At 67.5% G+C, this 113,227-nt stretch carries 109 protein-coding genes and 2 pseudogenes (1 of these 111 only partly in view); 62 read left to right on the forward strand and 49 right to left on the reverse strand.

What is annotated here, in order from left to right:
• Positions 1–43: 43 nt before the first annotated feature.
• Positions 44–658, forward strand: a complete 615-nt coding sequence (locus tag ACLBYA_RS06500; RefSeq protein WP_447708529.1) for a TenA family protein — start codon at positions 44–46, stop codon at positions 656–658.
• Positions 659–890: 232 nt separating this feature from the next.
• On the opposite strand, the gene ACLBYA_RS06505 is transcribed toward ACLBYA_RS06500, so the two are convergent.
• Positions 891–1,457 carry a type 1 glutamine amidotransferase domain-containing protein gene (locus tag ACLBYA_RS06505; RefSeq protein WP_447708530.1) on the reverse strand — a complete coding sequence of 189 codons (567 nt, stop codon included), beginning with the start codon at positions 1,455–1,457 and terminating at the stop codon, positions 891–893.
• 84 nt (positions 1,458–1,541) lie between these two features.
• Here ACLBYA_RS06505 and ACLBYA_RS06510 point away from each other — a divergent pair, with 84 nt between their 5' ends.
• The 10 genes from ACLBYA_RS06510 to ACLBYA_RS06555 all read left to right on the forward strand — a co-directional run bounded on the left by ACLBYA_RS06510 (position 1,542) and on the right by ACLBYA_RS06555 (position 8,857).
• A complete protein-coding gene (locus ACLBYA_RS06510) occupies positions 1,542–2,150 on the forward strand; it encodes a TetR family transcriptional regulator (protein ID WP_447708531.1) in 609 nt (202 codons plus the stop codon).
• Between the two features lie 53 nt (positions 2,151–2,203).
• Complete coding sequence (locus ACLBYA_RS06515; protein WP_447708532.1) at positions 2,204–2,905, forward strand: hypothetical protein; 702 nt, start codon at positions 2,204–2,206, stop codon at positions 2,903–2,905.
• A gap of 246 nt (positions 2,906–3,151) precedes the next feature.
• Positions 3,152–4,684: a MorD protein gene (locus ACLBYA_RS06520; RefSeq protein ID WP_447708533.1), complete on the forward strand. Its 1,533-nt coding sequence runs from the start codon at positions 3,152–3,154 to the stop codon at positions 4,682–4,684.
• Positions 4,681–5,466, forward strand: coding sequence for an AAA family ATPase (locus ACLBYA_RS06525; protein ID WP_447708534.1), 786 nt, complete (start codon positions 4,681–4,683; stop codon positions 5,464–5,466). Before ACLBYA_RS06520 ends, ACLBYA_RS06525 begins: the two co-directional genes overlap by 4 nt.
• Positions 5,467–5,479: 13 nt before the next feature.
• Positions 5,480–5,611, forward strand: a complete 132-nt coding sequence (locus tag ACLBYA_RS06530) for a hypothetical protein (protein ID WP_447708535.1) — start codon at positions 5,480–5,482, stop codon at positions 5,609–5,611.
• Positions 5,608–6,297 (forward strand): hypothetical protein, encoded by a 690-nt coding sequence (locus ACLBYA_RS06535; protein ID WP_447708536.1) that lies wholly within the window; start codon positions 5,608–5,610, stop codon positions 6,295–6,297. Before ACLBYA_RS06530 ends, ACLBYA_RS06535 begins: the two co-directional genes overlap by 4 nt.
• A gap of 12 nt (positions 6,298–6,309) precedes the next feature.
• Positions 6,310–6,717 (forward strand): hypothetical protein, encoded by a 408-nt coding sequence (locus ACLBYA_RS06540; protein ID WP_447708537.1) that lies wholly within the window; start codon positions 6,310–6,312, stop codon positions 6,715–6,717.
• Between the two features lie 13 nt (positions 6,718–6,730).
• The gene (locus ACLBYA_RS06545; protein ID WP_447708538.1) at positions 6,731–6,919 is read left to right on the forward strand and encodes a hypothetical protein; all 189 of its coding nucleotides are present in this window, start codon (positions 6,731–6,733) and stop codon (positions 6,917–6,919) included.
• A 46-nt stretch (positions 6,920–6,965) separates the two neighbouring features.
• Positions 6,966–8,531, forward strand: coding sequence for an FAD-dependent oxidoreductase (locus tag ACLBYA_RS06550; protein ID WP_447708539.1), 1,566 nt, complete (start codon positions 6,966–6,968; stop codon positions 8,529–8,531).
• Complete coding sequence (locus ACLBYA_RS06555; protein WP_447708540.1) at positions 8,528–8,857, forward strand: 4Fe-4S binding protein; 330 nt, start codon at positions 8,528–8,530, stop codon at positions 8,855–8,857. The genes ACLBYA_RS06550 and ACLBYA_RS06555 overlap by 4 nt, the downstream gene beginning before the upstream one ends.
• 1 nt (position 8,858) lies before the next feature.
• On the opposite strand, the gene ACLBYA_RS06560 is transcribed toward ACLBYA_RS06555, so the two are convergent.
• Both ACLBYA_RS06560 and ACLBYA_RS06565 read right to left on the reverse strand, forming a co-directional pair.
• Positions 8,859–10,157: an MFS transporter gene (locus tag ACLBYA_RS06560; RefSeq protein WP_447708541.1), complete on the reverse strand. Its 1,299-nt coding sequence runs from the start codon at positions 10,155–10,157 to the stop codon at positions 8,859–8,861.
• Entirely contained in the window at positions 10,154–10,987 is an 834-nt protein-coding gene (locus tag ACLBYA_RS06565) for a sulfurtransferase (protein WP_447708542.1), read from the reverse strand. Before ACLBYA_RS06565 ends, ACLBYA_RS06560 begins: the two co-directional genes overlap by 4 nt.
• A 248-nt stretch (positions 10,988–11,235) precedes the next feature.
• Between ACLBYA_RS06565 and ACLBYA_RS06570 the strand changes: the two genes are divergently transcribed.
• From ACLBYA_RS06570 to ACLBYA_RS06610, 9 genes are all read left to right on the forward strand, one after another.
• Positions 11,236–12,087 (forward strand): sulfurtransferase, encoded by an 852-nt coding sequence (locus ACLBYA_RS06570; RefSeq protein ID WP_447708543.1) that lies wholly within the window; start codon positions 11,236–11,238, stop codon positions 12,085–12,087.
• 9 nt (positions 12,088–12,096) lie between these two features.
• Positions 12,097–13,476, forward strand: coding sequence for an NtaA/DmoA family FMN-dependent monooxygenase (locus tag ACLBYA_RS06575; protein WP_447708544.1), 1,380 nt, complete (start codon positions 12,097–12,099; stop codon positions 13,474–13,476).
• An 18-nt stretch (positions 13,477–13,494) separates the two neighbouring features.
• Positions 13,495–14,517 carry an ABC transporter permease gene (locus tag ACLBYA_RS06580; protein ID WP_447708545.1) on the forward strand — a complete coding sequence of 341 codons (1,023 nt, stop codon included), beginning with the start codon at positions 13,495–13,497 and terminating at the stop codon, positions 14,515–14,517.
• Between the two features lie 13 nt (positions 14,518–14,530).
• Entirely contained in the window at positions 14,531–15,391 is an 861-nt protein-coding gene (locus tag ACLBYA_RS06585; RefSeq protein WP_447708546.1) for an ABC transporter permease, read from the forward strand.
• Between the two features lie 61 nt (positions 15,392–15,452).
• A complete protein-coding gene (locus ACLBYA_RS06590; RefSeq protein ID WP_447708547.1) occupies positions 15,453–17,030 on the forward strand; it encodes an ATP-binding cassette domain-containing protein in 1,578 nt (525 codons plus the stop codon).
• 99 nt (positions 17,031–17,129) lie between these two features.
• A complete protein-coding gene (locus ACLBYA_RS06595; RefSeq protein ID WP_447708548.1) occupies positions 17,130–18,791 on the forward strand; it encodes an ABC transporter substrate-binding protein in 1,662 nt (553 codons plus the stop codon).
• A 2-nt stretch (positions 18,792–18,793) separates the two neighbouring features.
• Positions 18,794–19,756, forward strand: a complete 963-nt coding sequence (locus ACLBYA_RS06600) for an LLM class flavin-dependent oxidoreductase (protein WP_447708549.1) — start codon at positions 18,794–18,796, stop codon at positions 19,754–19,756.
• The gene (locus ACLBYA_RS06605; protein ID WP_447708550.1) at positions 19,753–21,057 is read left to right on the forward strand and encodes an NtaA/DmoA family FMN-dependent monooxygenase; all 1,305 of its coding nucleotides are present in this window, start codon (positions 19,753–19,755) and stop codon (positions 21,055–21,057) included. The genes ACLBYA_RS06600 and ACLBYA_RS06605 overlap by 4 nt, the downstream gene beginning before the upstream one ends.
• A complete protein-coding gene (locus ACLBYA_RS06610) occupies positions 21,057–22,427 on the forward strand; it encodes an aminotransferase class I/II-fold pyridoxal phosphate-dependent enzyme (RefSeq protein WP_447708551.1) in 1,371 nt (456 codons plus the stop codon). The genes ACLBYA_RS06605 and ACLBYA_RS06610 overlap by 1 nt, the downstream gene beginning before the upstream one ends.
• Here the strand turns inward: ACLBYA_RS06610 and ACLBYA_RS06615 are convergent.
• The 10 genes from ACLBYA_RS06615 to ACLBYA_RS06660 form a co-directional block, all read right to left on the reverse strand.
• Positions 22,424–23,176, reverse strand: a complete 753-nt coding sequence (locus ACLBYA_RS06615) for an SDR family NAD(P)-dependent oxidoreductase (protein ID WP_447708552.1) — start codon at positions 23,174–23,176, stop codon at positions 22,424–22,426. The two genes, ACLBYA_RS06610 and ACLBYA_RS06615, sit on opposite strands and share 4 nt — an antisense overlap.
• Before the next feature lie 34 nt (positions 23,177–23,210).
• Positions 23,211–23,972 carry an alpha/beta fold hydrolase gene (locus ACLBYA_RS06620; RefSeq protein WP_447708553.1) on the reverse strand — a complete coding sequence of 254 codons (762 nt, stop codon included), beginning with the start codon at positions 23,970–23,972 and terminating at the stop codon, positions 23,211–23,213.
• Positions 23,972–24,985: an acetamidase/formamidase family protein gene (locus tag ACLBYA_RS06625; RefSeq protein WP_447708554.1), complete on the reverse strand. Its 1,014-nt coding sequence runs from the start codon at positions 24,983–24,985 to the stop codon at positions 23,972–23,974. Before ACLBYA_RS06625 ends, ACLBYA_RS06620 begins: the two co-directional genes overlap by 1 nt.
• A 32-nt stretch (positions 24,986–25,017) precedes the next feature.
• Positions 25,018–26,250: an alpha-hydroxy acid oxidase gene (locus tag ACLBYA_RS06630; RefSeq protein WP_447708555.1), complete on the reverse strand. Its 1,233-nt coding sequence runs from the start codon at positions 26,248–26,250 to the stop codon at positions 25,018–25,020.
• Complete coding sequence (locus ACLBYA_RS06635) at positions 26,247–27,749, reverse strand: rhamnulokinase (RefSeq protein WP_447708556.1); 1,503 nt, start codon at positions 27,747–27,749, stop codon at positions 26,247–26,249. Before ACLBYA_RS06635 ends, ACLBYA_RS06630 begins: the two co-directional genes overlap by 4 nt.
• Complete coding sequence (locus tag ACLBYA_RS06640; protein ID WP_447708557.1) at positions 27,749–29,800, reverse strand: bifunctional aldolase/short-chain dehydrogenase; 2,052 nt, start codon at positions 29,798–29,800, stop codon at positions 27,749–27,751. The genes ACLBYA_RS06635 and ACLBYA_RS06640 overlap by 1 nt, the downstream gene beginning before the upstream one ends.
• Positions 29,797–30,975 (reverse strand): L-rhamnose isomerase, encoded by a 1,179-nt coding sequence (gene rhaI, locus ACLBYA_RS06645; RefSeq protein WP_447708558.1) that lies wholly within the window; start codon positions 30,973–30,975, stop codon positions 29,797–29,799. Before rhaI ends, ACLBYA_RS06640 begins: the two co-directional genes overlap by 4 nt.
• Positions 30,976–30,982: 7 nt before the next feature.
• Positions 30,983–32,299, reverse strand: a complete 1,317-nt coding sequence (locus tag ACLBYA_RS06650) for an MFS transporter (protein WP_447708559.1) — start codon at positions 32,297–32,299, stop codon at positions 30,983–30,985.
• A gap of 47 nt (positions 32,300–32,346) precedes the next feature.
• A complete protein-coding gene (locus ACLBYA_RS06655; RefSeq protein WP_447708560.1) occupies positions 32,347–32,673 on the reverse strand; it encodes an L-rhamnose mutarotase in 327 nt (108 codons plus the stop codon).
• A gap of 107 nt (positions 32,674–32,780) precedes the next feature.
• Positions 32,781–33,785 (reverse strand): LacI family DNA-binding transcriptional regulator, encoded by a 1,005-nt coding sequence (locus ACLBYA_RS06660; RefSeq protein ID WP_447708669.1) that lies wholly within the window; start codon positions 33,783–33,785, stop codon positions 32,781–32,783.
• 99 nt (positions 33,786–33,884) lie between these two features.
• On the opposite strand from ACLBYA_RS06660, the gene ACLBYA_RS06665 reads away from it, so the two are divergent.
• Positions 33,885–34,118, forward strand: a complete 234-nt coding sequence (locus ACLBYA_RS06665) for a CDGP domain-containing protein (RefSeq protein ID WP_447708561.1) — start codon at positions 33,885–33,887, stop codon at positions 34,116–34,118.
• A gap of 50 nt (positions 34,119–34,168) precedes the next feature.
• Positions 34,169–35,188: an alpha/beta fold hydrolase gene (locus tag ACLBYA_RS06670; protein ID WP_447708562.1), complete on the forward strand. Its 1,020-nt coding sequence runs from the start codon at positions 34,169–34,171 to the stop codon at positions 35,186–35,188.
• Positions 35,189–35,270: 82 nt separating this feature from the next.
• Here ACLBYA_RS06670 and ACLBYA_RS06675 read toward each other — a convergent pair whose 3' ends face one another.
• Positions 35,271–35,693 carry a nitroreductase family deazaflavin-dependent oxidoreductase gene (locus tag ACLBYA_RS06675; protein ID WP_447708563.1) on the reverse strand — a complete coding sequence of 141 codons (423 nt, stop codon included), beginning with the start codon at positions 35,691–35,693 and terminating at the stop codon, positions 35,271–35,273.
• Between the two features lie 75 nt (positions 35,694–35,768).
• Here ACLBYA_RS06675 and ACLBYA_RS06680 point away from each other — a divergent pair, with 75 nt between their 5' ends.
• Positions 35,769–36,608, forward strand: a complete 840-nt coding sequence (locus ACLBYA_RS06680; protein WP_447708564.1) for a sulfurtransferase — start codon at positions 35,769–35,771, stop codon at positions 36,606–36,608.
• On the opposite strand, the gene ACLBYA_RS06685 is transcribed toward ACLBYA_RS06680, so the two are convergent.
• On the reverse strand, positions 36,586–37,089 hold the full coding sequence (locus tag ACLBYA_RS06685; RefSeq protein WP_447708565.1) for a hypothetical protein: 504 nt from the start codon (positions 37,087–37,089) through the stop codon (positions 36,586–36,588). The genes ACLBYA_RS06680 and ACLBYA_RS06685 overlap by 23 nt on opposite strands.
• A gap of 61 nt (positions 37,090–37,150) precedes the next feature.
• Positions 37,151–38,214, reverse strand: a pseudogene (locus ACLBYA_RS06690) (alpha/beta hydrolase fold domain-containing protein).
• On the opposite strand from ACLBYA_RS06690, the gene ACLBYA_RS06695 reads away from it, so the two are divergent.
• The gene (locus ACLBYA_RS06695; RefSeq protein WP_447708566.1) at positions 38,162–39,532 is read left to right on the forward strand and encodes an LLM class flavin-dependent oxidoreductase; all 1,371 of its coding nucleotides are present in this window, start codon (positions 38,162–38,164) and stop codon (positions 39,530–39,532) included. The pseudogene ACLBYA_RS06690 and the gene ACLBYA_RS06695 overlap by 53 nt on opposite strands.
• Positions 39,529–40,743: an acyl-CoA dehydrogenase family protein gene (locus ACLBYA_RS06700; RefSeq protein ID WP_447708567.1), complete on the forward strand. Its 1,215-nt coding sequence runs from the start codon at positions 39,529–39,531 to the stop codon at positions 40,741–40,743. The genes ACLBYA_RS06695 and ACLBYA_RS06700 overlap by 4 nt, the downstream gene beginning before the upstream one ends.
• A 61-nt stretch (positions 40,744–40,804) precedes the next feature.
• Here ACLBYA_RS06700 and ACLBYA_RS06705 read toward each other — a convergent pair whose 3' ends face one another.
• Positions 40,805–42,172 (reverse strand): LLM class flavin-dependent oxidoreductase, encoded by a 1,368-nt coding sequence (locus ACLBYA_RS06705; protein ID WP_447708568.1) that lies wholly within the window; start codon positions 42,170–42,172, stop codon positions 40,805–40,807.
• Positions 42,173–42,299: 127 nt separating this feature from the next.
• Between ACLBYA_RS06705 and ACLBYA_RS06710 the strand changes: the two genes are divergently transcribed.
• From ACLBYA_RS06710 to ACLBYA_RS06725, 4 genes are all read left to right on the forward strand, one after another.
• Positions 42,300–43,640, forward strand: coding sequence for a sugar ABC transporter substrate-binding protein (locus ACLBYA_RS06710; RefSeq protein ID WP_447708569.1), 1,341 nt, complete (start codon positions 42,300–42,302; stop codon positions 43,638–43,640).
• A gap of 1 nt (position 43,641) precedes the next feature.
• Positions 43,642–45,219, forward strand: coding sequence for a sugar ABC transporter ATP-binding protein (locus tag ACLBYA_RS06715; protein WP_447708570.1), 1,578 nt, complete (start codon positions 43,642–43,644; stop codon positions 45,217–45,219).
• A 4-nt stretch (positions 45,220–45,223) separates the two neighbouring features.
• Positions 45,224–46,243, forward strand: coding sequence for an ABC transporter permease (locus tag ACLBYA_RS06720; RefSeq protein WP_447708571.1), 1,020 nt, complete (start codon positions 45,224–45,226; stop codon positions 46,241–46,243).
• A gap of 73 nt (positions 46,244–46,316) precedes the next feature.
• On the forward strand, positions 46,317–46,775 hold the full coding sequence (locus ACLBYA_RS06725; protein WP_447708572.1) for a PPOX class F420-dependent oxidoreductase: 459 nt from the start codon (positions 46,317–46,319) through the stop codon (positions 46,773–46,775).
• Here ACLBYA_RS06725 and ACLBYA_RS06730 read toward each other — a convergent pair.
• The 8 genes from ACLBYA_RS06730 to ACLBYA_RS06765 are packed head-to-tail and all read right to left on the reverse strand — an operon-like array spanning position 46,747 to position 54,127.
• Positions 46,747–47,817: an MSMEG_0565 family glycosyltransferase gene (locus tag ACLBYA_RS06730; RefSeq protein ID WP_447708573.1), complete on the reverse strand. Its 1,071-nt coding sequence runs from the start codon at positions 47,815–47,817 to the stop codon at positions 46,747–46,749. The genes ACLBYA_RS06725 and ACLBYA_RS06730 overlap by 29 nt on opposite strands.
• Position 47,818: 1 nt before the next feature.
• Positions 47,819–48,649, reverse strand: coding sequence for a carbon-nitrogen hydrolase family protein (locus ACLBYA_RS06735; protein ID WP_447708574.1), 831 nt, complete (start codon positions 48,647–48,649; stop codon positions 47,819–47,821).
• A 9-nt stretch (positions 48,650–48,658) separates the two neighbouring features.
• Entirely contained in the window at positions 48,659–50,074 is a 1,416-nt protein-coding gene (locus ACLBYA_RS06740) for an MSMEG_0567/sll0787 family protein (RefSeq protein WP_447708575.1), read from the reverse strand.
• The gene (locus ACLBYA_RS06745) at positions 50,074–51,129 is read right to left on the reverse strand and encodes an MSMEG_0568 family radical SAM protein (RefSeq protein ID WP_447708576.1); all 1,056 of its coding nucleotides are present in this window, start codon (positions 51,127–51,129) and stop codon (positions 50,074–50,076) included. Before ACLBYA_RS06745 ends, ACLBYA_RS06740 begins: the two co-directional genes overlap by 1 nt.
• A gap of 10 nt (positions 51,130–51,139) precedes the next feature.
• Positions 51,140–52,411: an MSMEG_0569 family flavin-dependent oxidoreductase gene (locus ACLBYA_RS06750; protein WP_447708577.1), complete on the reverse strand. Its 1,272-nt coding sequence runs from the start codon at positions 52,409–52,411 to the stop codon at positions 51,140–51,142.
• Positions 52,408–52,704: an MSMEG_0570 family nitrogen starvation response protein gene (locus ACLBYA_RS06755; RefSeq protein ID WP_447708578.1), complete on the reverse strand. Its 297-nt coding sequence runs from the start codon at positions 52,702–52,704 to the stop codon at positions 52,408–52,410. Before ACLBYA_RS06755 ends, ACLBYA_RS06750 begins: the two co-directional genes overlap by 4 nt.
• Positions 52,697–53,596: a carbon-nitrogen hydrolase family protein gene (locus ACLBYA_RS06760; RefSeq protein ID WP_447708579.1), complete on the reverse strand. Its 900-nt coding sequence runs from the start codon at positions 53,594–53,596 to the stop codon at positions 52,697–52,699. Before ACLBYA_RS06760 ends, ACLBYA_RS06755 begins: the two co-directional genes overlap by 8 nt.
• A 9-nt stretch (positions 53,597–53,605) precedes the next feature.
• A complete protein-coding gene (locus tag ACLBYA_RS06765; RefSeq protein WP_447708580.1) occupies positions 53,606–54,127 on the reverse strand; it encodes an MSMEG_0572/Sll0783 family nitrogen starvation response protein in 522 nt (173 codons plus the stop codon).
• Between the two features lie 319 nt (positions 54,128–54,446).
• On the opposite strand from ACLBYA_RS06765, the gene ACLBYA_RS06770 reads away from it, so the two are divergent.
• A complete protein-coding gene (locus ACLBYA_RS06770) occupies positions 54,447–55,307 on the forward strand; it encodes a LysR family transcriptional regulator ArgP (protein WP_447708581.1) in 861 nt (286 codons plus the stop codon).
• On the opposite strand, the gene ACLBYA_RS06775 is transcribed toward ACLBYA_RS06770, so the two are convergent.
• On the reverse strand, positions 55,293–56,222 hold the full coding sequence (locus tag ACLBYA_RS06775; RefSeq protein ID WP_447708582.1) for an acyl-ACP desaturase: 930 nt from the start codon (positions 56,220–56,222) through the stop codon (positions 55,293–55,295). The two genes, ACLBYA_RS06770 and ACLBYA_RS06775, sit on opposite strands and share 15 nt — an antisense overlap.
• An 80-nt stretch (positions 56,223–56,302) precedes the next feature.
• A complete protein-coding gene (locus tag ACLBYA_RS06780; protein WP_447708583.1) occupies positions 56,303–57,268 on the reverse strand; it encodes a ferritin-like domain-containing protein in 966 nt (321 codons plus the stop codon).
• A gap of 188 nt (positions 57,269–57,456) precedes the next feature.
• On the opposite strand from ACLBYA_RS06780, the gene ACLBYA_RS06785 reads away from it, so the two are divergent.
• Positions 57,457–58,017 carry a TetR/AcrR family transcriptional regulator gene (locus tag ACLBYA_RS06785; RefSeq protein WP_447708584.1) on the forward strand — a complete coding sequence of 187 codons (561 nt, stop codon included), beginning with the start codon at positions 57,457–57,459 and terminating at the stop codon, positions 58,015–58,017.
• Here ACLBYA_RS06785 and ACLBYA_RS06790 read toward each other — a convergent pair.
• Both ACLBYA_RS06790 and ACLBYA_RS06795 read right to left on the reverse strand, forming a co-directional pair.
• Entirely contained in the window at positions 58,007–59,002 is a 996-nt protein-coding gene (locus ACLBYA_RS06790; protein WP_447708585.1) for an Acg family FMN-binding oxidoreductase, read from the reverse strand. The two genes, ACLBYA_RS06785 and ACLBYA_RS06790, sit on opposite strands and share 11 nt — an antisense overlap.
• A 48-nt stretch (positions 59,003–59,050) precedes the next feature.
• Complete coding sequence (locus ACLBYA_RS06795) at positions 59,051–59,680, reverse strand: TetR/AcrR family transcriptional regulator (RefSeq protein WP_447708586.1); 630 nt, start codon at positions 59,678–59,680, stop codon at positions 59,051–59,053.
• A 56-nt stretch (positions 59,681–59,736) separates the two neighbouring features.
• Between ACLBYA_RS06795 and ACLBYA_RS06800 the strand changes: the two genes are divergently transcribed.
• Together ACLBYA_RS06800 and ACLBYA_RS06805 are read left to right on the forward strand one after the other, a co-directional pair.
• Complete coding sequence (locus ACLBYA_RS06800) at positions 59,737–60,765, forward strand: Rieske 2Fe-2S domain-containing protein (protein WP_447708587.1); 1,029 nt, start codon at positions 59,737–59,739, stop codon at positions 60,763–60,765.
• Positions 60,762–61,838: an NAD(P)H-dependent amine dehydrogenase family protein gene (locus ACLBYA_RS06805; protein ID WP_447708588.1), complete on the forward strand. Its 1,077-nt coding sequence runs from the start codon at positions 60,762–60,764 to the stop codon at positions 61,836–61,838. Before ACLBYA_RS06800 ends, ACLBYA_RS06805 begins: the two co-directional genes overlap by 4 nt.
• On the opposite strand, the gene ACLBYA_RS06810 is transcribed toward ACLBYA_RS06805, so the two are convergent.
• Positions 61,831–62,427 carry a TetR/AcrR family transcriptional regulator gene (locus ACLBYA_RS06810; RefSeq protein ID WP_447708589.1) on the reverse strand — a complete coding sequence of 199 codons (597 nt, stop codon included), beginning with the start codon at positions 62,425–62,427 and terminating at the stop codon, positions 61,831–61,833. The genes ACLBYA_RS06805 and ACLBYA_RS06810 overlap by 8 nt on opposite strands.
• 83 nt (positions 62,428–62,510) lie before the next feature.
• On the opposite strand from ACLBYA_RS06810, the gene ACLBYA_RS06815 reads away from it, so the two are divergent.
• The 4 genes from ACLBYA_RS06815 to ACLBYA_RS06830 are packed head-to-tail and all read left to right on the forward strand — an operon-like array spanning position 62,511 to position 65,973.
• Entirely contained in the window at positions 62,511–63,419 is a 909-nt protein-coding gene (locus ACLBYA_RS06815) for a metal-dependent hydrolase (RefSeq protein ID WP_447708590.1), read from the forward strand.
• Entirely contained in the window at positions 63,419–64,534 is a 1,116-nt protein-coding gene (locus ACLBYA_RS06820) for a hypothetical protein (RefSeq protein WP_447708591.1), read from the forward strand. Before ACLBYA_RS06815 ends, ACLBYA_RS06820 begins: the two co-directional genes overlap by 1 nt.
• 39 nt (positions 64,535–64,573) lie before the next feature.
• Entirely contained in the window at positions 64,574–65,182 is a 609-nt protein-coding gene (locus ACLBYA_RS06825) for a TetR/AcrR family transcriptional regulator (RefSeq protein ID WP_447708592.1), read from the forward strand.
• Entirely contained in the window at positions 65,179–65,973 is a 795-nt protein-coding gene (locus ACLBYA_RS06830; RefSeq protein WP_447708593.1) for a thioesterase family protein, read from the forward strand. Before ACLBYA_RS06825 ends, ACLBYA_RS06830 begins: the two co-directional genes overlap by 4 nt.
• Here the strand turns inward: ACLBYA_RS06830 and ACLBYA_RS06835 are convergent.
• A complete protein-coding gene (locus ACLBYA_RS06835) occupies positions 65,958–66,722 on the reverse strand; it encodes an SDR family oxidoreductase (RefSeq protein ID WP_447708594.1) in 765 nt (254 codons plus the stop codon). The two genes, ACLBYA_RS06830 and ACLBYA_RS06835, sit on opposite strands and share 16 nt — an antisense overlap.
• Positions 66,723–66,914: 192 nt before the next feature.
• On the opposite strand from ACLBYA_RS06835, the gene ACLBYA_RS06840 reads away from it, so the two are divergent.
• The 3 genes from ACLBYA_RS06840 to ACLBYA_RS06850 are packed head-to-tail and all read left to right on the forward strand — an operon-like array spanning position 66,915 to position 68,719.
• Positions 66,915–67,529: a sigma-70 family RNA polymerase sigma factor gene (locus ACLBYA_RS06840; protein ID WP_447708595.1), complete on the forward strand. Its 615-nt coding sequence runs from the start codon at positions 66,915–66,917 to the stop codon at positions 67,527–67,529.
• Positions 67,530–67,562: 33 nt separating this feature from the next.
• Positions 67,563–68,285 (forward strand): SDR family NAD(P)-dependent oxidoreductase, encoded by a 723-nt coding sequence (locus ACLBYA_RS06845; protein WP_447708596.1) that lies wholly within the window; start codon positions 67,563–67,565, stop codon positions 68,283–68,285.
• Positions 68,286–68,326: 41 nt separating this feature from the next.
• A complete protein-coding gene (locus ACLBYA_RS06850; RefSeq protein WP_447708597.1) occupies positions 68,327–68,719 on the forward strand; it encodes a cupin domain-containing protein in 393 nt (130 codons plus the stop codon).
• A gap of 138 nt (positions 68,720–68,857) precedes the next feature.
• Here ACLBYA_RS06850 and ACLBYA_RS06855 read toward each other — a convergent pair whose 3' ends face one another.
• Together ACLBYA_RS06855 and ACLBYA_RS06860 are read right to left on the reverse strand one after the other, a co-directional pair.
• Complete coding sequence (locus ACLBYA_RS06855) at positions 68,858–69,280, reverse strand: STAS domain-containing protein (protein ID WP_447708598.1); 423 nt, start codon at positions 69,278–69,280, stop codon at positions 68,858–68,860.
• A gap of 223 nt (positions 69,281–69,503) precedes the next feature.
• Entirely contained in the window at positions 69,504–70,724 is a 1,221-nt protein-coding gene (locus tag ACLBYA_RS06860; RefSeq protein ID WP_447708599.1) for a DNA polymerase domain-containing protein, read from the reverse strand.
• Positions 70,725–70,779: 55 nt separating this feature from the next.
• Between ACLBYA_RS06860 and fadD2 the strand changes: the two genes are divergently transcribed.
• A complete protein-coding gene (fadD2, locus tag ACLBYA_RS06865) occupies positions 70,780–72,492 on the forward strand; it encodes a long-chain-fatty-acid--CoA ligase FadD2 (protein ID WP_447708600.1) in 1,713 nt (570 codons plus the stop codon).
• A 46-nt stretch (positions 72,493–72,538) separates the two neighbouring features.
• A complete protein-coding gene (locus tag ACLBYA_RS06870; RefSeq protein WP_447708601.1) occupies positions 72,539–73,318 on the forward strand; it encodes an SDR family NAD(P)-dependent oxidoreductase in 780 nt (259 codons plus the stop codon).
• A gap of 89 nt (positions 73,319–73,407) precedes the next feature.
• Here the strand turns inward: ACLBYA_RS06870 and ACLBYA_RS06875 are convergent, their stop codons facing one another.
• The 4 genes from ACLBYA_RS06875 to ACLBYA_RS06890 all read right to left on the reverse strand — a co-directional run bounded on the left by ACLBYA_RS06875 (position 73,408) and on the right by ACLBYA_RS06890 (position 78,392).
• On the reverse strand, positions 73,408–75,597 hold the full coding sequence (locus ACLBYA_RS06875; RefSeq protein WP_447708602.1) for an acyl-CoA dehydrogenase: 2,190 nt from the start codon (positions 75,595–75,597) through the stop codon (positions 73,408–73,410).
• A gap of 88 nt (positions 75,598–75,685) precedes the next feature.
• Positions 75,686–76,651: a 2-hydroxyacid dehydrogenase gene (locus tag ACLBYA_RS06880; protein WP_447708603.1), complete on the reverse strand. Its 966-nt coding sequence runs from the start codon at positions 76,649–76,651 to the stop codon at positions 75,686–75,688.
• On the reverse strand, positions 76,627–77,760 hold the full coding sequence (locus ACLBYA_RS06885; protein ID WP_447708604.1) for an alpha/beta hydrolase: 1,134 nt from the start codon (positions 77,758–77,760) through the stop codon (positions 76,627–76,629). Before ACLBYA_RS06885 ends, ACLBYA_RS06880 begins: the two co-directional genes overlap by 25 nt.
• The gene (locus ACLBYA_RS06890; RefSeq protein WP_447708605.1) at positions 77,757–78,392 is read right to left on the reverse strand and encodes a TetR/AcrR family transcriptional regulator; all 636 of its coding nucleotides are present in this window, start codon (positions 78,390–78,392) and stop codon (positions 77,757–77,759) included. Before ACLBYA_RS06890 ends, ACLBYA_RS06885 begins: the two co-directional genes overlap by 4 nt.
• 63 nt (positions 78,393–78,455) lie before the next feature.
• Between ACLBYA_RS06890 and ACLBYA_RS06895 the strand changes: the two genes are divergently transcribed.
• Positions 78,456–79,031 (forward strand): VOC family protein, encoded by a 576-nt coding sequence (locus tag ACLBYA_RS06895; protein WP_447708670.1) that lies wholly within the window; start codon positions 78,456–78,458, stop codon positions 79,029–79,031.
• On the opposite strand, the gene ACLBYA_RS06900 is transcribed toward ACLBYA_RS06895, so the two are convergent.
• Entirely contained in the window at positions 79,028–79,636 is a 609-nt protein-coding gene (locus ACLBYA_RS06900) for a TetR/AcrR family transcriptional regulator (protein ID WP_447708606.1), read from the reverse strand. The genes ACLBYA_RS06895 and ACLBYA_RS06900 overlap by 4 nt on opposite strands.
• A gap of 80 nt (positions 79,637–79,716) precedes the next feature.
• Between ACLBYA_RS06900 and ACLBYA_RS06905 the strand changes: the two genes are divergently transcribed.
• The 12 genes and pseudogenes from ACLBYA_RS06905 to eccE all read left to right on the forward strand — a co-directional run bounded on the left by ACLBYA_RS06905 (position 79,717) and on the right by eccE (position 95,379).
• Positions 79,717–80,607, forward strand: a complete 891-nt coding sequence (locus ACLBYA_RS06905) for an oxygenase MpaB family protein (protein ID WP_447708607.1) — start codon at positions 79,717–79,719, stop codon at positions 80,605–80,607.
• A gap of 220 nt (positions 80,608–80,827) precedes the next feature.
• Positions 80,828–82,672, forward strand: coding sequence for a type VII secretion AAA-ATPase EccA (eccA, locus tag ACLBYA_RS06910; protein ID WP_447708608.1), 1,845 nt, complete (start codon positions 80,828–80,830; stop codon positions 82,670–82,672).
• 61 nt (positions 82,673–82,733) lie between these two features.
• The gene (eccB, locus tag ACLBYA_RS06915; RefSeq protein WP_447708609.1) at positions 82,734–84,278 is read left to right on the forward strand and encodes a type VII secretion protein EccB; all 1,545 of its coding nucleotides are present in this window, start codon (positions 82,734–82,736) and stop codon (positions 84,276–84,278) included.
• A pseudogene (gene eccCa / locus ACLBYA_RS06920) lies at positions 84,278–88,254 on the forward strand (type VII secretion protein EccCa); the annotation flags it as partial. The gene eccB and the pseudogene eccCa, both read left to right, overlap by 1 nt.
• Positions 88,255–88,257: 3 nt before the next feature.
• The gene (locus ACLBYA_RS06925) at positions 88,258–88,569 is read left to right on the forward strand and encodes a PE family protein (RefSeq protein ID WP_447708671.1); all 312 of its coding nucleotides are present in this window, start codon (positions 88,258–88,260) and stop codon (positions 88,567–88,569) included.
• A gap of 1 nt (position 88,570) precedes the next feature.
• Positions 88,571–90,121: a PPE domain-containing protein gene (locus ACLBYA_RS06930; protein ID WP_447708610.1), complete on the forward strand. Its 1,551-nt coding sequence runs from the start codon at positions 88,571–88,573 to the stop codon at positions 90,119–90,121.
• Between the two features lie 55 nt (positions 90,122–90,176).
• Positions 90,177–90,470 carry a type VII secretion protein EsxS gene (locus ACLBYA_RS06935; protein WP_447708611.1) on the forward strand — a complete coding sequence of 98 codons (294 nt, stop codon included), beginning with the start codon at positions 90,177–90,179 and terminating at the stop codon, positions 90,468–90,470.
• Between the two features lie 28 nt (positions 90,471–90,498).
• Positions 90,499–90,786, forward strand: coding sequence for a WXG100 family type VII secretion target (locus ACLBYA_RS06940; RefSeq protein WP_447708612.1), 288 nt, complete (start codon positions 90,499–90,501; stop codon positions 90,784–90,786).
• A complete protein-coding gene (locus tag ACLBYA_RS06945; protein WP_447708613.1) occupies positions 90,787–91,671 on the forward strand; it encodes an ESX secretion-associated protein EspG in 885 nt (294 codons plus the stop codon).
• A complete protein-coding gene (eccD, locus tag ACLBYA_RS06950; RefSeq protein ID WP_447708614.1) occupies positions 91,653–93,065 on the forward strand; it encodes a type VII secretion integral membrane protein EccD in 1,413 nt (470 codons plus the stop codon). Before ACLBYA_RS06945 ends, eccD begins: the two co-directional genes overlap by 19 nt.
• Before the next feature lie 89 nt (positions 93,066–93,154).
• On the forward strand, positions 93,155–94,492 hold the full coding sequence (gene mycP, locus ACLBYA_RS06955) for a type VII secretion-associated serine protease mycosin (RefSeq protein ID WP_447708615.1): 1,338 nt from the start codon (positions 93,155–93,157) through the stop codon (positions 94,490–94,492).
• On the forward strand, positions 94,489–95,379 hold the full coding sequence (gene eccE / locus ACLBYA_RS06960; RefSeq protein ID WP_447708616.1) for a type VII secretion protein EccE: 891 nt from the start codon (positions 94,489–94,491) through the stop codon (positions 95,377–95,379). Before mycP ends, eccE begins: the two co-directional genes overlap by 4 nt.
• On the opposite strand, the gene ACLBYA_RS06965 is transcribed toward eccE, so the two are convergent.
• Positions 95,369–96,559, reverse strand: coding sequence for an alpha/beta hydrolase family protein (locus ACLBYA_RS06965; protein WP_447708617.1), 1,191 nt, complete (start codon positions 96,557–96,559; stop codon positions 95,369–95,371). The two genes, eccE and ACLBYA_RS06965, sit on opposite strands and share 11 nt — an antisense overlap.
• A 69-nt stretch (positions 96,560–96,628) precedes the next feature.
• Positions 96,629–97,516: an amidohydrolase family protein gene (locus ACLBYA_RS06970; protein WP_447708618.1), complete on the reverse strand. Its 888-nt coding sequence runs from the start codon at positions 97,514–97,516 to the stop codon at positions 96,629–96,631.
• A gap of 44 nt (positions 97,517–97,560) precedes the next feature.
• Between ACLBYA_RS06970 and ACLBYA_RS06975 the strand changes: the two genes are divergently transcribed.
• Positions 97,561–98,325 carry a trans-aconitate 2-methyltransferase gene (locus ACLBYA_RS06975; RefSeq protein WP_447708619.1) on the forward strand — a complete coding sequence of 255 codons (765 nt, stop codon included), beginning with the start codon at positions 97,561–97,563 and terminating at the stop codon, positions 98,323–98,325.
• A gap of 51 nt (positions 98,326–98,376) precedes the next feature.
• On the opposite strand, the gene cysC is transcribed toward ACLBYA_RS06975, so the two are convergent.
• The 6 genes from cysC to ACLBYA_RS07005 form a co-directional block, all read right to left on the reverse strand.
• Entirely contained in the window at positions 98,377–100,227 is a 1,851-nt protein-coding gene (cysC, locus tag ACLBYA_RS06980; protein WP_447708620.1) for an adenylyl-sulfate kinase, read from the reverse strand.
• A gap of 34 nt (positions 100,228–100,261) precedes the next feature.
• Entirely contained in the window at positions 100,262–101,170 is a 909-nt protein-coding gene (gene cysD / locus ACLBYA_RS06985; RefSeq protein WP_447708621.1) for a sulfate adenylyltransferase subunit CysD, read from the reverse strand.
• Complete coding sequence (stf0, locus tag ACLBYA_RS06990; RefSeq protein WP_447708622.1) at positions 101,167–101,967, reverse strand: trehalose 2-sulfotransferase; 801 nt, start codon at positions 101,965–101,967, stop codon at positions 101,167–101,169. The genes cysD and stf0 overlap by 4 nt, the downstream gene beginning before the upstream one ends.
• Before the next feature lie 65 nt (positions 101,968–102,032).
• Entirely contained in the window at positions 102,033–103,409 is a 1,377-nt protein-coding gene (locus ACLBYA_RS06995; protein WP_447708623.1) for a sulfatase family protein, read from the reverse strand.
• A 43-nt stretch (positions 103,410–103,452) separates the two neighbouring features.
• Positions 103,453–104,169: an NUDIX hydrolase gene (locus ACLBYA_RS07000; RefSeq protein WP_447708624.1), complete on the reverse strand. Its 717-nt coding sequence runs from the start codon at positions 104,167–104,169 to the stop codon at positions 103,453–103,455.
• Entirely contained in the window at positions 104,166–104,648 is a 483-nt protein-coding gene (locus ACLBYA_RS07005; RefSeq protein ID WP_447708625.1) for a hypothetical protein, read from the reverse strand. Before ACLBYA_RS07005 ends, ACLBYA_RS07000 begins: the two co-directional genes overlap by 4 nt.
• Before the next feature lie 58 nt (positions 104,649–104,706).
• Between ACLBYA_RS07005 and ACLBYA_RS07010 the strand changes: the two genes are divergently transcribed.
• Complete coding sequence (locus ACLBYA_RS07010) at positions 104,707–105,360, forward strand: phosphatase PAP2 family protein (protein ID WP_447708626.1); 654 nt, start codon at positions 104,707–104,709, stop codon at positions 105,358–105,360.
• On the opposite strand, the gene ACLBYA_RS07015 is transcribed toward ACLBYA_RS07010, so the two are convergent.
• Positions 105,305–106,756, reverse strand: a complete 1,452-nt coding sequence (locus tag ACLBYA_RS07015) for a diacylglycerol kinase family protein (RefSeq protein WP_447708627.1) — start codon at positions 106,754–106,756, stop codon at positions 105,305–105,307. The genes ACLBYA_RS07010 and ACLBYA_RS07015 overlap by 56 nt on opposite strands.
• Before the next feature lie 77 nt (positions 106,757–106,833).
• Between ACLBYA_RS07015 and ACLBYA_RS07020 the strand changes: the two genes are divergently transcribed.
• Positions 106,834–107,487, forward strand: a complete 654-nt coding sequence (locus ACLBYA_RS07020; RefSeq protein ID WP_447708628.1) for a L,D-transpeptidase family protein — start codon at positions 106,834–106,836, stop codon at positions 107,485–107,487.
• Here ACLBYA_RS07020 and ACLBYA_RS07025 read toward each other — a convergent pair.
• Entirely contained in the window at positions 107,480–107,968 is a 489-nt protein-coding gene (locus tag ACLBYA_RS07025) for a nuclear transport factor 2 family protein (RefSeq protein ID WP_447708629.1), read from the reverse strand. The genes ACLBYA_RS07020 and ACLBYA_RS07025 overlap by 8 nt on opposite strands.
• A 39-nt stretch (positions 107,969–108,007) precedes the next feature.
• On the opposite strand from ACLBYA_RS07025, the gene ACLBYA_RS07030 reads away from it, so the two are divergent.
• The 3 genes from ACLBYA_RS07030 (at position 108,008) to ACLBYA_RS07040 (ending at position 111,558) form a co-directional block, all read left to right on the forward strand.
• Positions 108,008–108,775 carry a hypothetical protein gene (locus tag ACLBYA_RS07030; RefSeq protein WP_447708630.1) on the forward strand — a complete coding sequence of 256 codons (768 nt, stop codon included), beginning with the start codon at positions 108,008–108,010 and terminating at the stop codon, positions 108,773–108,775.
• Between the two features lie 100 nt (positions 108,776–108,875).
• Entirely contained in the window at positions 108,876–110,711 is a 1,836-nt protein-coding gene (locus ACLBYA_RS07035; RefSeq protein ID WP_447708631.1) for an Hsp70 family protein, read from the forward strand.
• Between the two features lie 148 nt (positions 110,712–110,859).
• Positions 110,860–111,558: a hypothetical protein gene (locus tag ACLBYA_RS07040; RefSeq protein WP_447708632.1), complete on the forward strand. Its 699-nt coding sequence runs from the start codon at positions 110,860–110,862 to the stop codon at positions 111,556–111,558.
• Here the strand turns inward: ACLBYA_RS07040 and ACLBYA_RS07045 are convergent.
• Positions 111,549–112,199 (reverse strand): GntR family transcriptional regulator, encoded by a 651-nt coding sequence (locus ACLBYA_RS07045; RefSeq protein WP_447708633.1) that lies wholly within the window; start codon positions 112,197–112,199, stop codon positions 111,549–111,551. The two genes, ACLBYA_RS07040 and ACLBYA_RS07045, sit on opposite strands and share 10 nt — an antisense overlap.
• Before the next feature lie 60 nt (positions 112,200–112,259).
• Between ACLBYA_RS07045 and ACLBYA_RS07050 the strand changes: the two genes are divergently transcribed.
• Positions 112,260–113,227 carry the 5' portion of an LLM class flavin-dependent oxidoreductase gene (locus tag ACLBYA_RS07050; protein ID WP_447708634.1) on the forward strand. It continues 391 nt past the right edge of the window, so only the first 968 of its 1,359 coding nucleotides appear in the window; its start codon is at positions 112,260–112,262; its stop codon lies beyond the right edge, outside the window.

The following is a 113,227-nucleotide window of genomic DNA, read 5'->3' on the forward strand; positions in this document are numbered from 1 at the left end:
TCGACAGCGCAGCATGCGGAAGCCGAGCCTGCGAGGTATCCGCATGACACTGTCAGCCCAGTTGTGGTCGGAGAACGCCGATATCGTCGCCGACGTAATGGACAACGCCTTCGTGCGTGGTATCGGTGACGGGTCGCTGGATACGGCATTGTTCGCCGGGTACGTCGCCCAGGATGCGTATTATCTCGAATCCTTCGCCCGCGCCTACGCTTTGGCGCTGGTGCGCAGCACCGACACCGCGACCTTGCTGACCTTTGCCGACCTGCTGGCCGGCGTGCGCGACGAGCTTGGCCTGCACGCGTCGTACGCCGCCGAGTGGGGGATCGACATGGCCGGTGTGCAACCGGCCGCGGCCACGCTGGCGTACACCGAGTTCCTGTTGGCCACCGCCGCCACCGGGGAGATCGGCGTGATCTGTGCCGCGATGACACCGTGCATGCGGCTGTACGCGCATATCGGATCGACCCTCAACGCGAGTTCTGCAGGTCCCTACGCGAAATGGGTCCTGACCTACGCTGATCCCGGCTTCGAAGAGGTCGCCGCCCTGCTGGAGCGTCTGCTGGACCAACACGCGGCCGACACCCCCGCGGTACGCAGCGCCTACCGTCGGGCGATGCGACTGGAGTTGGAATTCTTCGCCGCGGCGTGGAACGCCTGATCTACCTGGGCGTGGAACGCCTGATCTACCTGGGCGTGGAACGCTTGATCTACCTGGGCGTGGAACGCCTGATCCCGCACGACGTGCGGCCCTTGATCGGACGTGGCTTCAGTCGAAACCGGGTGAAGGCTGTTTCGGCTGAACCTGGGTACGAAATTCGGCGCGTGGGCGTACCTGGCTTCCGCCGAAGCCAGGGCAGGGCCGTTTCGGCTGAAGCCAGGTACGTGCGCTATCAACACTGCGTCACTGGAGCTTTCGCGATCGCGTCGATGACGGCTGCGTTGAACGCGGGCAGGTCGTCGGGGGAGCGACTGGTGATCAGGTTGCCGTCGACGACGACCTCTTCGTCGACCACGATGGCCCCGGCATTGCGCAGGTCGGTGCGCAGGCTTGGGTATGACGTCAGGGTGCGGCCCTTGGCGACGCCGGCCTCGACCAGCGTCCACGGCCCGTGGCAGATCACTCCGACCGGCTTGCCCGATTCGACGAACGCGCGTACGAAAGCCACAGCGTTCTCGTCCGAGCGCAGTTTGTCCGCATTGACGGTGCCCCCGGGTATGACAAGGCCATCGAACTCGTCGGCTTTCGCGTCCTTGACCAGACGGTCCACGGTATAGCTGCCCGATGGCTCCAGGTCGTGGTCACGGGCGTCGATATCGCCATCCTGCAGTGACAGCAGAGTGACCACGGCGCCGGCCTTGTCCAGCGCGTCGCGCGGTTCGATGAGTTCGAGACGCTCGACCCCGTCGGTGGCGAGGATGGCGACCTTCTTGTCGGAAAGGGGCGCGGTGTTGCTCATGAGATTCGGCATTCCCGCTCGGCCGGTAGCCAAACATGCCCAGGATATTGTCGATCTTGTGGTGGCAGAGCAGACGGAGTGGATATGGCAGCGGTGACCGGGACGGCGAACAAGCTCTCCGCACGCGAGGCCAAGCGCCTGCAGACCCGAGAGCGGTTGTTGGGAGCGGCGGTTGCCGAGTTCAAACGCTCGGGGATGGCCGAGGCCGATGTCGCGGCGATCGTCGCCGCCGCGGGTGTCGCGCACGGCACCTTCTTCTTCCATTTCCCCACCAAGGAACATGTGTTGCTGGAGTTGGAGAAGCGCGAAGAGGATCGGATGGCCAAGCAGTTCGGCCGGTTCCTGGACAAGGGCCACGATCTGGAGGCTGCGCTCACCGAGGCCGTCCGGTTGGTCCTGGGCCTGGAGCGCAGGCTCGGCGACCTGTTGTTCAAAGACTTTCTCGCACTGCATTTCTCGCAGACCCGCCCGCCGTCGGAGGACGGCGGGGATCACTCGCTGGTGCTGCTGTTGGCGCAACGGTTGGAGCAGGCGAGCGAACGTGGTGAGATCGCCGCCGATGTGGAACCGATGAACAGTGCGGTGTTCTTCCTGCTGGGTCTGTATGCCCTGGCGATCACCACGAATGACCCGATGCGCCGCGGTCTGCTCGAGGATCTGGTGAAGCGATCGTTGCGCAGCATTGCGTCCTGACCGGCATAACCGGTATTGATCGCCGCCGATTTCTATGACTAGAGTCAGTGAACATGCGACCGGCGGCCGGTTCGGCGACCCGTAGTGGACTGAATCTCGACGAGCACATGGAGGAGTCGCGGCTGGCCCAGCGCCAGGCCGACAAGTGGTTGATCAGTGGCAGTCTGTTGATCGGCACCGCGGCGCTCGGCATCTTCGGACTGCCGCTGTTCCTGCGCGGGGTGTGGCTGCTGCGCCGGGCCCAGCAGAACGGTCTGTCGGTCCGGCCGATGATGGTCACGCTGCTCGGTTACCTGGTCATCATCGATGCCGCGATCAACACCGTCGGGTGGGCGCTGGACCTGGTCGGCAGTCACACACTGCTGGCCCGGGTGCTGCTCAACGGCTGGGGGCACATGTTCGATGCCGGCTACTTCTGGCACTTCAACGAACTCTGGGTGGGCGGAGCCGCAGGTCCCGGCGAGAAAGCGATGGAGGTGGGGATGATCCTCACCGTCTTCACCATGCGCATCGCGGCGGGGATCGGCTTCCTGCAGATGAAGCGCTGGGGGCAGCAGTGGATGATCGTGACCTGCTGGATGGGCGTGGTCATCTGGGTGCTGTACGTGTTCAACATGACGATGTATGCCGACGTCCGGTTCGCCGGCACCATCTTCCCGGTCGTGGGGTGGTGGCTGTACGACATCTTCTACATCACCCCCTTCCTGGCGATCCCGTATCTGCACACGGTGAACCGCGAGATCTTCACCGACTGAACTGCTCCCCACCGCGCGCGAGCAGACGCAAAACTGCGGCCAAGGGGCCGAAATCTGTATTTCTGTGTCTGGTCGCGCCAAAGATTTCATTGACTCAAGTCATTAAATTGAAGTAGAAAGCTAACGTGGACTACGTCTGGGAAGTGCTGCGCTATGTCGCGGCGTGGGGTGGCACCGGTTTGGTGATCTGGTTCTGGTACTGGATGTTCTCCAACATCGGAACGTTCTGAACGCCGGCCCCGCACAATGGTGGACCTGCAGGACGCTTCGGCGATGGCGCTCGAACGCAGCTGCGCGCTGACCGCCGTCGCGCTCAGCGCGCAGCACCGTCAGGGCGCGCGGTTGGTCACCGGGCCTCATCGCCGGTTCGGTCTCAGCTATTCCCGGGGCTTCGTCCACGTCCCGTATCCGGGAACCGATGGATCGTGGACGCGCCGCTCGCTGACATGCGGTATCGCACTGCAATGTTCGATATCCAAGGACAGGATCGGCGAGTACCGCCTCAACGAGCTGTCCGAGCGGGAACTGTGTGCACTGGCGTTGATCGAGGCCGGTGTCGCACTCGGCTGGGTTGCCGCCCGTTGGCCGGGCCTGATGCCGGAATTCGCACGGCTATTACCTGATTTGCGCCCGGCCGATCCGAACACGAACGCGCACAGCATGATCGGCCACGCGATCGACCTTGCGGGTCGACCGGCGCCGATCCACATCGATCCGCTGTTGGGCGGCCTGCCCGCAGTGTTCACCGATGCCGCAGGCCTGACCGACAAACTGCGTCGGCAGTTCGGCCGGATGCCCTGGACGACCACGCAGAAGCGGATGCCGCGGCCCTACTCGGTCCCCGTCGGCGGGGACGGCGGTGTCCGCAACCCGAACCTGCCACCGCCGAGTCGGCCGCAGGACAACGATATGGATGTCACCCCGCAGCATCGTCCCGGTATCCCGTACCCGGAGTGGAACGAGTGGACCGAGCAGTTCCTCGCCGACCATGTCGCCGTCCTCGAACTGGCCCGCGACCGCCGCATCGGAGCTGCCACCACGAACTCGGCCGACCTGCGGAAGTGGTTCCAGGAGAGCACCCATCGTGCGATGGTCAACCGGTTGGAGGATGGCTCCGACCTGGACATCGAGTCCTACGTCCGCCACTTCGTGGACCTGCGTACCGGCGAAGCGCCGCAACCCAGGATGTTCCGCGAATTGCAGGCCACCGACCGCGATGTCAGCACGGCACTGCTGTTGGACGGCAGTTCCTCGCTCGGCGTCCACGGCGGCCGGGTGTTCCGGCTCGAACTCGCCTGCGCTGACGCGCTGTCGTGGGCGATGACCCATGCCCGCGAGCGGCACGGCATCTTCGTCTTCACCGGGAACACCCGACACCGGGTGGAAGTACGTTGCCTCAAGGACTTTCCGGAGCGCCGCTTCGTCCCGCCCAGCGGGCTGGGGTTGGCCACCGGGGGCTACACCCGACTCGGAGCGCCCATCCGCCACCTCACCAGCCGGTTGCTCGCCCAGCCTTCGGAGCGCCGCCTGCTGATCATCATCGGCGACGGGATGATCTCCGACGAAGGCTACGAGGGCCGCTACGCCTGGGCGGACACCGCGCATGCCGTCGACGAGGCCGCCGACGCCGGTGTGTCGGTGTACTACGTCGGTGTCGGCCCCGCCCGGGTTGATCCGCTTCCGGAAGTGTTCGGACCCAAACGATCCCAACGAATCCGACGAGTCGAGGAGTTGCCCAGAGTGCTGGCACATGTGCATCGGGAGTTGGTTGCGGCGTGACCACCTACTTCGCGAACGGCAACGAAGTCGAACTCTTCGAGCAGGCGTTCACCCGCCGTATCCCGGTGATGCTCACCGGGCCCACCGGGTGCGGCAAGACCCGATTCGTCGAGCATATGGGGGCGCTGCTCGGACGCCCCGTCGTCACGATCAGCTGCCACGACGATCTGACCAGTTCCGATCTGGTCGGCCGGTTCATGGTGACCGGCGGCGATGTCATCTGGACCGACGGCCCGCTGACGCGGGCGGTGAAGTCCGGGGCGATCTGCTATCTCGACGAGGTGGTCGAGGCACGGCACGATTCGCTGGCCATCCTGCACTCGCTGACCGACCACCGCCGCACCCTGTACCTGGACCGCGCCGACGAGACAGTCACAGCACCGGATGAATTCATGCTGGTGTGTTCCTACAACCCGGCGTACCGCAGCTCACTCAAGGAGCTCAAACCGTCGTTCCGGCAGCGGTTCGTCACCCTGTCGATGAACTATCTGCCGCCCGACCGGGAAGCCGCGGCGGTGGTCGCCGAAACCGGGATCGACCCGGCGGTGGCGCATCGGTTGGTCCAGAGTGCCATCGCGATCCGCAGCGCGGACGAGGCCTTTCACTTCGAGCCACCGTCGACCCGCGTGCTGGTGACTGCCGGTCAACTGATCGCCGCCGGTGCCGGCGAACTCGATGCCGCACAGGCCTGCATCCTCGCACCGCTGAGCACCGACGGAGCCATCAGCGACGGCCTCCGTGAGATCGCAGCAGCCGGGCTGCTCACCGAAGACAGACACTAGGAAGGGAATTCGCGTGGTCGATCAGAAAGAGAAGAAGCGTAAGTGGGCACTGATCGTGTTCCAGATCGCCATCTACGGCTATCTGCTCATCATGTTCCTCATCCAGCTCTACATGTCCTTCGAACGGGGCTGGTGGTACCTGTGAGCCTGGCGGTCGGCGGTGCGGTCGGCCTCGAGGACCACCACGAGCAGTCCCGGCTGGCCCAACGACGGGCCGACAAGTGGATGATCGTCGGCGCGGCCCTGATGGGAATGTGGGCGCCCGGACTCATCGGCTTCCCGATCTTCATGCGCGGGGTGTGGCTGCAGCGACAGGCACAGCGTGCCGGGCTTTCGGTGCGCCCCATGATCGTCACCCTCATCGGGTATCTCGTGCTGATCGACGGGATGCTCAACAGCCTCGGCTGGGCACTGGACCTGGTCGCCAACCACACGCTGATCAACCGCGTGCTGATGGTCGGCTGGGGACACATGTTCGACGCCGGCTACTTCTGGCACTACAACGAACTCTGGGTGGGTGGAGCCGCAGGCACCGGCGAGAAGGCCATGGTGTTCGGCATGATCATCACCGTCTTCGCCATGCGTTGCGCCGCCGCCATCGGCTTTCTCCAGATGAAGCGCTGGGGCCATCAGTGGATGATCGTGACCTGCTGGATGGGCGTCCTCATCTGGTGTGTCTACGTGTTCAACATGACGATGTACGCCGACGTCCGGTTCGCGGGCACCATCTTCCCCGTCATCGGGTGGTGGCTGTACGACATCTTCTACATCACCCCGTTCCTTGCCATCCCCTACCTACACACCGTGAACCGCGAAATCTTCACGGACTGAAGGAGTGCCGCCGTGACCCAGACAACCGAAGCCGAGATCGACGACCTGCCCCCGGGCACCACGCCGTACTACGCACGCATGCACAAGTACATCAAGCGGGCCGTGCTGGTCTGCCTGGTCGCGCTGGTTCTCGAGGGTGCCTTCACCCTGCCGTTCATGGCGGTCTACTACGGGTACCCGACCTTGAGCCTCACCCAGATCTGCAGTGAACTGCTCAAGGTCCGCTACTCCGATGACACGCTGGAGTGCAAGTACCCGTACCCGCCGCTCGGCCCGCCCGAGGGCGCCGAAGGCAAGGACACCGCCCGCGACATCTGGGGGATCCAGCCGATACCGCAGTACGACCGACTCGGCTTCCGGGAACTTGTCGACCGGTATGAGGCACGCCAGGCACGTGAAGCTGCGGGGCAGGGCAACTGAGGTGACACATCGGTTGCGCGTGATCCAATGGGCCAACGGCGAGATCGTCCAGATCGTGCACCGGCACGGCGGCACCGCCCCGCTGAACGCCGCGCTGGCCCGGCTGGCCCGCGAGGCCGCGGTATCCGGCCGGCCGCCGGGCGAGTACTCGGCAGCGCAGCTTGCCGAACTCCTGGGGCTCGGTCACCAAGAATCCCGGTGAGCGGATATCTGGTGATGCACAGCCTCGGTCGGCACAATCCACGCGGGTGAGCACCTCCAGCGACCCCGGCTGTCTGACGCCCGACGTCCTGGTGGTCGGTGGCGGCCCCGCCGGCACCTGGGCGGCGATCCGGGCCGCCGAAGCCGGAGCTGATGTGGTGTTGGCGGACAAGGGTTACACCGGAACCAGCGGTGCGACGGCCTCGGCAGGCACCGGGGTGTGGTTCGTGCCCGAGGACGGGCGTGCGGACGCCATCGCGGCCCGCGAGAAGGTCGGTGCGGGATTGACCGAACCTAGCTGGATGTCACGGGTGCTCGACGAGACCTATGACCTGATGCACGAGATCGCGCGAATCCAGCGCTATCCCTTCCCGACCGCTGCCGACGGCACACCCATCATGGACGACCTGCAGGGCCCGGAGTACATGCGCCGGCAGCGGCTGCGGGTGCAGCGGCTCGGGGTGCGCATCCTGGATCACACCCCCGCACTGCAGTTGCTCGCCGACGCCGACGGTGCGGTATCGGGTGCCGTCGTCGTGGACCGGCGCACCGGGGACGAACTGCAGATCGTGGCCGCCGCCGTCGTCCTGGCCACCGGCGGCTGCGCATTCCGGTCGAAAACCCTTGGCTGCGACGTCGATACCGGTGACGGCGCCTTGATGGCTGTGGAGGCCGGGGCGGTGCTCTCGGGCATGGAATTCTCCAACGCCTACGCCATCGCGCCCAAGGGCACCGGGGTCACCAAGAATGCCTTCTACAACTGGGCGACCTTCTATCACGCCGACGGTTCGGTCTTCGACGTTCCACGCTCCAAGGACCGCACCCTGATCGCCTCCACACTGCTCACCGAGCCGGTGCTCGCGAGCATCGACCGTGCCACACCGGCCGAACAGGCCATGATGCGCACCGCTCAGCCGAACTTCTTCCTCACCTTCGACCGCCTGGGCATCGACCCATTCACCGAGCGGTTCGAGATCACGCTGGTCACCGAGGGCACCATCCGCGGCACCGGTGGTGTTCGTATCGCCGGAACCGACTGTGCCACCGATGTTCCGGGTCTGTACGCCGCCGGGGACACGGCGACCCGTGAGCTGATCGCAGGAGCGTGGACCGGTGGGGGCAGCCACAACGCCGCCTGGGCCGCCTGCTCGGGCGGCTGGGCCGGCAGGGGAGCCGCGCTGTTCGCGCAGAACCGAGGGCGTCCGACAGGCGCGCTGACGGTGGTCGGCCGCCCGGGCGCGGAAGACCACCAGAGGATCGCGCACGAGGTCCGTGATCAGGTGCTGCCGTACGAGATCAACTACCTACGCCACGCCGACCGGCTCGGCCCGGCACTCGATGCGCTCGACGATCTGTGGGCGCAGATCAGCACCGACCGGCCCGAACCCGGTGCCGACCGGCTGCGGGCGCGGGAGGCGGCCGCGATGCTGGCACACAGCAGATGGATGTACCACGCTGCCCTGCAGCGCACCGAGAGCCGCGGCATGCACCGGCGCTTCGACCACACCGAAAACGATGCCGCACAACAGTATCGGCTACTGACCGCCGGCCTCGACCAACTGTGGAGCCTCCCCGAGCCGCAGTGGCTTTCGGCGAGGATGCGCGCCGCATGATCGAGATCGTCGCGACCGAACGCTGCATCGGCTGTGACAAATGCATCGACGTCTGCCCGACCCGCGTCTTCGACCGCGGTGCCGACGGTATCCCGGTGATCGCCCGGCAGGACAGCTGCCAGACCTGCTTCCAGTGCGAGGCCTACTGCCCGACGGATGCGCTGTTCGTGGCCCCACTGCTGGATCCTGTCCCCGACGGGTCACCGCTGAAAGATCTCACCCACGTCGTCGAGACCGACCTGCTGGGGTCCTATCGCCGTGCCCTGGGCTGGGGTAAGGGACGAACCCTGGGGGCACGCAACGCGATCCAGCCGGAGATGCCCTGATTCAGGGCTCCGGATGCCCGGCGTGGTAGCGCGCGAAGCTCGGCGAGCGCCGCGCCAGCAGCCAGATGAGCACCAGCATGATCGCGCCACCGGCGACCAGTGGACTCCAGATCGCCAACATGCTGGCGACCGCCCCGGTGACCACATCGCCGACCCGCGGCCCACCGGTCACGATGATGCTGAAGATGCTCTGCACCCGGCCGCGCAGTTGATCCGGGACGGCGGCCTGCAGGATCGCACCACGGAAGATGGCCGAAATCCCGTCCGCCGCGCCACCAACCGCCAACGTAGCCGTGAGTGCCGCGATCGCCACGACGTTGACCTCCACATCGGCATGCCAGACGGTGGCCGCGAGCAGGATCAGCCCGGCCACCACGACGGCCCCGGCGTAGACGTAGGACACCACCAGGATCGCCACGCCCTGGCGTCGCACCGACCCGGTCCATCCGGAGAACAGCGAGGCGATCATCGCGCCGGCCGCCGTCGCCGCCGACAGCACACCGACGGTGGTCACCCCGCCACCGAGCGTCACCGCTCCCAGCGCCGGGAACAGCACCCGTGGTTGGGCCAGCGCCATCGCCACCAGGTCGACGGTGAGCGCGAACCGGATATTGGCGGCCCGGCGCAGATAGCTCAGTCCTTCCCGGACGGCCCGCCAGGCGCCGGCCTCGGGCGTCACCGTCGGACGCAACGTGGGCAGCGACCAGACACCGAGGAACGCCGCGGTGTGCAGCAGGACGTCCACCCCGTAGGCGAGGTGAAACCCACCGGCCCCGACCGCGGCGGCCCCGAGCAGCGGGCCGACGGTGGCCATCAGACCCATGTTGATGCCGTTGAGGGCGCCGGCAGCGGGCAACAACTCCCTGGGCAGCAACCGGGGAATGATGGCGCGCCGGGTGATCCCACCGACGGTGGCCGCCACCGAGTTGACGGTGGCAGCCAGGTACAGCACCCACAGTGAGGTGCCCCCCAGTGCGGCGTGCACGGCCAGCGCGATGATCGCCAGCCAGGAGATCACCGAGGCCACCATCGCGACCCGGCGACGGTCGAATCGGTCGGCCAGGCTGCCGCCGTAGAGCCCCATCACCACCAGCGGTCCGAGCGCGATCCCGGCGATCAGTGCGACCGCGAACGTCGACGAGGTGATCGCGTACACCTGCAGGGCGACCGTCACGACGGTCATCTCCTGCCCGACGCTGCCGAGCGCATTGCCGATCCAGAGCCGGCCGAATGCGCGGCTCTCGCGGAATGGTGACAGGTCCAGCAGGATCGCGGTGCCGCCCCGGGTACGGCCCCTCACCGCTGCAGCACGCGCGCGGGGTCCGCCGTCCACTCCGACGCCGACCCGACGTACAGATGGGCCCGGACACCCAGCAGGGCGAGCACGAACACCTCGAGAGCCGCGGCAACCCCAGTCCCGCAGTAGGCGGCCGGCTCATCACCCGCACCGACGCCGGCACCGGCCAGCCTCTCCCGCAGCGTGGCGTCGGGGAGAAGGTATCCGGCCTCGTCGAAGAATCCGGCGACCGGCAGGCTGTGCGCACCGGGAATGTGCCCGGCGCCGGTATCTGTCGGGTGGGAGAACTTGGCGGCCGGTCGGGCGTCGAGCAACAGTCCACGCGCCGCGAAATCCGGTACCGCGGCGATCGTCACGACCGGCAGGTTACCCGGCTTGATCACGAACTCCGACTCCGACCGGGTGTCGGCGGGTTCACCGGTCTGTAGGTCCCCACCGTGGTCCAGCCAGCCGTCCCATCCACCGTCGAGCAGTCGCACGGACTGCACACCCGCCCATCGCAGCAACCACCAGGCGCGCGCGGATGCCGGTGACCGGGTGGCTCCATAGACGACCACCGGTGTGTCGGTGTCGATTCCCCAACGCCGCACCGACTTCTGAAACTCCTCCGGCCCCGGAAGCGGGCGCCTGCCGTTGGTCCCGGTGCTGACTCCGGCCAGGTCGGCATCGAGATCGACGAATGAGGCGTCCGGGATGTGACCGGCCCGGTAGGCCGCAAGGTCCGGGCTGTCGGTGGCGGTGGCCTGCCGCACATCGAGCACCACCACCTCCGAACGCACCGCCAACAACTCTGCGGGTGCGATCAGGTGCGCGGTCCGGGCCTGATTGCCCATGCGATCTCCTCCGTCAGCCGAATCCGACAATTATGTGTCAGTACATATTCACTGCCCAATCGGCGCTTCGTCGGCATTGTCTTGCAGCGGTTTTCGTGCAGCTCGGACAAGAAAGTTAGTCGACGTGCCCTGCGCAGAGCATCAATAAATTCACCGTATTCAAAATATGGACACTCCAGCCGATTGTGACATTCAATGTGGTCCTCCCGAATTTGTGTGCCACACAAGAACTGTCACAAAGGAACTTCATGCCCATCATCACCCGCGGAGTGGTATCCGCCGAGGAGATCGTCGACGATCTGGCCGATCCCGGCCTGGTGGTCATCGAGGTGCACGCGACACGCCCCGAGGGGCCGTTGATCCCCGGTGCCCGGGCCGTGTTCTGGAAGGACCTCGCTTGGCATCCGCTGGAACGCGAGCTCGCCGACGGCGCCGAACTGTCCCGACGCCTGTTCGACCTCGGTGCCGGCAGCGGATCGAGGATCGTCCTTGCCGGCGAACCCACACAGTTCGCCGCCTACGTGCTGTGGACACTGCGGGTTCGTGGTTATGACGATGTGGCCTATCTGGACGGCGGGCTGGAGGCGTGGAAGGCCATCGGTGCCCCGACTGCGGCAGATCTGGCCGTCACCCGGGTGCCGGCCGACCAACCGCTATCGGTGCCGCAGCCCACCGCGGCGCATGAGGCACTGCGGATCGGGCGCGATGGTGTCCGAGACCTGCTGGGTTCCGAAGATGTTGTGCTGCTGGACTATCGGACCCCGCAGGAGTACTCGGGGGAGCGGGTCAGCGGGCCGACCGCGCCGATCGACCACGGTGCCGAACGGCACGGCCGGATCCCCGGGGCCAGGCCGCTGTTCTTCCGTGAACTCCTCGACGAGCACGGCCGGCTCAAAGATCGGGACCAACTGCAGGAGCTGGTCGGCCGCGCGGTCGGCGGGCGCGAACCCCGGTTGATCGTCAACTACTGCCGGCTGTCGCACCGATCCACGCTGGGCTGGATCGCCCTGTCGGAGGTCCTCGGCTACGACAACGTCCGGGTCTACGACGGATCGTGGACAGAGTGGGGCAGCATCGTCGGATTCCCGATCGAGAAATAAGGACTCAACATGGCATTCACCCGTGACTCGATCACCCTGAATCTCAATCTCATTCCCGGTGGCGTGTTCCCAGGCGCCTGGCGGGCCGGCACCGGGGATGCCCACCAGTACTCCAGCCTGGAGCACTACATCGAAGTCGCCAAGATCGCCGAGCGTGGCAAGTTCGACGCGGTCTTCCTGGCCGACACCCCGGTGTGGCGGTATCGCGGTGAGTACCGCCCGTTCCGCGGACTGGATCCGACACTCGCCTTTGCCGCGATCGCCCAGCACACCGAACACATCGGCCTGGTCGCCACCGGTTCCAGCTCGTACAACTCGGCGTACAACCTGGCCCGACGTATCTCGACGCTGGACCACATCTCGAATGGCCGCGCGGCCTGGAACATCGTCGCCACCAACGGTGACGATGTCGCCCGCAACTTCGGGCGCGAGCGCGGGCTCGACCATGACGCGCGCTACCGGCGGGCCCACGAGTTCGTCGAGGCCGTCCGCGCCCTGTGGGACGGCTGGGCCGATGACGCCTGGATCGCCGACCGGGAGTCGGGCACCTATGTCGACGAGAAGCGGATCCGCGCTGTCGATTACACCGGCGAGTACGTCAGCACCGCGGGCCCGCTGCCGTTGCCGCGTTCACCCCAGGGCCACCCCGTCCTGGTGCAGGCCGGATCCTCCCCGGATGGCATCGGGCTGGCCTCCCGGTTCGCCGATGCCGTCTACACCGTGCAGCCGACCATCGAGTCGGCGATCGCCTTCCGCAACACCGTGCGTGAGCAGGCGGCGGCCTGGGGCCGTGATCCGGAGACCATCCGGGTGCTGCCCGGGCTGATCACCCTGGTGGCGCCCACCGAGGCGCAGGCGCGGCAACGCGAGATCGAACTCCGCGAACAACACACCGAAAAGTTCGCGATCAATGCGTTGGCATTGCAGATCGGTGTGCCGGTCGACGCGCTGGACCTGGACAAGGAGTTGCCGTGGGACCTGGTACCGGCCGACGGTGAACTCGGCGCGCAGGGCGGGCATTTCGCCGCGCTGATCGGCACCGCCCGGCGGGAGAAGTTCACCGTCCGTCAGATTCTGGCCCGACAGGGCGGCGGTCTGACCCATGTCACCGCGATCGGATCGCCCGAGCAGGTCGCCGATCAGATCGAAACCTGGGTCCAGGCCGGAGCGTCGGACGGCTTCAACATCATGTCCGCGCAACTTCCGGATGTGGCAACCGAATTCGTCGATCATGTGGTCCCGCTGTTGCAACGCAAGGGCATCTTCCGTACCGAGTATCCCGGCACCACCTTGCGCGACACCCTCGGACTGGCACGTCCCGGTGACGGTTTCGAGAACCATGTGCACACCGGCAGCCTGCATAGTGTGGGGGAGGCGGCGTTCGGCTGACGCCGACTGCCGGACACCATGACCGTCCTCGATACCTCGACCGCAGCGCCGCCCGGCGCCGCCGTCACCCCCACCGTCGGGGTGCCGCGGCGGGCCGGCCGGTGGTCCGGTGTCGCCTTCCAGGCCCGCTATATCGCCGAGAAACTGTTGGCGGCGTTCGTGGTGCTGTGGTTGGCGGCATCGGCGGCGTTCCTGGCGGTACACCTGGCACCCGGTGACCCGGTCACCTTGCTGATGGGTGAGTTCGACACCCCCGAACTGCGCGCCACCATCGAGGCGCAATGGGGTCTGGACCGGTCGCTGGGGTGGCAGTACGTCGACTTCATGACCCGCCTGGCCCACGGCGACCTGGGCCAGTCCTACGTCCAGCGAACCGCCGTCACCGACATCCTGTTCGGGCACCGACTTGTCGCCAGCGCCCAACTCACCGTGACGGCAACGGCACTCGCCGTCGTACTGGCGGTGACGGTGGCATTGATCACTGCCGGCCGTCGCGGACCCGGCAGTCGACTAACCCAGCTCGGTGAGTTGACGTTCGCATCCATCCCGACCTTCTGGCTGGGCATCGTCTTCATCACCGTGCTGTCGTTCCAACTCGGTCTGGTCCGGGTCGTCGGCGGCAGCAAACTGGAGAACCTCATCCTGCCCAGCCTGACCCTCGGGCTGCCACTGGCCGCGGTGCTGTCACAGGTGCTCCGCGAGGGTATCGAGAAATCGCTGGAGCAGCCCTACGCGGTCACCGCACTGGCCCGCGGTATCTCACCGTGGCAGTTGAAGATCCGGCACGGCCTGCGACATGCGCTCATCCCGGCGCTCACCCTGGCCGGTTGGTCGGTGGGCGGCATGCTCACCGGCACCGTCATCGTCGAGCAGGTGTTCGGTCGACCGGGTATCGGGCAGGCCACCGTCGTCGCCGTCACCCGTCAGGACGTTCCGGTGGTGCTCGGTATCACCCTGTTGGCCGTTGCGCTGTACGTCGCCGTCAACACCGTCGTCGACATTCTGTACCTGTGGATCGATCCGCGGATGCGGGTCAGGTAGACGCGGGGTGACCATGGCAACAACTCTTGTCTTTCCGGGCCGGTCGCTGTCCTCGGGACTCACCCGCTTTCGTGGCACCGGCCTGATCGTGGCGGTCGCCTTCCTGGCCCTGCTGGCGCTTGCCGTCATGGCGCCGGGGGTGTTCACCGACCGTGACCCGTTGGCCAGCGATATGGCGAACGCGTTGGCCGCACCCGGGTTCGAGCATGTCTTCGGGACCGATCACCTGGGCCGCGACGTCTGGACCCGGGTGGTGTTCGGGGCCCGCTACTCGATCCTGATCGGGGTCGCCTCGACGCTGCTGGCGGTGCTCATCGGCGTGGTGCTCGGGCTGATCGCCGGGGTCTCGCACCGGTGGGTGAACGAGGCGATCTCCCGGGTGTTCGATGCCGTGGGCGCCTTTCCCGACCTGTTGTTCGCGCTGATGCTCATCACCCTGATCGGGCCCGGCACCGGAAACGTCATCGCCGCCATCGCGATTGCCTCGGCTCCCCGTTTCGGACGGGTGGTGCGTGCCGAGACGTTGCGGGTCCGCGAATCCGACTATGTGGTGCAATCCCGGCTGGCAATCGCTTCAGCGGTGACCCGCACGGTCCGGCACGTGCTACCCAACGCACTGGGGACCGTACCGGTGCTCGCGACTCTCGGCGTGGGGACCGCCATCATCGGCGCGGCCGGCCTGAGCTTCCTGGGATTCGGACCCACACCGCCGCTGCCGGAATGGGGTTCGATGCTCTCCGATGCGCGCCAGGATCTCCGCATCGCCTGGTGGGTCGGATTCTTCCCCGGCCTGTTCATCACGCTGACCGTCATCAGCGTGTCGATCACCGGGCGGCACCTGCAGCGTCGCTTCGAACGCCGGGCACAGCTGTGAGCGACGCTTGCGGAGCGAATCGACGGGTGGCATGCGGGACCCGAGCCTGCGAGGGAACCACATGAGCTCCGATCTGCTGGTCGACGTCAAGGGTTTGACGGTGTCCTTCGACAGTGTCCGCGCCGCCGACGGCGCCGCGCTGCCCGTGGTCCGCGGCGTGGACCTGGCGATCCGCCGAGGCCGGGTGCTGGCCATCGTCGGTGAATCGGGATCGGGGAAATCGGTCACCGCACGGGCGCTGGTCGGGCTCGCCGGGGCCGGAAGTACCGTCACCGCAGACCATTTCCAGATCCACGGCGTGGACGCCGGCGGCCACCGGGAGCGGGACTGGCGCCGGGTGCGTGGCGCTCAGATCGGGTTCGTCCTGCAGGACGCGCTGACCTCACTCGATCCGCTACGCACCGTCCAGGCCGAGGTTGCCGAGGCGTTACGGGTTCCCCGTGCGCGCCGGATCGCCGAGGTGGAGGAACTGCTGGACTCGGTGGGAATCCCCGACCCGGCCTACCGGCGGCGGAACTATCCGCATCAGCTCTCCGGCGGACTGCGCCAGCGGGCCCTGATCGCCTCTGCGCTCGCCGGTCATCCCGATGTGCTGATCGCCGACGAGCCGACCACCGCCCTCGATGTCACCGTGCAGGCCCGCATCCTGGCCCTGCTGCGCACCCTGGCCGACGAAGGTCGCGGGGTGCTGTTGATCAGCCATGATCTGGCGGTGGTGTCCCGCGTGGCCGACGATGTACTGGTCATGCACCGTGGCGAGGTCGTCGAGCGGGGATCGGTGGCCGATGTCATCGGACACCCGACACACGAATACACCCGGCGGCTGGTCGCTGCCGTCCCCGGTCCGCACACCCGTGGACGTCGGCTGAGCGATCCCGACGGCATCGCCCCGCTGCCGGTGCCGATCGGGCCGGGCACCGTCGCCGATATCGTCGGTGTGAGCAAGTATTACCGACGCGGCCGCAGCGAGAGGTTCACCGCCGCCGAAGATGTCACCTTCGGGATCCGCAGCGCCGAAATCGTCGGTCTTGTCGGTGAATCCGGCTCCGGAAAGTCGACCGTGGCCCGCATCGTGACGGGTCTGTTGACGCCTGACGCCGGACATGTCGGCATCGACCGTCCGCGACTGGGGGCGGTACAACTCGTCGCGCAGGACTCCGTCGGATCGTTCGATCCGCGCTACACCGTCCGCGAGATCATCGCCGAAACCGTGGCACTGGGACATCGTGGCAAAGCCGACCGTGCCCGGCGTATCGGCGAACTGCTCGACCTGGTGCACTTGCCCGCCACCGTCATCGACCGCCACCCCAGATCGCTGTCCGGCGGGCAACGGCAGCGGGTGTCGATCGCCCGGGCACTCGGTTCGGACCCCGAACTGCTGGTGTGTGATGAGGCGGTATCCGCCCTCGATGTCTCCATTCAGGCGCAGATCCTGGACCTGCTGTTGGAGATCCGAGCCGAACGAGACACCGCGCTGTTGTTCATCTCTCACGATATCGGCGTGGTGCACCACATCGCCGACCGGGTGCTGGTCATGCACCGTGGCGGCGTTGTCGAAGAGGGCACCGCCGATGAGGTGTTCGAGTCACCGCGCGATCCGTACACACAGGCGCTGCTGCAGGCGGTGCCGACGTTATGAGCTGTCCGTGCCGCTGTCGCTGTCACTGATCGCACCCTCGCAAACACACCCTGAACTCCGGCCGCACAACGTGTGCGGTCCACTCACGAATGGAACGACATGACCCGTTGGAGAAGTCCCCTGAGCCCGGTCCTGCGCTGGGCAGCACTGTTGCTGGCGGCGCTGATGACATTGACCGCATGCGGCAGCGACAGCGGAACCGGCAGTGGCAGTGGTGAACCCGTGCGCGGTGGCACGCTGACCGTTGCCCAGGCCGACTACCCCGAAGAGGGAATGAACCCGCACGTCCGTGGCTGCTGCACCGAGGTCCAGGTGGTGCGCAACGCCTACGACAGCCTGGTGGCCATCGACTACGACGAATCCATCCACCCCTGGCTGGCCGAGAGCTACGAGCGTTCCGATGACGGTCTGGTCTACACCTTCAAGCTCCGGCAGGGGGTGAAATTCCATGACGGTGAACCCTTCAACGCCGCCGCGGTGAAGGCCAACTTCGACAAGATCACCGGCGACCCGGAATACGCACCGTCAGTGGCCAAGAGTACGTTCCAGACCCTGAAGTCCACCGAGGTCGTCGACGAGTACACCGTCCGCACCGTACTGTCCGAACCGACGGCGAACTGGCTGAACACCCTTGCCTCGCTGCAGGGTTCGCAGATATCGCCGAAGTCCCTGCAGAACCCGGATGTCGCCGCCGGCGGCGTCGGTATCGCCGGGACCGGCCCATTCATCCTGACCGACGTCATCGAGGGTTCCGAACTGCGGTTCAAACGCAACGAGGACTACGACTGGGCCTCCTCGCTGGCGTCGCACGAAGGGCCGGCGTACTTGGACGAACTCGTGGTGAAGATCGTGCCCGAGCCCAATGTCCGTGCCGGACTGTTGACCTCGGGTGAGGTGGATGCGATCGCCCAGGTCGCCCCCGCCGATATCGCACAGTTCGACGGTGTCGACGGGTTCCAGTTCGAATGGAAGCCGTCCAACGTGTCGCCGTGGTCGCTGTACTTCAACGTCACCGGCGACAACACCAAGGATGTCCGGGTGCGCCATGCGCTGCGTGAGGCCGTCGACCTGAACCCGATCATCGACACCGTGCTGCAGGGCAGTTCGGATCGGGCGTGGAGCATCGTCGGCCCGCAGAGCCCGTTCTATGACGCCAAGTACGAGAACAGCTACGGCGGCAATGTGGAGGAGGCGAACAAGCTGCTCGACGAGGCCGGTTGGACCGGACCCCGCGACAGCGAGGGCTACCGCACCAATGCGGCCGGCCAGCGCCTGACCGCCCGGCTGATCGCCACCGAACCCAAACCACCGCTGAGCACCGTGCTGGAGGCGTACCAGGCCGAGGCCCGCACCAACGCCGGGATCGATGTCGACCTGCAGTTCCGCGATGAGGGCACCGTCGACGTGGTGCGCGAGACCAACGCCTACGAGGCCTTCCCCCGGGCCGTCGGTGGCGTGGACATCGGTGTGGTGCTGGAGAAGATCTACGAGACCGGCGGTGCGATCAACGGACCCAAGCTGGAGGACCCGCAGGTCGACGGGTGGCTGGCCGATGGCCGCAGCGCCCTCGACGATCAGGACCGCAAGGCGGCCTACGACAAGGTTGCCCAGTATGCGCTGGTCGACCAGGTCACCACGCTGCCGCTGTACACCGAGCGTTACAACGCGGCCGCGACGAGCCGGGTACACGAGATCGAGCGGTGGCTGGACCCGCCGCGCGGCATGACCAACTTCTGGGCCTACGACACCTGGAAGGAATGACCGTGTCCGCAGCCGGTTTCCCCGAGTTCGGAATCTTCTTCCGGCTCAACGACACCCAGGCCGATCCCGTCCAGCAGTACCACGACGGGCTGGACCTGATCGCCTACGCCGAGCAACTCGGTCTGTCCACCGCATGGATCACCTCGCACCACTTCCGCTCCGACAAGGGCACCGTGGCGTCACCGCTGGTGTTCCTGTCTGCGGCGAGCCAACGCACCAGCCGGATTCGGCTGGGTGCCGGTGTTGTCGTGATCACCCTGGAGAACCCGATCCGGGTGGCCGAGGATGCGGTGATCACCGATGCGTTGTCCCGGGGCCGCCTGCAATTGGGGCTCGGTTCGGGACTGGAGGATTGGGCCTTCGGGCCGTTCGGCGTCGACTGGGATGACCGGCTGCGGGTCTACGCGGAGAAGACGGCGGCGCTGAGGTCGATCCTGGCCGGGGACGATCTCGGTGGCGGTCGGCAGCTTTATCCGCCGGCCGGTGAGCTGCGTAACCGGCTGTGGCGGGTCGCCAGCGATCCTGCGCATGCCGCGGAGATCGGCCGGGCCGGTGACAACCTGCTGTTGCGGTCCTCCAAGGCGCTGTCCTTCGAGGGTAATCTGGATCGGCACAGTGCGGCCATCGACGGGTTCCGGTCGCACGCCGGACCACACCAGCGGATCGCCGCGTCGCGGACGGTGATCGTCGCCGAGACCACCGCGGCGGCACGGGAACTGGCGGGTCAGAAGGCGATCGACCTACACCTGAAGAACGGCAACGGGGACCCGTGGTACGGCGATCCCGAGCTGGTGCGTGAGCGACTCGTCAACGATCCCGAACTGCATCTGGTCGACGAGGTGCTGCTGCAGGTGGCACCGGCCAAACTCACGCTCTCGCAATGGAAGGCGAGCCTGGCGCTGACGGTGTCCGAGGTGCTGGACCCGCTGCGGGCATCCGCACCGCTGGAGGCCGCCGCCCGATGACGCGCGGGCTGCGCTTCATCGCATCCGGCGAGCACGCGTTCGGGCCCATCGCCCGATGGCGGGAAACCGATGTGGCACCGGCAGATATCGCCGACCTGCAGCAGCACGCCGACTACGCCCGGTGGGTGGAAGCGACCGGTTTCGATGCGTTGTTCTACGCCGATTTCCTCGGGTTCGATCCGGTCCGGCATCAAAGCCCGCGCCTGCCGTTCGAGCCGCTGGTACTCACGGCCGCGCTCCTGGCGTGCACCGAGCATCTCGGATTCATCACCACCGCGTCGACGACCTTCAACACTCCCTACGGACTGGCTCGCAGCATCGCCTCACTGGACCGGCTCAGCGGCGGTCGCGTCGCCTGGAATGTCGTCACGTCGTTCACAGGGGAACAGAACTTCGGGATCGGCACGTTACCCACCCCGCAGCAGCGCTATGCCCGTGCCACCGAGTTCCTCGATGTCGTCGCCAACCTGTGGGCGAGTTTCCCCGAGTCCGCGATCATCGACGACAAGGTGGCCGGCCGCTATGTCGACACCGCGCGTGTCACGCCGATCAACCATGTCGGCGAACACTTTTCGGTGCAGGGTCCGCTCGACATACCGGGGCCACCGTCGGGCCGGCCGATCTTGGTGCAGGCCGGAGCATCCCTGGAAGGGATCGCCTTTGCTGCTCGCCACGCCGATATCGTCTTCGTCGCCGCACCCGACCTCGATGACGCGACCCAGTTCGCCGCCCGGTTGCGGGCCGAGGTGGCCCGCGCGGGCCGCGCCCCGGACGAGGTCCTGATCTTCCCCGGATTCCGGGCGTTCCTGGGCGTCGACGAGGCGGATGCGCGGCTCGTGCGGTCTCGGTTCGCGACCGCCGACGTGCTTGACAAGGCGCGCCGCGCCGTACGGCGGGAATCCGATCTGTTCGACTTCACCGGACTGGATCTGGACGTGCCGATCCCGGCCGGGAGGCTGCCCACCGACGCCGACCTGGCAGCCTCGACCCGCCGACGGAGCCGCGCGCTGATCTATCTGCGTTGGGCACGGCAGCCCGGTGCCACGCTGCGGACCGTGCTCGAACGGATCGCCCTGGAACACGGACATTTTGCACTGACCGCCACCCCGATGCAGGTCGCCGACCAAGTCGAGCGATGGTTCATCGCCGGTGCAGCCGACGGCTTCATGGTCAACTACGGGTCGGGTATCGGCACTTTCGCCGAGCAGGTGCTGCCGCTACTGGCAGAGCGTGGGCTGTGGAAGCCGGTCACCGACGGAGATCTGCGCAATCGGCTCGGCCTGCCACCCGGGCAGCGCTGATGTCCGCGCCCGACCATATCGACGCCGGCTGGCTGGCCGGGCGTCTGTCGGCGGTCAGCGCCCGCGAACTCGGCCAGGAGCTGACCCGGCTGATCGACGGCGGTGAGCTGTCGCCCGGCACCCAGCTGCCGACCATCCGGGAGTTCGCCCGGGCCGCGGGGGTCAGCCCGGGCACGGTCATGTCGGCCTGGAGCCGCGTGCGCGACACCGGGCGCCTGGAGACGCGTCGCCGTGGCGGTACCGTCGTCGCCGGTACCGCACCGCGCACGGTCACCCACCGTGAATTCGACTGGGCCCATGTCGAGATGTCTTTGGTGACACCGGACGCGGCGGTGCAACCCGACCTGCGCGCGGCCATCGCCGGCGCGTTGGCCACCCCGGATCTGCATGCCGCGCAACGCGCCTACATCACACCGGAACTGTTGCGGGTGGTCCGGCCGGGATGGCCGTTCGAGGCGCAGGCCTGGAACTGTGTAGGCGGGGGCAGTGAGGCGCTGGTCCTGGCCAGCGCCGCTGCCGCGGGCGGCGCCGAACCCGATGCCGGCCGGTTGATCGCGGTCGAAGAGCCCGTCAGCCCCGGCTATCTGGACATCCTGCGGCACCTCGGTATCGACGCTGTCGGCGTGCGGGCCGACGAGCAGGGGCCGACCGTGGAATCAGTGGCCGCGGCGGTGCACCGCGGTGTCTCCGCGGTGGTGCTACAACCCAGTGGCGCCTACGCGGTGTCCGGTGCGCTTTCTGCCGCGCGGGCCGCCGAACTGGGCAATCTGCTGGCCGCGCATCCGGGGATCTGGGTCATCGAGGATGACAGCGCCGGCCCGCTGGCCGAGGTTGAACCCGTCACCCTGGGCGCCTACCTGCCCGATCAAGTGATACGAATCCGTAGCTACTGCAAGGCCTTCGGGATCGACCTGCGATCAGCGGTGCTGGGCGGCTGTGGCGAACTGGTGGAACGAACGATCCGGTTGCGCAGTTTCGGGATGGCGTCCAACAGCCGCATACTGCAGAACGCGCTGACCGAGCTCATCGAGGATGCCGCCACGACCGATCTGATGGCCCGCGCTCGTGCCGTCTACCGCCGACGCAGGCAAGCGGTCGTGGCGGCATTCGCCGATGTCGGATTGGCGGCCTCGTCAGGGGACAACGGATTCGTGGTGTGGGTGCCGGTGCCGGACGAGACCTCGACCCTGATCAATCTGGCGAGGCAGGGCATCGTGGTGGCGGCCGGGGCCCGGTCCTACGTCAGCGCCAGCGACGGGGCGCTGAGGGTGTCGATCCTGCAGTTACCCGATGATGATCTGTTGATCGACGGTCTGGCCCATGCGGTCCGGTCGGCCATCCACTCCGCCGACCGCGAGTACTTCGACTAGAACTGCACGCCGCGGGTCAGCGCCCCGTCGACCAGCAGGTTCGTCCCGGTGATGAAGCTGGCCGCCGAGCTGGACAGGAAGACGACCGCATTGGCGACCTCCTGTGGCGTGGCCATCCGGCCGGTCGGGTTGAGACCCAACGCGGTGGCGAACAGCTCCGGATCGTTCTGCTCGATCGACGGCCACACACCACCGGGGAAGTAGGTGTTCCCCGGGCTGACGGTGTTGGCGCGCACCCCCTTGGCTGCGAGCTGATACGCCAATCCCTGGGTGTAGTGGATGATAGCGGCCTTCATGGTGCCGTACGGCCCCGCCGCGAAGTCGATTTCGCGGCCCGAGACGCTGGAGATCGTGACGATCGAGCCGGCACCGGACGCCTCCAGGTGCGGGAGGGCGGCGTCGACCAGACCGACGGTGCCCATCAGATCGACCTCGAAGGTGGTGCGCCAGTTCTCCTGTGACTCGGGAATGGCCAGTGCGCTGACGTTCGCGACGACGCCATCCAATCCGCCGAAGGCGTCAGCGGTGGCATCCACCCAGGCGCCCAGTGCCGCGGTCGCACCCACGTCGACGGCCGTGCCGATCGCCGCGTTGCCCAACTCCTGCTGCGCCTGTGCCACGGCCTCGGAGGTGCGGGCGCAGAACGCCACCTTGGCGCCCTCGGCGAGCAGGCCCTCGACGACAGCGCGGCCGATACCGCGGGTGCCGCCGGTGACGGCGAAGCGTTTGCCCTTGAGTCCCAGATCCATGACAGTCCTCCTCAGGAGATCGTGGTGTGCACCCTCATGCGGTAGCGGCGAGGAAGCCCAAGGCCTCGGTCACCACTGCGGGGGTGGGCACATGCTCGGCCGAGTCCTGGATGGACAGTACCGCGCCGGGTATCAGCTCGCATATCGCCCGGGCCGTGGCCACCGGCACCATGGAGTCCGCGCCGGAATGCCAAAGTCGCACCGGTGCAGTGATATTGACGAAGTCAAAGCCCCACGGATGTTGTTGCAGAATGGCTTCGCGGCCGGGGCCCGCACCATTGTGGAGCACGGAGTCCCGCAGTGCGCCGGCCCAGTCGCCATCGGGCGGCGCATCGGCCAGCGTCGTCTGCAGCGCCTCGTACCAGTAGCGGCACACCTCACCGGGATCACCGGTCCGGAAGAACGTGAACAGGGCCTGCGACTCCGGACCGTACAGGTTGCGCACCTGTTCGTCGGCGACATGCCCCAACCCACTGGTCACGGCCACCGCGGACACCCGTTCCGGGTCGGCGGCGGCCAGCGCATAAGCGTACGGAGCGCCCGCGGATACCGCCCACACGCCGTAGCGCCCGATACCGTCGAGCACCGGCGCCACCAGGTCGTTCCAGTCGGACACCGATGTCATGGCCACGGGGGCGGACCGTCCGTACCCCGGACGTGCGACGGCCAGCAGTTCGATACCGCCCACCGCGGCGGCCTCGGCTGCTTCGGCGCTCGCCCGTGCGCAGCCGACCAGGCCATGGTGCAGCAGGACCGGGAAGCCCCCGTGCGCGCCGTATCGTCGGACCTCGAGCATCAATAGGTGATGGTACCGAGTGACCTTGCCGCTGTGCGCAGTTCACCATGCACCCCGTGGTAGGCGGCCACGCTGGGCAGCAGCCGCTTGTCGATCTTCGTCACCGCGCTGTAGTTGGTATCCACCACATTGGCGATCGGTGCCAGGGAGATCTGGGTGAGCAGCTGATAGGCGTCGAACCGGTCGAGGCCGTGCAGCTCGCCCAGCCAGGTGATCATCTCGACCTGGCCGGCTCGCCACGCCTCCTCCAGCGGCCTCCCGGACCCGATGCACATCAGGTGGGTGTCGGTCTCCAGTCGCGGCCAGGCCGGCCCGCCGCCCTTGATCAACTCGACGATCGCGGTGACGTTCATCGCGCCCTCCACCGCGGTGCCGCACGACTCGCCCTCACCCTGCCGGTAATGCCCGTCGCCGAGCGAGAACAGCGCCCCGGGCACGTTCACCCGCAGGTAGCAGGTGGCGCCAGCGGTCATCTCGGGGGTATCCATATTGCCGCCGAACACGTCGGGGACCAGCGAGGTACGCACCTCCCGGCGCGCCGGTGCCACACCGACGGTGCCCAACATCGGATTGGCCGGCAGCGCCACCTCGAAATCGCTGCCGCGCGCGGCGAAGCCCACAGTCTTTGCCGCCGAATCGTATTCGTAGATCCAGGTGCGTTCGGGCAACGGCTCCTGCAGGGTCGGACTCACCGGAACGCTGGTCAGCCCGCCGAAGAACGGGATCAGCGTGGACGCACCCCAGCCGCGGGCCGGCGTCAGATCGACCAGGTGCACCGCGAGGGTGTCCCCGGGTTCGGCACCCTCGATCCAGAACGGGCCGGTCTGCGGATTGAGGTCCTCGGTGTCCAGCGCGGTGCTGGCCACCGAATCGGTACTGGTGATCCGCCCTCCATAGGCATCCTCGGTCCACAACCGCAACGCGGTCCGCGGCTTGATCCGCAGCACCGGTTCGGCCCCGCCGAAGGTGAAGGCGAACTGCTCGGGCGACGGGATGAAGGTGAGGTGGTCCATCCGACCATACTCGTCGCAACGCGGTGGGCTCGCTAGGTCTGCCGGGGCACCAGCCGCTGCAGTTGAGTGACGTGCGCAGGTTCCAGCTCGTCGAGGGTGGCCACCCCGAGCAGGCGCATGGTGCGGGTGATCTGCTCGGACAGGATCTCGATGGCACGGTCCACGCCCGCCTCGCCACCGGCCATCAGCCCGTACAGGTAGGCCCGCCCGACGAGGGTGAACCGGGCGCCGAGTGCGATCGAGGCGACGATATCGGCACCGGACATGATGCCGGTGTCGAGCAGGATCTCGGTGTCACCGCCGACGGCGGCGGCCACATCGGGCAGCAGGTGGAACGGGATGGGCGCCCGATCCAGTTGGCGGCCACCGTGATTGGAGAGCACGATGCCGTCCGCACCGAGTTCGGTGACGGCGCGGGCGTCGGCGACGGTCTGGATGCCCTTGACCACCAGCTTGCCCGGCCACTGCGATTTGATCCAGGCCAGATCCTCGAAGGTGACGGTGGGGTCGAACATGCTGTCCAGCAACTCGGCGACGGTGCCCGACCAGCGATCCAGCGAGGCGAAGGCAAGCGGTTCGGTGGTCAGGAAGTCGATCCACCACTGCGGGCGCGGGATGGCGTTGAGTACCGTCTTGGCGGTCAGCGCCGGCGGTATCGACATCCCGTTGCGCTTGTCGCGCAGCCGGGCCCCGGCCACCGGGACGTCGACGGTCACCAGCAGGGTGTCGTATCCGGCGGCGGCGGCGCGTTCGACCAGCGCCATCGACCGGTCCCGGTCCTTCCACATGTACAACTGAAACCAGTTGCGCCCGTGCGGATTGGCGGCCGTGACATCCTCGATGGAGGCGGTGCCCATGGTGGACAACGAGAACGGGATTCCGGCGCGGGCCGCGGCACGGGCGCCGGCGTATTCGCCCTCGGTCTGCATCATCCGGGTGAAACCGGTCGGCGCGATACCGAAGGGCAGCTCGGAGCGGCCGCCAAGGACGGTGCAACTGGTGTCGACCTTGGACACATCGCGCAGGATCGCCGGGTGGAACTCGATGTCCTGGAACGCCTGCCGGGCCCGGGACAGCGACAGCTCGGCCTCGGCGGACCCATCGGTGTAGTCGAAGGCGGCCTTCGGGGTGCGGCGCTTGGCGATCGTGCGCAGATCCTCGATGGTCAGAGCCGCGGCCAGCCGGCGGGTCTTGGCATTGAACTCCGGCTTCTTGAACTGCATCAGCGGAGCCAGATCCGCGACCTTGGGGATGCGGCGTTTCATGAGAGTGCCTTTCCTGCCCCGACCGGACGCGGTGTGCGGGTCCGTTGTGTGCGGGGTACGTACTGCTGGGGTGGGAACCGGGTGGCGACGACGTGGCGTAGCGCTGCGAGATCGCCGTCTATCAGTCGGTGTGCTCGAGCACTGATCAACACATTACCGAGCGCGGTGGCCTCGACGGGACCGGCGAGGACCGGCAGGCCGGCACGGTCGGCGGTGAGCTGGCACAGCAGCCGGTTCTGTGAGCCACCGCCGACGATGTGCACGGTGCTTACCGGGGTGCCGGACAGTTCGGCGGCCCGCTGGACACCGTCGGCGAACGCGGCGGCCAGACTCTCGACGATGGCGCGGACGACCTCGGGCCGCGTCATGGGCACCTGCAGACCGTGCTCGTCGTACCAGTCCCGGATGCGGCCGGGCATATCGCCGGGGGCCAGGAACCGCGGATCGGCAGTGTCGAAGACGTCGAAGACCGGTCGCACCTCGGCGGCCTGCGCCAGTAGTTCGGACAGGTCTGCCCGGTAACCCTCGCGCTGATACTGCCGGACTGTCTCACTGAGCAGCCACAGCCCCATCACGTTGTGCAGGTAGCGGATCCGACCGTCAGCGCCGACCTCATTGGTGAAGTTGGCCTGGCGTCCGGCCTCGGTGAGCACCGGACGGTCCAGCTCGACACCTACCAAACCCCAGGTGCCACAGGAGATATAGGCGGCCTCGGTGGCGTCCATCGGGACGGCGACGACCGCCGAGGCGGTGTCATGGGAGGCGACCGTGGTGACGCCTGTACCGGCGGGCAGCCCCAACTGTTCGGCGACCTCGCGCAGCAGCGGGCCCAATTCGGTACCGGGCTCGCTCAGCCGGGGAAACAGCCCGGTGGGCAGCCCCAACCGCTCGCCGAGCTCGTGGTCCCAGGTGCCCTCGGTGCTGAGCAGCCCCGTGGTCGAGGCGTTGGTGCGTTCGGTGCGGGACCGCCCGGTCAGCCAGTAGCCGATCAGGTCGGGGATGAGCAGCGCGGTATCGGCGAGGTCGAGTCGCCGTTCGGCCGAGAGTTGGTAGATCGTGTTGAACGGCAGGAACTGCAGGCCGTTACGGGAGTACAGCTCGGCCTGGTCGACCTTGTGGTGCACGGCGCGCACACCCGCCTCGGACCGGTTGTCACGGTAGTGGTGGGGAAGGGACAGCAGCGCACCGTCACGCAGCAGGCCGTAGTCGACCGCCCAGGAGTCCACCCCGACGGTGACCAGGCGCTCCGACCGCCGTCCCGCCTCGGCCAATCCGGCGCAGGCCTCGCGGAACAGCCCCGGGATGTCCCAGTGCAGGGCGGACCGGTGACCGTTCCACAGTTGCACCGGATCGTTGGCGAACCGGGCCACCTGCTCGAGTTCGAGCCGGCCCGGGCCGATATCGGCGAGCATCACCCGCCCACTGGTGGCGCCCAGGTCGATCGCGGCGACCTGGCCGGAGTGGGTCATCGGCTGCTTGTTCTTCGCGCGAGCGCTCATCACCGCAGGAAGGCTGCGGCCACACCGGCGTCCACCGGTACGTGCAACCCCGTGGTGTGCGAGAAATCGCTGGTGCACAACGCGAATGCGGCATTGGCGATGTTCTCCGGCAGCACCTCACGCTTGAGTAGGGTGCGCTGGGCGTAGTAGGCGCCGAGTTCCTCCTCGGGGACCCCGTACACCGCGGCGCGCTTGGCGCCCCAGCCGCCGGCGAAGATGCCGGAGCCACGGACGACCCCGTCGGGGTTGATGCCGTTGACCTTGACTCCGTGCTCGCCGAGTTCGGCTGCCAGCAACCGAACCTGGTGCGCCTGATCGGCCTTGGTGGCCGAGTAGGCGATGTTGTTCGGGCCGGCGAAGACCGAGTTCTTGCTCGAGATGTAGATGATGTCGCCGCCCAGCTTCTGGTCGATCAGGGCGCGCGCGGCGGCCTTGGACACCAGGAACGATCCGCGGGCCATGACGTTGTGCTGCAGGTCCCAGTCGGCGGCAGTGGTGTCCAGCAACGACTTCGACAACGACAGGCCGGCATTGTTGACCACGATGTCGATACCGCCGAACGCCAGGGCTGCGGCGTCGATGGCGGCCTGCACCGCGGCCTCGTCGGTGACATCGGCAGCAATCCCGATCGCCACATCGCTGTTGCCGATCGCCCCGTTGATCTCTGAGGCGGCGGCTTTAGCCTTCTCGGCATCCAGGTCGGCGATGACGACACACGCTCCCTCGGCGGCCAGTCGGGTGGCGATGGCCTTGCCGATGCCCGACGCGGCGCCGGTCACCAGCGCGATGCGGGTGGCCAGCGGCTTGGGCTTGGGCATCCGGGCCAGCTTGGCCTCTTCCAGCGCCCAGTACTCGATGCGGAATTTCTCCGACTCGTCGATGGGGGCGTAACTGGACACCGATTCGGCTCCGCGCATCACGTTGATGGCGTTGAGGTAGAACTCACCGGCCACTCGGGCGGTCTGCTTGTCCTTGCCGTAGCTGAACATCCCGACACCGGGGATCAGCACGATGGCAGGGTCGGCACCACGCATGGCGGGACTGTCGGCGGTGGCGTGACGCTCGTAGTAGGCGCGGTAGTCGGCGCGGTAGGCCTCGTGCAGTTCGGCCAACCGGGCCTTGCAGTCCTCGACCGAGGTGTCCGCGGGAAGGTCGAGCACCAGCGGCTTGACCTTGGTGCGCAGGAAGTGGTCCGGGCAGCTGGTGCCGAGGGCGGCCAGCCGGGGATACTCTGCGGCGCCGAGGAATTCGAGCACCGGCGCGACATCGGTGAAGTGTCCGACCTGTGGCCGGTCGGCCGAGGCCAGTCCGCGGATGAACGGGGCCAGCGCAGCGGCCTTGGCACGGCGATCGGCCTCGGGCAGCGCTCCGTAGCCGTCGACGGGCGCGCCGAAGGGCTGATCCTTGCCGTTGGCGGCCAGGTATTCCTCGGCCAGCCGGATGATCTCCAGCGAGTTGGCCTGGGCTTGTGCCGAGGTGTCACCCCAGGCGGTGATGCCGTGGCCGCCGAGGATGCATCCGATGGCCTGTGGGTTGGCCTTCTTGATGGCCGAGATATCCAGGCCCAGTTGGAAACCGGGGCGGCGCCACGGCACCCACACGACACGGTCGCCGTAGATCTTGTTGGTCAGCGCTTCACCGTCGGCCGCGGTCGCGACGGCGATTCCGGAGTCCGGATGCAGATGATCGACGTGGGCGGCGTCGACCAGGCCGTGCATGGCGGTATCGATGGACGGTGCCGCACCGCCCTTGCCGTGCAGGCAGTAGTCGAACGCGGCGACCATCTCGTCCTCGCGGTCCACACCGGGGTACACATCGACCAGGGCGCGCATCCGGTCCAGTCGCAGCACCGCCAGACCGGATTCGGTGAGGGTGCCCAGGTCACCGCCGGAACCCTTGACCCACAGCAGCTCGACCTCGGTGTTGGTCACCGGGTCAACCTCGACACCCTTGGCGGAGGTGTTGCCGCCGGCGTAGTTGGTGTTCTTCGGATCCGAGCCCAGCGCATTGGAGCGCGCGATCAGTTCGGAGACAGTCGGATTCATGCTCATGCTCCCCACGAGGATTGGGTTCCGCCGACACGTTCGGCGTTGATGGTGTCCTGGTAGCCGCTGTCGCGGAAGGCCGCCATCGGATCGGCGGGCAGGCCGCGTTGCTCCCGGCGCTGCGCCAGCATCGGGCGGACATCGGTGTAGAAGGCGTCCATGAAGATCTCGTTGGCGCCCAGCACATCCCCGGCCTCCTGGGCGACGGTCAGCGCATCGGTGTCGACCAGTTCGGCGCGGGCAGTCATCGCCTCGACGTTGAGGACCGAGCGGATCTGGCCGGGGATCTTCTCCTCGACGTTGTGGCACTGATCAAGCATCAGTGCCAGATCGCTGGAACTTTCCCCGTCGCTTCGCTCGCCCCCGGCGGCCTCCAGGCCGCCGCCGCGGATCACCTCGAACATGATGCGGAACAACTGGAACGGATCGGCCGCGCCCACGATCAGATCGTCATCGGCGTAGAAGCGCGAGTTGAAGTCGAAGGAACCGAGCTTCCCCAAGCGCAGCAACTGCGCGACGATGAACTCGATGTTGGTTCCCGGTGCGTGATGCCCGGTGTCCAGGCAGACCTTGGCCCGTTCGCCCAGCGCCGTCACATGCGCGTAAGAGGTTCCCCAGTCGGGCACGTCGGTGGCGTACATGGCGGGCTCGAAGAACTTGTACTCCAACACAAGTCGCTGCTGCGCGCCGATGTGCTGGTAGATGGCGGACAGGGATTCGGCGAGCCGGTCCTGCCGGCCGCGGATATCGCCCTGGCCGGGGTAGTTGGTGCCGTCGGCCAGCCAGATCTTCAGATCACGCGAGCCGGTCTGGTTCATCACCTCGATGCAGGCCAGGTGATGGTCGATGGCCTTCTGCCGTACCGCCTTGTCAGTGTGGGTGAGGCTGCCGAACTTGTAGTCGTCGTCCTGGAAGGTGTTCGAGTTGACGGTGCCCAGCCGGACCCCGAGATCCTCGGCGTAGCGGGCGAGCGCGGCGTAGTCGTCGACGGTGTCCCACGGGATGTGCAGGGCGACAGCGGGTGCCAGTCCGGTGAGCCGGTGCACGGTGGCAGCGTCGGCGAGCTTCTCCTCGATGGTGCGCGGTGTGCCCGGGGTGCCGAAGACCTTGAAGCGGGTGCCGGAGTTGCCGAAGGCCCAGGAGGGCAGTTCGATGGCGAGATTGTCCAGAAGGGAAGTCATCTGATCCTCAGACTGCGGTGGTGGGGATGCGGGCGGCAGCTCCGACCGGTGCGCCGTAGCGTTCGGCCTCGATCTGCTGAAGCGACTTGCCCTGGGTCTTGGGTGCCCAGACGGCGCCGATGATCAGGGCAACGGTGAGCAGGCCGACCAGCAGGATGCCGACGGTGGTCAGCCCGGTTGCGGCGAGCATCGTCGGGAAGAAGTAGCTCAGCAGACCGGTGGCGGTGCGCACCACGAAGAACATGACGCCCTGTGCGCTGGCCCGGTACGGGGTGGCGAACATCTCGCTGGCCCACAGGCTGTAGAAGGCCTGGCAGCCGATGCCTGCCGAGATGCCCCACAGCACCGCGAAGATCAGCATGGTGGTGATGCCACCGTCGGTGAAGGCGACCAGCACAATCCAGCCGGCGATGCCCAGGGCGGCACCGAAGACGTAGAGCCCACGCTGGGACACCCGGTCGGCGTAGCGCATGAAGCCGAAGTAGGTGGCCGCGACCGTGCAGCCCCACACCAGCACCTGCAGCAGGTTCTGCTGAACCGGGCTGTGCAGACCGGCGGTCTCATAGACGCGGGGCATGAAGATGCCGGCCTGGCCGGCGACGGTGTTCCAGAACAGGTAGATGCCGCCGAGGAACAGCAGGGCGGTGATGTTGACCTTGCGGGAGAACAGTCCGCGCACGCCGCGGGTGCCGACCGAGGACTGGAGTTCGCGGCTCTCGTCGACGGCTTCCTCTTTCCAGATGGCGGATTCGGCGAGCCCTTGGCGGATCCACCAGACGATGGCGGCGACGACAAACAGGTGCACGAAGATGATCCGTGAGCCCAGCAGCTCCAGCGGCGCTAGCGCGGCCGCCAGGGCGAAACCGATGAACGGGCCGACCGACCAGGCCAACTGGGCGGTGCCGACATGCTTGGCGCGCTCGTTGGACGGTGCCTGCTCGGCGATATAGGTCCACGAGGCCGGCACACCGGCGCCGACGGCGATGCCGGTGACGATGAACGCGGCGAGCAACATGGTGAAGTTCATCGCGAACGCGGCCAGCAGCACACCGGCCATGTACACCAGCAGGTCGTAGGTGTAGATCGCCTTGCGGCCGTACCGGTCACACAGCGGGCCTCCGATCGCGGCACCGATGGCGGCGCCGAAGGCGTTGGCGCTCAACGCGGCCAGCAGGCCGACCGCGAAGTTGCTGATGCCGAACTCGGCCTGCCAGAAACCGAGGCTGGTGGCGATCGCGATGATCGAGCCGGCCTCGATGTAGTTGGACATGGCGACCGCGATGGTGGCCCGCCAGCCGGTGGTGGAGCGCGCTCCGATTTTCATGGTGGTCCTAGAGGGTCAGGTGGGTGTGGAGTGTGTGGGCCGCGGAGTCAGGCCAGATGGAAGTATTGGGTGAGCAACTCGAGGTCGCTGTCGGGGTGGGCCTCGGTGCGGAAGTACTGCGCCATCTGCTCCTGCCACTTCTCGTTGACGGCGGTCCGGTTCATCTCGGCGGTGGCGCGGGCGAAGTCGTCGGTTTCCAGGTAGCCCACGACCATGCCCTCGTCGTGGCGCAGGAACAGCGAGTAGTTGTGCCAGCCGGCCGCCCGCAGGGCATCGAGCATCTCGGGCCAGACCTCAGTGTGCGCTTCCAGGTAGTCCTCGACGCGGTCGGGCTTGAGGTACATGACGAAGCACACGCGTTGGATGTCGTCCATTCGCCACTCCCTGATTGAAACGTTTCAATTTGTGATCGGGGCAACAATAGGACTCGATGGCCGCGAACGTCAAGCGCCCCGTTCCGTCGGTGTCGGTGTCACGGGTGTCAGACCTGTGTGCTGAGCCTGGTCACCAATTCGGGTTGGAAGAGCACATGGCGGGGACGACGATCCTGGGATTCTGTCGCCTCGATGAGGAGATCGATTGCGGTGCTGCCGATTTCGATACTCGGCTGGCGCACCGAGGTCAACGGGACGACGGCGGACCGGGCGAACTCGATATCGTCGTAACCCACCAGGGCGATCTGGTCGGGCACCATCTGATCGCCCATCAGTGCCAGCGCCTGCAGGACGCCGATGGCCACCAGGTCGTTGGCGCAGAAGATACCGTCGGGGCGCTGCGCGGCGGGCCGGTCGCGGATCTGCTCGCCGATGGCGCGACCGGCGAGCACCGTGAGAGTCGGTGTGTAGATGGCCTCCAGGTCGGCGTCGGGCACGCCCTCCAGCGCCAGGCGTGCGCCGTGCAAACGGTCGCGGACCTGGCGCAACTCGGCGGGCCCGCCGACAAACGCGATCCGGCGCCGACCGATCGCGGTCAGGTGTTCGACGGCCAAGGTTCCGCCCGCGACATCGTCGACGGCCACCGAGTCGAACGGTGTGCCGCTCCCGTCGCGGTCCACCAGCACCACCGGTGTGCCGCGCTGACGCAGCGTCTCGAGCCGGCCGAAGTCGTCGCCGACTGGGGAGACGAGCAGTCCGTACACCCGCTGCTCGTCGAACGCATCCACGTACGAGCGTTCCCGATGCGGGTCGTCGTCCGAGGTGCCCAGCAACAGTGTCAGGTTGTGATCGCCGGCCCGGGTGCCGGCGCCGCGGGCGATATCGGTGAAGAACGGGTTGCCGACGTCGAGCACCACCAGGCCGACGCTGCGCGACCGCCCGGCCCGCAACTGGCGGGCCGCATCGTTGCGGACGAATCCGAGTTCGTCGATAGCGGCCTGCACGCGCGCCACGGTGGTGGGGGAGACCTTCTCGGGTGAATTGAGCACGTTGGAGACCGTGCCGACCGATACCGCGGCGGCCGCGGCGACTTCCCGGATGCTCACCACCAGCCCATTTCACCAGACATGTGTCGCGAGTGACGCGGGTGACGGTCCATTGCCGCTCGGACGGCGGCGGAGGACAATCAGCGCAGAGCGAGTTGATCGACAATGCGAGCCTCATCGGCCATCGCCGCGGCGCTGGTGACAGTGGGAATCGCCGGTCTTGCGGCCGCGCCGCCGGCGAGCGCTGAACCCTGCGGCAACTTCTACTTCCAGGGCAACGGCGGCGGGCAGTGCGATGGGCCGTTCTACCCCGACGGCAGCTTTCAACGCTGCACCACGGTGTTCGTCCTGGGCATCGGTGGCACGAACTGCTACATCGTCCCGCCGCCGCCCCGCTGAGCCGGATTAGCCCAGGATTAGCCCGCCGACGTTCGGCGTTATCCGGTGACGTGGAACTCAGCAGACGCAACTTCGGCCTGATCACCACCGCCGCGGCGGGCGCGCTGACGGTGGCTGCGCGCGGCGGTACCGGAACGGCGGCCGCCGAGCCGCCCGGCCCACCGCCCGTCCCGGCGCACCGCCTCGGCCCGATCAAGCAGATCGACGCGGGCCTGCTGAACGTCGGCTACACCGAGGCGGGCCCGGCGGATGGGCGCCCGGTGATCCTGCTGCACGGCTGGCCCTACGACATCCACAGTTATGCCGATGTCAGCGCCGACCTCGCCGCCCGGGGATTCCGGGTCATCGTGCCGTTCATCCGCGGTTTCGGTTCGACCCGGTTTAGATCGGCCGATACGGTTCGCAACGGACAGCAGGCGGCGCTCGGTCACGATGTGATCGACCTGATGGATGCGCTCGGTATTCGCAGCGCCATCCTCGGCGGCTACGACTGGGGCAGCCGGACCGCCAATGTTGTTGCCGCGCTGTGGCCGCAGCGCGTCTCGGGACTGGTCGCGGTCAGCGGGTACATCGTGGTGAACCTCGCCGCGAACCTGCAACCGCTGCCACCGCCGGCCGAGTACGGCTGGTGGTACCAGTACTATTTCGCCACTGCGCGTGGCGAACTCGGCTACCGGCGTAACACCCGGGACTTCAACAGGCTCATCTGGCAGAACGCATCACCGCTGTGGCGGTTCGCCGACAGCACCTACGACCTGTCCGCCGCATCGTTCGACAACCCGGAGCACGTCGAAATCGTCATCCACAACTACCGGTGGCGGCAGAGTCTGGCCGAGGGTGAAACCCGTTATGACGCCGACGAACAACGGCTCGCGGCCCGTCCGGTGATCACGGTGCCGACCATCACGATTGGCAGTGACTTCGACGGCGCCGCCAGGGACGGGGCCGGCTACCGCATGCAATACAGCGGGCCGTATCAGCATCAGGTGCTGGACGGAATCGGGCACAACGTCCCGCAGGAGGCGCCGACCGCCTTCGCCGCCGCGGTGGTCGATGTCAGCCGGATGTGAATTTTCGGTCCACGCGAGCGACCGTGTCGTGCCATCGACACGCCGTGCCTGGGCACATTTCGCGGTCGCTCGCGAAGCGGGATCACTCCAGGACGAACACCGGGATCAGTCGGTCGGTCTTGGTCTGGTACTCGGCGTACGGGGGGTACGCGGCGACGGCCAGGTCCCACCAGTGCGCCCGCTCGTCACCGTCGACCTCACGTGCGGTGAGTTCGACGACTTTCTCCCCGTCCTGCGCGGTGATCTGTGGGTGCGCCAGGACGTTGTGGTACCACGCCGGGTGCTGCGGGTCGCCGCCCTTGGAGGCGACCATGGCGTACTTGCCGTTCTCTTCGACGCGCATCAACGGCACGTAGCGCTTCTTGCCGGACTTGGCCCCGGTGGTGGTGAACAGCACGACCGGGCGGTCGAGTACCTCGACCCCGTCGGTGGTGCCCTGCTCGAGAATCTTGGCGGTCTGATCGCGGACCCAGTCGGTGGGGCTCAGCTCGGGGGTGTTGGACATGGCGACTAGAACGCCACAGATCGCCGGATTGTTTCCGACTTCGGCAACTGACCACTATCTGGGACGCTGAACTCCATGACCGACGTCTTCATCACCGTGCCCGCCCTGGCCGAACTGCTGGATTCCGGCGATCCGGTCACCGTGCTCGACGTGCGCTGGGAGCTGACCAGGCCCGACGGCCTCGCCGACCACGAGCGGGGGCATGTGCCCGGCGCGGTGTACGTGTCCCTCGATGACGATCTCACCGATCATGCGGTCACCGGCCGGGGCCGGCACCCGCTGCCGTCGGGCACGCAGCTGCAGGCCGCGGCCCGTCGGTGGGGTGTGCGCCAGGACGTCCCGGTGGTCGTCTACGACGACTGGAACCTGGCCGGATCGGCGCGGGCCTGGTGGGTGCTGCGCGCCGCCGGTGTCACCGATGTGCGGATTCTCGACGGCGGCCTGCGGGCCTGGACGTCAGCCGGGCACCCGCTGCAGACCGGCGCGGTCGGCGCGGTGCCCGGCGATGTGGTGATGACGCATGACGATCTGTACGCCGGGGCCATGCCGACGCTGACCGCCGATCAGGCCGCCGAACACCCGAACCTGTTGGACGCTCGCGCGCCGGAACGATTCCGCGGTGACGTCGAGCCGATGGACCCGGTGGCCGGCCACGTTCCCGGTGCCCGCAACGTCCCGAGCACCGCGGTGCTGACCGCGGACGGCACCGTGTTGGCGCCGGCGGAGCTGGCGGCCCTGGGCTGGTCGTTCGGGGGCACCGACCAGGTCGGGGTGTACTGCGGGTCGGGGGTCACTGCGGCGGTGCTGATCGCGGCGCTGTCGGCCGCGGGGGTGGACGCCGCCCTGTTCCCGGGATCGTGGTCACAGTGGTCCGGGGAGGGCCGCGCGGCCGCTAGTGGTGCGCAATCATCTTGACCGCCACCACCGCGGCACCCGCCCCGGTCAGCAACAGCACGGCCAGCATCTGCTGCCACCACACCAACCCGGCGCGGCGGACCGCCAGGTAGGCGATCAGCGCCATCTCACCGACCAGGAACCACATCGCGATCCACACCGCGGTCGAGGTGTCCAGCAGACCGAACCCGGCCAGCGCCAGGATGAACGCGGGCGCGGCGGCCGCCTGCATGATCTGGCCGGAGGCCACCAGCATTCCCCAGGCGGCCCGTCCACGCGGTGCGGCGCCCTCGACGCTGAGCCGGGCGACGAACTCGGCCAGCAGCGCCGCCGCCCACAGCCCGCCGGCCGCCACCGCGACGTCGAGCACCCGGTACCAGGCGTTGGTGTCGGCCTCGGTGTAGCGGGCCAGTGCGGCCAGGGTGGCCAGGCAGGAGATCGCGCCGTAGAGCCGTTCACGCAGCGCGGCCACCACATGTTCGACGGGCGGCTCGGTACTCATGCGGTTGCCTCGCAAGCTCGGCTCCCGCATGCCGCCCGTCGTTTCGCTCCGCAAGCGTCGCTCATGCCAGCCGCTCCAGCAGGAAGGCGGCGATCTCGCGGATCGACGAGTCCATGATCGCGCGGTCGCCCTGGGTGTTGAACGCATGATCGGTGGGATAGGCGGTGTGGGTGACGTCGACCCCGGCGTCGCGCAGCCGTGCGGCGACCTCGATCATCTCGGGACCGAGGGTGTCCAGGTCACCGGTCTGGATCAGCGTCGGCGGCATCTTCTTCGGAAGGTCGTCGTCGTAGTACGGCGAGGCCACCGGATCGCCATGGCAGGCCGGATCCACGAAATACATTCTGGCCGAGAACTTCTGCAAGGTCGGCGAGATGATCGGGTTGGCCTTGGGTGAGGTGCGACCGGTGCGGGTGCAGTCGGCGACCGCATAGGACAGCACCGCCGCCCGCAGCGCAATACCGGAGTCGTGGGCGTACTGCACGAGATTCATGCTGAGCTTGCCGCCGGCACTGGCCCCGCCGACGCTGACCCGGTCGCCATCCCAGCCGTACTCGTCGGCGTGGTCGAGCGCCCACTGCAGGACATCGGTGCATTCCTGTTCTGCGACAGGAAAGTCACCTGCGGTGCGGCGTGGTAGTCGATACCGAGCACGACGCATCCGACATCGGAGGCCAGAAACCGGCAGATGTGGTCATCCTCGGCGGTGTTGCGCAACACGAACCCGCCGCCGTGGATGTCGATGTGCAGCGGCGGGGTGGCCGGCCCGCAGAGCGGCGACGCGGTATGCGGTCGGTAGACGAAACACCGCACCGGTCCGTGTCGCGTGGGCACCTGCAGCACCGCTGGTGGCTCGACCGGCTGGGCGGGCGTCGGGACACCGGGCGCTCGGAACATCAGCGGCGCGGTCTGCTGGGCCAGGTACGCCAGCGCGTACTCCAGCGGCGCGATCCGGGCCTTGGGCATGGCTGTCACGGTAGCCGAGGGCGGGTTCTGTGACGGCAGGTTACGGCCCAGAATCGGCCAGATCGGATACCTGGTCAGCCGGCGGCCGGTCGGCCAGAGTGGCGCGGTGGGCAAGCAGATCATCCTCAACGCCTTCGACATGAACTGTGTCGCGCACATCGTCGCAGGCACGTGGCGCCATCCCGAGTCACAGGCGGCCCGGTACAAGGACCTGGAGTACTGGACCGACCTGGCGGCGCTGCTGGAGCGTGGCCTGTTCGACGGGCTGTTCATCGCCGATGTGCTCGGTGTGTACGACGTCTACGGTGGTGGGCCCGAAGCCGCGTTGCGCGCCGGAACCCAAGTGCCGGTCAATGATCCGGTCCTGCTGGTATCGGCAATGGCCGCCGCGACCCGGCACCTGGGGTTCGGGATCACCGCGGCGACCTCATTCGAGCATCCGTATTCGTTCGCCCGCCGGATGTCCACGCTCGATCACCTGTCCAAGGGGCGGATCGGCTGGAACATCGTCACCGGCTACCTGGAGAGTGCGGCACGCAATCACGGCCTGGACACCATCACCCCGCACGCCGACCGTTACGACATCGCCGACGAGTACACCGAAGTCCTCTACAAACTGTGGGAGGGCTCCTGGGAGGACGATGCCGTGGGGTCCGAATCGGGGCGGGCGCACTATGCCAACCCGGCGAAGGTGCACCCGATCGCCCACGAAGGCAGGCACTTCCGGGTTCCCGGTATCCATCTCTGCGAACCGTCGGTGCAGCGCACCCCGGTGCTGTACCAGGCCGGTGCCTCCGATCGCGGGCGGACCTTCGGTGCCGAGAACGCCGAGGTGATCTTCATCGGCGCGCCGACCAAGGAACTGCTGCGTGAGGCCGTGACCGATATCCGGACCCGTGCGTCGAACGCCGGCCGCGACCCCTATGACGTCAAGATCGTCAACGGGCATGTGGTGGTGACCGGAGCGACGGATGCCGAAGCGCGGGCGCGGCATGACGACTTCCGGCGTTATATCGACCCCGAGGGTGCCCTGGCGTTGTGGTCGGGCTGGCTGGGCAGCGATCTGTCCCGGTTCGACCTCGACGACCCGGTGGCGGTGACCGACAACGAGTACCTGAAATCCTCGGTCCAGATGTTCGGGCAGGGCCAGTGGACACTGCGCGACTTCGTCGACGCGCACGCCATCGACGCCGAAGGCGGCTTCAGCGTCGGCTCCGGCCGCCAGGTCGCCGACGACCTGCAGTCCTGGGTCCAGGAAACCGATGTCGACGGCTTCAACATCACCAACGTCATCACCCCGGGGTCGTTCGCCGATTTCATCGAACACGTGGTCCCGGAACTGCAGCGGCGCGGGCTGTACAAGACCGAGTACACCCAGGGATCGCTGCGGCACAAACTTTTTCGGCGTGGACCCCGCCTACCCGAAACCCACCGAGCGGCGGGATACCGCCGCGTACCCCAGGAGGCACACCGATGACCGTCACCACCGAGCCGCTCACCTACGGATCGCAGCGGCTGGCCGATCTGCTGACGGCGATCGGCGCGGGCACACTGGAGCGGGAACGCAAGAATGAACGGCCGTTCGGGGTGATCGACCTGATCCGCCAGGAGCGCCTCGGTGCACTACGGGTGCCGACCGCGGAGGGCGGCGGCGGTGCGAGCCTGCGCGAGCTCTTCGCGACGGTGATCGCCTTGGCTGCGGTGGATGTCAATGTCGCGCACATCCTGCGTGGGCACTTCGCCCATGTCGAGGAACGGCTGCGGCTGTCCGGTGATGTGCGCCGACGTGCCATCGACCTGGCGCTCTCGGGGGCCATCGTGGGCAACGCGTCCACCGAACTCGGGTCCGACCCGGCAGGCGGTTTCGTCTGGCAGACCAAGATCACGCCGGATGGAGATGCGTTCCGGCTGAATGGGAAGAAGTTCTTCACCACCGGCACGCTGTATGCCGATTACGCCGAGGTGCTGGCCAGTGATCCCGACGATGCCTCGGTGATCGCCCTGGTGCCCACCGACCGGGCCGGTGTCACGGTGCTCGACGATTGGGATGGATTCGGACAGCGCGCCACCGGCACCGGTACCGCCATCTTCACCGATGTCGCGGTGGCCGCCGACGAACTGCTGCAGTGGGCACCACCGGAGACCGATGCCGAACGGCCCCCGCTGTATAACTCCGGGGCGTTCTTCCAGCTGTACGTCACGGCGCTGGAAGTCGGTGTACTGCAAGCGCTTCGGGACGATGCGGTGACCCATGTGCATCAGCGGGCGCGCAGCTTCACCTGGGCGCCGCACCCGTCGGCGCCCGACGATCCGCTGCTGCAGCGTGAGATCGGTGAGATCGCGGCCGCGGCCTATGTCGGTGAGGCCACCGTACTGGCCGCCGCGGATGCGCTGGCCGCGGCATACGAGGCCGATGTGGCCGGCACCGATCCGAATCTCGAACTGGCCCATGAGGCGTCGCTGCAGGCGGCGAACGCGAAGGTGGTCATCGACGCACTCGCGCAGAAGGCGGCCTCGCAGATCTTCGATGTCGGCGGTGCCTCGGTGGTGCGGCAGGCGCATCTGTTGGACCGGCACTGGCGCAACATCCGCACCCTGGCCTCGCACAACCCGACGTCGTACAAGGCGCAGGCCATCGGTGCTTACCACACCCGCGGGACCAAACTGCCTGGCAGCGGCTACTTCTGATCGGCGGTTTGCGCACACTCTGTAACGCTCACCGTTACCAAAGTGTGCGCAAATCGCGGGCTCAGGCCGGGGTGAACGCGCCGCGGTAGCGCGCCGCCGGGTGTCGCTCGTTGATCAGGTCCGCACCGAACAGCTTGGCCCGCACGGTGCCGGGGGAGTACTCGCGCTGCGCCAGCCCGCGGGCCTGCAGCACCGGGGTCACATGCTCGACGAACTCCGCGTAACTGCCCGGGATGGTGGCGTTGACGACGTTGATCCCGTTCACACCGGCGTCACGCCAGCGCTGCAGCTGGTCGGCGATCGACTCCGGGGTGCCGACCACCCGCGAGTTCCGGCCCTGCAGCAGACCGAGATCGCGGACCGTGGCGTCGCGGCCCGTGACGGATTGCTGCACCCACTCGACGATGCTGCGGGTGCCATCGGTACGGCCGATATCGCCGAGCGGGGTGTCCAGGTCGTGCCCGCCGAAATCGACACCGACCGCACCGGACAGGTGGGCGACCATTCCGTCGAGATCGATCGCCTCGTCCAGCTCGGCCTCCTTGCGCCGGGCCTCGGCCTCGGTGCTGCCGATCACAAAATGCAGGCCCTGGAAGAACTTCAGGTCGTCACGCTTGCGGCCGGCCGCCACCACGCGGCGGCGGGTGTCCTCGATCAGGTCACGGGCCTGCTCGGGTCCGGGACTGATGATGAACTGTGCCTCGGCATGTTTGGCCGCGAAATCACGCCCGGCCGAGGATGATCCGGCCTGGAAAAGGATGGGTGTGCGCTGCGGGGACGGTGCGACCAGGTGCGGGCCCTCGACCCGGTAACGCTTGCCGACGTGATGGATCTTGTGGATCTTGCTGAAGTCGCCGTGCAGGCCGCGTTCGCGGTCCTGCAGCAGCGCGCCGTCATCCCAGGAGCCCTCCCACAGTTTGTAGGTCACGTCGACGTATTCGTCGGCCCACCGGTAGCGCTCGTCGTGCTCCTCCAACCCGTCGTAGCCGAAGTTGCGGGCGGCGTTCTCCAGACCACTGGTCACGATGTTCCAGGCGATGCGGCCGTCGGAGGCATGATCGAGGGTGGAGATCTTGCGGGCGAAGTTGAACGGATGGTCCTGGATCACCGAGCTGGTGACGGCGATGCCGAGATCGGTGGTGTTGTAGGCGATCGCCGAGGCGATGACGCTGGGATCGTTGCTCGGGATCTGCAGCCCGGTCTGCACGTACTTCTCGTACGAGCCCCCGTAATCGCCGTACAACCCGACAACATCGGCGAAGAAGATGAAGTCGAAACGCCCGTGTTCCAGGAGCTTGCCCAGTTCGACCCAGTGGTCCAGCGAGTTGAAGTTGGTCTGGCCCGCGTCGGGTTGACGCCACAGTCCCTGCAGGATATGCGAGGTGGTATTCATGACGAAGGCCGAGAAATGCAGTGCGGAGGTGCCCATCCGAGAGAACGTCGCCGCTGAACACGTCTGCGGCAAGACTTTCGCTCATCCTGCGTTCGAGTCACGGTAATTCTTATGCTGCGCCAGATGCTCGGCGAAATCGGCTGACGCGGCTAGCTTCTGCCGAATGACTTCCGATGATCGGCGCGCCATCGACTCCGTGCTGGAGCGCCTCGACACCTACGGGCTGGGCCGCCGGCAGTTCGTCAAACTGTTGGCGGGGAGCACCGCCGCGCTGGCCGCCGCGGGCGCGTTGACCGCTGTCGGGCGCCGCGATGCCGCCCGCGGTGGAGCCGTGGCCTACACCGATGGCCAGTTCGCACTGCTGAACTGGTCGTCCACGGGTGACTATCAGGTGCAGTGGGCCAAGGCATTCCAGGACGCCGCCACCCAGCTCGGCTACAAACCGGTGGTGCTCGACGGCAAGAGTGACGCCGCGGTCCAGTCCAACCAGTTCAACCAGTTGCTCACCCAGAAGACGACGGCAGTCTTCGTCGGCCTCAACGACCCCGGGTCACTGCCGACGCTGGCCCACGATGCCAACGACCGCGGTGTGCTGTTCCAGGCGGCCTGGAACTCGCCGGCCTGGTACACCCCGTGGCACAGCGATGTCTACGGCGACAAGTACAACAGTTTCCTGATGCCCGACGAGTACATCTCGGTCGGCAAGGCCGTCGACGTGCTGGCCAAACAGATCAACGAGGAAGGCACCGTCGTCCGGGTGGGCGGCTATTACCCGTCGATCGACGGCTGCGAGGTGCAGCGTCGGCTGGCGGTGCACGACACTCTGAAGAAGTACCCGAAGATCAAGTTCGCCGGTGAACTGCACGCCAAATACGATGCCGATTTGTCCCAGCGGGCCGCCGCGTCCCTGCTGGCCCGCTACCCCGACACAGTCGGCATCGTCGCCGTCAACGACGACGCGGCCACCGGTGTGGTCGCCGGAATCGAGGCCGCAGGCAAGGTCCCCGGCAAGGATGTGTTCGTCGTCGGCGCCAACGGATCCACCGCAGGAATCGACCGGATCGTCAAGGGCACCCAGCTGGTGACCACCGGCAATGTGCCCGCCTACCCGTCGTTTGTCACCCTGGCCCAGTTCCACGACCGGCTCAACGGCTGGAAACCCGAAGCTGCTGAACGCTTTTACGGATGGCACGCCGAGATCATCACCGCCGACAACGTGCAACAGTTCAAGTCCCGCTACGTCGACGGCCCCATCGCCGAATCGTTCGACGTCCGGCTGCTGTCCCGGACCGAACACCCCAAGGATTTTGACCTGCAGTTCGACGGATACCCGGTCGAGGATCTCGAGACCATCTGGCCCGGTGTTCCCAAACCCGACGGATTCGAGTACCCGCAGTCCTACCTCGACGCCCAGCGCAACGGTGATTTCGACCGGATCCGTGCCCTCTACAAGGACCACTACCGCACACCGGTTCTCGGTCCGTCCCCATACAAGAAGGTGTGATGTGACCGTCAAGGAGAACACACCCCGGCTGCTGGCCCACGACATCGTCAAGACCTTCGGTGCCAACCGGGCGCTCAAGGGTGTCGACCTGACCGTGGGTGACGGTGAGGTGGTCGGGCTGATCGGGGAGAACGGCGCAGGCAAGAGCACCATCCTCAACATCGTGTCCGGTGTACTGCCGTTCGACTCGGGCACCCTGCAACTCGACGGTCGCGATATCGCACCCAAGAGCTATCAGGAAGCCAACCGGCTCGGCATCTTCCGGGTGTTCCAGGAGGCAGCGCTGATCGACTCGCTGCCGGTGTACCAGAACGTGTTCTTCGGTTGGGAGCAGCTGTTCCGCACCCGGCTCGGCGGTCTGGATCACCGGGCGTTGCGCCGGGCGGCCGCCGAGGCCCTGGGCAAGGCCGATGTCGACGGTGTCGACATCGATGCGCCGACCGGTCTGTTGGCCCCCGGGCAGAAGCAGAGTCTGGACATCGCGCGGGTCACCGCATTGGCTGAGCTGCTCGAAGTCCAACGACCCGTGGTGCTGTTCGACGAGCCGACCACCGCGCTGGATTCCGAGCACGAGGACAACTTCCTGCTGCTGCTCCAACGGTTGCGCGGGGTCGCCGCGGTGGTCTTCGTCTCGCATCGACTGCCGGAGATCATTGAAACCACCGATCGCATCACGGTGTTCAAGGACGGTGAGTCGGTGGCGGACCGGCCGACCGCCGGTATCGACGAGAACGAGTTACACCGGCTGATGGTGGGTCGGCTGCGCACCGAGAACTACTACCGCGAGAACCTGCAGACCGAGATCACGTCTGTCGAACCCCGATTGACCGTCGAGGCGGTGGCCGGTGCCGGCGTGTTACGTGACGCGACCCTGCAGGTGGCACCCGGTGAGATTCTGGGTCTGGCCGGCACGGAGGGTTCGGGTAAACGGGTTCTCGGCGAGATCATCGCCGGCGCAGTGCGTCCCACTGCGGGCAGGGTGGTGGTCAACGGGCGCGAGGTGTCCGGCGGCATCGGCGATCACGTGCGGGCCGGCATCGCGTACGTACCCCCGGATCGGTCCGAGAAGGGCCTGGTGACCTCGTCCTCCATCGTCGACAACATCCAATTGGCGTCACTGCATGACCATTTCGCGACCAAACGCGTCGGCTTGTGGGCGGTGGGACGAGCCCGCAAGGTGGCCGCACAGTACGTCGAGGAACTGGGCATCGTGGCCGAGAGCATCGACGCCCCGGTGTCCTCGCTGTCCGGGGGCAACGCCCAGAAGGTCCTGATCGCCAAATGGCTGCTGCGCAAACCCGATGTGCTGGTGCTCGACGAACCCACCCAGGGGGTCGACACCGGAGCCCGCGAGGGCATTTACGACCTCCTGCGGCAGGTGGCGGCCGAGGGCACCGCGGTGGTGCTGGTCAGTGACGATCTGCCCGAACTGATCGGCCTGTCCAACCGGGTGGCCGTCATCACCGAGGGACGTCTGGTGGCCGTCGTCGACGCGCCACCAGATGCCAAACCCGACGAACACGACCTCGTCGCGCTGATGATCCCGGGCGCGACTCCCGTTCCTACTACCACCGGATGAGACCATGACCACTGAACTGACCCGTCCCGCAAGTGATCCCACGTTCATACCGGATGACAAACCCGAAGGGTCGCCATTGAGCAGGCTCAACGTGGTGCGCGATGTGCTGCCGCTGGCCGCGCTGCTCGCACTCGTGGTGTTCTTCTCGGTGCGCGCCGAGGCGTTCCTGTCGGCAGCCAACCTGACCCTGATCAGCGGCCAGGCCGGCATCCTGCTGTTGGCGTCGCTAGGCGCCACCCTGGTGATCGTGGCGGGCAGTGTCGACCTGTCGGTCGGCTCGATCGCGCTGCTCACCGGCGCGGTGGTCGCTTCGCTGATCAACAGCGGGTTCGGCAGCCCCATCGTGGTGCTGCTCATCGCCATCGTGGTGGGGGCGGCCATCGGTCTGATCAACGGGGTGGTGTTCGCCTACGGCCGGGTGCCGTCGTTCATCGCCACCCTCGGCACGTTGTCGCTGTTCGCCGGTATCGGGCTGACTGTCCTGCAGGGCAGCACCATCAACTTCACCAACCAGGCCGTCCGCGATCTGGCCATCGGGCAGTTCATCCCCAATATCCAGAACGCCGCCCTGATCGCGCTGGTGACCCTCGGCGTGGTGTGGTTCCTGGCCCGGCGCACCCGGTTCGGGCTGTACGTCTATGCCATCGGCGGCAACGAGCGCGTCGTGGAACTCGCCGGCGTGCGGACCGCCCGGGTCAAGGTGCTGATCCTGGTGGTCTCGGGCATCACCGCTGGATTGGCCGGGTTGCTGCTCACCGCGCAACTGGGCGCGGCCGGGCCGACGCTGGGCTCGACCATTCTGCTGGACTCGATCGCGGCCATCGTCATCGGCGGCACTGCCCTGTCCGGTGGTGTCGGCGGTGTGGGGCGCACGGTGCTCGGCGTGCTGATCCTGACGGTGCTGTCCAACGGACTCAACCAGATCGGCGCGGCCGACTACACCCAGACCATCATCAAGGGTCTGGTGATCATCGTGGCCGCGGTGTTCACGATGGCCTCACAGCGCAAGCTGATCGTCAAGTAACTCGCGATTTGTGGCGTCTTACCCGTAACCATTACGGGTAAGACGCCACAAAACGCGTGGGTAGAGTTGCCCCATGGCCCGTACCTACGCCACCGCCGACCAGGTATCCCGCGACACGCTGCTGGATTTCGTCCGGCCCCGGCACAACATGATCCTGACGACCTACCGTTCGGACGGTTCGGTGCAGAGTTCCCCGGTCACCGGCGGGGTCGACGAGCAGGGCCGCATCGTGGTGGCCAGCTACCCGCAGCGGGCCAAGTCGGTGAACATCGGTCGGATCCCACGGGCCAGTGTGCTGGTGCTCTCCGACGAGTTCCACGGCGCGTACGTGCAGATCGACGGCGACGCCGAACGCATCGACCTGCCCGAGGCCGTCGAACCACTGGTCGACTACTTCCGCGCCGTCGCCGGCGAACACCCGGACTGGGACGAATACCGCCAGGCCATGGTCGATCAGGGAAAGTGCCTGCTGCGCATCACCCCTCGGCGGTGGGGTCCGGTGGCTACCGGAGGTTTCCCGCCGCCGAAGTGAGGCCGGCATAGAAGTCCAGATGCGCCCGCGCGGCCGCGTCCCAGGTCATCGACTGGGCCAGCGCACGACCGGGACGCGGGTCACCGGGTTCGGTCAGCGCCGCGGCGAATTGCGCCGCGAATCCGGCGGCGTCCGCGGCGTAGCGCACGGTGTCACCGAACACCTCGCGCAACACCGGAAGGTCGCGGGTCACCACCGGCCGACCGGCGGCCAGCGCCTCCAGCGCGGCCAACCCGAAGCCCTCCTTGGTCGACGGGAATGCGAACACCTCGCAGCCGGCCACCAGCCCCGGCAGTTCGTGATCGGCGATGGCACCGAGGATGACAGGTTCGATACCCAAGGCCGTGCAACGGGATTCGAAGGCATGCCGATAGTCGCGGTAGTCGAACAACGTCTCGCCGCCGGCGATGACCAGGCGCAGCTCCGGATGGTCGCGGCGCAGCAGGGCGTACGCCTCGACCAGATCCAGCGTGCCCTTGCGTGGTTCGATGCCGCCGACCGTCAGCAGGTACGGGCTCAGGTCGCGCGCCGGCACCACGTCGATGAAGCGTTGTGCGTCAACACCATTCGGGATCACCGTCGGCTCCAAGCCCCAGCCTTCGTACACTTCGGCGGCGACGGCCGCCGACACACAGATCCGGGCATAGGGTTCCACGATGGCCTTCTCGTGGCATTCGGCGAGGATGGGCGTGGTGAACTCGTCGAGGTGGTGGATGGTGCGGATACATCTACCCACCGCGTTGGCGCTGATGCAATCCTGGGCGTGCACGATGTCGTAGTCGGCCGGTGTGAACGCCCGGCGCAGCACATCGATCGAGCGGACGATGCGGTCGGTCACGGTGTCACCCGGCAGGTCGGTGAACTCCACCAGTCGGACCGTCACTGCCGGGTCCACCGTCCGGAAGAAGCCGACGTCGCCGGCACGGGCCAACGACCACACCGTCACGTCGGCACCGCGGCGGGCCAACGCCTCGGCCAGGTTCAGTGTGTGCACGACCCCACCGCGCGGTTTCGTCGAATAGGTCAGCAGAGCGATGCGCATCTCAGCCCCGATAGACGGCCGGTCGCAGTTCGGCCAGGTGGTTCAACACCTTTCGGGCCCGGGTGATCTCTTGCTCGACGTCGATCTCGATCTTGGCCAGCCCGCCCTTGGACCGGGTGGTGGCCAGGATATCGCCGCCGGGTCCGACGATCTTGGCCTGGCCCAGGAAACGCAGATTCCCCATCACCCCGGTCTGGTTGGAGGACACCAACACCACCTGGTTCTCGGCGGCGCGTGCGCAGTCGTACAGGTCGAACAGTCGCGACTGCCGGTCGGCGGGCAGTCGGGAGGCCCGGTCGGTGATGCTGGCCGGCCAGGCCGACAGCGCGGCGATGATGTGCGCGCCGTCGAGCGCCAGCGTCCGGGCGGCCTCCGGGAACGTCTTGTCGTAGTCGATGAGCATCCCCACCCGCCCCACCGGGGTGTCGAAACTGCCGAACCGGTCGCCGGCCAGATAGGTCAGCGCCTCACCGGCCGGTTGATGCACCTTGCGGTAGCTGCCCAACACACCGTCGCCGGACACACACATCGCGGCGTTGTACCGGGTCCCCCCGGCCGCGGCCTCGGCGTACCCGACACACACCGTCATCGGTCCGGCGGCGGCGATCACGGCGGCGATCTCCGGACCGTCGGGGTCCAGCGCCGGCGGCGGATCATCGGGGTCGGGTGCGGTGAAGTCACCGATGTAACCGCCCAAGCAAGCGTCGGGCAGCACGAGCAGGTCGACACCGTCGCGGGCCGCCGATTCGATGATCCCGACGACCTTGGACACGCCTCGGTCGACGTCGCGTCCGAAATGTGCTGCGACCGCACCCAAGGTGACCGCTGCCATACGCTCCCCTCAGGCCGGTCCGATACCGGTGACCGGCGACGTCAGCACGGTCGTGGTCACCTCGTCCGGCCAGCGTAGGCGCACACCGTGGCCCGCGGTCAACGACCCGCAGTCCGCGCCGACCACACCATCGGGCAAGGGCACCGGCTGCTGAGCTCCGGCGGTCAACATGGCGTAACCCGGGAAGCAGGTCAGCCACGCGCCGACCGCCGCACTGTGCGGTCGCGGTACCGTCGCCACGTCCAGTTCGGCTCCCGTCCCGCAGGCTTCGGCGAGCATGCCCAGTGTGCCGACGATGCCGGCCATGCTGACGTCCTTGGCCGCCCGCGGCCGCATCTCGTCGACCAGACGCGTCATCGCCGCCAGGTCCGTCGCCGACCGAGCGCTGGTCGAATCCCACTGTTTGCCGGTGTATCCCGGCCGCCAGGTACCGCTCAGGTCGGCGGTCAGCCGGACGCGGTCACCGACCCGCCCACCGCCGGCGGGCACCGGATCGGAGGTGCGCCCGAGCGCGGTGACCGCGAGTGCTGCAGGCACCCCGACTTGGGTGTGCCCACCCAGCACGGGGACCCGCCAGGCCGCGGAGGCGGCGGTGATCCCGCCGATGATGCGGTCCAGCAGTTGTCGGGTCGGTGCCCCGACCGCGTCGAGCAGACCGGTCGGGGTGGCCCCCATCGCGGTGAGATCGTTGACATTGACCAGCACCGAGCACCAGCCGGCCCATTCCGGGTCGCGTTCGACCATGGACGGGATGATGGCGTCGCAGGCCGCGATCAGGTCGGTGCCGGGCACCGGGGCGCCGTCGTCGCCGACGAATCCGGCCGGGCCCAGACCACCACGGATGGCGCGCAGTGGTGCCAGGGTATCGCCGAGGAACGATTTGGTGGCTGCGGTCAGGCGTTGGAAAGGATTGAGCGGGAAGCGCATCCGGGTGTGGGGCCGATCGGCGACCGAATCGTCACCGAGGCGGTGCCAACCCAGCGCGGTGAACATCGGCTGGTAGCGGGTCTGCACGCAGGCCTCGAACCTCAGCACACCGGCCGACTCGACATGGGCGCATGCGGCCCGGACGAGCGCCGGCCCGACCCCGGCGGACCGGGCGGCCGGGGAGGCCACCAACCGGCTGCCGGTCCACCAGCCCAGGTCGACCTCGCCCACCGGCGCCAACCGGACACCGCCGAGCACCGAACCGTCGTTTGCCTTGGCCACCAGTACCACGGTCCGGGGATCGGCATCGATATCGTCGGTGTCCGAACCTGCGAAAAGACCCTGCTGCTCGACGAACTCGGCGCGGCGCAACCGGTGGTACCCGGCCAGATCGGCGCCTTCGGCGCGGCGGATGAAAAATAGCGCCTTCGGTCGGGACCCGGCCAGGATGGACAGGTCCGCGGGGGAACCGGTCGTACTGGCGTCGAAGTGGATCATCAGGCGCCCAGCCCCTGCAGCACCGAACACGCCCCACAGGCCGCGCACCCCGCGCGCTGGTCGGCACCGGCCATGCCCGCCATGGACAGCAGTGCGGCCACCTCACGGGACACCTTTTCGACCACCGCCGCCTCGGGGGCCGGCGCCCCGTCGACCTCGACCGCCAGCGATCCGGCCTGCGGGCGGTAGGGCACGACGAACGGATAGACGCCCATCTCGATCAGTTCCGCTGCACCGGAGACCAATTCATCCGGATCCTCGCCGAGGCCGACCAACAGATAGGTGGACACCTGGTTGCGGCCGAAAACCCGCACCGCCTCCCGCCACGCCGCGCGGTACTGCTCCAGCGGCACGGTGGCCTTGCCGGGCATCCAACGACCCCGTACCGCGTCGTCGAGGGACTCGACGTGGATGCCGATCGCGTCGGCGCCGGCGGCCCGCAGATCGCTGATCACCGACAGATCAGCGGGCGGCTCGCACTGGACCTGGATGGGTAGCCCGGGAACGGCCTCCTTGACCGCACGCACACAACGCGCAAGGTGTTTTGCACCGCGGTCGGTTCCGGCCGAGGTTCCGGTGGTCATCACCATCTGTGTCACTCCGTCCAACCGCACCGCGGCCGCCGCGGCCTCGGCGAGCTCGGCTGGTCGTTTGACCGCGGTGGTCGCGCCGGAACGCAGCGACTCCTCGATGGTGCAGAACCGGCAGCGCTGGTCCTCGGTGTAACGGATGCAGGTCTGTACGACCGTGGTGGCCAGCACATTGCGGCCGTGCAACCGTGCGAGCTTTTCGTAGGGCACACCCTCGGCGGTCTTCAGGTCGTAGAACTGGGGCCGGTCGATGACCTCGACGTCCAGACCGGTGTCCTCGCCGTCGAGCAGTACCCGGGTCCCGTCGAAGACGAAGGGGCTGGTGGCGTTCCGTGGGATCGCCGCATTGAGCCCGTCGATCACGAGATGGCCGTCGGCGCTGGGGCCCGCGCCGGCGGTGCGGCTGACCGGTGGTTGGCCGCGGAAACCGAGCAGGGCCAGGTCGACTCTGGTGGAAACGGACATCAGCTGACCCCTAACTGGCCGAGGCGATCGGATGGAAGCTGCGCTGCGCCACGATGACCGCGTCGGCGATGTGCCGGGCATCACGATCGACGCCGAGGAACCGTCCGGAGCCCCAGGTGTGCATCCATGGCAGACCGACGAAGCTCAGGCCGGGCACCGCCGTGATACCGCGGGTCTGCATGGGCCTGCCGGCACCGTCGAAGGCGCTGGCCTCGATCCAGCGGTAGTCCGGGTGATAGCCGATGGCCCACACCACACTGGTGATGCCCTCGGCTACCATATCCATTGTGGTGGTCTCGGTTTCGGGCACCCACACCGGCTCGTACCGTGATGGGGGTGGCGCCTGGATGCCTTCCCTGTCGATGTGGGCGTCGATATCGGCGCAGATCGAGTTGTACACCGAGTCGGCGTGATCCAGAGCCGCGGTCAGGGTCGGCGCGAAGCGCAGGGTGCTGTCCTTACCGTCGGACAGCGTGCCGTACAAGCGCATACCCTCACGCGCAAACTGGCGCAGGTCGACATCGCGGCCGCCGTCGCGGCCGGTGACATAGTGGTTGGTCTTCTCGATCGCGGCCTTGCCGCCTGGGTACTGGGCGGCGGACCGGTCGTAGAGTCCCATATCGGACAGCCAGGTCATGCAGTCACGGCCGCGATAGCTACGGGCGACTCGGGGCGCGCCGCCCACCGCAAGATGCACGGTGCGGCCGGCCAGGTGCAGATCCTCGGCGATCTGAGCACCGGACTGGCCGGTGCCGACGACCAGCACGGCCCCGTCGGGCAGCTGGTCGGCATTGCGGTACTGCTCGGAATGCAGCTGCTGCACACCGGGATCCAGTGATCCCGCCCAGCCGGGGATGACCGGTAGCGGATAGCCGCCGGTGGCGATGACGGCGTGCTCGCAGATGATGGTCTCGGTGCCGGTCGGCGAGCGCACGGTCAACTCGAACCCGCCGTCGGGATGGTTGGACAGCCGGGTGACACGGGTGTGGGTGCGGACCGGCGGATCGAAGGTCCGCAGCCAGCCCGCCAACCACTCGACCACCTCGTCGCGGGTCATGAAGCCATCCGGGTCGGGTCCGTCGTAGCTGTAACCCGGCAGCCGGCAGTGCCAGTTGGGGGTGACCAGGGTGAAGTTGTCCCAACGGGTGGCGGCCCAGGCATGTGTCGGGGTCGCGGCCTCCAGGACCACGTGCTCGATCCCGGCACGGCCCAGGTACCAGCTGACCGACAGTCCGGCCTGGCCGCCGCCGATGACGGCGACCGGGATATGTGTGGTGGTCATTTCTGCTCCAGGGGCGGATGCATCGCGGTGATCTCGATCAGGGAGTCTGACGGGAAATTCGCTGCGGCGCTGCTGATCCGCGCATTGGTCTCGGCGGCCGAAGTGCAGGCGAACCCGAACTTGGTCCGGACCCGGTCGCTGGCCTCGCCCATGGCGCGCCCGGTGCGGTCGACCAGATCCCCGACGGTGTACTGGGTGCCGATGCTCAGGTAGTCGTGCACCACCAGGCTGGGGGAGTAACAGCGTTGGGTGCTGCCGTCGGGCCAGCGCACCTCGAAAGTCATCTCAGGCATGGGCCGGCGCCTGCCAGTTGGCCTCGTGGACGGCGGTGGGTTGAGTGAGCGGACCGTACACGTCGGGCCTGCGGTCCCGCAGGTGGAACATCCCGGCCCGGGTGGTGCGGAAGGTGGCGTCCAGGTCGACGTCGGCGATGGCCATCCCGCTGTCCAGCAGTGTGGTGGCCAGGATGTTGCCACCCGGATCGACCACCTTGGCGTTACCGACGTAGCGCAGCGAACCGAAAGTGCCGCTCTGGTTGGAGGCGATCCAGAACACCTGGTTGTCCAGGGCGCGCGCGGTATCGAACAGGTTGAACCGGTAGGTCCAGCGATCGTCCTGCAGATTCTGCGCCGTGGCGGTGCGGGCTGCCGGCCAGGCCGACAGGCTGGCGATGATCTGAGCACCGTCCAGGGCCATCAACCGGGCCGCCTCGGGAAAGGCCTTGTCATAACAGATCTGCAGCCCCACCCGGCCGACCGGGGTGTCGAACACCCCGTACCGGGAACCGGCGGAATAGGACATGCCCTCACCCAGGGGTTGGTGCACCTTGCGGTAGGCGCCGTACACCTGCGTGCCGTCGAGCACCGCGGCGGTGTTGTACCGGGTCTCACCATCTTCGGCCAGCTCGCAGAAGCCGATCGCAATGGTCAGTTCGCCGATGATCTGCTGCACCCGGGCGATTTCCGGGCCGTCCAGCCGAATGGCCGGTGGCAGAGCCCGTTTGGTGGTCTTGACGGTGTCGCCGTGGTTGCCCAGCGAGGACAGATAGCCGCCGATCGCAGCCTCGGGCAGCACCAGGAAGTCCACGCCGGCGGTGCGAGCCTGCTCGGTGAGCGAGGCGATGAGTGCGTAGTTCTGTTCGAGGTCCCGGGTGAAGTTCGCCGAGACGGCGGCAAGGGTGGTCACGTCGATTCTCTAGACCATGTAGGTGGAGTTGATGATCGCGCCCTTGCGTGCGTAGTAGATCAGCGCGTCCTGGACATCGAGCGGGTGGGCGGGGATGACACCCTCGATCAGATCCTCCTCACGCCCGCCGTGCAGGCCGAGCCCGAAGCGGCAGCAGAACACCGTGCCGCCCTCCTTGATGAAGGTGGCCAGCGCGTCGTTGATGTTCTGCTCGCCCGGGAATCCGGAATCGCCGGTGGTCGGAAAGCCCCGGGTGGCAAGGCAGTTGATGGCACCCGGGCCGTAGAAGTAGAGCGCCGATTCGAAGCCTTTGCGCAGTGCGCGGGTGGCTTGCAGGACGGCGACGAAGGAGACCGACGACTCGTGGGCGATGCCGTGGACCAGGGTGAAGTAGCTCTCGCCCTCTTCGGCCTGGTAGTCGGGGAAGATCTTGGTGCCGCCGTAGATGCTGGTGCCCTTGGACAGTGACGGGTGCGGGATCTCGGCCAGCGAGGTGGCGATGTTCTCGGTGATGGCGGTGTCAAAAGACATGAGGAACTCCATTTTTGGTGATCGGTGGGTCTCGACGAGCGCGGTGGCGGCGATGCCTGTTGCCGTTCTCGGCTGGTTCCCATTCAAGGCGCCGGGTGTTGCGCGGTGGTTAGCGCTGGAATACGAATACATTGCCGTCGGCTCACTCCGGAAACCTGGATGAAACATGAATTGTTCTGTGCCACAACGAAAAATAGCCCAGACGTGGAACGTCCGGGCTGCAGGCAGCGGTTCAAAAATAGATAGTACACCATTGATTAGTGGGCCATATAGTTCGGATTCGACCCGTCGGCGCGGCGGTGGGGGCTAGCCTGATGGTGTGAAGCTGGACAGCCAACAACTGGCGGCCTTCGCCGCTGTGCTGGAGCTGGGTAGCTTCGATGCGGCGGCCGAGCGTCTGCATGTCACGCCGTCCGCGGTCAGTCAGCGGATCAAGGCGCTTGAGCAGCGGGTGGGCCAGGTGCTGGTGGTCCGGGAGAAACCCTGCCGCCCGACCGCGTCCGGTGTCCCCATCCTGCGGCTGGCCGCCCAGGTGGCGATCCTGGAGTCGGAGGCGTTGGCAGAGACCGCCGGTGGTTCGGCGGCCCGTACCCGGATATCGGTGGCGGTCAATGCGGACTCGATGGCGACCTGGTTCACCGCGGTGTTCGGGCTGCTGCCCGAGGTGCTCTTCGATGTCCGGATCGAGGATCAGGATCACTCGGCACGGTTGTTGCGGGAGGGCGCGGTGATGGGAGCGGTCACCACCGAACGCACCGCGGTACCGGGCTGCCGGGTCCAGTCACTCGGGGTGATGCGCTACGTACCGGTCGCCTCGGTGGATTACGCGGCGCAGTACCTGTCCGAGGGATTCACCGCGGCGGCGGTGGCCGACGCCCCGTCGCTGGCCTGGAACCGCGATGATGCACTGCAGGACAAGTTGATCCGCAAGGCATTCCGGCGTGATGTGCACCGTCCCGTGCACTATGTGCCGACCGCCGAGGGGTTCGGCGCAGCGGTACGGGCGGGGCTGGGGTGGGGCATGTACCCCGAACAACTCGTCGGCGCTGATTTCGTCCAGGTCACCGACGTCTATCTGGACGTACCGCTGTACTGGCAGTGCTGGAAGCTCGACAGCGCGCTGGTCGGCTCGATCAGCACCGCGGTCACATCGGCGGCGGGGACGCTACGCCGTCGATGACGTAGCTGACGCCGCGCGGGCCAGCGCCTTCTCCTCGTAGTAGCGCGCCCGCTGGTCCAACAGGGCCAGGAAGTCGGCGAGCTCGGTGCGCGCCCGCTCACCCTCGGGCCCCAGATCGGTACGTTCGAAGACGCGCCAGAACCGCAGCACCGGAGCCAGCACCTCGTCGTGGTGGATCCGCAGGTCGTAGATGCCGGCCTTGGCGATCAGGATCGAATTCTCAGCGAAATCCGTCATTCCCGCACCGGGCATGGTGAAACCGATGACTTCGTCGCGGATGGCGGCCACCGCGGCATCGGGCGCGATGTCGAGCGCCGCGGACATCAGGTTGCGGTAGAAGACCATGTGCAGGTTCTCGTCGGCGGCGATTCGGGCCAGCAGTTGATCGGCGATCGGGCAGCCCGAGGCACGCCCGGTGTTGCGGTGCGACACCCGGGTGGCCAGTTCCTGGAACGACACGTAGGCCAGCGCTGCCAGCGGCGTCTTGTCTCCGGAGTCGTAGCCGGCGATGGTGTGCTCCATCCGCAAGGCCTCCAGTCGCGACGGGTCCACCCCGCGGGTCACCACCAGGTAATCACGTAGGGCGATGCTGTGCCGTCCCTCCTCTGCTGTCCACTGGCCGACCCAGGTGCCCCAGGCGCCGTCGCGCCCGAAACGGGTGGCGATCTCGCGGTGGTAGGACGGCAGATTGTCCTCGGTCAGCAGGTTGACGGTGAGGGCGGCCTTGGCCACCGGGTCCAGCGGGGAATCTTCGGGTGCCCAGTCCTGCCCGCCCAGGAAGGCGAAGTCCCGGCCGCGGCTCCACGGCACGTAATCATGTGGATCCCAAGGCTTTACGAGGGATAGATGACGGTCCAGGTTCTGTGCGACGACCGGTTCCAGCTCGTGCAACAGGGTGGTCTGCAGATCCGACATGGCGCCTCTCCGTCCCTTGAAAGCAGTAACCTACGGTTGCGTAAGTTACGGTACCGTAGGTTGCTGCGGGAGTCGAGGGATCAGTCGATGCCGACGATCTCCGCGGCAATGGTGCTCAGCCGTGACTGTGCTGCGGACACCACACGCTGACGGTCCTTGTGGACCTCCTCGTAGGCGACGATCTCGCGGATGTCGGCGGGCTCGGTCAGATCCTTGACCGCAGACACCGCGTCGGCGACATTCAGCTCGTCATATCCGGTGATCGGGAGCTCGGCGGCTTCCAGCACACCGGCTTTGCCGCGCAGCGTGTGCAGGGCGTCGGCGATCTCGTCGGCACCCTCGCGACGGCTGATCTTCTCGGCAGCCGACAGCGCGGCATCGCGTGATGCGGCGATCGTCTTCACCGCGACCTCGCCGGCATGGCCGCCGCGGGCCAGCGCATCGTCCACGGCCGGTCGCGTCGCGCGAACAGTACGCAGCACACGGTCGATCGCCTGCCCGGCGAGCAGGCCGGGCAGATTGGCCAGCTTCACCGCGGCGCCGGCGGCGGCCTGAAAGGGCGTGCGGCGCAACGCTGCCGGGCCGCCGAGTGCATCCTCGGCGAGGACGGTGGTCAGCCAGGTCACGGTGGCACTGTGCGCGGTGATCAGCGAGTCGGCCAGTTCGGTGACCTGGGTGTCCCCGGCGGCGACCGCCAGCGACTTCAGGTAGCGCGAGCGATCGACCAGAACGTGTTCCAGGGCCAGATCGCCCAGGAGCGCTTCGGCGAACGGTTCGGCCTGCTCGGTGAGGGCCTTGACCGCCGCGGCGGCCCGCCCCACGATCGGTCCCAGAATGCTGGGTGAGCCGCCGAGGTCCCGAATCGTCGCCTCGATGAGGGCGGCGCGTTCACGTGCGTTGGCGGCGTTCTTGGACAGCTCCTCGTGCACCGCATCGGTGCGGGCCTGAGTGGTGCGGAACTCGGCGATCTGGATCTCGGTGCTCGTGAGTTCGAGCAGGGTGCGCAGGTTGGTGATGAGCGTGGGCGTAGTAACGATGTCGGTCATGAATCCTCCCCTGTGGATAGACCGGATGGGTCGGTGCGGATGCACCTCGCTCATTCGGCTACCCGTCCCGAGCGGCATTGACACGGCCGACACGCGGATGTGGCCCAGGTCTCGATCCGCGGCTATGTCGACTGTAATACTCCCCCTTCAAGGCGATATATGACAGACGACATAGAACGATGAGCAGCATGACACCCCAGACGAGTTCCCGGGATCGGATGGTGGCGGGTGCGGCGGACCTGCTGGCCCGCCGCGGCCTGACGGCGATGAGTGTGCGCGAGCTCGCCCGGCACGCCGATGCGCCGCTGGGCTCCACGTACCACCACTTTCCGGGTGGGAAATCCCAACTTGCCACTGAGGCCGTCCGGTGGGCCGATGGCCAGACGGCGGCCGTGCTGCGCGCGGCGATGGCGGCCGGTCCGCAGGCCGGTTTGCGCGCCGTGCTGGGGATGTGGCGGACGGCTCTGCTCGACAGCGACTATCAACGGGGATGCCCGGTGCTGGCCGTTGCGGTGCACCAGGACGCCGACGATGCGGCGCGGGATGCGGCGGTGTTCGCCTTCAGCAACTGGACGGCGCTGCTGGCCGCGGCGCTGCACGAGCGCGGAATGGCCCGACCCGAGGCCGCCGATCTGGCCACGTTGATCGTCGCCGCCGCCGAAGGTGCCGTCGCGATGTGCCGCGCCGAGCGCAGTGTGCAGCCCCTCGACGTCGTGGGCGTTCAGCTGGAGAAGCTGCTCACACCTTGACCCGCAATACATCAGACAAAGGACGCCGGGGCGTCGGCGGGGCGATCTCGTCCAGTTCCGGTGCGACACCGACACGGACCACCACCTGGGGATGTTCCCGGTTCACCAGGGCGCCGACGACGCCCCGGCTGGCCGGAACCTCGGTCAGGTGGCTCAGCGTGCAGGAGGCGAGCCCGGCCGCGGTCGCATCCAGCAGCAGCGCCGAGAGCGCCTCACCGCACCGCAGGATGTCGAGCCGGGTGTCCGCCGGCGCGGAGATCACGACCAGCTGAGCCTGGTCCTCGGTGACGCTCCGTCGGCGCTCCGGATGCTGGGTGACCGGGAAGCTGCGCCCGACATCGACCCGGTCGGCCTCGGCGGCCGATACCAGGGAGCTGTGCGGGATGCCGTCGGCGACCTCGAACGGCGATGTCCACCAGTCCATCTCGTGATGGTAGGCAGAATCGTAGAGGCGCAGGGCATCGGTCAGCTGGGATGCGTCGGCGACGGTGGCCCGGTCGGCGGGATCGATGACGTCGACGGCGGCGATCTCCGGATCGAAGGACGCCTGCAGCATCAGCTGGTAGGCCGCACAGTCGACCGGTGCCACCAGCGGCAGGCGATCGGTGCGGCGCTGCAGGATCGCGTCGGCTCGCCGGTGTTGCTCGGCACTGACTTCGGCCGCCGCGGTGAACGTCACGGTGGCCAGGTGATGGTGGTCCCCGGCAACCGGGTATCGCGAGATATGTGCCGTCAGGCCTGCGGCGGCCGTGGCCACCCGGAAATGATCCAGTGCCGCGCCACAACTGATGACGGCCTGGCGGCCGCTGGCATCGGTGGCGACCAGACGGTCGGGATCCAGGAACAACTGCACGCCGTCGGCGGTGATGACCCACCGCCACGGTTGGCTGTTGTGATACGACGGCGCACGGCAGGCAAGATGCACCGCATCCTCGATGAGGGCCACGGGCGCCACGGGAGACTTTGTGTGCGGTGTTGCTGCCATGCCCTCAGTCTGCGACCGCGCCCGTAATCCGGATAGGGTCGGAAGTCCCTAACTGCGGGCCGAGGACTCAAGGTAGGCGACGATCGCCCCGGCCAGCCCGCGACGGGCCTCGTCGAGGTCGATATAACTACCCAGCTGCCGTTCCGAGGTGATACCGCGCATCGCCCCGGGGATGAACAGCGCAACCTCGCGGACCCGGGCGGTGTCGACATCCAGATCGGCAAAGGCCTTCTGGCAGGACACGATCCACGTCAGTTGCCAGGATGCCAGTTCGGCCGCGGTCTGCGGGAACAGGCGTTCCAATTCGGCGCTGTCGCGGGGCAGCGCCGCCCGCAGGTTCTCGATGGCGCGGGAATCGGTGGCCGTCAAACCGTCGTAGAGCAGATCCAGGATGGCGGTGACGCGCTCGGCCAGGGTGCCGTGCGGCGCGGCACGTGACGGCAGTTCACCGCGGCGCTGCGCGGTGTACTGCAACACCGCTGCCCACAGGCCGTCGATATCGCCGAACTGGTACTTCACGGTGCCCCAGGTGGCGCCCGCGTCCTTGGCGATCCGGTTGCCCGACACCGATCCGGGCTCACCGGATGCCAGGGCATGCAACGCGGCCTTCAGCATGGTCTCCCGGGTGGCCTGACCGCGCCTGTTGGCGCGGCGCTCGGTGGTCGCCGGTTCGGTCACCCGGGCGATGCTACGCGAGTATTGACTTTCATAGAACCCTCTGTGATTCTCGCATCATGGCGAAGCCCCCGCTTTCGATGAAGCCGACGGGTTGGTTCCAGGTGGCCTGGTGCGACGAGATCGGTATCGGCGCGGTGCACCGGATGACCTACTTCGACCGCGAGATGATCGCCTGGCGGGCGCAATCCGGGCGGTTGACGGTGATGGACGCCTACTGCGAACATCTCGGCGCGCATCTGGGGCACGGTGGACACGTCGAGGGCGAGGTCATCGAGTGTCCGTTTCACGGCTGGCAGTGGAATCACCAGGGCCGCAACGTCTGCATCCCCTACCAGGACCGGCCCAACCGGGGCCGTCGGGTGCGCACCTATCCGGCGGTGGAACGGAATGCATCGGTGTACATCTGGCATGACACCGAGGGCCGTGAACCGTACTTCGACCCGCCCGACATCTTCGCCGATTTCGGGGACCGGACCGAGCAGGACTACTACCCGCAGCAGCGGCTGTTCCGGCAGGGCCTGGAGATCCACCCGCAGTACGTCCTGGAGAACGGCGTCGATTTTGCACATTTCAAGTTCGTGCACAAGACGCCGATCGTGCCGGTGTTCACCCGGCACGATTTCGCCGAACCGGTGTCCTATGTGGACTTCACCATCACCTTCGAGGGTGATGACGGACAGCGGATCGAAGACGTCAACAGCGGTGTGGAGGCCATCAACGGCGGTCTCGGGATCGCCGTCACCAAGAGCTGGGGCATGGTCGACAATCGCACCATCTCGGCGGTCACCCCGGTCGACGACCGTACCTCCGACGTGCGGTTCATGGTCTACATCGGGCGCACGCCCGGCCGTGACGATCAGCGCGCCGAGGACAAGGCGCGGATGTTCGGCGACGAGGTGATCCGACAGTTCGCGCAGGACATCGATATCTGGCGCTACCAACGCTATTCGGACCCACCCGCGCTGGCCGCCGCGGAGTTCGAAGGGTTCACCGCCATTCGCAAGTGGGCCATGCAGTTCTATCCCGACGGTCTCGGCGGCTCCGCCGCGGATCTGGCAAAAGTGAGGAAAGTGGACACGCTATGACCGAACCGATCCGCGTCTTCCAGGTCGCCACCGGCAACCTGGGCAGTGAGATGATCAAGCGCATCGCCGCCCGCTCCGACCTCGAACTCGTCGGCCTGCACTGTTATACGCCGGAGAAGATCGGCCGGGACGCCGGCGAGATCGTGGGCGTGGAACCCAATGGCGTGATCGCCACCGGCACGGTAGACGAGATCATCGCGGCGAAGCCCGACGTACTGACCTTCCACGGCGTGTTCCCGGACGAGGACCTCTACGTCAAAGTTCTTGAGGCAGGCATCAATATCGTCACCACCGCGGACTGGATCACCGGATGGCACCGCGACAACAACCATCCACACCACTCCGGTCGACCGGTATCGGAGGTGCTGGCCCAGGCGTGCGAACGTGGCGGATCCACCTTCTACGGCACCGGGATGAACCCGGGACTGAACCAGATCCTGGGTGTGGTGTGTTCGGCGGATGTCGCCGAGATCGAGAACGTCACCACCATCGAATCGGTTGACGTGTCCTGCCATCACAGTCGCGATACCTGGATCGAGGTCGGATACGGTATGCCCGTTGATGATCCGAGTATCCCGGGCAAGCTGCGCAAATACACCGAGGTGTTCGCCGACAGTGTCCGGCTGATGGCGGACTGCTTCGACCTGGATCTGGACGAGGTGACCTTCAGCTACGAACTCGGCGCCTGCACCAAGGATGTCGACCTGGGCTGGTACGTGCTACCCAAGGGCTCGCTGGGCGGCAACTACATCAAGTATCAGGGCATGGTCGACGGGGTGTCCCGCGTCGAGACGCATCTTGAATGGCAGATGACCCCGCACACCGACCCGAGCTGGGATATCAAGGGCTGCTACATCACCCAGATCAAGGGTGATCCGTGTGTGTACAACAAGCACATGATCTTCCCCAAGCCCGGGGTGGATCTGTCCGACCCGACCAGTTTCGCCTCGATCGGCATGACGGTGACCGGCCTGCCCGCGCTCAATGCGATCCGGTCGGTGGTCGCCGCCCCACCGGGGCTGCGCACCAGTGCCGACATCCCGCTGCGCGGTTTCGCCGGACGGTTCAAGTAGCCTCCAGCGCCGGCCCGACCCAGCGTCGCAGATACGCCCGAAGTTGGGCGGGTGAGCGGGGTGGGTCGGCCGGCGCGATCACCATCGACTGGATGTTGCGCAACAGGAACTCCACGAGTTCGTCGAGGGACCGATCGTCGTAACCGAGTGCGGCCCAGTCGATATGGGTGTGCTGCAGGGTGACCCGGCAGTGGTCGATGATCTCGGGCGCCAGCATGTTGCGACTGAAGACGTTGGACCGGTCATTGGCCAGCAGCAGTTCCAGCAGCGGCTCGTCGGGCAGGCGCTCGATGATATGCGCCACCACCTCGACCAGCTGTCCGGTGGCATCCAGCGACGCGGTCATCGCGCTGATCTGTGCGACAAAGCCTTCCAGCGTGAGCTCGGCGACGGTGGCGAACAACTCCTCGGTGCTGGCGAAGTATCGGTAGATGGTGCGGCGGGTGACGCCGAGCGAGTCTGCCACCTCCGAGAGGGTGGTCTGGGCGGCGCCGCGGGCATCGATCATGGTGCGCGTGGCATCGACGATGCGCTTGCGTGCCTCGGCGTCATCGGTCGGCGGCGCACCCGCCCAGCCCTTACGTCCCATGCCCTTGACTCTTCCAGATCGGGCGGCTAACAATTCACATGTAACACGAAACGCTAATGTGTGTAATGACTTGTGGAGGACCCATGACCGATCTTGTGGTGCGTCGGCCGAAGTTCGATTTCTCCGATCCGGTGCCCTGGAACTGGAACCCGGCCAACCCCGCGTTCTCGTTCTTCATGAACGCGACGTCGATGCTGGCCGTCGGTTTCGAGCAGATGATCGTTGCCGCCGTCAACGAGGCCAGGCCGCTGATCACCGATCCGCGGATCGCCGACGAGGCCACCGCGTTTCTGCGGCAGGAGGCCCAGCACTCCAGCACCCACCGCAAGCACGTCACCGCCCTGATCAAGGCCCACCCCGGGCTGCAGCAGACCTTCGATGCGGTGACGGCGAGCTTCGAGCAGGTCACCGCGACCACCCCCGTGCAGTTCCGGCTCGCCTACATCGCCGATCTGGAGGCGACGTTCACCCCCAGCTTCAAGATGATGCTGGACAACGAGGACACCTTGTTCCGGCCCGGTGACGAACGTGTCGCTTCGCTGTTGGTGTGGCACTTCGTCGAGGAGGTCGAACACCGCAGTTCGGCGCTGGTCATCTACGACGCCGCGGTGGGCCGAACCTGGTACCGGATGCGAGTGCTTCCCGCGGTGGTCAAACACATGATCAGCGTCCTGGCGTTCATCGCCGAGGGTGCCAATGCGCATGTGCCGGAACGGGAACGGCAGGTCGACGCCCGAACGCTGCTGCCGGCCTTCGGCCTACGGCAGACGCTATGGCAGAAACTCGGGCGCGACCGTGGCGGGCCCGGGGCGGCCTTCGCCTCGGTGCCACGGAGGCAGCGGATGATCGCGGGTGCGCGGGTGCTGTTGAGCCAGACCCCCTTCCACGATCCGGACCGTGAGCCGCTGCCGGAACTTGCCGACCGCTGGTTCCGGCGCTGGGACGACGGGGTCGACGTCACCCGCTGGTACACCGCCGAGGCGGTCCGCTGATGGCGCAGTGCAACACGACGTTCGACGGTCTCGCCCATCAGCTCGGCGGATTCACCTGTGTCGACGCGCCGGCGATCGTCAATCTGCGTAATCCCCTCGGGTTGTCGAACGCGACCATGCCCGTGCTGGAACTGCTGATGGTCGCCGGGGCGGGCTTCGCACTCTGGTGGGCGGTGCGCCGCGCGCATCGCGCGGGTGACCCCACCAACCTCGTGCTGTGGTTCGCCGCCGTCGTCTATCTGTTGACCGTCGAGATCCCGCTGTACTTCCCGGATGGCTTCGGGGTGCAGGACCACGTCGGAGTGGTGTTCGCGCACAACGTGTTCGGTGTGCAGTTCATGTATGACCGACTACCGCTCTACATCGTGTCGCTGTACCCGGCACTGGCGGTGCTCGCCCATGAGATCGTGCGGGCCCTCGGCGTGTTCCGGGACCGCGGATTGGTGATCGGGGCGGTCTGTGTCGGATTTGTGCACCACTGCTTCTACGAGGTGTTCGATCAGCTCGGACCCCAATTACGTTGGTGGGCCTGGAACACCGACAATCCGATGAATCATCCGATGCTGGCCTCGGTGCCGATGACCAGTGTGGTGATCTTCGCGGCACTCGGGCCCGGTGTCCTGGTGCTGCTGGTTCGGTGGTTGGTGCGCGAAGATCGCACCTACCGTCGGTTGGCACTCACGTGGCGTGCGCTGGTGGCGGGAATGCTGGTCCCGCTCGGCCTGGTCATTCTGAGCATCCCGTACTCGATATTCGGCGGTGCCGATCCGAACACCACCGCGCAGGCTGTGGTGTTTTCCGTGGAGCTGGTACTGATCGCCGTCATCGCGGTGCCGGTGCTGTGGCGGCAATGGCGTGTCCGGCGACCTGGTCGATCCGACGGCAATCTTTACATCGCGGTGTTCGGCTCGGCCTATCTCGGTGTGCTCACGGTTCTATGGGTGATCGCACTAACCGCGTACTTCGGCGCGGTCGACGGTGTCACCGCCGATGGCACGCCGACCGGCAGCCTGCTCTACGCGACCGTGTGCCTGGTGGTCGCCGCGCTGTGCGTCGCCGCTGCCGGGGGCGCGGCAGTGTCAGGCCATCGCCGGGCGCTTGTCGAACACCGCTAGCTTTACAGTCATTAATTAACATATGTAAAGTCAGTGGGCATGCAGGTCCGCAAGCGCAACGCCAGGGGAAGTGGTGCCCTGTTGCGCGCGGAGATCCTGGCCGCCGCGGGTGAATTGCTCGACCAAGCCGACCGTCGATCCGATGTCACCTTGCGCCAGATCGCCATGGCCGCGGGCATCTCCGCGCCCGCGATCTACGGGCATTTCGCCGACCGCGATGCAATCCTGGCCGCGCTGGTGGATCAGTGCTGGCACCAGGTGGTCGCGGACATCAAGGCGGCCGCGGCGCCGGAGTCCGCCCCGCGGGAGCGGTTGCTGCGCGGCTGCCGCGCTTATCTGGACTTCGCGCAACGTCACCCGGGGCGCTACGCGCTGATGGCCGAGACCGCCGGTCCGACCCCGGCGGCCCTGGAGGCGCTCGGGGTGCTCACCCGTGCGCTGGCCGCGTGCCAGACCCGACCGGAGGTGCATCCCGAGGCGGCCCGGATCGCCGCGGCGCTGTCCACCGGACTGCACGGGATCGCCATGCTCAACCGCGCCGACGCCCCCTCGATGTGGCTCAGCGACGTCCCACCCGACGTAGTGCTGCTGACCCTCGTCGACTCCGCCATCGTCCAGCAGAACCGGCCAGTACAGGAGAACCGATGACCGCCTTCGACAACGGAACAGCGCTGACACTCGGCGCTGACGGGAACGTGCATGGTCGCACGGTGCCGGAGTGGGCGAACATGGTGGGCCCGTTCGGTGGAATCACGGCCGCGGTGCTGGTGCGGGCGATCGAGCTGCAACCCGATGTGCACGGCTTCCCGCTCGCGCTCACGGTGAACTATCTTGCGCCGATCGTCGACGGGGACTTCGATATCCACGCCCGTGCGGTCCGCACAAACCGGTCCAATCAGCACTGGATCGTCGAACTGAGTCAGGACGGCCAGACCAAGACGACGGCGACGGCCGTGTTCGGCATCCGCCGGGATACCTGGGGTGGCACCGAATACGTGGCGCCACAGGTTCCGGCACCGGATCAGTTGCCCCCGAACGACAATGGGCCGAAGTGGATGTCGAACTACGATATGCGCTATGTCGCCGGCGCCATTCCCAGTCCCGGCGATGCACCGGCGGACAGTTCCGAAACCCTGCTCTGGGTCCGCGACAATCCGATGCGGCCAATGGATTTCGCCTCGCTGGCTGCCATCTGCGATATCTTCTACCCGCGGGTGTACCTGCGCCGGGCCCAACTGACTCCGGCCGGGACGATATCGATCACCGTCTACTTCCACGCCGGCCCCGCCGACCTCGCGGCCCAGGCCGACGGGTATGTGCTGGCCCGGGCGCGAGCACAGCAGTTCGCGACGGGCCATTTTGATCAATCGGCCCAGATCTGGGGCGCTGGTGGCACATTGCTTGCCACCAGCCACCAGATCGTCTACTTCAAGGGCTGAACGCGCGAGGCCAGCAGCCACTCCTCGAACGTCGTGCCGAACAGCGTCGCACCCGCTGCGGGCACCAGGGTGTCATCCTCCAGTTCGGCGCCCCAGTACCGGGCCGTCAGATCCGCGACCACGCTGCGGGCATCGCCGTGTGCGGTCAGCGCGGTCCGGATGAGCTCGTCGAGCCGGTAGCGCTGCGGTCCTGCGACATCCCGGTGACCGGCGACCGGGGCGCCCGCCGCGGCGATCGCCACGGCCCGGGCAACATCGGCTGAAGCCATCGGCTGAAAGGCCACCGGGGCCAGCCGCACGGTGGTCCCGTCGGTCGCGGCATCGGCGATCCCGTTGACGAACTCGAAGAACTGCGTGGCCCGCACGATCGTGTACGGCACCGGCGACTCCCTGATGAGCGTCTCCTGTGCGAGCTTGGCGCGGAAGTAACCACTCTGCGGCGCCAGCCGCTCGGTGCCCACCACCGACAGCGCGATGTGGTGCCCGACGCCGGCGGCGGACTCGGCGGCCAGCAGGTTGGTGGTGGCGGTGCGGAAGAACTGCATCGCCGCGTCATCGGAGAACGAGGGTGAGTTCGAGACGTCGACGACGGCGTCGGCACCGTCGAGCGCCAGCGCCAGCCCCTCCCCGGTGATGGTGTTGACCCCGGTCTGCGGGGCCGCGGCCACCGCGTCGTGGCCGGTCTCCGACAACCCGCGGACCACCTGCGAGCCGATCAGCCCGGTACCGCCGATGACAACGATCTTCATGATGAACCTCCTGCTCGATGGCGGGCGATCTGTGTCACACCCACCGACCAGAACGGCGTGAGCAGCGCGTAGTCATCCGTGGCCGGTGACTACGGATTCCGACTACGGGTTTCCAAGGGTTCTTTCCCGGTCGCGCAGGCCGAGTGTGGATCTCAACAGAACAGATTCGGGCCAGGAGAGCGGAGCGTGCACATGAACGTTGTGATGGATGAGGACCAAGAGGTCAGTGCGACCGGCGAGACCCGGACCGAGCTGGCCGCGCGGTTCGAGCGCGAGACCCGGCCGCTGCATCCGGTACTGATGCGTGGCGCCCGCCGCCTGACCCGCATCGAGGCCGACGCCGAGGACCTGTTGCAGGACGCGTTGATGCACGCGTTCATGGGATTTCACCGTTTCGAGCCGGGCACCAACCTGAACGCCTGGCTGTTCCGCATCCTGCACAACCGGTGGATCAGCGGCTATCGGATGAAGCAGCGGCGCCCCGCCGAATACGCGGTCGAGTCGATCGCCGAACTCGATCTGCCGGCCCGCACCGTGCATGCGTGTTCGGCGGAGGCGACGGCTCTGGACTGCGTGCCCGATGCCGAGATCAAGGCCGCTCTGGAACAACTGCCCGAAGGTTTTCGGACCGCGCTCTACTACGCCGACGTGCAGGGGCTGACCTATGCCGAGACCGCCGATGTGATGGGCACGCCGATCGGGACCGTGATGTCCAGAGTTTTCCGTGCCCGCACACAACTGCGCGCCGCGTTGGCCGGGCTGGCCCAGGAACGGGGAATGGGACGACTCGAAAAGCGTTCCGCATAAGGTCATTGAAGACACGAAAGGCTAGGAATAGCAATGGATTTGAAGAACAAGACCGCATTGATCACGGGCGGGACGGCGGGTATCGGTCTGGCCACCGCGCGACTGTTCGCCGAAGCGGGTGCCACGGTGCTGATCGCGGGGCGGGACAGAATTCGCGGTGAGTCCGCGGCGGCGGATATCGGCGGTGACGTCCGATTCCTCCCGGTTGACATGGGTGATCTGGAGTCGGTGGCCGAGTTGGTGCGCGCCAGTGGCGACGTCGACATCCTCGTCAACAATGCCGCCCGCTTCCCCGGCGCCGCGACGGTCGATCAGGACGTGGCGTCGTTCGAGTCCACGTTCGACACCAACGTGCGCGGGCTGTACTTCCTGGTCGCGGGTCTGGTGCCGAGCATGTTGGCACGCGGTGCGGGCAGTATCATCAACGTCACCTCGCTGGTGGCGTCCAAGGGTGTGCCCGGGGCGTCGGTCTACAGCGCGTCCAAAGCTGCCGTCGAATCGCTGACCCGGACCTGGGCGGCGGAGTTCGGTCCGCGCGGTGTGCGGGTCAACACGGTGGCCCCCGGACCGACCGATACCGAGGGTGTGTACGCCGAATGGGGCGACACGAATGCCGAACTGGGCCGGGCGCTGCCGATGGGACGCACCGCCGCACCGGCGGAGATCGCGCAGGCCGTGCTGTTCCTGGCCTCACCCTCGTCGAGCTTTGTCACCGGACTGACGCTGCACGCCGACGGCGGCGGTGCCGCCATTTAAGCCCCGGCGGCGGCGCCGCCATCTGATCAGGAGGTCACAAAATGTCCGAAGCATGGCGGACGGCACTCACCGTTCTGCAGGAGGCCAAGCCCGAGATCCCGGCGGGCGCCCACGTGATGACGGTCGTGGTCGAGTTCCCGCCCGGTGATGCGGGCACCCCGCCGCATCGGCATCCGGGGCCGGCGTTCGGCTATGTGATCTCCGGTGAGATGTTGTTCGAACTGGAGGGTCAGCCACCACGGGTGATCCGCGCCGGCGAGGCGTTCTGGGAGCCGGGCGGTGACGTCATCCATTACAGCGACGGCAACAACCGCACCGACATTCCGAGCAAGTTCACCGTGACGATGATGTGCGTTCCGGGACGGCCGATGCTCGAACTGGTCGATGCGGCCGAACTGGAGCAGCGCCGGAGTCTGCGCTGGCGGCCGTCCTGACACGAATCGGCCCTCCCACGCTGGTGGTGGGAGGGCCGATTCGGTGTCGAAGTGGGGCCCTAGTGGGCCGGCTTGCGGTGCCGACCGATCAGGGCGGTCAGCCAGCGAACGTCGAGCAACATATCGGTTCCGCCTTTCTTATGCGGTCTTGTGCAGCAGGGGGAGCAGACGCCGCCGGGCGAGAGTGCCCTCGGCGAAGTGGTGCAGCGCCTCCGGGACGGAGACCGTGATGGGGAATGCGTCGTCGAGCATGTGCAGGACGTCGAGGACGGGAGCGCCGGCGACCAGCGCCCACTCGACTCCGGCCATATCGCATTCGTCATCGAGGGCGTAAAGCAGTGAGACACCGCGGGCGGACAGGAAGGTCACGTCGCTGAGGTCGAGGACGAACGGCTTCTCCGTCAGCACCAGGCGGCGTACCTGCTCGGTCAGGCGCTCGACGTTGTCGTCGTCGATGATGCCGGACACGGTCACCACCAAGGCGAGATGGCGGCACTGCGCCCGCAGTTCGGCACCCTCGCACTCGACTGCAGGATTCCCGTACCGGAATGCGATTGTCATGTACTGCCTCCCTTCGTGGTTATCAACTGCCATCGAAGTTATCGGCGGACTCTAAGGTACTTGGGAGTAGTGATTGAGACTTTGCTAAGAAGATAGTCTGAGAGCCGGGTAAGGGATCGCTGAGCAAAATGTAAGTCGTTGTCCCACAATGGATTTCAATAACCCGTTTGGGACGCCGGAGTACCGGGTACACCTTACTGCTGAGTAGCCTGAATTCGCGATGTCAGTGTCGCCACTGATTACCCGAATATCCGTCCCACGGTGAGTAGTCGGCGATGAGTTCTTCCTGCGGCGGGCGCTGCCCCTTCGGCACGTGCTGCAGGTTCAGCCGCACCCGGTACCAGATCGAGCTCGGGCCGCGCATTCCGTCGACCAGAATGTCGATGGGTTGGAGCAGTTCGGCCACCGCGGGATGGCGCTCCCGCCAGACATCCAGCGCGGCCATCGCCTCGTCCTTGGTCTTGGTCCTGGCGACCTCGATGAGCGGCATCTGCTGGACCCGGTGGCCCTGCCCCCTGGGTGGCTTCTCCGCAGGCCCCAGTGTTTCGGCGAGTTCCAACAGCCCATCGAGCGTGCCCGCAGCACTGTCCATCTCTGCCCACGGATCGCCGATGGTGGCGAAGCGGCCGGGCACGGTCGCCACCGTGAAATTCTCCGGTCGGCAGTCGGCGACCTCGTCCCATTGCAGCGGGGTGGAGACCCGCGCGTCGGGGGTGGCCCGCACCGAATACGCCGAGGCGACGGTCCGGTCCTTGGCGTTCTGATTGAAGTCCACGAACACCCGCACGCCGCGTTCCTCTTTCCACCAGCGGGCGGTCGCCAGGTCCGGTACCCGGTTCTCGACTTCCCGGGCTACCGTCTCGGCGGCCAGCCGCACCTTGGCGAACGGCCACTGTGGGTGGATGCGCGCGTAGATGTGGAAACCCCGCGATCCCGAGGTCTTCGGCCAGGCGGTCAGGCCGTACTCCTCCAGGACCGCGCGGGCGACCGCCGCGACGTCGAGGATCTGCTGCCAGTCGACGCCGGGCATCGGATCCAGGTCGACCCGCAGCTCGTCGGGATGCTCCAGGTCGCCGGACCGCACCGGATGCGGATTGAGGTCCACGCAGCCGAGGTTGACCGCCCAGATCAGACCCGCCGGCTCGGTGAACACCGCCTCCTTGGCCGACGTGCCCGAGCGGTACTTCAACTCCGCCACATCGATGAAGTCGGGCCGTTTCTCCGGCGCCCGCTTCTGGAAGATGGCCTCCACCCCGATGCCCTTGACGAACCGTTTCAGGATCATCGGTCGGTCCCGCACCCCGTGCAGCGCGCCGTCGCAGACCGCCGTGTAGTAGTCGAACAGGTCGCCTTTGGTCAGTCCGATATCACCGAAGACGACCTTGTCCGGGTTGGTGATGGGCACCTGTAGGCCCGCGATCTCCAGATGCTGGCGAGCGGCCATGTGTTCATCGTAGGTTCGGCGTCGGACAGCGACCGATGTCACATAAGGTTGACACATGTCGAAGCTCATCCCGGCGGACGCGCTCGCCAAGGTCCAGCAATCGGTCGGCAAGTACCTCGATCGGGGGTCCGCCGAGCTGCACTACGCCCGCAAGATGTTCCAGGCCGGTGCCCTCAAGCTGGAGGCGCCGAAGGACATCGCGGCGTTCGCAGGCGATATGAAGCAGTGGGGCGAGATCGGGATGATCCCGGCGCTCAACGCCCGCCGCTACCCGACCCGCAACGCGGTGATCGACGACTTCGGGACCATGACGTTCAAGGAACTCGACGATGCGGTGAACGCCGTCGCCAACGGATTGCTCGCGCGCGGCATCAAGGGCGGCGACGGGGTCGCGATCCTGGCCCGCAACCACCGGTGGTTCCTGGTGTCGGTGTATGCCACCGCCAAGATCGGTGCCCGCATCATCCTGCTCAACAGCGAATTCTCCGGCCCGCAGATCAAAGAGGTGTCCGAACGCGAGGGCAGCCGGATCATCATCCACGACGACGAATACACCGCGGCGGTGTCACAGGCCTCGCCCGAGTTGGGCAAGCTGCGGGCCCTCGGCGTCAACCCCGACCGTGCTGAATCTTCGGCTGCCGCCGACGGCGACGAGCCGTCGGGCAGCACCGACGAGACGCTCGAGGAGCTGATCGCCCGCACCGGTTCGACGCCGCCGCCGAAGGCGACCAAAAAATCGTCGATCATCATCCTCACCAGTGGCACCACCGGGACCCCGAAGGGCGCCAACCGCAGTGCCCCGCCGTCGCTGGCCCCGGTCGGCGGCGTGCTGTCCTCGGTGCCGTTCAAATCGAACGAGGTCACCTCGCTGCCGGCGCCGATGTTCCACGCGCTGGGCTTCCTGCACGCGACCATCGCCATGATGCTGGGCACTACGCTGGTGCTGCGGCGGCGGTTCAAGCCGGCCACCGTGTTGGCCGATATCGAGAAGCACAAGGCGACCGCGATCGTCGTCGTCCCGGTGATGCTGTCGCGGATGCTCGACGAGCTGGAGAAGACCTCACCCAAGCCCAACCTGTCCTCGTTGCGCATCGTGTTCGTCTCCGGCTCGCAGCTGGGTGCCGAACTGGCCACCCGGGCGATGAAGGATCTGGGCCCGGTGATCTACAACCTGTACGGCTCCACCGAGGTGGCCTTTGCGACCATCGCTGGGCCGCAGCATCTTTCGAAGAACCCGGCGACCGTCGGCCCGGTGGTCCGCGGCATGAAGGTGCGCATCCTCGACGACAACGGCAACGACGTTCCCAAGGGGGAGGTGGGCCGGATCTTCGTCGGCAACTTCTTCCCGTTCCAGGGCTACACCGGTGGCGGTGGCAAGCAGATCATCGACGGCCTGCTGTCCTCCGGCGACGTCGGCTACTTCGACGAGGATGATCTGCTGTACGTCAGCGGGCGCGATGACGAGATGATCGTCTCCGGTGGCGAGAACGTCTTCCCGGCCGAGATCGAGGATCTGGTCAGCGGCCACCCCGAGGTGGTCGAGGCCACCGCGCTCGGTGTCGAGGACAAGGAGTGGGGCCACCGGCTGCGCTGCTTCGTCGTCCGGGTCGAGGGATCGAGCGTCGACGAGGACACGATCAAGGCCTACGTCCGCGACAACCTGGCCCGCTACAAGGTGCCGCGTGAGGTGGTCTTCATCGAGGAATTGCCGCGTAACCCCACCGGCAAGATCCTCAAGCGCGAACTGCGCGAGCTCGAACTCGACTGATATCGGCCCGGGAATACCGCGGTGCGTGCCGGGGTAATACCTCTTCGTGAATATCGATCTCTCCGGTAAGACCGCACTCGTGACCGGCTCGACCCAGGGCATCGGGTTGGCCATCGCACAAGGCCTGGCTGCGGCCGGTGCCCGCGTGATCGTCAACGGCCGCACCCAGTCGCGGGTGGACTCCGCCGTCGCCGAGGTGGGTGTCGACGCCGTCGGCTTCGCCGGTGACGTGGCCACCGCCAAGGGTGCCGACGCCCTGTTCGCCGCGTTCCCCGCGGTCGACGTGCTGGTCAACAATCTCGGCATCTTCGAGGCGGTTCCGGCCCGCGAGGTGACCGACGAGCAGTGGCGCACCTACTTCGACGTCAACGTACTCTCGGCGGTCCGGCTGATCCGCGCCTACCTACCCGGGATGATCGAAAAGGGTTGGGGCAGAGCACTTCAGATCGCGAGTGACTCGGCGATCGTCACCCCGGCGGAGATGATCCACTACGGGGTGTCCAAGACCGCGCTGCTGGCGGTGACGCGCGGGTTCGCCAAGGACGCCGCCGGCACCGGCGTGACGGTGAACTCGGTGATCGCCGGCCCGACACACACCGCGGGTGTCGAGGACTTCGTCTACCAGCTGGTGGACAAGAATCTTCCGTGGGACGAGGCGCAGCGTGAGTTCATGCGGTTGCACCGGCCGCAGTCGCTGATCCAGCGGCTCATCGAACCCGAGGAGATCGCCAACATGGTGGTCTACCTGTCCTCGCCGTTGGCCTCGGCCACCACCGGTGGTGCGCTGCGCGTCGACGGCGGGTACGTCGATGCCATCCTGCCCTGACGAGCAGACGCAAAAACCCCCAATTTCGTTGGAAAAAGGGGGTTTTGCGTTCCCTCGCAAGCGGGAGGTGCCCCCAGCTCGCGGGAGGGCTACGGGTCGCGGGGCAGGCCCAGCAGCCGCTCGGCGATGATGTTGAGCTGCACCTCGGTGGTGCCGCCGTAGATCGTGGTGGCCCGGCTGAACAGCAGCCGCTCCGACCACTTGCCCGGATCCAGCTCCTTGTCACCGACCGCACCGTCGGTGCCGAACGAGGACACCCCGAACTCGGCGTAGCCCTGACCGGTCTTCATCGACAGCAGCTTGGAGATGGCCGCGGCCGGCATCGGATCGCCACCAGCCAGCGTGAGGAGTGTGGACCGCAGGTTGAGCACCTTGGCGGCGTACCCCTCGGCGATCAGCTTGCCGGCGTGGTTCTGCTCGATCTGGTCGAACTGGCCGTCACGGATGAACTCCACGAACTGCTCCAGGCTGGCCAGGAACGGCGGTTCGGCGCTGCCGATGGACACCCGCTCGTTGGTCAGCGTGTTGCGGCTGACCTCCCAGCCGCGGTCGACCTCGCCGAGCACCATGGAGTCGGGCACGAACACATCATCGATGAACACCGTGTTGAACATGGCGTCGCCGGTGAGCTCGCGCAGCGGCTTCACCTCCACCCCAGGCGATTTCATGTCAACCAGGAAGTAGGTGATGCCACTGTGTTTGGGAGCGCTTGGGTCCGTTCTGGCCAGCAGTGCGCCCCACTGGGAGAACTGCGCGCCGGTGGTCCAGATCTTCTGCCCGGTGATCCGCCAGCCGCCGTCGACCTTGGTGGCCTTGGTGGTCAGGCTCGCCAGGTCCGACCCGGCACCCGGCTCGGAGAACAGCTGGCACCAGATCATCTCGCCGCGGAACGTCGGCGGCAGGAACTGTTGCTGCTGTTCGTCAGTGCCGTAGGCCACGATCGACGGGATGATCCAGGCCGCGATGCCCATCTGCGGCCGCGCGACCCGTCCGGTCGAGAACTCCTGGGCGATGATGATCTGCTCGATGGGCGTCGCGTCCCGGCCCCACGGCTTCGGCAGATGCGGCTGCACCCAGCCGCCCTCGGCGATCGCGGTGTTGCGCTCTTCGCGGGCAATGGCTTTCAGCGCGGCCACCTCGTCGCGGATATCCGCACGCAGCTTCTCGGTGTCGGGATCCAGGTCGATGTCGAGCTTGCGCAGACCCGTACCGGTGGCGGTGTCGACAACCTGCTGTGGGTAGTCGGCGGCGCGGCCGAACGAGGCCACCAGCACCAGCGCGCGGCGGTAGTAGACGTTGACGTCATGCTCCCAGGTGAAGCCGATGCCACCGTGCACCTGGATGCATTCCTGGGCGCAGTGCTGCACCGCCTCCGGTGCCAGGGTGCCCGCCACCGCAGCGGCGAACTCGTACCGGGAATCCTCTGTGCCACCGTGGAACTCGTCGATCGCGCGGGCGGCGTCCCAGACTGCGGCGGTGGCCCGCTCGGTCTCGGCGATCATCCCGGAGCACTTGTGCTTGACGGCCTGGAACTGCCCGATGGGCCGGCCGAACTGCTCGCGGATCTTGGCGTACTCGGTGGCGGTGTCGGTGGCCCAGCGCGAAACGCCGACACACTCAGCCGACAGCAGCGTCGAGATCAAGGCGCGGGCGTGACCGCGGGTCAGGTTCGACAGCACCCGGTCGCTCGCGACCTCCACCGCGCTGACGCGCACATGGGCCAGCGGGCGCAGCGGGTCGAGGCTCTTGACCTCTTCGAGTTCCACAGACGCGGCGTCCAGGACGACCCACTCTTCGCTGCTGTCGATCGATACCGGCAGCACGAGCAGCGACGCCTGAGCCGCCGCCGGGACGGCCCGCACCTCGCCGCGGATGACGAGGTTGTCGCCCTGGCGGGTGGCGGTCAGGCCGGAGTCGATGGCGTAGGCGGCGATGGTCTCACCGGATGCCAGGCCGCTCAGCAGCGGAGACGAGGCGTCGTGGGCCGCGATCAGCGCGCTGGCGATGGCCGACGGGACGAACGGGCCGGGCACCGCGCCGTAGCCGAACTCGGCCAGTGTGATGGCCAGTTCCAGGATGCCGAATCCCTGTCCGCCGACCTCCTCGGACAGGTGAACACCCTGCAGGCCCTGCTCGGCGGCGGCCCTCCAGTACGGCGGCGGATTCGAGATCGGCGTTTCCAGTGCCGCGTGCAGCACGTCGGACGGGGCGACCTTGGCCACCAGAGACCGGACCGAATCGGCCAGGTCGTTGTGTTCAGAGTTGATCGCGATGGGCACGCTTTACCTCCATGGGGGCAACTTCCCTAATAACCGGTCGGTTGGTAACCGAGGGTACCCCCGGGGTGATGGCACTCACGCCCCGCCCCTATTGCACTTGGTTCACCACGTTCGCCAGTTCACGGCCGTCCCGGATCCGTCGACAGTTGTCCACCGCCACCTCCAGATAGCGGCGCATGGTGTCGGCGGTGTACCAGGTGACATGCGGGGTCAACACCACGTTGTCCAGCCCGAGCAGCGGATTGTCGGCGGTCACCGGTTCGACCGAGAACACATCGAGTCCGGCCGCGGCCAGCCGGCCACTGCGCAGCGCGTCGGCCAGTGCGTCCTCGTCGACGATCGGGCCGCGGGCGGTGTTGACCAACACGGCATCGGGTTTCATCAGCCCGATTGCGTCGCGGTCGAGCAGGTGGTGCGTCGCCTCGGTCAGCGGCAGATGCAGCGAGACGATATCGGCGGTGGCCAGCAGATCGGGCAGCGGCCGCCAATCCGGATGCCCGTCATCGCGGGTGCTGGTGTGCAGGACGCGCGCGCCGAGTGTTCGCAGCACCGTCTCGACCTGTTTGGCGATGTTCCCATAGCCGACCAGGCCCACGGTGCACCCGCCGATATCGCGCACCGTCTCGCCGAACATCGGATCCGAGGGCCAGCCCCGGCCCTTGCGGGTCGCCCGATCCAGTACCGGCAGCCGACGCAACGCCGCGAGCATCAGCAGCAGCGTGCCCTCGGTGACCGACGGCGCGTTGGCGCCCGGCATGTTCGCGACCGCGATACCGCGCTGCGTCGCGGTTGCGACGTCGATGGTGTTCACCCCCGCGCCCAGCTTGTGCACCAGCCGGCAATTGCCCGCCTGCTCCAGATCGGCGCCCGACAGCGGACGCAGCACATGCCAGATCACCTGGGCGTCGGGTAGCTCGCGGTAGAACGTCTCGTCGTCATCCTCGGCGCACCACCGAATGGTCAACCAATCCGATTCCGGTGCAACGAGGTTCAGCACCTTCTCGCCCGGGGTGAAATGGGCCAGGACCTTTACCGCCAGCGCTTGGCTATCCACTTGGCAATCGTATCGGCCTGCTCGCTGCGGGCTCCCGGGGTGGTGAAGTAGTGGTCGGTGTCGATCGAGACGAGGCCCTTGTCCGGGCTGGCCAGCGCGTCATGGATGCGCCGGGCATCGGACGGATAGACCCCGGTGTCCTGGTCGGCATTGATCACCAGTGCGGGGCAGTCGATCAGCGCCAGGTGTGGTTCGGCCCGGGTCTGGGCGTGCCGCAGGCTCCACATACCGATCCAGTTGCGCAGCGTGCACGCCGCGGCGATGCCACGTGCGGATCGGTTGGCGTTGACGGGGGTGCCCGCGTAGCACAGATTGCCTTGGCGTCTGGTCGGTTCCAGCGTGGGGTCGACCATCCGTGGGTCCGCCCAGGTGCGCAGCACGGTGAACGGCCGGTCGGAGAACCCGGCGGCCTGCACCCGTTTCAACTCGGCCTCGGCCCAATCGGTGATCGCCTCGTTGCGCGCGACCTGGGCGGCGCGGTAGCGCTCGATGAACTCCGGGGAGTAGGCGGGCCCGTTGCGCTTGTCGAACAGATCGAGCTCGGGATTGCTTGTGATGGCGTCGTTCTCGTCGACGACGGCGGCATCCATCCAGTTGGTCAGCACATCCGGGCGACCCGGGTGGGCCGCGCTGGCCACATAGCCGTCGGCGGGCAGCAGATCGGTGAGGCCGGCGGCCGGCCGCATACCGTCCAGGGGCGTGACGTGGTGGTGCCGGGCCTGGGCCTGGTACGCCGACATCAACGACCCGCCACCGGAATTGCCGAGCAGGATCACGGTTTCGATGTTCTGGACCTCACGCAGCCAGCGCACCCCGACACCGATGTCGACCAACGCGTGGTCAAGCAGAAAGCTGCTCTCGAAACCGCGGAAGCGGGTGTTCCAGCCCAGGAACCCGATGCCGCGGGTGGCCAGGTAGTCGGCGAGATAGTGCTCGGAGAAGTCGATCTGATAGTGGGTGGCGATCACCGCCACCTTCGGTTTGCGGCCGACGCCACGGTGATACAGACCCTGGCACGGGTGACCGCCCGCCCCGGCGCGCCGGGCGGTGGGGGAGTCGGACCCGACGAACTCCCGGATCACCCCGGGTGTCGCGCTCTTCGACGTCATGACTGCGCCGTCTCCTCGTGATAGATGGTGCGATAGAAGATGGCGGCCAGGGTGGCGATGCACTTCTGATCGTCGGCGGTCTGCGCCCCGGTGCCGGACAACTGGGTGTAGCAGAACTGATTGAGCATCGACACCAGGGCCACCGCAATCAGGTGGGCGTCGTCGCCCACGCACAACCCTTGCGCCTGGGCCTGTTTCACCATCGCCGTGATGAGCGTGATGGGGAGTTCGCAGATCTCGGCCCAGTACTGCGCGAAATCGTCGCTGACCATCGCCAACTGGGATACCGCGATGATCTCGGCCAGGCGGTGCCGGTAGGTGTTCCAGTGGGCCGCCGCCGCGGCATGCGCGCGTTCGGTGTTGTCCAGGCCGGGTTCGGCCGCCGCACGGGCGCGGTCGCGCGCCTCGTCGCGGAAGCGGACGGCCCACTCACGGACCATTGCCTCCTTGGAGTCGTAGTAGTTGTAGAACGACGCCGTCGACCGGCCGGCCTCGCCGGCGATATCGGCGATGGTGGTCGCCAGAATGCCCTTGCGCGCGACGACGGTTCGCGCGGCGGCGTCGATGGCGGCCTGGGTCTGCCTGCCGCGCGCGGTGGGCAGTTCAACCCGAGTGGTCACAGTGCCCTCCATTGATCGAATCTGAATCTGATGTTAGATTCAGTTCTGGTTCTGCGCCAGACCTGGGAGGCCGTCATGATCAAGCCCGACAATCCCAACTCCGAGTTCACCCTCGGCGGGATCAACCATGTCGCCCTGGTCTGCTCGGACATGCAGCGGACCGTGGACTTCTACTCCGGTGTGCTCGGCATGCCGCTGATCAAATCGCTGGACCTACCCGGCGGCATGGGGCAGCACTTCTTCTTCGACGCCGGCAACGGCGACTGCGTGGCGTTCTTCTGGTTCACCGACGCCCCCGACGGCGTGCCCGGGGTATCGGCGCCCATCGCGCTGCCCGGCCTCGGTGAGATCACCAGCGCGGTGTCGACCATGAACCACCTGGCCTTCCACGTGCCTGCGGAGAAATTCGACGAGTACCGCGAGAAGCTCAAGGCCAAGGGTGTACGGGTCGGCCCGGTGCTCAATCACGACGACAGTGAATGGCAGGCCTCGAAGACCCTGCATCCGGGTGTCTACGTGCGGTCGTTCTACTTCCAGGATCCCGATGGCATCACGCTGGAATTCGCCTGCTGGATCAAGGAATTCACCGATGCGGACACCACGACGGTGCCCAGGACCGCGGCCGACCGCAAACCGCGGGCGAGCGTCTAACCTCGGCGCGGGTCCGGGAAGCTGTCCAGCATCTTGGTCAGCAGGTCGATCAGTTCGTCGCCGCTGAGTGCGATGGCGCCGCTGAGCCAACCGTTGATGGTCTGGCTGACCCCGCCGACCACGAAGTGCGCGATGGCGTTGACCTGATCGGTGCCGATCGGCCCGAGGACATCCTGGGCGTGCTGGGCGGCGAGCACGGCGAAGAAGCCGCCCAACTCGGCGCGCTTACGCACCAGCACGGTGTTGGACAGCTTGGTGTCGAACAACAGTCGGCCGACGCGGGCGTCCTCGCCGATGGTGCGGACCAAATTGGTGATACCCGCCCGGTTCTGCCCGGCCGGGGGGACTGCGGCGACCGCAGCCTGGGTGGTGGCGGCGATGGCGCCGACCACCGAGTCGAAGACCGCGCCGACGAACTCGTCCTTGTCGGTGAAGGCCTCGTAGAAGTGCCGGGTCGCGATACCGGCGGCGCGGCAGATGGCCCGCACCGTCAGGTCGTCGTACTCGCTGCTCAGCAGGTCCAATCCGGTGTCGAGGAACCGACTGCGACGGTCGGCCAGGCGCTGCGGGGCGGCGACACCGCGATAGGGCCGAACCTGCGTCACGCGTCAATATTGACACCTGTCGAGAGAGAAGGCAATATCAGGAAACTTTCGTTCTCACTTTTGGTTCAAGGGGTTACTCCATGGCGATCGCCGAACGCGCCGTCCACGACACCACCTGCGCGCCCGTGCCGCCGCGGCAGCGGGAGCGGCGCTGGGGCGCCTCGACCGCCGACGGGTTGATGGGCGTCGCGCTGCTGGCCGGACCGGCCAACGTGGTGATGCAGCTCGGCCGGCCCGGGGTCGCCTACGGGGTCATGGAGAGCCGGGTCGAGAGCGGGCGCATCGACCGCCACCCGGTCAAACGGGCCCGCACGACGTTCACCTACCTCGCGGTCGCGGGGCGGGGCACCGATCAGCAGAAGGCGGCGTTCCGCCGCGCGGTCAACCGCGCACACGCCCAGGTGCACTCCACCGAGGAGAGCCCGGTCAAGTACAACGCCTTCGACAAGGACCTGCAGCTGTGGGTCGCCGCCTGCCTGTACAAGGGCTCGGTGGACATCCGGCGCATCTTCGTCGGCGAGATCGACGATGACACCGCCGACGAGCACTACCGCAACGGCATCACACTCGCCACCACCTTGCAGGTCACCCCGGAAATGTGGCCCGCCGACCGGGCGGCGTTCGACAAGTACTGGGAAGAGCAGCTCGACCAGATCCACATCGACGACACCGCGCGCGAGTACCTCTATCCCATCGCGGTCGGCCGGTTGCGCGGTGTCCGGTTCCCGGGCCCGCTGCAACAGATCGCCGAGGACTGGGCCGGGCTCATCACCACCGGATTCCTGCCCCAGCGGTTCCGCGAGGAGATGCGGCTGCCCTGGGACCCGCAGCGCCAACGCCGTTTCGACCGGCTGATGGGCGTGCTGCGTTTCGCCAACAACGTGGCCCCGGGATTCGTCCGACAATTCCCCTTCAATGTGTTGCTCAAGGACCTCGACTGGCGGATCCGCACCGGACGCCCGCTCGTCTGACATCCGGTCCATACCGCGAGTTTGCTGACCGCCGACATACCGGCTGACCGTCGGCCCGTCGCCGCGCCATGAGCATTTGCCCTGTGCGTGACTGCCGTCACTGACGTGGACGTCATCGAACGTCTCGACAGGTAGTACGTGCGATGCTACTTTCGGCGGAGTTAGCCTAGGCATACTTAAGGAGACGGCAGGGGGGCGAGCGCTTCACTGCGAATGACATATGGATACGGTCAGTGACTCGCTCGTGTCGAGCGTCGGGGGAACACGCGTCGACCGCGACGTGGTGAACAGGTTTGCGACCTGTTGTCGGTCGCTGGGGCTCACGGTCAATGACCGGCGACGCCCGGCGGACCTTGCTGCGGCGCGCGCGGGCTTCACCGAACTGACCCGCATCGCCCGCGAGCAGTGCGACGCCTGGATCGGGCTGGCCGCGGCAGGCGCCGGCACCGACGACAACGCCGGCCGTGTCATCGGCACCATCTGGCGCACCCTGGGAACCTTCGGTGTGTTGACCCGGGAGATCGACCTGGGCGCCGACACCCTCGGCTTCGTCTACGACACCGGCCTCTACCTCCAGTTCCGGGCGACCGACCGCGACGAGATCGCACTCGCCTATGCCTCGGCCCTCGGTGACGCCGGCGAGTTCGTCGCCGCCGATCAGCTGGTCGAGGAACTCATCGGCCGTCGACCGGCCTGGCTGCAGGCCCGCTGGATCCGCGTCGCGCTCTATCACCGCAGCCGGCGCTGGTCGGATGTGGTGCGGATGCTGACACCGATCGTGAACGATCCCAAGCTCGACGAGCACTACGCCCATGCCGCGCGCGTGACTCTCGGTGTGGCCCTCGCGCATCTGGGCATGTACGCCCCGGCGCTGTCGCATCTGGAGAACCCGGCCGGAGCGGTGCCGGTAGCGGCGGTCGACGGCGGTCTGGTCAAGGGTCTGTGCCTGCGCGCCCAGGGTGAGGACGACGAGTCCGAGGATGTGCTGGCCGAGCTCTACGCCGCCAACCCGGAGAACGCCGGTATCGAAGAAGCCTTGCTGGACACGTCTTTCGGTCTGCACACCACCACCGCGGCCCGCATCGAGGCGCGCAGCAATCCGTGGGATCCGGAGACCGAGCCCGGCGAGTCGGACTTCGTCGACCCGGGTGCCAAGGAACGCAAGGCGCACCTGCTCATCGAAGCCGAGGCCGAACTCGCCGAGTTCATCGGTCTGGACGAGGTCAAATATCAGGTGGCCCGGCTGAAAAGCTCGGTGGCCATGTCGATTCGGCGCCAGGAACGCGGACTGACCGTCGCGCAACGTACCAACCACCTGGTCTTCGCCGGCCCGCCCGGAACGGGTAAGACGACCATCGCCCGCGTGGTCGCCAAGATCTATTGCGGTCTGGGTCTTCTGAAGAAGGAGACCGTCCGCGAGGTGCACCGTGCCGACCTGATCGGCCAGCACATCGGTGAGACCGAGGCGAAGACCAACGCGATCATCGACAGCGCGCTCGACGGTGTGCTGTTCCTCGATGAGGCGTACGCGCTGGTATCCACCGGCGCCAAGAACGATTTTGGTCTGGTGGCCATCGACACGCTGCTGGCGCGGATGGAGAACGACCGCGACCGGTTGGTCGTCATCGTCGCCGGGTACCGCGCCGACCTGGATCGGTTCCTGGACACCAACGAGGGTCTGCGCTCGCGCTTCACCCGCAGCATCGACTTCCCGTCCTACAGTGCACCGGAACTGGTCGAGATGGCGACCCGGATGGCCGAGAAGCGGGACAGTCTCTTCGAGACGGCCGCCCACGACGAGATGGAGACGCTGTTCGCCCATCTGGCGGCCAGCACCACTCCGGATGCCATCGGTACGGCGCGGCGCAGCCTGGACATCGCCGGCAACGGCCGCTTCGTCCGCAACCTTGTCGAGCGTTCCGAGGAGGAACGCGAATACCGATTGGACCACTCCGATTCCGACGACTTCACCGATGACGAATTGATGACGATCACCGCCGAGGACGTGAGCCGGTCGGCCACCCCGCTGCTGCGTGGTCTCGGACTGGCGGCACCGCAGGCATGAGCGAAGTTTACGAGCGAATCGACGAGCTGCCACTCGGCGGCCGAGCCTGCGAGGCGGCCGAATGAGCGAGAATTCGGACGATCGGCGCGAATTCACCTCGCGCACACCGGTCAACGAGAACCCTGACCGGGTCGCATACCGCCGCGGATTCGTCACCCGCCATCAGGTGTCGGGCTGGCGTTTTGTCATGCGCCGCATCGCATCCGGTGTCGCGCTGCACGACACCCGGATGCTGGTGGACCCGCTGCGCACACAGAACCGCGCGGTAATGGTCGGCGCCCTGGTCTCGATCACCGTGGTCGCCGGCTGCTTTGTCTTCTCCTTGATCCGGCCCGGCGGCGACGCCGGGAGCGCCGCGATTCTCGCGGACCGGGAGACCTCGGCGCTCTACGTCCGGATCGGCGACGTCGTGCACCCCGCGCTCAACCTCACCTCGGCACGACTGATCGCCGGGCAGGCCGAGAACCCCACCACCGTCAAGAGCAGCGAGATCGACCGATTCGCCCGCGGCAATCTGATCGGGATCCCGGGTGCGCCGGAACGCATGGTGCAGAACACCTCTCGAAATGCCGACTGGACCGTGTGCGACGCGGTGTCCGATAACGACGCCGGTGTCACCTTGATCGCGGGCGCACCCGACACCGACGGTGAGCGCGCCACCGCGTTGCCGGCCGACCGCGCCGTGCTGGTACAGAACGTCGGGGGCGTGCACTCGGGCACCTGGCTACTGTGGGACGGCAAGCGCAGCCCCATCGACCTGGGCAACCGTGCCGTCACTGCCGCGCTGGGGCTGGGCATGGACATCCCCGACCCCCGGATCATCGCCCCCGGTTTGTTCAACGCCATCCCGGAGTCCGCGCCGCTGGTCGCCCCGGCCCTGCCGGGTGCCGGTGAACCGCCGCGCTTCCCGCTGCCGGTGCCCGCACCCGTCGGTGCGGTCGTCGCGGCCTTCGAGGCCGACAACACCATCCGCTACTACGTGGTGCACGCCGACGGTCTGCAACCGGTCTCGCCGGTGCTTGCCTCGATCATGCGCAACACCAATTCCTATGGGCTGCAGCAGCCGCCGCGACTGGGTGCCGACGAGGTGGCACAGTTGCCGGTCGCGGGCGGAATCGACACGGCCGCCTACCCGGCCGAGGAGGTCGGTCTCGTCGACGCCGGACCCGCCCCGGTCACCTGCGCGTTCTGGGCCAAGCCCGCCGATGCCACCGAAGGCAGGCTCACCCTGCTGTCCGGGGCCGCGCTGCCGCTGCCGGAGGGACTACACACCGTGGGCCTGGTCGGCTCGGGCGGCGCCGCAACGGCCGAACGCGTCGCACTCACCCCGGGAAGTGGGTACTTCGTCCAGTCGGTCGGCTCCGATGCCGGTGCACCGCCGGCCGGGTCGGCGTTCTGGATCAGCGATACCGGTGTCCGCTACGGCGTGGACACCACCGACAATGCGAAAGCCGTTGACGCCCTGGGCTTGACCCCGCCGCCGCTGGCCATTCCGTGGTCGGTGCTCACCCAGTTCGCACCCGGTCCGACGCTGTCGCGGGCCGACGCACTGGTGGCGCACGATGCGGTTGGCGCGGTGGCGTCCGGCCGTGAGGGAGGCAACTGATGAGTCGCTTGATCTTCGAGGCTCGCCGCCGGCTGCCGATCCCGGAGTCCCGCAAGGGAACCATCACCATCGAGGCCCCGCCGTCGCTACCGCGACTGGTGCCGCCGTCGCTGCTGCGTCGGGTGTTGCCGTACCTGATCGTCATCCTGATCGTCGGGATGATCGTGGCGCTGTTCGCCACCGGTATGCGGATGATCTCGCCGACCATGTTGTTCTTCCCGTTCGTGCTGCTGTTGGCGGCCACCGCGCTGTACCGCGGGTCTGACAACAAGTTGCGCACCGAGGAGGTCGATGCCGAACGCGCCGACTACCTGCGCTACCTGTCGGTGGTCCGCGACAACATCCGGGCTCAAGCCGACGACCAGCGCGCGTCGCTGGAATGGTCACACCCGCAACCGGATTCGCTGGCCGCCGTGCCGGGGACGCGGCGGCAGTGGGAGCGCGACCCGCACGATCCGGACTTCCTGGTGGTACGCACCGGCCTGGCAGACGTCCCGCTGAACACCGCTCTGCGGGTCAAGGACGCCGCCGACGAGATCGATCTCGAACCGGTGGCGCACACCACCCTGCGCGGACTGCTCGACGTGCACCGCACCGTGCGTAATGCGCCGACAGGCATCGATCTGGGCAAGATCTCCCGGATCGCCGTGCTCGGTGACGCCGATGAGGTGCGCGATGCCCTGCGCGCCTGGGTTTCTCAGGCTGTCACCTGGCACGACCCCGCGGTGCTGGGCGTCGCGCTGGCGACCCCCGACCTGGAGGGCCCCGACTGGTCGTGGCTGAAGTGGTTGCCGCATACCGACGTTCCCGGCCGCGTCGACGGGGTCGGGCCGGCCCGCTACCTGGCCACCACCGCCGACGGGCTGCGTGGGCTGCTGACCCCGGTCTTCGACGAGCGCGACGGTTTCAGCGGTGGCGCGCTGGAGGCGGGCAAGCATCTGCTGGTGCTGCTCGACGATCCCGAAGCCGACCCCGATTCCGTCGTCGGCCGAGCCGGTGTCGCCGGGGTGACGCTGATCCACCGATCCACCAAAGAACCACACCGCGAACAGTATTCGGATCCGGAACGGCCCATCCTGAAGGTCGTCGACGGCCGCATCGAACGCTGGCAGAGCGGCGGCTGGCAACCGTTCGTGAGTACGGCTGATGCGTCGTCCGCCGAGCAGACCGCACACCTGGCCCGCCGCCTGGCGCGCTGGGACACCAACCCCGAACAGGCCCGCACCGCCGCCACCGGTGCCACCACGTTCACCACGCTGTTCGGCATCTCGGACGCCTCGGCGCTGGAAGTCGCCAGCCTGTGGGCGCCGCGCAACCGCGACGAGGAACTTCGGGTGCCCATCGGCGTCACCGCCACCGGCGAACCGCTGATCTTCGACCTCAAGGACGAGGCCGAGGGCGGTATGGGCCCACACGGCCTGATGATCGGTATGACCGGCTCGGGTAAGTCCCAGACCCTGATGTCGATCCTGCTGTCACTGCTGACCACCCATTCGGCCGACCGGCTGATCGTCATCTACGCCGATTTCAAGGGCGAGGCGGGTGCGGACATCTTCCGTAACTTCCCGCAGGTGGTGGCCGTGATCTCGAACATGGCCGAAAAGCGCTCGCTGGCAGACCGGTTCGCCGACACCCTGCGCGGCGAGGTGGCCCGACGCGAGCAGCTGCTCAAGGACGCCGGTCGCCGCGTCCAAGGCAGCGCGTTCAACTCCGTCACCGAGTACGAGGCCGCCATCGCGGCCGGGCACGATCTGGCGCCCATCCCGACGCTTTTCGTCGTCGCCGACGAGTTCACCCTGATGCTCGCCGACCATCCCGAGTACGCCGAACTGTTCGATTACGTTGCCCGCAAGGGACGTTCGTTCCGCATCCACATCCTGTTCGCCTCGCAGACCCTGGACGTGGGCCGGATCAAGGACATCGACAAGAACACCTCCTACCGCATCGGTCTGAAGGTGGCCAGCCCGTCGATCAGCCGGCAGATCATCGGCTCGGAAGACGCCTTCCAGATCGAGTCCGGGCGTGAGCACAAGGGTGAGGGCTTCCTGGTGCCCGCACCGGGCGCGAACCCGATCAAGTTCCGCAGCACCTACGTCGATGGTATCTACGACCCGCCGCGCAGCGGACATGCCGTCGTGGTGCATTCGGTGCCCGAACCGCAGTTGTTCACCGCGGGCTGGGTGGAACCGGCCCCGGACACCGTCATCATCAGCGGCGAGGTCGAGGACGTCCCGCCGCCGCGCAAGCTGATCGCCACCATCGGTGACCAGCTGGCCAACTACGGACCCAAGGCGCCGGCGCTGTGGCTGCCGCCGCTGGAAGAGACCATCCCGCTGGTGGATCTGTTGGCCCGCACCGACATCGCCGAACGGCAGTGGCGTTGGCCGCTCGGCGAGATCGACAAGCCCTTCGAGATGCGGCGCGATCCACTGGTGTTCGACGCCGCCACCGCGGCGGGCAACCTGCTGATCCACGGCGGGCCGCGGTCGGGCAAGTCGACGGCGCTGCAGACCTTCATGCTGTCGGCGGCCGCGCTGCATGCGCCCGGCGACATCAGCTTCTACTGCCTGGACTACGGCGGCGGCCAGCTGCGCCCGATGGCCGAGCTGGCCCACGTCGGCGCGGTGGCCACCGCCCAGCAACCCGAGCTGATCCGGCGCACCTTCGCCGAGCTCGAAGCACTGCTGCACACCCGGCAACAACACGGCGCCAACCCCGGTGGCGGTTACCAGGACGGTTATGGCGAGGTCTTCCTGGTCATCGACAACCTGTATGCGTTCAGCCGGGACAACACCGACACGTTCAACACCCGCAACCCGCTGCTGGCCCGCGTCACCGAACTGGCCAACAGCGGCCTGGCCTACGGCATCCACGTCGTCATCACCACGCCGAACTGGCTGGAGGTGCCGCTGGCCATGCGGGACGGGCTGGGCCTGCGCCTGGAGCTCAAACTCAGCGACTCGCACGACAGCAATGTCCGGGTGGTCGGCGGACTGAACGGACCCGCCGGCCCCAATGCTCTTCGTCGGCCCGCCGACGGTGTCCCGGCGGATCAGCCGGGCCGCGGCCTGACGATGGCCGCCGAGCACTTCCTGTTCGCCGCGCCCGATCTGCGCGATATCGCGGTGCTGAACGCGCGCTACGCGGGACAGCACGCACCGGCGGTCCGGCTGCTGCCCACCCAGCTGCCGCCTGCGGCGCTGGGCAACCTGTACCCCGGTCCCGAGCAGGTGGTCATCGGCCAGCGCGAGGAGGACCTGCGGCCCGTCGCCATCGACTTCGCGCGGCATCCGCTGATGATGGTGTTCGGTGACACCCGGTCGGGTAAGACAACCCTGCTGCGGCACCTGATCCGCACCATCCGGGACAACTCGAGCGACCGGGATGTGGCGTTCACCGTCGTCGACCGACGCCTGCACCTGGTCGAGGAACCGCTGTTCCCGGACAACGAGTACACCCCGAACATCGACCGGGTCACCCCGGCCATGCTGGGCCTGTCTGCACTGATCGAGAAGCGTCGCCCGCCGGTCGGCCTGAGTGCCGAGGATCTGCGGCGGTGGACGTTCACCGGGCAGACCCACTACCTGATCATCGACGATGTCGACCAGATCCCGGACGGACCCGCGGTCAGCGGACCGTACGCCGGGCAGCGTCCGTGGAGCCCGCTGTTGGGCCTGCTCGCAGAGGCCGGCGACCTCGGGCTGCGCGTCATCGTCACGGCGCGGGCCTCCGGTTCGGCACACGCGGTGATGACGGCGCCATTGTTGCGTCGCCTCAACGACCTGCAGGCGACTACCGTGATGTTGTCGGGTAGTCCGGCCGACGGTGGCAAACTGAGGGGGCACCGTTTCAGCAGGCTGCCGGCGGGCCGGGCAATGCTGCTCGGCGACAGCGAAGAGGCGACCTTTGTGCAATTGGTGAACCCGCTCGTCCCGGAGCGGATCGCACCGGCGAGTTCGAACGGAAAGGAATACAGCTGATGACTCTGCGTGTGGTTCCCGAAGGAATGGCCGCCGCGGGTGCGGCGGTGGAATCGCTGACCGCCCGGTTGGCCGCCGCACATGCCGCGGCCGCCCCGTTGGTCAATGCGGTGCTGCCGCCCGCCGCCGATCCGGTGTCGCTGCAGACCGCTGCCGGTTTCAGCGCGCACGGCAACGAGCACAGTGCCGTCGCGGCGTTGGCCGTCGAGGAGCTGGGCCGCGCCGGGATGGGCGTGGCGCAGTCCGGCACCAGCTATGCCACCGGTGATGCCCTGGCCGCATCGAGCTACCTGATCGCGCGCGGCGGCTGAGATGACCGCTCCCGTCTGGATGGCGCTGCCACCCGAGGTTCATTCGGCGCTGCTGAGCAGCGGGCCGGGACCCGGGTCGCTGATTGCCGCCGCGGGAGCCTGGCAATCGCTGAGCGCCGAGTACGCCGCGGCCGCAGCCGAACTCACCGGCACGCTGGGCGCGGTGGCCGCCGGCGTGTGGGAGGGGCCCAGCGCCGAACAGTACGTCGCCACCCATCAGCCTTACCTCGCCTGGCTGGCCAAGGCCAGCGTGACGAGTTCCATCGCCTCGGCGCAGCACCAGACCGCGGCCGCGGCCTACACCACCGCCCTGGCGACCATGCCGACCCTGCCGGAACTGGCGCTCAACCATGCCACCCGCGCGGTGCTGGTGGCCACGAACTTCTTCGGTATCAACACGATTCCCATCGCGGTCAACGAGGCCGACTACGTCCGCATGTGGGTCCAGGCCGCCACCGTGATGAGCACCTATCAGGCGGTCTCGGCGGCGACGGTGGCCGCCACCCCGACGTTGGAGCCGGCGCCGCTGCTGCTGGCACCCGGTGTCGGTGAGGCGGGGGCGGCCGCGGCGACCGGCACACAGACCATGGCGGCCGCGCAGGCCACCAATTCGGCGTCCGCGCTGAATAATTCGAACATCATCGTGCAGTTCCTGGAGCAGTACATCAAGTCGCTGCCCGGTGGCGACCTGATCCTGGAGTTCTTCTCCGACCCGATCGGCATCCTGCGCCAGATGTTCATCGACTTCCTGACCAATCCGTCTGCGGCACTGGTCACCTGGGGGCCGATGCTGTTCGCGCTCGTCTACCAGGCAATCTTCCAACCCGTGGGCTGGGGCACCTGGATCGGTGCGGCGCTGGCCCCGTTCCTACTGCCGCTGCTGTCCCTGGGTCTGGTGGCCCTGGCCTTCCTGGCGCTGATCCCGAAGTTCGGCGATCTGCCGCCGCTGGTGCTCAGCGATCCCGTTGCCCCCGCGGCCCAACGGGAACCGACCCTGCCGGTGGCGAGCATCGCGCCGGCCGGCACCCCCACGGCGGCGCCGGCAGCTCCCGCGGCGCCGGCCGCCGCACCGGCGACCGCACCGGCGGCAGCCCCGGCCGCGGCCGCACCGGCGATGGCCTACGCGGTATACGGCGGTCACCCCGGCGGCGGTTTCAGCCCGACCGTGCGTGACGGCACCCAGGCGAAGGCGCCCGCATCGGGATCCTCGGCGGCGGTCGCCTCGGCGGCGGCCCTGTCGGCGGCCGAGCGGCGTAAGCGTCGACGCAAGCGGGGCGGCGAGATCAAGGATCGTGCGTACGCCGACGAATACATGGACTACGACGAGGATCCGGAACCGCCGCAACCGCGCCCCGAACCCCGCGTGCAGGCATCTGAGCGCGGTGCCGGTCAGATGGGCTTCACCGGTGCGGTCACCGGTGAGCAGGACACGGCCGCCGGGATGACGCAGCTGTCCGACGACGCCTTCGGTGGTGGCCCGACCAACCCGATGCTGCCGGGGTCCTGGAGTCCCGAAGACCCGCCTTCGCCGGAAGGGGGTAGACCCCGCTGAGCGCACCGTCCACCTTGACCGATCGACGAAATAGATTGCTAGAGAAGGAAAATTCATGAGCATGCTCGACGCACACATCCCGCAGCTGGTCGCCTCGGAATCGGCGTTCGCCGCCAAGGCCGCCCTGATGCGCAGCACCATCGCGCAGGCCGAGTCCGCCGCCCAGGCCTCGCAGGCCTTCCACATGGGTGAGTCGGCCGCCGCATTCCAGGCCGCCCACGCCCGGTTCATCGAGGTCTCGGCCCGGGTGAACGCACTGCTGGACATCGCCCAGGCCAACCTGGCCGATGCCGCAGGCACCTATGTTGCGCAGGATGCGGCCGCCGCCAGCACCTACACCGGTATCTGACCGACCCCGGCCGAGAAGGAGAAAACCTATGTCTCAGATCATGTACAACTACCCGGCCATGATGGGCCTGTCCGCCGAGATGAACGGCTACGCGGGCGCGTTGAACACCGTCGGCGCCGATATCGCCGCCGAGCAGGCCGCCCTCGCCGGTGCCTGGCAGGGTGACACCGGGATGACCTATCAGGCCTGGCAGGCTCAGTGGAACGCCAGCCTGGCCGAGTTGGTGCGCGCCTACCAGGCGATGGCCAGTACCCACGAGACCAACACCATCTCGATGAACGCCCGGGACCGGGCAGAAGGCGCCAAATGGGGATAGATGGCTGCTAACGCGGTCGAGCTGACCGCAGAGCAGGCCTGGTTCATCGCCGAATCGGTTGGCTGCGGGTCGTTTCCGTGGGTGCTGGCGATCACGCCGCCCTACAGCGAGCCGTCGGCCGCCGAATCGTTCGCCGCCGAACGTGTCGCCGAGTTGAGGGCGCTGGGGGTGATGTCCGGTAGCGGGGTCATCAATCCTGCTGTCGTGCAGTGGATCAAGCAGACCTGCCAGGCGCGGCAATGGCTCGAGCTCCGGATCGTCTCGGCGCGCGGCGACATGCTGCGTGGAATCGTCGCGCGCCGCGACGGCGCCACCGTCGTCGCCCTGCGCAGCGGCGGGCTGGTGACGTTCACCGCAATGGACCTGCTGGCCCCGCACGACCTCGTGCCGGTGCTGGTGGCCGGACTGACCGGACGCCGCCCCGCCACCTTCCCTGATTTCACCGTACCCGTCCGTGCCGGTGCCCGCGCCGACGAGAAACTGAGAGCTGGAGCCGACTTGACCGAAGTGCTTGAGTATCTGGGGATTCCGTCCTCGGCTCGGCCCGTGGTCGAGGCCGTCTTCACCGCGCCGCGCAGCTACGTCGAGATCGTGGCCGGCGAACACCGCGACGGCCACCGGGTCAGCACCGATGTCGGCGTCAGCGTGCTGGACTCCGAAGCGGGCCGCATCCTGGTCCACCCGTCGAAGGCCTTCGACGGTGAATGGGTGTCCACCTTCACTCCCGGAACCGCATCGGCCATCGCCGTCGCGGTCGACAGACTCATCACCACCCTGCCGACGGGATCGTGGTTCCCCACGCACGCGAGCGGCGATCGTTTCCAGGACAAGCACAACCGAGATTTCGACCAGAGAACGGAAGACCGATGCCCGACAACACTGTGATGCCGATCGTCCGGGTGGCCGTGCTGGCCGCCTCCTCCGGCGACACAGCCTCAGGAGGTGGCCGGCTCACCGAGATGGCGCTGCCCGCCGAGTTGCCGCTGCGCGAGATCATCCCCGCCGTGCAGCGCACCGTGCTGCCCGCCGGCGACGGCACCGACGCCCCGGCGCGGCTCAGCCTGGCGCCCATCGGCGGTGCCCCGTTCAGCCTGGACGCCACCCTGGACACCGTCGGCGTCGTCGACGGCGATCTGCTGGCACTGCAGGAGATGCCGGCCGGACCGGCCGCTCCGCGCATCATCGAGGACATCGCCGACGCGGCTGTCATCTTCTCCGCGGCCAGGGAACGGCCGTGGGGACACACCCAGATCCAGCGGGCCGCCGCGATCGCCGGTATCGCGCTGCTGCTGCTGGGCACCGTGCTGGCCACCACCGTGCGGCTGGCCACCGGGCACGCCGCGGGTCTGTTCGCCGTCGCCGGGCTGGCCGCGGTCGCGGTGGTGGCATCGTTCGCCGCGCGCGTGCGGCACCCCGGGCTCGGCACCGCACTGGCGCTGACCGCCCTGGCCCCGATCGCAGCCGCCTTCGGTCTGGCGGTGCCCGGTGATCTCGGGGCGTCGCAGGTCCTGCTAGCCGCTGCCGGTGTCGCCGCCTGGTCGGTGATCAGCATCGTCGTCTTCGAACGCGCCATCGCCGCCTTCACCGCGGCCACCGTGCTGGGTGTCGGGGTGGCGCTGTTCGCCGCGCTGGCCACCATCTGGGACATGACCGATATCCGGACCGGCACCGGTCTGATCGTCTTCGCCCTGCTGATCACCGTGCAGGCCGCGCGGCTGTCGGCGCTGTGGGCGCGGCTGCCCGTCCCGGTCATCCCGGCACCGGGTGACCCGACGCCGTCGGCGCAGCCGCTGCGCGTGTTGGAGGACCTGCCGCGGCGCATCCGGGTCACCGACGCCCACCAGACCGGGTTCCTGGCCGCGGGAGTGCTGCTGTCGGTGGCGGGTTCGCTGATCCTGGCCGGCGCCGAGACGGTGTCGCCGTGGGCCTGGGTGCTGGTCGTGGTGGCCGCACTGGGCACGACACTTCGGGCCCGGGTGTGGGACTCGACCTCGTGCAAGGCGTGGCTGCTGAGCCAGTCGTTCCTGCTGCCCGCCGGGCTGCTGGTGGTGTTCGCGCTGACCGACCGTTATGCGGCCGCCTGGTGGGCGCTCGGCGCGCTGGTGGCGGTGGTGGCGTTCTGGATCATCGCTGCGCTCAACCCGCGGGTCGCGGACCCGGAGACCTACTCGCTGCCGATGCGCCGACTGTTCGGGTTCCTGGCCGCCGCAGTCGACGCCTCGGTGATCCCGGTGGCCGCCTATCTGCTCGGACTGTTCGAATGGGTTTTGAACCGATGACTTGTGATTTCGGCGCGCTTTCGTACGCGAGGCGTACGTTTACGCGCCGAAATCGCAGGGGGACGGGCGCGACTCTCGTCGCCGCGGTCATGGTCGCCCTGGTGGCCAACCCGGCCGCGGGGGCCGTCACCCCGCCCGAGGTGGACCCCGCCGTTGCGCCCCCACCGGGCACCGCCGGCCCGGTACAGCCGATGGCGCAACGCAGCGCGTGCACGGTCACCGGAGTCATACCGGGTACCGATCCCGCGGTGGCGAGTCCGAATCAGTTGTCGCTCAACCTGGCCGATGCGTGGCGGTACAGCCGAGGTGACGGCCAGACTGTCGCCGTCATCGACACCGGTGTGCAACCCGGGCCGCGGCTGCCCAACGTCGAATCCGGCGGTGACTTCGTGGCCAACACCGACGGCCTGACCGACTGCGACGGCCACGGCACCATGGTGGCCGGTCTGATCGCCGGCCAACCCGGAGCGGACGGATTCTCCGGTATCGCACCTGGGGCGCAACTGCTCTCGATCCGGCAGACCTCCGGCAAGTATTCGCCGAACCAGCCGGGTGAGGATCCGGTGATCGTCGAGGCCAACAATGACATCGCGACACTGGCCCGCGCCGTGGTGCGCGCCGCCGACCTGGGCGCCCGCATCATCAACATCTCCTCGGTGGCCTGCGTTCCGGCGACCACCTCGATCGACCAGAGTGCGCTCGGCGCGGCACTGCGGTACGCCGCCGTGGAACGCGATGTCGTGATCGTCGCCGCCGCGGGCAACACCGGTGGTGGTATTGCGGGCGGGACCGCCTGTGCGGCAAACCCGCCCGTTGACATGAACCGGCCCGACGATCCGCGTAACTGGGCGGGGGTGACCTCGGTGTCCACCCCGTCGTGGTGGCAGCCCTATGTGCTGTCGGTGGGGGCACTGACCCCGGGCGGCTCGCCTGCACCGTTCAGCATGTCCGGCCCGTGGGTGGGCCTGGCCGCGCCGGGGGAGAACATCACCTCGGTGAGCAACAGTCCCGACGGTGGGCTGGCCAACGGCCAACCCAACGAGAAGGGTGAGCTGACACCGGTGGCAGGGACCAGTTACGCCGCCGCCTACGTGTCCGGGGTTGCGGCCCTGGTGCGCAGTCGCTTTCCCGAACTGTCGGCCACCCAGGTGGTGCGCCGTCTGACGGTGACCGCCCGTGGCGCGGACCGCTCACCGTCGTCGCTGGTGGGCGCCGGCACCATCGATCCGGTGGCCGCCCTGACCTGGGATGTCCCCGGCCCGGGCAGTGCTCCCGACACGACGAGAGAGGTTGCGGCCCCGCCTGATCCGGTCCAGCCGGATCACACCGGACGCAATATCGCCTATATCGGAGCGGGCCTGTTGGCCCTGGTGGCTGCGTTGACCGCAGTGGTCGCCGCCCAACGACGGAAGGACAACGCCGCATGACGGCCCGACTCGCCCTGGCGGCGCTCTTCATCGTGGCAGCCGCCCTGGCCTACCCGTTCCAGACTGTCACCGGGCAGTGGGTGCTCGGTGTGACGATCGCTGCCGTGATCGTGCTGTTCGCCTGGTGGGGTGGAGAATTCGCCACCACCAAGCTGGCGCGCCGGTGGGCCATCTGGCGCGGAAACCACGGCGGGGCGACGCACCGCGACAACGGGCAGCGGGCCACCGTGGTGTTGCGCATCGAGGACCCGCTGGATGACGAACTGCCGGTCGGCCTGATCGCCGGGTACACCGACCGTTACGGACTGCGACTGGACAAGGTTCGGATCACCAGCCGCGACCTGGGTGGTGTGCGCAGCAACTGGGTCAGCCTGACGTTGGACGCGACGCAGAACCTGTCGGCCCTGCAGGCACGTTCGGCGCGGATCCCGTTGCACGACACGGTCGATGTCATCGGTCGCCGGCTGGCCGATCACCTCCGCGAGGGTGGCTGGACCGTGACACCGATCGACGACGCGCCCCGACCGGTGTCCGACGGGGCCAAGGAGACCTGGCGGGCGCTGACCGACGAATCCGGGATGCTGACCGCATACCGCATTCCGGCGGCGGCACTGCCCGATGCGTTGCAGGCGATCTGGGCGCAGCCGGCCGAGGAACGCTGGACCGCGGTGGAATTCGGCACCGACACGGTGGCCGCGGTGGCGGCGGTGCGCACTGCTGAGAAGCCCGGCACGCACCCGGTCGAGGGGCTGGCCACACTCGGCGGGCGGCAGCGCGCGACGCTAGATGCGTTGAATCCGGCTGCACCGCAGCGGCTTCCCGGACATGAGCCAGTGGGCACCCTGGTCGACGAGATCCGCTGGGTCGGACACTCCGTCAGAACATGAACGGCCGCAGGAAGCGGGTCATCCGGCGCAGGTAGTCCGGCTGGCTGATGTGCAACACGTGGTTGCCCGGGAACCAGTGGAAGGCGCACCGGTCCCAGTGCCGCCACAGCAGTTCGGCCTGCTGCGGCGGCGCCAGCTTGTCGCCGAGGCCGGCGATGATGAGCCGGCGCTCCTTGGGCACCAGCGGCGCATAGTTCAACGGTGAGTGGAACCGTGTCGCCGCGTCGGACCGAGCCTTGTCGACATGGGTAAGCCGATTACCCAGGCGCACCAGCATATTGGCGGGGAACCAATCGTCGAACGCGGCCTCCGGCGTCACCACCGGGACATTCGGGATGACCGCCTGGATGCGGTCGTCGACGGCGGCGATCAATGCCGAGGTGTAACCACCCAGCGACATGCCGGTCAGCGCGATCCGGTCGACGCCGGTGTACTCCAGGTGGTCGATCACCGAACGGAAGTCATGCACGGCCTGGGCCATCGCCTCGGCGAAACCGGCCATTCCGTCGGCGAAGTAGCCGTAACCGCTGTACGGCGAACCCGGTTCGGCCCGCTGACCGTGGAACGGCAAGGTGTAGAGCAGCACGTCATAGCCGGACCGGAAGAACCACGGCAGCGCGAAGAACAAACCGTTGAACAGGTATGCCGACCCCATGAACCCGTGGATGAGGCACAATGTCGGGCGCGGACCGTCACCGTGCACCCAATGCTGGGCGTGCACCACGTTGTTGCGGGCGTAGGAGGCTCGCTGCGCGCGCAAGGCCGGATTGATCGACTGGAAGCTGCTCTGAAACCGGATGTTGTGTACCGCACCGTGCGCCACCCACGATGCCAACAGGTTCGCCGGTCGGGTGGACACCCGAGGTGGTGTGGTGGAGGCCGGAAACGACAGTTCCGGATCCTGCCGGGCCGCCAGGTCGATGTAGAACTGCAGCGCCTCGTCCTCGTCGTGCACGGAGCCGGGATGCAGGGCGGCACCCGCCAGTCGCGGCACCATGGCGGCGCCGACGATGGAGGCCACCGTGGTGCGCAGAGCCAGATCGGCGATCGCCGAGGCATCGACCACCAGGCGCTGCCGGCGGGTCAGGTCGATCCGCCGGGGTAGACCGCGGGCGGTGGCATCGGCACCGGGAACGTCCGGGACGGGAATCGGCGGATCGATGGGTGCGGGTTCGGTCACGGCGCTGCCCTTTCTGGCCGGCCTTCCGTGGGTCCGCCGATGGTAGCCCGGTCCGGGCGGGCGTGTCAGTCAGACGTGCGGATGTAAACCGAACAGGGCGGCGGCATTGTCGTGGAACACCCCGCGCAGCCACTGCTCGTCGACACCGGGCAGTTCGCCGATGACCCGCATGGCCTCGGCATAACGGTACGGGATGTTGGGGAAATCACTGCCGAACAGGATGCGATCGCCGAGTTCGCGCAACCGCGGATGGTCCTGCGGCGGGAACGGCATCGCCGCCTCGGCGAATGGGGTGAACGCCATGGTGGTGTCGAGGTGGACCCCGGCGTACTCGGCGCAGATGTCCAGGAAATCGCTGTATTCCGGCATGCCCATGTGGGCGACGATCAGGCGTAGTCGCGGGTGGCGGGCCAGCACGGCCCGGATCGGGTCCGGCCCGGTGTGCACGCCGGGGGTCGGCCCGGACCCGCAGTGCGTGACGACCGGGATCCCGGCGTCGGCCAGCACACCCCAGACATCGTCGAGCAGGGCGTCGGTGGGGTCGTAGGCGCCGACCTGGACGTGCGCCTTGAAGACCTGCGCGCCGCCGTCGATGGCCGCGGCGACATACCGGGCGGCGCCGGGTTCGGGGAAGAAGGTGGCGGTGGACAGACAGTCCGGGGTTGCGGCGGCGAACTGGGCCGCCCAGGAGTTCAACCACGCCGCCATATCCGGTTTGTGCGGGTAGACCAGCGAGGTGAACGCCCGCACCCCGAAACCGCGCAGGGTGGCCAGCCGCCGGCTCTCGTCATCGCGGTAGGTGATGGGCCAGGCCCGACCGGTCAACGGCCCGGCATCGTCGAAGTAACGCCACACCTTGTCCATGACGTTCCTGGGCATGAAATGTGTGTGCACGTCGATGATCCCGGGCAGTCTCAGCTGCTCCCAGATCGTGCGGACCTCGGCTGTCTCATCCATCGGGAACGATCCTGTCATCCGCGGCAGTGGGGGAGACTGGGGGTATGTGGAATCCGGATGTCTACCTCGCCTTCGCCGACCACCGGGGACGTCCGTTCTTCGATCTGGTGAACCGGGTCGCGGCGAGTGCTCCGCGGCGGGTGGCCGATCTGGGCTGCGGGCCCGGCAACCTCACCGAGACCCTGACCCAGCGCTGGCCGGACGCGGTGGTGCAGGGCTGGGATTCCTCGCCGCAGATGGTGGCCGCGGCCACCGAACGCGGTCTCGATGTGCGGTTGGGCGGTATCGCCGACTGGGCGCCCGAGGCCGATACCGATGTGGTGATCTCCAACGCCGCCCTGCAGTGGGTCCCGGAGCACCGCGAGCTGGTGGTGCGCTGGGCCGGGCAGCTGGCGCCGGGATCTTGCATCGCCTTCCAGGTACCGGGCAACTTCTACGCCCCCTCACATGAGGCAGTGCGCGAGGTCGCGCGCAGCGCCGAGTTCGCCGATGCGTTGCGCGACATGCCGTTCCGGGACGCCGAGGTGGTCGGCACGCCTGCCGAATATGCCGGGTTGCTGACCGATGCGGGATGCGCCGTCGACGCCTGGGAGACCACGTATCTGCACGAGTTACGCGGTGACAAGCCAGTATTGGACTGGATCACCGGCACGGCGTTGACCCAGGTCCGGGAACGGCTGTCCGAGCAGGACTGGCAGCGCTACCGCGAGGCCATCATCCCGATGCTGGCGCAGGCCTACCCGGCGCGGCCCGACGGAACCACGTTCTTTCCGTTCCGGCGGGTGTTCGTCGTCGCACAGACCCGGTGATTTGTGGAGTCTTAGCCGTAAGGGTTACGGCTAAGACTCCACAAATCGCAGTCAGTCGAGTAGGGCGATGACCTTGGCGACGAGGTCGTCGATATCGGCGTCGGTGGTGTCGACCACCAGATCCGGGTTCTCCGGGGCCTCGTACGGGGCGTCGATCCCGGTGAGCCCCTTGAGCTCACCGGCGCGGGCCCGGGCATAGAGGCCCTTGGGGTCGCGCCGTTCACACTCGGCGACCGGCGTCGCGACGTGGACCTCCAGGAACGGCAGCTTCGCGGCGTCGTTGAGTGTGCGGGCCAGGTCCCGATCGGATTTCAGCGGGGACACCAGTGAGGCCAGCGCCACCACACCGGAATCGGCGAGCAGGCGGGTCAGATGCCCCACGCGCCGGATGTTCTCGGCGCGGTCACCGGCCGAGAAACCCAGATCATCGGACAGGCCGTGGCGCAGGTTGTCCCCGTCCAGCAGGTAGGCGACGCGGCCCGATTCGACGAGCGCGCGCTCGACCGCCACGGCCAGCGTCGACTTGCCGGATGCCGGCAGCCCGGTGAACCAGATGGTGGCCCCGCGCTGACCCGTTTTGCCCCAGCGGTATTCGCGGTCCAGCGAGGACGGATGCCACTTGATATCGGAGCGGTTGTGCCCGCTGGGTTTGACCTCACGGGGCTCGGAGATGATGCCTGCGCCGACGGTGTCGTTGGACACCTCGTCGATCAGGATGAAGGCGCCGCTGTCGCGGTTGTCGGCATACGAGTCGGCCACCACTACCGAGCTGGTGCGCAGGGTGATGGCCCCGATGTCGTTGAGTGCCAACTCGACCGGACCGTCGACCTCGTCGAGGGTCTCGGGGTCGAGTTTGGTGTGCAGTTCCTGCACGGTGGCCCGCACCGTGCGGGTGCCCTGCTTGAGCGCCAGGCGGTCACCGGCACGCAGCGCGTCGTCCAGGAACCAGCACACCGTGGCGTCCAGCTCGCGGGCGAGCACCGGAAGTTCCGCGTTCTCGGCGGCGCTGACGAACACATCGCCGCGCCCGACGTCGATATCGTCGGCCAGTTCGATCGATACCGACAGCGGGGCAACGGCGGTGGTGCGGTCATCGTCGAGTGTGTCGACCACCGTGACGGTGGAACGGGTACCGGCAGGCAGGCTGACCACGGTGTCGCCGACGCTCAGGGTTCCGGCGGACAGCCGGCCGGTGTAGCGGCGACGCTGTTCAGCAGAAGGCCGCGACACCCACTGCACCGGCAACCGTAGGCTCGCCGGCTCCGGGTGCGGTGCCGAGAGCTCCACGGCTTCCAGGTATTCGAGCAGGGTGGGGCCGGTGTACCAACCGGTGTTGTCCGAGCGGTGTACGACATTGTCGCCGAGCTTCGCGGCGATCGGGATGACGGACAGTTCGGCACCACCGAGTCGGTCGGCCACCAACTGCAGCTCGTCTTCCACCTCGGCGAACCGGTCCTTGTCGAAATCCACCAGGTCGATCTTGTTGACCGCGGCGACAAAGTGCTTGATGCCCAGCAACTTTGCGATGCGGGCGTGCCGACGGGTCTGGCGCAGCACCCCGGCGCGGGCATCGACGAGCAGGATCGCCACATGCGCGTTGGAGGCGCCGGTGAACATGTTGCGGGTGTAGCGCTCGTGACCGGGTGTATCGGCCAGGATGTAGCTGCGGGTCTCGGTGGAGAAGAACCGGTAGGCGACATCGATCGTGATGCCTTGCTCGCGTTCGGCGCGCAGACCGTCCGACAGCGCGGCCAGGTCGGCCACCCCGTCGGAGTCGGTGACCGCCTCCAGGTGGTCCAGCGGCAGGCTGTCGGTGTCGTGCAGCAGTCGGCCGATCAGGGTGCTCTTGCCGTCGTCGACCGAGCCCGCGGTGGTGATGCGAAGTAGCTGACGTGTGGACATCAGCTTTCGCCCGCGTTCTTCTTCGCTTCGCTCATCAGAAATAACCCTCCCGCTTGCGGTCTTCCATTGCGGCGACCGAAGTCCGGTCATCGGCGCGGGTTTCGCCCCGCTCGGAGACGGTGGCCGCCGAGATTTCGGTGATGACACCGTCGATGGTGGTCGCGGTTGAGCGGACCGCACCGGTGATCGTCAGATCTCCGACGGTGCGGTAGCGCACCCACTCGACGGCGGCCCGCTCCGTGCCGGTCGGCTGTGCGTACTCCGAGACCGCCAGCAGGATGCCGTCCCGCTCGAACACCTCACGCTCATGGGCGAAGTAGATCGAGGGCAGCTCAAGGTTTTCCAGCTCGATGTAACGCCAGATGTCGATCTCGGTCCAGTTCGACAGTGGGAAAACCCGCACCTGCTCGCCCTTTCGGATCCGCCCGTTGTACAGCGACCAGGGCTCGGGGCGCTGTGCGCGTGGATCCCACTGGCCGAACTCGTCGCGGAAACTGAGTATGCGTTCCTTGGCCCGGGCCCGCTCCTCGTCCCGACGTGCCCCGCCGAACGCGGCGTCGAAACCGCCGGCCTCCAGCGCGTCGAGCAAGGTGCGGGTCTGCTGCCGGTTCCGGGAGGCACCCGGTCCCGGGTCGGCGACCCGGCCGCTGTCGATGGTCTCCTGCACCGACCCGACGATCAGCTTGTGCCCGACACCGGTGGTGCGTCGATCACGGAACTCGACGACCTCGTCGAAGTTGTGCCCGGTGTCGACGTGCAGCACCGGGAACGGTAACGGATTGGGGCGAAAGGCCTTCTCCGCCAAGCGGAGCAGCACGATCGAGTCTTTACCCGCGGAGAACAGCAGCACCGGGCGCTGCAACTCGGCGGCCACCTCGCGGATGATGTGTACCGCTTCAGCCTCCAACAGCCGGAGCTCGTCTACCTGCGTCAGAGTGGTCATGTCGGCAGTCCCTCTCGGTGGGCGTCGATGCGGTAGCGGTCGACCCAGTCGTCGGACCGCTGATCGGCCTGGCGTTCCAAGACCGGTTGCGGTGCGAGCCGCGGATCCAGTCCGAGCTGTTCCAGGACGGTGGCGACGACGGTGGTGAGGTTGCGCCACAGGTACGGGTAGGAGATGTCGATCGGTTCGATTCCCTCCTGGGCGAACCAGTTTCGCCATCCTTCCTCCTGTGCGCGCAGCATCGTGATGACGTGCGCGATGGCACCGGCGTGGTACTCGGCGCGGGCGTCGCGCACCGGATCAGGCCGACCACGCCACACCCGGGTCTGCACGGCCCGCCAGAACGAGACGGCCTGGGACACCACATCGGGCCGGTACACGTGCACCAGCACCGGGTCGCTGCCCACCACATCGCGGATGGCCGACAGCAGACCGTCACCGGAACGGTCCGGCAGGCCGGCCGCCCGGTCCAGCAGCAGCGGTGTCTGATTCCACATCAGCTTGCCGCCCCACACCCCGTTGGGCGTCCGGCCGACGGTCTGGATGTAGTCACGCCAGATCTCCGGCGGCGCGAGGTCGGGTTTGCCCTCGTCGAGTGGGTCCAGCAGTCGCAGGATGGACTCGTCCTGCACCCCGGCGAACCACTGCCGCGGCTGTGGTGACTGACTGGTCGACGGCAGGTACTGGAAGAACTCCTGCGGCTCACCGGCGACACCCGTCGCGCGCAGCGATTCCACCAACAGGGTGCTTCCGCTGCGTTGCGAAGCGAGGACGAGATACGCCTTCGGGTGGGCCATGGGCGAGACTCTAACGGCAATTGTTTTGGCCCGCAGACGGGCTATTCACGTCACCGTGAGTTTAACTATTGCGCGGATTTGGATTGGTGTTCGATGCCTCTGTCGGCGGCCTTGGCGGCGCGACTCAGGGCCGGCCATTCCAGAATGGTCTTATATGTCTGCGTATAGCGTTCGGCGATTCGGGTTCCGGCGAATTCCGAAGGAATGACGTCATTGGTCTTCTGTCGCCAGTCGTTGAGCAGCAACGCCAGATCCCGCGCGACCTTCTCCGTTTCCGCAGTAAGCGGCGCGTCGAACAAGTTGTGGGTCTCGCCGGGGTCGACCCGCAGATCGTAGAGTTCCCGGTCCGGTCGGGGGCTGCGGACATGGGGTCCGACGGCGGCGCCGGGAGCGCTGTCGGCGATATCCCACGGCAGGTCCAAAAGCGGTCGGGCCGCGTAATTCTCGATATACGAAAAGTCCTTGGTCCGAATGGCGCGGATGGGGTCAAAAGAATCGTGGTAAGTCTTTGTCGAATACACCTCGCCGCGCACCGGTTCTGGTGATTTCGCGGTGAATGCCTGCGCGTGCGAAAGTCCTTGGATTTCTGCCGGTGCCTCGACCCCGAGCAGTTCCAGCAGCGTGGGCACCAGATCCACCCCGCTGAACAATTCTTCGTACACCTGCGGTGTGATGCCTGCTCCGGTCGGTGGGCGCACGATCATCGCGATCCCGGTTCCGGCGTCATACAGCGTGGATTTGGCGCGGGGCAGTGCCGGCCCGTGATCGGTCATGAAGACCACCCACGTGTTCGTGTCCAGGCCGTTGTCGGCCAGGGTGTCGAGCAGTTGACCGACCGCGGCGTCGGCGACGGTGATGGACCCGTAGAAGTCGGCCAGGTCCTGGCGGACCTCCGGGGTGTCCGGCAGATAGCCGGGTAGTTCCACCGAGTCGGGATCGGCCGGGTCATAACGGTCGTGCGGGTACGGTCGGTGGGTCTCGAAGAAGCCCGTGGTCAGCAGGAACGGTTCGGTGGGCGGTCGCCGCAGCCAGGCGGTGGCCTGCTCGACCACGTACTCGCAGTAGGAGTTCGACACGTCGTACTCGTCGAAACCGAGGCGGGTCGGGTACGACGTCTCGTGCTGCATGCCGAACAGGGCGGTGTACCAACCGGACTCGGCCAGGATGTCGGGCAGGGTGCGGACGTCGGCGCGATACTCCCAGCCGTGGTGGGCCAACCCGACCAATCCGTTGCTCTGCGGATAGCGTCCGGTGAACAGCGATCCGCGCGACGGCGAGCACAGCGGGGCGGTGGCGTGTGCGCGGGTCAGCAGGATGCCCTCGGCGGCCAACCGATCCAGCCGCGGGCTGTCCACATCGTGGCGGCCGTAGGCGCCGAGGTAGCGGCCCAGGTCATGCCAGTGCACGATCAGCACGTTCTCTTTGGGAGCGGCGCTATGCATCAGGCCACCATTCCACAGTGTGCGACCGGTCTGCAGAACCTGGCTATTTCCAGGCGAATACCGGCTGTTCCAGATCGTCGACGGCATCACCGCGGCCTTCGAGTCCGAGCCAGCGCAGCTGCAGTAGGACCGCGCCGGTCGGGGCGTGGATCAGATCGCCACCCAGCGGGATCTGCACCACCGGCCGCGGGCTCTCCGGGATGGTGATGAACCGCGGCGAATCGGTCCGCTGCAGCTGGTGCAGGCCGACCCGGTAGACGGCGACCACCTCATCGGGTGAGGGGCGCAACTCCAGCCGCCCGCCACCCCACAGCACCACCGGGGTGATCACATAACCCGAGCGGGTCGGGTAGTCGTCGAGCAATCCGAGTACGGCATCACCGGGGAGTTCGACGCCGACTTCCTCGTGCAGTTCGCGCAGCGCGGCATCGACGACGGTTTCGCCGGGGTCGAGCCGGCCGCCCGGCAGGGCCCACTGTGCGGCATGCGAACTGAGCCGCGATGCCCTGCGGCACAACAGGAATGACGCACCCCCGGAAACGTCGACCATCCGCCCGTCGAGATTGTCGGGCATCGGCCTGCCTGCCACCCAATCGTCGACCGGGGCGGGGTCCACCCGGTCCTCCCCGATACTCGAGTCGACCAGCGTGATCGCGACGGCGGCGTGGCGTTTGGCCGGGTCGGTCACGGTGCGGCGGGTGTGCCCGGCCAGGTTGGCGCGGATCCGGTCGCGCAGGGCAACATCGTAGTCGAGGATCACGGGTGGTATGGCACCCCGACGGCGCGGAAGACGAATTCCGGCGGCACGTCATAGCCCAGCGACCGGCGTGGCACCCGCGCCAGGATCTCATCGGACAGCGGCTCCTTGTAGTGCAGGGACAGCGTCCCCGAGCAGCGCGCATCGACCTGGGCGATATCGACGTTGAGCACCAACCCGGCCGACGACAGATCGGCGGTGACCGTGCCGGATTGCACTGCATCCCAACGCTGGTCGATGGTGCGTCCGGCCAGCCCCGGCATGGTGGACAGCGTGCCCAGCACCCGCTGGTCGGTGAGCACCAGCGATCCGGTGAAACCGGAGACACTTCCCACGGACCGCTTGCCCGGGACCTGGCCGGAGAAGCGCCGGGTGACGGCGACGTACTCGGCGAGGTGGATGATGCCCTCGGCCTCGACCTCGGCGCGGAGTTCCTCGGGGAGCCTGCCGATCCGCAGCAACTTGCGCAGGAATACAGCCATAGGCCGCACGATACGCCACCTGCGTGCGGTGCATCGGCGGTCGCCTACCCTCGGTGGGGTGTCCCGTCCAGCGCAGTTGGCCGCAGCGGTCGTGGCGATCGCGGTGTTCCTGACCGCACTGAGCGGGGTGGTGTGGGGCTGGTCGTGGATGGCGGCCGCGGACTGGGCGGTGCTGGATCCGCTGCACAGCTACGGGGCGGCGCACCCGCTGTGGGTGGACAGCTGGAACCTGCTGTGCAATGTGCTGCACCCGGCGGTGTTCCGACTGCTGGCACTCATCTGGATCGGATGGGCGCTCTGGCGTGGCCGGTACCGCGTCGCGATCTTCCTGACGCTCACGGTCGAGGCCTCGGGGCTGGTGGTGGTGCTGGTGAAAGCCCTTGTGGACCGGCCCCGCCCGGACACCGCCCTGGTCGACGAGTTCTCGTCGTCGTTTCCGTCCGGCCACGCGCTCGGTATCACGGTTGCGGTCATCGCGATGACGATCGCCGCGTGGGACCGGCTGCGCCGTTGGCGCACAACGACTGTGGTGCTCGGTGTGCTGACGGTGCTGATGGTGGGGTTCGGCCGGGTGGTGCTCAATGTGCACCACCCCTCGGACGTGCTGGCCGGTTGGGCGCTGGGTTATCTGTGGGTGTTGATCTGGCTGCCGGTGCTCATACTTCCCGAGGCAGTGGACGAAAAACCGGTAGCGCCCGGTACAGCACCTTGAATTCGGCGTCCTGACAGACCATCTCGACCTCGCCGTCATGGGCGATCGGGGTGGGCCCGTCGACGGCGGTGAAGCTGAATTCGGGAACCCGCAGTTCGTGGTACAGCGGGCTGAATTCCAGCCTCCCGAGGGCCAGCGCGGTCAGGATGCGCACCGTGCTGAACCGGCGGCCGGTCTCCAGGATGCGGACGTCGATCAGGCCGTCGTCCATCCGCACCCGCCGCGACGGTGCAAAACCCGACGGTGAGTACAGCGAGTTACCCAGGAAGAACAGCGAGGTCTGCACGGTCCGTCCGTCATAACGGATGCGCACCGACGGGTCGCTGCGCAGCGTGCGATACAGCGCGTAGGCACCGGCCAGCGGCTTGCCGGTCTTGTGCTCCAGCTTTTCCCGGATCCGGACGAAGTGCGGGTACGCGCCGATGCTCGCGGTGTTGACGACGGTATCGGTGTCGTTGAAGCGGATGGCGTCGACGTTGGCCGCCGAACCGGTCCGGATGGCCTCGATGGTGGCGGCGACGGTATCGCAGCCGATGTCCTTGGCGAAGTGGTTGAACGTGCCGCCGGGAAATACGGCCAACGGTACGCCGGCCTCCAGCGCGACACCCGCGGCGCAGGACACGGTGCCGTCACCGCCGCCGACCGCCAGCACCTCGGCGCGCGCGGCCGCGTCGCGGAGCTCCTGCTCGATGTCCTGATCGTCGCCGACCTCGACGACCTCCAGGGCCGGCAATGCCTCCCGCACCTCGTCGATGATCCGCGCCCCCGTCCCGCTGCCGGAGTTCGGGTTGACGACCAGAATCACGCCGGCCCCGTCGGGCCGGGCGGGGGTGTCATAACGCAGCGGACTGCTGGTGGTCGGCAGTGGTGCGGCAATGGTCGGCACGATGCGGGCCCCGACGAGCGCCACCGCGGTCCCGATCCCGAAACCGGCCAGCACGTCGCCTGGATAGTGCGCGCCGGTGGCCACCCGGGACAGCCCGACCAGCCCGGCCAGCACGCCGAGGCCGACGCCGAGCGAGCGGTTCTCCAGGCCGACACCGACCGCGAAGGCCGCCGCGCTGGCCGAATGGCCGGACGGCAGCGAGTTCGAGGTCGGCATCCGCCGGGAGCGCCGGATCAGCGGCACACCCATGTGGTCGGGTCGGGGCCGCTTCCAGATTCGCTTGGCGCCCTGATTGGTGAGCAGGCTGGTCACGGCCAGCGTCAGCACCCCGCGTCCGGCACCGCGTCGCATCGACGGCGTACCGGTGGCGGCCAGGGCGGCGCCGATGGCCAGCCACAGCTTGGAGTGGTCGGCGGCCGAGGTGAGCCGCGGCATCACGGTGTCCAGCAGCGGACTGTCGGATTCGGCGACGGCGTCGAAGATGCGGCGGTCCAGCGTTCCCAGTCCCATGGCATCCAAACTAACCAAGATCACCGTGTCCAAAACTTGACTTGACCCACAGCTGCCGCGCCGCCGACCATGGACCGATGCGCCGATTGCTCGTGATGCTTGGCGCGCTCGTGCTGATCCTCGCGACGGCGCCGCCGGCGGCCGCCGCCGAAACACCGTGGTTCGCTTCATCCGTCGGCTCCGCCACCCAGGTCATTTCGGTTGTGGGCGTGGGCGGTTCGAACGCCAAGATGGACGTCTGGGAGCGCACCGCGGCCGGCTGGCAGCCCATCGGGGTCGGCATCTCGGCGCAGATCGGATCGAACGGGATGGCCCAGGACATCCGGGAGGGATCGATGAAGACTCCGATGGGCATCTTCACCCTGGACTTCGCGTTCGGCACCGAGCCCAACCCCGGCGGCGGGCTACCGCACGTGCAGGTCGGCCCTGACCACTGGTGGGACGGTGACGTCGACAGTCCGACCTACAACACCATGCAGGTGTGTAAACGCGAGCAGTGCCCGTTCGGCATCGGCGGTGGTACCGGCACCGAGAACCTGCAGATCCCGCAGTACGCACACGCGGTGGTGATGGGCGTGAACAAGGCGCGGGTGCCCGGGGCGGGCAGTGCCTTCTTCCTGCACACCACCGACGGTGGCCCGACGGCCGGGTGCATCGCGATCGAGGATGCGATGCTGGTGAAGATCATGAAGTGGCTGCGGCCCGGTGCCCTGATCGCGGTATCTAAGTAGCAAGCGCCGGACCGGGTTTCAGATGGAACCCGAGATTCTCCGTCGACATGGTTGCCTCGTAGGTGCGGTCGTAACCTGTGGCGCAGATCTTCCAGCCGTCGGCGGTGCGGCGGTAGCGGTCACGGTAGAACGCCGCACCGATCAGCATGAAGTTGAAGTCGGCCGCGATCACCCGGTCCTGCAGGTACCAGCGACCGGTCGCCGTGTCGGGGCTCTCTAGCGTGATCTCCGGATGGTCGACCCGGTGTTCGGTGATGACGGCCGGTCCCAGCGAGGTGCGCATGTATTCGACGAGGGTGTCGCGGTCGGTGAAGCGCAGGGTGCCGCTGCCGTCCGGATTGGAGCCGTAGTCGCCGTCGATGTCCTCGGTGAGCGTCGCCGCGAAATCATCCCAGTGCTTGGTGTCCAGCGCGCGCAGGTAGCGGTACTTGACCTGTTTGATCTCTTCGATTTCACGTGCGGTGTCCGTCATGTCGGCCATCACAACACAGCGGTATCGGTCGTGTCCTAAAGTCCGGTCATGCCTCTGGTTGACGCCTTCGTCAAGAGCCCGTTCGCGGGTATCGCACCGTGGATCCTGATGGCGCTGGTGGCCGGCCCGGGCCGCTTCGAGGAGGCCGCGGCCGCCGCGTTGGGTCTGACCCTGCTGACGCTGTGGGTGGGACGGCGTCGCGGCGTCCCGGTGCATCTGCTGGAGGCCTTCACCGCGGTGTTCTTCGGTGTGCTCGCGGCCATCGGGCTGATCGTGCCGCCGGACGGCCTGGACTGGCTGCAGCGCTGGGCGGGTGAGATCAGCAATATCGCGCTGGCCGTGTTCGCGATCGTCACCCTGCTGATCGGGCGGCCCTTCACCCTGCCCTACGCCCGCGACACCACACCGCCCGAGCACTGGGAATCACCGCTGTTCCTGCGGATCAACCAGCGGATCTCGGCGGTCTGGGCCTGCGCGTTCACCGTCTCGGCGGTCGCCGGCGCGATCGGCGGCCTGCTGCTCGGCGATGCCGACAATTTCTGGACGGCCTGGATCGTGCCGATCGGCGCGATCATCTTCGCGGTGTCCTTCACCGAGTTCTATCCCGACCGTGCGACGGCCCGGGTCGCGCCCGAGCCAGGTCAGCCGGTGCCCTCGCTGCTCGCGGTGGTGGACTGGTTACCACCGTTCGTGCTGGTCACCGGGATCGCCGGGCTGGTGTCGGATTCGGTGTCCGCGCCGGTCGGGATCGGCTGCATCATCGCCGGCGCGGCCGGGTCGGCGGTGGTGCGCAGGCTGGCGCCGTCGCACAGCTGATTCAAAGGTTCAGCGGCTGAACGTGTTTCGCCTGGTCTTCGGGCTGTGGCGGAGTGTCTGTTGCACGGATTGCGTACCGTGCGGCTAGGGTGGGCTCGATATGAGCGACCCGTTGGGGTTGTCGATCGGGACGACCAATCTGGTCGCGGCTCGTGTCGGCGACTCACCTGTGACCCGGCGCGCGGTGCTGACCCTACCCACCGACGGCGCGCCGGAAGTCGGTGTGCCGTCCACCCGGCCCGGTCAGGTGCTGACCGGATTCGTTGAACGCGTAGGTGATCCGGTGCCGCTGGTGGCGCCTGACGGATCCTCGTACCTGGCCGACGACCTGCTGGTGGAGGCGCTGGAGGCGTTGATCGGCCCGGCAGTGTCGGATCAGACGGTGATCGCGGTGCCCGCGCACTGGACACCGGCCACCATGCGGACGCTGCGGGCGGCCATCCGCGCCAACCCGGTGCTGTCGCCCGGCGGGACGGCCCCGCGGCTGGTGTCGGATGCCGTCACCTCGCTGACCGCGTTGAACACCAATCCGGGATTGAATGCGACCGGTCCGGTGGTGTTGATCGACCTGGGTGGCGGCGGTACCAGCATCACGCTCGCCGATGCCGCTTCGGGCTTCGAGCCACTCGACGAGACCGCCCGCGTCGCCGACTTTTCCGGTGACCTCATCGATCAGGCGTTGCTCGGTCACGTGCTGGCCGGGGTCAACGACACCGACTCCGACGTCACCGCGGCGGTCGGCCAACTCGGCGTGCTGCGCGACGAATGCCGAAAGGCCAAGGAGCGGTTGTCGGGTACGACGGCAACCGAGGTCGAGGTCGTCCTGCCCGGTGTGCGTTCGGTGGTGCGGGTGACCCGCGCCGAACTGGAGGCGCTGCTGGCCGAGCCGTTCGCGCTGGTGCTCTCCGAACTGGACAATCTGTTGCAGCGCAACAGGATCAGCTGGTCAGATGTGTCGGTGATCGCCACCGTGGGTGGTGGGGCCAGCATTCCGATGATCACCCAGAAGCTGTCCGAGCACACCCAGACGCCGGTGGTGAACACCCCGCAGCCCGCCTTGGACGCGGCGCTGGGTGCCGCGTTGCGGGCGGCGTATGGCACCGATACCGGTGCGCAGACCGGGATGGCGCCGGCGGCCGGCGGTGACGCGCCTACCAGCCTGGCGCCGGCATCGGCGATCAGTCACGACCCGACCGGTTCGTCGACGTTCCGGGCGCTGGCATGGTCACAGGACGACGATGCCGGTGGTGAGCCGGTGCCTTACACCGGTCCCGACGACTATCCAACCGTCAACCCCTACCTGGGGGACGACACCACCAGGGTTGTCTCCCAACAGATTCCGTCCGACTACCAGGAAGCGCCCCGTGGCGTGCCGCGGGTGCCGATGGCGGTCTTCGCCGCGGCGGGCATCCTGTCGGTGGTCGCCCTCGGTGGTGTCGCGATCGCGCTGACGGGAACGTCGGAAACCCCGACGCCCACCCCGTCGACCGCCCCGGTTTCCGGGGTGTACACCCCGCCCCCGGCGCAGGCCCCGCAGCCTGTCGAGCCGCCGCCGGGTGTGGTCACCGTGACCCAGGCGCCGCCGCCCCCGCCGCAACCGGTCGCGCCGCCGCCCGAGCCCGTCGCGCCGGTGGTGCCGACGACCTACACCACCACGACGACCCCGCCGACCACCACGACGACAACAACCACCACGACGACAACGACCACGACCACGACGACCACGACGACAACCACCACGACGACCCCGCCGACCACCACAACGACGACCACGACACCGTCGACCACGACCACCACCACGACGGTCGCGCCGGTCACGACGACGCCCGAAGTGACCAGCACCCAACCGGCGATGACGACGACGTATCTGGAGATTCCGTTGCTGCCGCCCATCCCGATCCAGGTGCCCAATCAGGCCGTGCCGGCCCAGCCGTAGCCCCTCACCTGCACATACCAATTTCTCGAAGAGTTGAGCCGCCGCGACACGCCGGGTTATAGTCCCGAGGTCAAAGTCACGAATATGTAACGGCAAGCAAACGCCACGGTCTCGGCGGGTGCTGAACCAATACCCAAGGTGCGGTGAGATGGCGCGAACAGCAACGGCGAGCGGCCGATATCGGTCGTCGGCGGCGCTTGCCGCGATCGTGGCCCCGGCGGCCGTCCTGTTCTCGATCGGCTCCGAAGTCCAGCCGCCTGCCCCCACCGGCCCGGTCACCGTGGCCAGCCCGGCCATCGCGCCCGTCGCTGAGGCCACGGTCAGCGGCGTCGAGGTCATCGCGGCACCGGCGGCCTTCGCCTGGAGCCCGAACGCGGTGGTGTCGACGGCCGCAGCGGCCAACGGCGCACCGTCGGCCCAGCTGGTGGCCGCCTCGCGGTGGCGTCCGGACAACCGTCCGCTGCTGCTGCCGCCCGGGGTCGCCCCGGAGCACGGCCTGCAGGTCAAGACCATTCTGGCGGCCCGCGCCATCAGCGCGGTGTTCCCCGAGATCCGCAGCATCGGCGGTGTCCGGCCCGACGCACTGCGCTGGCATCCCAACGGCTTGGCGCTGGACGTCATGATTCCCAACCCGGGCAGTGCGCAGGGCATCGCTCTCGGCAATCAGATCGTCGCGTACGTGATGAAGAACGCCGCACGCTTCGGCATGCAGGACGCGATCTGGCGCGGCACGTACTACACCCCGACCGGTGCGCAGGGCTCCGGCGGCTACGGCCACTATGACCATGTGCACGTCACCACCACCGGTGGCGGCTACCCGACCGGTGGCGAGCTCTACTACCGCTGACGCTGAGACAGCCAGTCGGCGAGGAACCGGCCGGCGTCCAGGACGTGTCGTTCGGCGATATCGCGGGCACGGTCGGCATCACGAGCTTCGAGGGCGTCCAGTAGCGCCTCATGCTCGTCCAGCGAGTGCCGCTCGTGATCGGGGAACAGTGTCAGGAAGTTCGTCGGGACGACCCGCGCCGCCTGCTTGATCTGCGCCAGCACCCGGCCCGAATGTGCGGCGCGGTGGATCGCCTGATGGAACAGCCAGTTGGCCTCGCCGATGGTGTCCTCGCCGGAGCGTGAGGACACCTCGTCGGCCAGTTCCCGCAGCCGCACCAACTCCTCGGGCGTGACGCGCTCGGCCGCCCAGGCGGCGGCCTGCCCGGTGAGCACGCCGAGCAGGGTGAAGCTGTCCATGATGTCGTCGGCGTCGATCCCGACGACGGTGATCCCGCTGCGCGGGGCCACCTTCACCAGACCCTCGAAGGACAGTTCCAGCAGCGCCTCACGGACCGGGGTTCGGCTGGTCGCGAACTCCTCGGTGATGGCGTCCAGGTCGATGCGGGTGCCCGGTTCGAGCGCGCCGGTCAGAATCCGGTTACGCAGTTCGCGGGCGGCGCGTTCGCGCACGGTGCCGGAGACGTCCACCGGTCGGGTCATCGCTGCAGCCTAGCCGAGATCGTCATTGAAATCTGATATATCAGATGTTAGGTTTCAGAAATGCGGACCGATCAGATGTCACTCGTCGCCTTCATGCAGGCCGGCAGCACCTCGGTGTACGCCGGGTCGTGGCGGCACCCGGCGACCGAACACAACTACCTCGACGCCTCCTACTACGCGAAGATCGGCAGGCAGCTCGAGGAGGGCTGCTTCGACCTGATGTTCTTCGACGACCGGCTGGCCATGCCCGGCATCTACGGGGGATCGGTCGCCGAGGCCGTCAAGTACGGGGCGCGACCGGTGAAGCTCGACCTCAGCGTGGTGCTCGGGGTGCTGGCCCAGGCGACGTCGCGCATCGGTCTCGGTGCGACGTACTCCACCACCTATTACGCGCCGTTCCACGTCGCCCGGACCTTCGCCTCGCTGGACCACCTGTCCCGCGGCCGCGCCGCCTGGAACGTCGTCACCTCGGTCAATGACAGCGAGGCGCAGAACTACGGACTGGAGTCCCATCTCGGTCACGACGAGCGCTACGACCGCGCCGACGAATTCCTCGATGTCGTGGCCGGTCTGTGGGACACCTGGGAGGCCGACGCGATCCTGCACGACCGCGAGAACGGCATCTACGCCGACCCGACCAAGGTGCACGAACTCAACCATGTGGGCCAGTACTTCTCCGCGCGCGGACCGCTGACGGTACCCCGCACCCCGCAGGGCCGACCCGTCATCCTGCAGGCCGGCTCCTCGGGTCGTGGGCGCGACTTCGCCTCCCGCTGGGCCGATCTGATCTTCACCGGCGACCCGGGCATCGAGGTCGCCAAAACCCACTACGCCGACCAGAAGCAGCGGATCGCCGACAGTGGACGCGACCCGGCCTCGGTGCGGATCTGCCCGATGGGGTATGCGGTGATCGGTGAATCCGAGGCGCACGCCAAGGAACGCGAGGCGATGTTCCTCAACGATCTCGTGGACCCGATGGCCTCGCTGACCCTACTGTCGGAGCTGATGAATTACGACTTCGCCCAACA

It is taken from the genome of Mycobacterium sp. C31M (assembly GCF_053345865.1).

Bases quoted from the DNA above. Each gene is read 5' to 3' on its own strand.
- ACLBYA_RS06520 (WP_447708533.1), top strand. From the start codon at position 3,152: ATGGTGGACCTGCAGGACGCTTCGGCGATGGCGCTCGAACGCAGCTGC.
- ACLBYA_RS07030 (WP_447708630.1), top strand. From the start codon at position 108,008: ATGCCTCTGGTTGACGCCTTCGTCAAGAGCCCGTTCGCGGGTATCGCA.
- ACLBYA_RS06675 (WP_447708563.1), bottom strand. From the start codon at position 35,693: ATGTCCAACACCCCCGAGCTGAGCCCCACCGACTGGGTCCGCGATCAG.
- ACLBYA_RS06655 (WP_447708560.1), bottom strand. From the start codon at position 32,673: ATGGACGACATCCAACGCGTGTGCTTCGTCATGTACCTCAAGCCCGAC.
- ACLBYA_RS06790 (WP_447708585.1), bottom strand. From the start codon at position 59,002: ATGGCAGCAACACCGCACACAAAGTCTCCCGTGGCGCCCGTGGCCCTC.
- ACLBYA_RS06650 (WP_447708559.1), bottom strand. From the start codon at position 32,299: ATGAAAATCGGAGCGCGCTCCACCACCGGCTGGCGGGCCACCATCGCG.
- ACLBYA_RS06585 (WP_447708546.1), top strand. From the start codon at position 14,531: ATGGCAACAACTCTTGTCTTTCCGGGCCGGTCGCTGTCCTCGGGACTC.
- cysD (WP_447708621.1), bottom strand. From the start codon at position 101,170: ATGACCACTCTGACGCAGGTAGACGAGCTCCGGCTGTTGGAGGCTGAA.
- stf0 (WP_447708622.1), bottom strand. From the start codon at position 101,967: ATGGCCCACCCGAAGGCGTATCTCGTCCTCGCTTCGCAACGCAGCGGA.
- ACLBYA_RS06625 (WP_447708554.1), bottom strand. From the start codon at position 24,985: ATGGACCACCTCACCTTCATCCCGTCGCCCGAGCAGTTCGCCTTCACC.
- eccB (WP_447708609.1), top strand. From the start codon at position 82,734: ATGAGCGAGAATTCGGACGATCGGCGCGAATTCACCTCGCGCACACCG.
- ACLBYA_RS06730 (WP_447708573.1), bottom strand. From the start codon at position 47,817: ATGCGCATCGCTCTGCTGACCTATTCGACGAAACCGCGCGGTGGGGTC.
- ACLBYA_RS06765 (WP_447708580.1), bottom strand. From the start codon at position 54,127: ATGTCTTTTGACACCGCCATCACCGAGAACATCGCCACCTCGCTGGCC.
- ACLBYA_RS06590 (WP_447708547.1), top strand. From the start codon at position 15,453: ATGAGCTCCGATCTGCTGGTCGACGTCAAGGGTTTGACGGTGTCCTTC.
- ACLBYA_RS06890 (WP_447708605.1), bottom strand. From the start codon at position 78,392: ATGGAGGGCACTGTGACCACTCGGGTTGAACTGCCCACCGCGCGCGGC.
- cysC (WP_447708620.1), bottom strand. From the start codon at position 100,227: ATGTCCACACGTCAGCTACTTCGCATCACCACCGCGGGCTCGGTCGAC.
- ACLBYA_RS06570 (WP_447708543.1), top strand. From the start codon at position 11,236: ATGCCCATCATCACCCGCGGAGTGGTATCCGCCGAGGAGATCGTCGAC.
- ACLBYA_RS06745 (WP_447708576.1), bottom strand. From the start codon at position 51,129: ATGTCCGTTTCCACCAGAGTCGACCTGGCCCTGCTCGGTTTCCGCGGC.
- ACLBYA_RS06505 (WP_447708530.1), bottom strand. From the start codon at position 1,457: ATGAGCAACACCGCGCCCCTTTCCGACAAGAAGGTCGCCATCCTCGCC.
- ACLBYA_RS06940 (WP_447708612.1), top strand. From the start codon at position 90,499: ATGTCTCAGATCATGTACAACTACCCGGCCATGATGGGCCTGTCCGCC.
- ACLBYA_RS06805 (WP_447708588.1), top strand. From the start codon at position 60,762: ATGACCGAACCGATCCGCGTCTTCCAGGTCGCCACCGGCAACCTGGGC.
- ACLBYA_RS06630 (WP_447708555.1), bottom strand. From the start codon at position 26,250: ATGAAACGCCGCATCCCCAAGGTCGCGGATCTGGCTCCGCTGATGCAG.
- ACLBYA_RS06640 (WP_447708557.1), bottom strand. From the start codon at position 29,800: ATGAGCATGAATCCGACTGTCTCCGAACTGATCGCGCGCTCCAATGCG.
- fadD2 (WP_447708600.1), top strand. From the start codon at position 70,780: ATGTCGAAGCTCATCCCGGCGGACGCGCTCGCCAAGGTCCAGCAATCG.
- ACLBYA_RS06775 (WP_447708582.1), bottom strand. From the start codon at position 56,222: ATGTCGGATCTGCAGACCACCCTGTTGCACGAGCTGGAACCGGTCGTC.
- ACLBYA_RS06680 (WP_447708564.1), top strand. From the start codon at position 35,769: ATGACCGACGTCTTCATCACCGTGCCCGCCCTGGCCGAACTGCTGGAT.
- ACLBYA_RS06665 (WP_447708561.1), top strand. From the start codon at position 33,885: ATGCGAGCCTCATCGGCCATCGCCGCGGCGCTGGTGACAGTGGGAATC.
- ACLBYA_RS06685 (WP_447708565.1), bottom strand. From the start codon at position 37,089: ATGAGTACCGAGCCGCCCGTCGAACATGTGGTGGCCGCGCTGCGTGAA.
- ACLBYA_RS06555 (WP_447708540.1), top strand. From the start codon at position 8,528: ATGATCGAGATCGTCGCGACCGAACGCTGCATCGGCTGTGACAAATGC.
- ACLBYA_RS06605 (WP_447708550.1), top strand. From the start codon at position 19,753: ATGACGCGCGGGCTGCGCTTCATCGCATCCGGCGAGCACGCGTTCGGG.
- ACLBYA_RS06810 (WP_447708589.1), bottom strand. From the start codon at position 62,427: ATGGGACGTAAGGGCTGGGCGGGTGCGCCGCCGACCGATGACGCCGAG.
- ACLBYA_RS06635 (WP_447708556.1), bottom strand. From the start codon at position 27,749: ATGAGCGCTCGCGCGAAGAACAAGCAGCCGATGACCCACTCCGGCCAG.
- ACLBYA_RS07035 (WP_447708631.1), top strand. From the start codon at position 108,876: ATGAGCGACCCGTTGGGGTTGTCGATCGGGACGACCAATCTGGTCGCG.
- ACLBYA_RS07015 (WP_447708627.1), bottom strand. From the start codon at position 106,756: ATGGGACTGGGAACGCTGGACCGCCGCATCTTCGACGCCGTCGCCGAA.
- ACLBYA_RS06815 (WP_447708590.1), top strand. From the start codon at position 62,511: ATGACCGATCTTGTGGTGCGTCGGCCGAAGTTCGATTTCTCCGATCCG.
- ACLBYA_RS06595 (WP_447708548.1), top strand. From the start codon at position 17,130: ATGACCCGTTGGAGAAGTCCCCTGAGCCCGGTCCTGCGCTGGGCAGCA.
- ACLBYA_RS06935 (WP_447708611.1), top strand. From the start codon at position 90,177: ATGAGCATGCTCGACGCACACATCCCGCAGCTGGTCGCCTCGGAATCG.
- ACLBYA_RS06565 (WP_447708542.1), bottom strand. From the start codon at position 10,987: ATGGGCAATCAGGCCCGGACCGCGCACCTGATCGCACCCGCAGAGTTG.
- eccE (WP_447708616.1), top strand. From the start codon at position 94,489: ATGACGGCCCGACTCGCCCTGGCGGCGCTCTTCATCGTGGCAGCCGCC.
- ACLBYA_RS06610 (WP_447708551.1), top strand. From the start codon at position 21,057: ATGTCCGCGCCCGACCATATCGACGCCGGCTGGCTGGCCGGGCGTCTG.
- ACLBYA_RS07020 (WP_447708628.1), top strand. From the start codon at position 106,834: ATGCGCCGATTGCTCGTGATGCTTGGCGCGCTCGTGCTGATCCTCGCG.
- ACLBYA_RS06855 (WP_447708598.1), bottom strand. From the start codon at position 69,280: ATGACAATCGCATTCCGGTACGGGAATCCTGCAGTCGAGTGCGAGGGT.
- ACLBYA_RS06510 (WP_447708531.1), top strand. From the start codon at position 1,542: ATGGCAGCGGTGACCGGGACGGCGAACAAGCTCTCCGCACGCGAGGCC.
- ACLBYA_RS06995 (WP_447708623.1), bottom strand. From the start codon at position 103,409: ATGCATAGCGCCGCTCCCAAAGAGAACGTGCTGATCGTGCACTGGCAT.
- ACLBYA_RS06615 (WP_447708552.1), bottom strand. From the start codon at position 23,176: ATGGATCTGGGACTCAAGGGCAAACGCTTCGCCGTCACCGGCGGCACC.
- ACLBYA_RS06710 (WP_447708569.1), top strand. From the start codon at position 42,300: ATGACTTCCGATGATCGGCGCGCCATCGACTCCGTGCTGGAGCGCCTC.
- ACLBYA_RS06885 (WP_447708604.1), bottom strand. From the start codon at position 77,760: ATGACGTCGAAGAGCGCGACACCCGGGGTGATCCGGGAGTTCGTCGGG.
- eccD (WP_447708614.1), top strand. From the start codon at position 91,653: ATGCCCGACAACACTGTGATGCCGATCGTCCGGGTGGCCGTGCTGGCC.
- ACLBYA_RS06720 (WP_447708571.1), top strand. From the start codon at position 45,224: ATGACCACTGAACTGACCCGTCCCGCAAGTGATCCCACGTTCATACCG.
- ACLBYA_RS06895 (WP_447708670.1), top strand. From the start codon at position 78,456: ATGATCAAGCCCGACAATCCCAACTCCGAGTTCACCCTCGGCGGGATC.
- ACLBYA_RS06905 (WP_447708607.1), top strand. From the start codon at position 79,717: ATGGCGATCGCCGAACGCGCCGTCCACGACACCACCTGCGCGCCCGTG.
- ACLBYA_RS06945 (WP_447708613.1), top strand. From the start codon at position 90,787: ATGGCTGCTAACGCGGTCGAGCTGACCGCAGAGCAGGCCTGGTTCATC.
- ACLBYA_RS07025 (WP_447708629.1), bottom strand. From the start codon at position 107,968: ATGGCCGACATGACGGACACCGCACGTGAAATCGAAGAGATCAAACAG.
- ACLBYA_RS06575 (WP_447708544.1), top strand. From the start codon at position 12,097: ATGGCATTCACCCGTGACTCGATCACCCTGAATCTCAATCTCATTCCC.
- ACLBYA_RS06820 (WP_447708591.1), top strand. From the start codon at position 63,419: ATGGCGCAGTGCAACACGACGTTCGACGGTCTCGCCCATCAGCTCGGC.
- ACLBYA_RS06850 (WP_447708597.1), top strand. From the start codon at position 68,327: ATGTCCGAAGCATGGCGGACGGCACTCACCGTTCTGCAGGAGGCCAAG.
- ACLBYA_RS06580 (WP_447708545.1), top strand. From the start codon at position 13,495: ATGACCGTCCTCGATACCTCGACCGCAGCGCCGCCCGGCGCCGCCGTC.
- ACLBYA_RS06740 (WP_447708575.1), bottom strand. From the start codon at position 50,074: ATGATCCACTTCGACGCCAGTACGACCGGTTCCCCCGCGGACCTGTCC.
- ACLBYA_RS06835 (WP_447708594.1), bottom strand. From the start codon at position 66,722: ATGAAGATCGTTGTCATCGGCGGTACCGGGCTGATCGGCTCGCAGGTG.
- ACLBYA_RS06825 (WP_447708592.1), top strand. From the start codon at position 64,574: ATGCAGGTCCGCAAGCGCAACGCCAGGGGAAGTGGTGCCCTGTTGCGC.
- ACLBYA_RS06515 (WP_447708532.1), top strand. From the start codon at position 2,204: ATGCGACCGGCGGCCGGTTCGGCGACCCGTAGTGGACTGAATCTCGAC.
- ACLBYA_RS06785 (WP_447708584.1), top strand. From the start codon at position 57,457: ATGACACCCCAGACGAGTTCCCGGGATCGGATGGTGGCGGGTGCGGCG.
- ACLBYA_RS07045 (WP_447708633.1), bottom strand. From the start codon at position 112,199: ATGACCCGACCGGTGGACGTCTCCGGCACCGTGCGCGAACGCGCCGCC.
- ACLBYA_RS06705 (WP_447708568.1), bottom strand. From the start codon at position 42,172: ATGGGCACCTCCGCACTGCATTTCTCGGCCTTCGTCATGAATACCACC.
- rhaI (WP_447708558.1), bottom strand. From the start codon at position 30,975: ATGACTTCCCTTCTGGACAATCTCGCCATCGAACTGCCCTCCTGGGCC.
- ACLBYA_RS07040 (WP_447708632.1), top strand. From the start codon at position 110,860: ATGGCGCGAACAGCAACGGCGAGCGGCCGATATCGGTCGTCGGCGGCG.
- ACLBYA_RS06755 (WP_447708578.1), bottom strand. From the start codon at position 52,704: ATGCCTGAGATGACTTTCGAGGTGCGCTGGCCCGACGGCAGCACCCAA.
- ACLBYA_RS06925 (WP_447708671.1), top strand. From the start codon at position 88,258: ATGACTCTGCGTGTGGTTCCCGAAGGAATGGCCGCCGCGGGTGCGGCG.
- mycP (WP_447708615.1), top strand. From the start codon at position 93,155: ATGGTCGCCCTGGTGGCCAACCCGGCCGCGGGGGCCGTCACCCCGCCC.
- ACLBYA_RS06700 (WP_447708567.1), top strand. From the start codon at position 39,529: ATGACCGTCACCACCGAGCCGCTCACCTACGGATCGCAGCGGCTGGCC.
- ACLBYA_RS06860 (WP_447708599.1), bottom strand. From the start codon at position 70,724: ATGGCCGCTCGCCAGCATCTGGAGATCGCGGGCCTACAGGTGCCCATC.
- ACLBYA_RS06800 (WP_447708587.1), top strand. From the start codon at position 59,737: ATGGCGAAGCCCCCGCTTTCGATGAAGCCGACGGGTTGGTTCCAGGTG.
- ACLBYA_RS06970 (WP_447708618.1), bottom strand. From the start codon at position 97,516: ATGGATGAGACAGCCGAGGTCCGCACGATCTGGGAGCAGCTGAGACTG.
- ACLBYA_RS06620 (WP_447708553.1), bottom strand. From the start codon at position 23,972: ATGCTCGAGGTCCGACGATACGGCGCGCACGGGGGCTTCCCGGTCCTG.
- ACLBYA_RS06840 (WP_447708595.1), top strand. From the start codon at position 66,915: ATGAACGTTGTGATGGATGAGGACCAAGAGGTCAGTGCGACCGGCGAG.
- ACLBYA_RS06830 (WP_447708593.1), top strand. From the start codon at position 65,179: ATGACCGCCTTCGACAACGGAACAGCGCTGACACTCGGCGCTGACGGG.
- ACLBYA_RS06735 (WP_447708574.1), bottom strand. From the start codon at position 48,649: ATGGCAGCGGTCACCTTGGGTGCGGTCGCAGCACATTTCGGACGCGAC.
- ACLBYA_RS06500 (WP_447708529.1), top strand. From the start codon at position 44: ATGACACTGTCAGCCCAGTTGTGGTCGGAGAACGCCGATATCGTCGCC.
- ACLBYA_RS06780 (WP_447708583.1), bottom strand. From the start codon at position 57,268: ATGACCGACATCGTTACTACGCCCACGCTCATCACCAACCTGCGCACC.
- ACLBYA_RS07005 (WP_447708625.1), bottom strand. From the start codon at position 104,648: ATGGCTGTATTCCTGCGCAAGTTGCTGCGGATCGGCAGGCTCCCCGAG.
- ACLBYA_RS06975 (WP_447708619.1), top strand. From the start codon at position 97,561: ATGTGGAATCCGGATGTCTACCTCGCCTTCGCCGACCACCGGGGACGT.
- ACLBYA_RS06725 (WP_447708572.1), top strand. From the start codon at position 46,317: ATGGCCCGTACCTACGCCACCGCCGACCAGGTATCCCGCGACACGCTG.
- ACLBYA_RS06845 (WP_447708596.1), top strand. From the start codon at position 67,563: ATGGATTTGAAGAACAAGACCGCATTGATCACGGGCGGGACGGCGGGT.
- ACLBYA_RS06930 (WP_447708610.1), top strand. From the start codon at position 88,571: ATGACCGCTCCCGTCTGGATGGCGCTGCCACCCGAGGTTCATTCGGCG.
- ACLBYA_RS06750 (WP_447708577.1), bottom strand. From the start codon at position 52,411: ATGACCACCACACATATCCCGGTCGCCGTCATCGGCGGCGGCCAGGCC.
- eccA (WP_447708608.1), top strand. From the start codon at position 80,828: ATGGATACGGTCAGTGACTCGCTCGTGTCGAGCGTCGGGGGAACACGC.